The organism is Enterococcus sp. AZ015 (assembly GCF_050499225.1).
In the GTDB taxonomy this organism is placed as follows: domain Bacteria; phylum Bacillota; class Bacilli; order Lactobacillales; family Enterococcaceae; genus Enterococcus_D; species Enterococcus_D entomosocium.
Window position 1 is genome coordinate 1743014 of sequence record NZ_JBMHEX010000001.1, and the last position, 115343, is coordinate 1858356.

Here is a 115343-nt window from a genome sequence, read left to right on the forward strand (position 1 = left end):
TCCTTCATTATTTTGTCATTTAAGCCCAAACTTATGCCGACGATCACAAACATAAGCGTCAGAATAGTCAATCGTTTGCGATCAAAACCCCACTGTTCTTTATCTTTCCTACTTGCAAAGTAGATCGTAAGCAGGACCACGATTAATCCAGACATACTATTCTCCTTTTTCGCCAGCTATTTTCCAAATCGTTCATCGGCGCTTCAGGATAAATTATAACAGATATAGTGTAAAAAAACGATACCCACCACTAGCCCCTTGTTTGATGCGCTTTTCAAATGTTTCATAGAAGAATCAGAAATTTAAAAATCTGTTCGCTTTACAAAAGAGAACGTATGTTTGTATTATATAGATAAGAGGTGATTGCTATGGGTATGCTACAACCATATGAAGATCGAAAAAAGCTAAAGTGGCAAGGATTCTTTTTATCTGAGCATACAACTGAAATTGAAGAGGAACCGACACGTAAGTTTGATTGTCCACCTAAGCCGTCACTCACAACGGAAGAAATCAATCAGTGTTTATTTGAAGCCATGAAAAAGAACCTAACTGTGGCGATCCAACGAGAAGAAGTTAATGAAGAAGGCGGCTATCCTCCAGATATTATCGGGAAAATCAGCGGTTATGACCCATTAGGCATTTATTTGACGGGAGAAACAACGGAAAAAATCCATTATGATGAGATTCGTCACGTTGCTTTCTACGAAGAAAGAAAATGGTTTGATCTCAGCGAATAATACAACTGTTTACACTACTTAAACTAAAGGAGGAAGAAATGATGGAAACACAAAAAGGATCTGTCTCAAAAATAAGAATCGTCTCCTTTGCCCCCTCCCCTTTGGTCCGCTTTACACTAGGTACCACCAACTGTTTGATTGCGAAACACAGTTTGAATTTTTTAGGGGATGTTGATGACGGCATGTTTCTAACCGTGGGCGGCTATTGGAATAAGCGCCGTCAATTCGTGGTGCAAAAGTATACGGTGTACGGCAAAACAAAAATCATGTTGGATATCGATGCCTATCGACAAAAAACAGTAAAGGCGGGTTCATTATGAGAGCAAGAGACCTCTTGACAGCACTGACAACGTCGTCGAGTGCAGCAGATTACCAAGGAATTTATTTAATGTACAAAGAAAACTTGATTCCTTTTACGACGATCGCCCAAGATAGCCATAACCAATTGATTTTATTTTTTGAACCAAAAAAACCCGCTCTGACGCTGAAAGAATTATATACACAGCTAATGCTGCATAAGAATTTGGACTTACTCTATTGGGATGGCGAGTCACGTCAAAAAGTTCTAGGGTTTCGTGAACAAGAAGAAAAGATCATTCTTTAGTCCCCTCGCCTATTTTTGACACACAGCAAGTGTCGAAAATCTCGGCAAAACGAAGAAAATAAAGTATACTTTGTGTAAAGACTAAAGGAGTATATCATGAAAAATCAAAAGATCACCCAAATGAGTTTCGCGAAAGTCTATCCCCTATATATTGCCAAAGCAGAGCGGAAAAATCGAACAAAAGAAGAAGTAGATCAGATTATTACCTGGCTGACCGGGTATGACCAAGAAACGCTGCAACAGATGAATGAAGAGCTTTCTTTTGAACGTTTTTTTAGTCAAGCCCCTCAGCTCAATCCCGCACGAAAGCAGATCACTGGTGTCATTTGCGGCATTCGGGTAGAAGAGATCGAAGAGCCAATGGTTCAAGAAATTCGTTATCTAGATAAACTGATCGATGAACTGGCGAAAGGAAAAGCCATGGCAAAAATTTTACGCTCTGCTGAATGAGGCGATTTTTTTCGAGTTGCTATTTAAGAATCAACGCTTTATACTTGAAATACCTTGGCAGGGGCAAATCATTGCTCAAAACACAGTGGGAAAACACCCCACTGTGTTTTTTTATACTGCCTTTCTTGACGGTAGCTTGCAACCAGACAGGCGTTCTTAGCTTAGTTCAACCACTTAGCATGTAGTGCCCTGTGGAATTGGCCGCCTTTTCGTGAAAACACAAGGACATTGTCTACGTCCCTCTTCTTTACTCAACAAGACTCTCTTAACACGTACAAATAACACGTACAAAAAAGCACTCCTCTTAAAGAAAGGAGTGCTAACTTTTACTTTTTCAATTCTTTGATCTGTTCTTTTCGCTTCAAATACGCCAGTTCTTTTTCCATTTTACGATAGCGGGCGAAAGCTTCTTCTGAAAGTTCACCGGCAGCAATAGCTGCTTTGACCGCACATTTCGGTTCTGTTTCATGACGACAGTCTCTGAAGAAACAACCTTCAGCATACTGGCTGATCGCTTCAAAAGATTGGTCGATCGAAGCTGACCGGACGGTACTGATGCCAACTTCCCGCATACCAGGAGTATCGATGATCATTGCGCCAGAGGACAGAGTGAACAACTGGCGACTCGTCGTCGTGTGTCGTCCTCGACTATCCTCTCGTATGTCATTGGTTTTTTGAACGTCTTGCGCCATAAGCTGATTTAATAAGCTGGACTTTCCGACCCCAGATGAACCGATAAATGCGCTGATCTGTCTGTCAGAAAAATACGTTTCCATCAGCAATTCGTTTGGTTCAAAAATGGACGTAGCAAATGTTTTCACACCAAATGCATCGTTTAATGCTTGCAGCAGCTCTGCTTTTTTATCAGCAGTAACTTGATCGGCTTTGGTCAAGAGAATCACCGGATTAGCCCCACTGTCCCAAGCGATCGTTACAAAGCGCTCTAACCGAGCCAAATTGAATTCTTCATTGGCACTAGTTGCAATAAAAACTGTGTCGATGTTCGCCGCAATGCCTTGCTCGTCCGTGCGATTTCCAGCTACTTTTCGTTGTAAAAAACTTTTTCGTGGCAGCAAAGCATCAATCAAGAAATGATCTTGATCATACACCTGTCCTTGTACAGAATCACCAACGATCGGATAATCCTTTGGCGCTAGTGCCTGTTGGCGAAATTTTCCTGAAACCGTTGCTAAACATTCTTCTCCTGTGGTCAAGCGGACTTTTGCGATATCTTTGGCCTGAAAGACCACAATTCCTTGTTTTTCCATGATTTCCCTCCAGTTAGTTAGGAGGCCGCACTTAAAAAGAGAAACCTCCGAGTTGATGTTGCTTCATTTGATTTGTCATAAGACATTTCCCCTTTCTATGTTGTGCTCATCATGTGATGTCGCTTTATTATACCACCGGAACGGACAGTATGCTAAAGCAAATGACCCAAAAGAACATTTACTGAAACGAAGTAGATAAACAAGCCGGCGATATCTTTGATCGATGTGATGATCGGTGCCGAACCGGCTGCTTGGTCGATGTTTAGTTTAATCAGTACAAACGGGACTAAGAAACCAAGTGCTGCGGCTAAGGTCATGGCAAAAACTAACGAAATACCAACAGCCACACCTAACATCGGGATTCCTTGCCAAAGTGATGCAGCAACCCCAGAGATGACCCCTACGATCAAACCTAGACTTAAGCCGATCCAAACTTCTTTAAAGAAATGGCGAGTGAAGGTCGAAAGATCAATATGCCCTAATGACATCCCGCGAACAAAAACAGTTGAGGACTGTGTACCAACGTTTCCACCCATATCCATGATCAAAGGGATAAAAATCGCAACGGCTGCCACCGATTCCAATGTTTGTTCAAATTCATCAATGACTACCCCAGCTAAAAGACCGGCAACCAAAGTGATCACTAAGAACGGCAATCGGACTTTCCAAATTTGCCAAAGGGTGCCGTTGATCAGAACGTTACTACGGTCTGCTTCATTAGAAGCAACATCGACTAAACCAGCGGCATTAAACATGTCTTCTGTCGTTTCTTGCTCGATGACATCGATGGCGTCATCGACAGTGATGATCCCAACGATTCGCGATTCCTTGTCTACGACTGGTAGCGCAATGATATCTAGTTCATTTAGCAAACGTGCCGCTTCTTCCTGGTCCGTGTCCGTGGTAACATAAATAACTTTTTGAGACATGATTTCACTGATGAGTTGATCCCCTTGAGCCATTAAGAGATCTTTCAGTGACAAAACACCTTCTAATGTTTTCGTTTGATCAGTAACATAAAGCGTATAAATCGTTTCTTTTTCTTTGGCTTGCATTCGCACTTTTTCTAACGCTTGATTGACCGTCATATCTTTCTTCAATGTGATGAATTCCGGTGTCATCAAACGTCCAGCAGTCTCAGCCTCATACCCTAATAAGAGGTTTGTTGCAGCACGTTCATCCGGTGCCATTGATTGTAAAAGTTTTTGTGTTACGGTCGCTGGCAACTCATCCAAGAGTCTTACCCGGACATCTGGTGCCATTTCGTTCACAAACTCGGTTGCCCGTTCATCGGTGAAAGAGCGTAATAAGTGTTGTTGTGTAGCTGGTGTCAAATCTTCAAACAGGATAAGTGCTTTATCTTTCGGTAATAGTCGGAAAACGATCACTTTTTCATCCGCGGATAAATTGCTGAACAATTGTAACAGCGGCAGCTCTTCCATTCCTGATACGAGTTCTTTTAATTTTTCAGAGTCTTTCTGATTTAAATAATGTAAGATGGTTTCTTGCTGGTTCATGGGATACACTCCTTCTCCTGTAATTTTGCTCAAAGAAAGAAAGGAAATCGTTCAGAAAATTGTCCAGATTTCTTTCGTTTGAAGGTTGCGTGCTATACAGCTGAAATTTCGTTCCGCAGCTGGAGATGCCTGTTATTAAAACAAGCATCAAAGGGAAATAGCAACAACTTTATTCATTATATCACATAGTTTTTTTAAAACATGAAAAATTTGACTTACAAATAAAAAAACCATTCAGGCATGTTCCCTTGGTAAAGAAAGTGGGTTAAGAACATTTGAGATCAAAAAGCAAAAGAAACCTGAAAGTTCTGTAAAACGCTCCATGCAAATGGTATGATGAATGGGTTGCAGTTTTTTTACTCCCCGTTTATGCTAACTATACATCAATGAAAAGAGAGGCAAAAAAAGATGGCAAAGAAAAAAACATTTATCGGATCGGTCACTGCGCTTCTCGCACTCGCAGCAGTCGGATTTAGTTTCCTACACAGTAATGATCTATTCCCAAATCACAAAACACCATCATCAGAAGTGGCAGTCACTTCTGCTAAGGATATTCGTGCAGATGAGCTGGCACAGTTAACTTACCAAGGCACCCAAACGATTGAAGTCAATCAGAACATTCCTGAGTTTTCAGAAGATGATCTTTCCCTTGAAAATGGCGCCTGGGAAGCATACGGCGACCTCGATCACCTCAATCGTGCGACCTCTGCTGAAGCAATGTTGAATCAATCCTTGATGCCCACGGAAAAGCGTGGCGATATTTCCAGTGTGAAACCGACAGGTTGGCGTAATAAACAGCTCCCCAATGGGAAATATTTATATAATCGAACCCACTTGATTGGCTTTGCTTTAGCTGGCGAAAATGCAAACTGGAAGAATCTGATCACAGGGACAAGTCAGTTGAACAATCCCGAGATGTTGCGCTTAGAAATGGATATCAACTATTATCTCAAGCAAGATAAAAATCATTATGTCCGATATTCCGTCACCCCGATCTATCGCGATGACGAGCTGGTTGCCCGTGGGGTACAGATGCAAGCCCAATCTATTGGCGAGGATACGATCCAATTCAACTATTATATCTTCAACATCCAAGATGGTGTCACAATCAACTATGCGGATGGTAGCAGCGAGATTTCCAACGAAGATATGACGCAGCCGGAGAATGCTACAAGTAGTGAAAACAACACGACAACAGCCACTTCTCAAAGCAGTGAAACAGAGGAAAAACAGAAAGAATATGTCGATCAACAAGGAAACGGTTTGATCAAAGGATCAAGAAGCGGCATCTATCATTTGCCCGGATCTAAATACTACGAAGATACTACCAACCCGAAAGAATGGTTCAAAACGATCGCTGAAGCGGAAGCTGCCGGCTACCGTGCACCAAAATAAAAAAGCCTTAGGCTTTTTTATTTTGGTTTTATTTATTCTTCGTTGGCTTGTGCTTGTCGCAACGTTTTGACATAGGCCTTCCCTTCGTCTGTAAAACGAACCGAACGTGACTTAAAGCGATAAGCTCGGTAAATCAGGCCTCTTTTTTCAAGACGCAATAAATGACGATAAACCAAAGAAGTTGTTTTTATCTCTTCATTGGCACAGATTTCTCGTATGGTAGGTGAGCAACCTTGAGCTTGCATATATTCGTCAATAAAAAGTAAGATTCGATCTTTTCTCGGCATAATTCCTCCTTTCCGCAAAACAGTCTTCACTGCTGCAAATTCGTAAAAACCGATAAGCTACTGCCTCGTCAGCTTTTTGTCCAATTAATACACTGAAAATCTATTGTTTCTCCCTCTTTTCCCATTCTTCCAACGAGTTAAAGTTCCTTTTAAACGCTGGAATTTTCCCCTTAACGAGAAAAACATCGGCAAGCAGCGCTCTTTGTTATTGATTTTATCAAATTTAACAGCAAAAAATAGTAAATTTGAAAATTATTTTCCTTTTTATTGACATAAAAATAAATAAAGGTATTATTTTTTCTTGGAATTTGTTATTCTAAATTTAAGTAAAGGAGGATTTTATGTTAGGGATCGGCTTATTTTTTGTAGGAATTACTTTGATAATCAACGGCTGGGGAAGTTTACTTCACATTGACTATCGTTCACTTGCTTTAATTAATCTTTTTACAGGTTCGTTATCTTTCATTATCAATCTAATCTATATGCTTCAAGGCGCTTATTATGAAGCAGGCACTGGCTTTCTCTTTGCCTTCACGTATTTATTGGTAGGGATCATTTACCTTTTTGATTTAGATCTACGTATTTATGGGATTTTTGCGCTATTCGTAGCCATCAATACCTTGCCTTTTGCCTGGGTTTCTTGGCGATGGGAGCAAGATCCCCTTTTTGCACTGATTTGGTTAACATGGGGAGCGTTATGGTTTTGCGGCTTTTTGGATACGATCGTGAAGGTAAACTTCGGTCGTAAAATTCATTATTTTGCGATCGCTTGCGGTGTCTTCACTACGTGGGTCCCAGGTTTGCTGATGCTATTAGATCTCTATTAAAAAAAGAGTGATTATCTCAATGATAATCGCTCTTTTTTTTAGTAGGAAAACTGTTTTTTTCTAAAAAGTGTTCAATCTCCTGCATCGCTTTCTGAGGACCATTTGTCGGGAAATGCTTCTTTAGCTGGCAGGCTTGTTGTCGGATTTTCGGTAAACAAACCTCAGTCAGGGCAACTTCTAGCTTTTTCACAGTTACTGGTTTTGTTAGTGCAATTGCATTGCCATACGCCACGCAGTACTGAATATTGCAGCTTTGCTCATAGTGCATCCCGATTCCGATAAACGGCTTCCCAGAGGCACAAGCTGTTTGAACAGTCCCTTCCCCACCATGGATAAAAGAAAAATCGATATGCTCATGCAATAGATGACTTGGTAGATATTCGGTCAGGAACAAATTCTTTGAGACGTTGTGTTTCCCCTTGAGTAGATGCGTAACCGGAGCAATGATCGCTAGTTCCGAACGGTTTCGCAAGAAAGCTAAGATTTTTCGCACCATGCGCGGATTCCCCGAACTGCCCATCGCAAAATAAACGATTCGTTTTCTTTCCCGCCGCTTTTGTTGAATAAAAGTCAACACTTCGTCTGGTAAAGAAGACCCGAGCTTCGCAAAAATCGGCCCAACGATTTGATAGTTTTCTGGCAGCTGCTCTTTCGTTAAAAATAAATCAGGAGTGGTGATGAGATTTAAATCAGCGTCCATCATTCGTAAGCTCGTTTCAGGCATAAAAAGTTTTTCTGTTTGGGCAGCGTGTTTGAATGCTCGGGGCATCCAGCGGGATTTTACCAATTGTTTTCTTGTCCAATACCAAAGTGGTTTCCTTAACGGTCCGAAGAAACGCAAACTAGAAGGGATAAACGCGCTATCTGATCGAAAAAAGGGATCACTCATCGCATAGGGTTTTACGTAGACTAAGGGAATCTGTTTGCTGCGAGCAGATAGAAAGATCGTGACATTCGATCCAGTTACAATCACCTGAGGAGCAAGCTTGTCGACCAGTTTTTTTTCGCTCAGGATACGCGCAGCAACCATCTCTTTGGTGAAGGGATTTTTGAATGAGCGCAGTTGATCTAATTTTATGATCTGTTCCTCTTGTTTTTCTGTCAGAGTCGGCGTCAATAAATGGTACGTAAAACCACTTTCAATGATAAGTGAAGCAAAGGTCTTTGAAAAACCAAAGAACTCACAGTGGTGATTTCCTTGCATTTGTTTAGCGACTTCGATCATCCGTGTCGTTTCAGCCAAGTTGAATACCGCAGGTGCAAAAAGAATCATTGGCATGCAATCCTCCTCATGTATCGAGTCCATCCACTCGTTTCTTTCAAGTATACTAAAAGAGCGCATACTTAGGAGAAGTTTTTTGCAGACCTTCTCGTTCATCTTTTTACATTGTTTAACTAAAAATTTGCTATAATAAAGAAAACCTTTCAAGGAGTAAACCAATGCGAAAAAAAATATCTTCCTTGCGGCTTAGTATATTCTCACGCGGGCTCATTCTCTTTGCTTTCTTTTTCTTGATTCAACAATTGAGGGAAATGGTTGTTTCTGACTTTGCACTTTTTCCTTCTCTGGCATTCATCCAAATTCTCTTGATGATCCTTTCAACCTTTCTCATTAGCAAGTTTGTTAAAAAACGCTCGTGGCGGCAAGTGCTTTTTGGCAGCTACCTATTCATCATCGGCTCGCTGTTTTCTTTCCGGCTAGCAAATAATCCATTGGAGCTGCAAGCAGCCACTCTTTATATGATAGGCGCTTTTTTTGGTGGCATTCTTTGGGAGTATTTGGCACAGCGCTTAGCAACAGATCTTATGGCCAAAGAACATGAACCTCGTTAACAGAGGTTTTTTTCTTTTTCTGATAGAAAAGACAAAAATTCTTCGTATATAGTGTGAAGGGGTGAAAAAGGTGCAGGATGAAGAAATCATTAAACGAATCAAAAAGAAAGACTATGCCGGCTTAGAAGAACTGTTAGCTGTTTATGGTGATAGCATGCTGAGGACGATTCATAGTGTCCTCTCCCAACCGCATGAAGTGAGCGAGCGCCAAGATGTAGCGAACGAAGTTTTTTACGAGGTTTGGCAAAAGATTGCTGCGTATCAACCTGACAGAAGCCGCTTGATTACTTGGCTGCTTTTGATCAGTCGTAGTCGTGCGATTGACCACAAGCGAAAGTTGAACAAGCGCTCATTGGAAGAAAAACCTGTTGATGAGCAGGAACTAGCTATTGAAGAATCACCTTTAACAAAGGAAAACTTTTTGGGCTTTATTGAAGACCTTGAAGCCCTTGATCAAAGGATCTTTCTGCTCTACTATTTTTATCAGGAATCACCCGAAACCATCGCAGAGCAGACGGACTTAAATGTCTCAGCAATCTACAATCGTCTTTCCCGTGGCCGCAAACGCTTAAAAGAAAGGATGACTATCGATGGATTTTAAACAGTTAGTCTTAAATGAAAATAAATCACTGATAAAAGTAACTGAACAAGAAAAAGCAACAACCTTCGAGCTGTCCAAACAATATGTTTTCTTGCAAGATCTATTAGAGGAGCTTCGGACGCTTTTAGCAAAAGACGAAACGATTCTTGGCTATCTGCCTTTGACGCCAGATGGAAACCTCGCCTTCGCCAACCAAGGGCTTGGCGCCTATGCGTATGCAACAACTGAGAAAGCAAAAGCATACCGTGACATCTTTCATGATACCCGCGGCAATCGTTTGTTGGTTTTCACAGAAACCCGAATGCTTTTTCTGGTCATCATCGACTATTTAGAAAGTAACACCTATTTCAGTTACCCCTATGAGAACATCAAGGCGTTCACCATCAAGCCAAGAAAGCTGATGAAGCACGAATCACCAGAGGATAAAGAACAATTCCATTGGGGCTATTTCGACTTTCAAGCGGGGACGCACATTTTCTCAGAAGTGCTGACGAAAAAAGACTACGAATTATTTACGTCCTATCATGAATCGATCCCTGCACTCAAGAAAATTCCAATTCAAAACAAAATTTACAGAGCAGCCAAATATCAGTATTTCTTGAGTAATTGGCATTTCAGTTTTCGCTTGATGACCATTTTCAACCTGCTCTTCCTGCTGCTGTTTGTATTACTGATTCTCGGATTTTTCTTACACTTTGGTCCACTGAAAGGATTTTATTATAAGGATCTATTGGATATAGGTATGATCATTTCCCTTTTGTATAGTAAGAATATCTTGCCATAAAAAAAGACTGCCGTTCCTTCCTAATCATTTCTTTGATATCAATTGAATAAAGCACCAGATTTTCTACGGAAGAGCACCTCTTGCAGGATTCAAGTGAAAACGAATGCTGCAACAGGTGCTTTCTTGTCTCGGACTATTGGGACATTCCTAATTGCTCGATTTTCATTTCCTTTTGAAATTCTCAGATTTCTTGTGAACTTTTCAGAAGACTCCACTCATAATTTCATACGTGCCTAATGGGATTATTTTTTCATTCACGCTTGCTTTTTAGGAAGAAACGTTATGATGATTTTACTTGCTAGGAGGTGTGAAAAATCGAACTTATCGGACATCTGATCTTCTGGGTCCCATTTTGTCTTTTTCTAGTGATTGGATCGTTTTTCATACAATGGCGGAAACGTTTCGTTTCAACCCTTATTGCAGCGATCCCGTTTCTCTTTTTTATGATAAAAATATTCAATTATCGGCATTATGAGCCGGATTTTATTTTCATCATCTATTTGATCGGACTCTTCTTGTCATCGATCGTACTGATTGTTGCTGTCCGTCGGCTTTCAAAAAAAGCCTAAACCTAGGGTTACTAGAAAACAAAGACATTGCTTAAATGAAACCCAGCCTAACTTTAAGGTTCATTTAAGGTTGGCAGACTATAGTCAATACGGACATAATAATTTAGAGCCTGTGCTAGCGGAAACTAGCGCAGGCTTGTTTGTTTATTTATAGAAAATAGGACAAATCGCTAGCAGGTGTGGGGTAGGCAAAAATCATTTGTGCCAGTGCTTCTTTCGATAGCTGATTTTCCAACACAAAAACGAAGTGGTTGATCAACTCATCCGCCAATGCAGAAAAAATCGTGACAGCAACGATTGTATCAGATGTGTCATAAACCAATTTGATTTTTGCCTCTTGATCATTGATTCGTCGATAGGTGTACCAAGAAGAAAGATCCATCACCTCGCTATGATATTCTGAGGCATGATCGGCAATCTCTTGCTCACTGATTCCGATTCTTGCCAGTTTTTCCGCACCAAAAACCAGCGTAGGGATTAGCGGATAGCGGATGGGCGTTTTCTGGTCATCTATATGCTCGACAAGATAGGCGGCTTCAAAGCTAGCAACAGGCGTCAGTTTTGGCTGCTTTTTCGCTAGCACATCTCCGATTGCGTAGATGTGTGTTTGACTAGTCTGCAAAAACTCATTTACAACGATCCCTTGTTTTGACGTTTCTACCCCTGCCTTTTCCAGTTGCAGCTGATCGCTATTGGGTCTGCGTCCCGTGGCACCAATCACTGCTTCTACGGTGAGAGACAACGCTTGTGTCTGAATTGTATAGTGGTTTTGTTCTTTCATGATTCGCTGTGTGTTCTGGTTAAAGTGAAACGAAACACCTTGGTCCTGCATTGAACGAACCATTTCTGCGGTCAATTCAGCATCAAATCCTTTTAGTGGCTGGTCATTATGATGAATCACATGAACTTCAGCACCTGCTGCTTGAGCGATCATCGCCAATTCGAAGGTAATATATCCAGCACCTATGAAAGCAATCGTTGCTGGCATCTTTTCAAAGGAAAGAAAATCAGTACTGTTTTGTAAATGCTCCTTGCCGACGATTGGTAGTACGGCTGGACGCTGTCCTGTCGCAATGATTATTTTTTCTGCTTGAATCTCTTCGGCGTCCACGACGACCGTATGGGCATCACGAAAAGCGGCTTGTCCGTAGTAAGTAGTGATTCCTTCTGCTAGTAACCCTTGTTTGGTTGACTCCGGCACACGATCAGTATACGAGCGCTTAAACGCCATCAGTGCCGGCCAATCAATGGCTACCTGCCCTTGAACGCCATTGCCTTGCATACGTTTCGCCTCTGTTTTGACTTCTACGCCTCGCATCAGTAGTTTTTTCGGATCGCACCCGCGATTGGGGCACGTGCCACCCCATAAATCAGCTTCGACGATCGCCACTGTCTTTCCTTTGGCTTTTAACCCGTAGGCAGCAGCCGTACCAGCTGGACCCGCTCCGATAATCAGTACATCCACCTTTTTCATCTGTCTCCTCCTTCTCTTAAAAAAATCCTGCTCTTTCTCTTCCCTTCAAGTATAGCGAATCACGGTCAGCCCACAAAACAATTCGCCTTTAACGGCTCCTGCGAATGATCACAATCATCCCTTAAAATTGCGTTTGATATGGTATACTTTTCTTGTCAGTTTAACGACAAAGGAGAATGAATGACTGTGAGTTTTAAACGTTTTTTTCAGCTCTTTCTTTTTTATTTCCTCTCGATTCTGGTGGCCTATGGCCTGATTGCGTTTCTAGCAGTAGATAACTTTTGGCTGGTCGTCTGTTTGATGACAATTGTCGGCTATCTCACCTTGGGTATCCCACTAACCTTATTGAGTTTAAAGAAGAAAAAATAAGACAACAGACAAAGACACCAGCAACTTCTCTAAGAAGCTGGTGTCTTTCCACATTGATGCGATTATCCTAATACAATCTGGGCATCTGCCAATGCTTTTTCCACTACTTCCATCACCAGCTTGCTATGTGCAAGGCGTTCCTTGACAAAGGCATGATCATTTTCGTGAATGGCTTGTGCAAAACGGGCAAATTCTTCAAACATACGATGTCCGTGAACGCTTTGATCCTGATGGCTTTTTGCCCCATTGACCGGTTCAACGTCATAGCTGGCAAGCATATTCGTCGGTCCATTGACGATGATCGATCCTTTCGTCCCTTGGATCGTTGAGCGAATCGTCGCTGTCGAATCTTTGGCGCCAATACAAACGACTTTTGTTTGTTCATAGTCTAAAAACAGCATGCCAGAAGTATCGATCCCCTCTTCGACATTAGCAAAATAGCGGACACTTTTAGGTTTTCCTAAAAGCCCGACCACAAAATGAATATTATAGATATTGATATCCATCAATGCCCCACCACCCATTTTTGGGTTAAATGCAGGTAAAACGGTTCCCTCTTTGAATGAATCATAACGAGAAGAATATTGCGAATAGTTGCATTCAATCACTTTCAGCTCTCCCAATGTTTCAAGCTGCGCTTTTATTCCTTGGTAGTTGGCTAAGTACTGATTCGTGATGGCTTCCATCAAAAGCACCCCATGGGCAGCAGCCAATTCTGTTAATTCTACTAATTCTCGTGCCTGCAACGTAAATGGCTTTTCACAAATGACGTGTTTGCCAGCGAGGATCGCTTCTTTGGCAAAGGAATAATGCAAATGATTGGGCAATGCGACATACACGGTGTCAACGGAGGGATCCGCCAAACATGCCCCTAACTCTGTATAGACGGTTTGAATCCCGTATTGCTGTTTTAAGTGATTCATTTTCTCTAAATCATTTTCTGTCCCAAAAATAGCGGACAGTTCAAGCTGCGGGACATCCCCTGCCACCGTCAAAAAATCATGGACGATCATGCCTGCCCCTAAAATCGCTAAGTTCATCTTGCTTCCCCTTTTCTATCTTCTTAGATCATTTGTTTCAATACCTCGGTGATCACTTTATGATCCTCTAAATGGGCCAAACCTGACACACAGATAGCACCAGTGACTTCTCTATCTTCGATAATTGGAAAACCACCACCACAAACTGCATAATGTTCGTCTTGTGCCCATTTAGCAAATTGTATATCTCTATTTTTTTGCGCATAGACGTATAGTGAACTATGCCCGCTTTCTAGTACCGTTCGTTCTTTTCTTTCAAGCCAAGGGCTCTCTTTCCGCCCTGCCATTAAAAATCGAATGATCGGCAAGCCATGATGAACAACTTTGATCCCTACAGGCTTCGGGTAGTTCCTTTTAACGTACTGATCGATGGCAATAACCAACCGCAATGCGAGGTCATTGTCAAAATGAGCAAACTGCAGCTGCTGTTCTTCTTGCAGGATTTCTGAAGGTTCGATTCGTATCTACTCCTTTTCGTTGAGTCAGTTGATGCCTCCAGGCGCTTTGTTTGTCAAAAGCCCCATAATCACCCTGCCTTATGACTCAGTGATCACTTGATTGATGCCTGTTTCTAGCATTTCGATTTGTAAAATCGTTTCTTCGTCTTTCACGATTTTCTCTTTGCCATGGATGATCGTTTCATAGACGCCCTCATACACACGGCTATAATCACCAATTTCAGAGATGACTTTTTCTTCATGGTAGTCACCGTTAGCATCCATATAAGTTAGTGTGCCATAGTGTTCCGGTAAATCGATCCCAAAATCGGCATGATCCGGGAGATAAAACTGTTTTAGATGCTCTTCTTGTCGATCCTTCGTTTGTTTAACAAAAACGCCGTTTTCACCATAAACAACGAAACTAGGCCGTTCTTTTAATCGGAAGTAACTAGATTTGACTGAGACTTTCATTCGACCATAAAACAGATCCAAATCGAAGTAATCATTCATGCGATTTTTTCCAAGCAATTGCCGAACCTCATAATGGACATCGTCTGGTTGCCCAAAATAGGAGATCACTTGATCCAGTGTATGACAAGCGTGTCCATAAAAGTAGCTAGTATTCAGTGAAAATTCGGTCACTGACCGTGGAATCTCTGGGCGAAAATAATCATAATGCATCTCTACTTCTAAGAGATCTCCGAGCACGCCGCTTTCGATCACTTTTTGCGTGGTCAAAAAATCAGAATCAAAGCGTCGATTTTGATAGCATTGCACAAACAAGCCTTTTTCCTGCGCCAGTGCGAACAATTCCTTTGCTTGTGCCGAGGTTTCCGTAAAAGGTTTTTCGATCAAGACATTTTTCCCATGGAGCAAGACATCCTTGCCTAATTTATAATGCAAATGACTAGGGGTCGTGACCACAACTAATTGAATTTCAGGATCACGGTAAATATCCTCTAAGTCAGAGGTGTAATGAACGTCTTCCAGTGTTGGCCAGGTCAGCTTGCCGCTTGGAGAATAGATCGTCTTTACTTTGATCTTATCCTGTAGCTTGGTTGAAAAAGGCAGATGGTAGCGATTGGTGCTTTTTCCGTTTCCGAGATATGCGATAGTTAACATTGTAACGCCTCCTATGAATTGATAGCTTGATTATTGATGAAATCCTTCGAAATGGGAAGTCTTTTGCCAAAAACAGGTTCTTTTGACCAGACTTTTTCGCAAACTGTTGAGTGGTTCTGAACATTTTTACCAAATTGCCAAAAAGGCACAGTTTTTGCTTTTGGTTTTCTTTGTCCTAGGCTATGATTAGAAAGAGGTGGTTTGATGTTATTAGGAGATAAATTACGGCTTCAAGAAGGATTGACCAATACGGAGAAACGGATTGCCGGTTATATTTTGCAAAATATCAATGATGTGCCTTCGTTGACGATTGAAGTCATCGCCAAGCATACGTACACATCCCACTCTTCCGTCATTCGTCTAGCCAAAAAGATGGGTTATGAAGGATTTAAAAGTTTTCGCTTAGGTCTGGCTGAAATTGCCCATAATCAGATGTTCAATCCAACCTTTGTTGACGCGAATTTTCCCTTTTCGCCCAAGGATCAAACACCTGATATTTTGAAAAAAATGGCCGATCTAACGATCAACTCGATCCACAAAACTCATGCTCAGGTTGCCCCAGAAACGATGGAAGCAGTGGTGCAATCGTTGGAAGCTGCGCAGCGGATTTTCTTATTTGCTCGCGGTGATTCTCAGATCCGGGCAAGAAGTTTTCAAAATAAGTTGGTCAAAATCAATAAGTATCTGATTATTGCGGATGAATATGGGGATGATGCGTGGAATGCATCGAACGTCACGCAAAATGATTGTGCCGTGTTTATTACCTATCGTGGGAAAAATACACAATACGAAAAAATCATGCAACACTTTCGTGATGTTGGGGTACCAGTGATCGTAATCTCTGGCAACGCCCATGCGAAAATCATCCCATTAGCGACCCATGCGATCATCGCTTCTCATGATGAACGTGATTTTCTCAAAGTCGGTACCTTTTCTTCACAGGTCGCCTTTGAGTATATTTTAGATTCACTGTTTGCATTGCTGTATGCCAAAGAATATCAAAAAAATATTGTCGAGTTAAGAAAAAAACAATCTGTTTTGGAATCAGGGATTCTCTCAGAATACCCGTCAACTGAAGAAAAGAGGGAAATGAAATGATCAATTGGGGAATTATTGGTGCCGGAAATATCGCCAATCGCTTTGCTGCAAGTCTAGAAAATTTTCAAGATGCCCAGCTTTATGGGGTTGCTTGTCGTACGATGGAAAAAGCGCAAGCGTTTCAAGCAAAATTTCCGTGTGATGCCGTCTTTGATAACTACCAGAACCTATTAGATGATCCAGCTATCGATATCGTTTATATTGCTTTGCCGCATTTGTATCACTATGAATGGATCATCAAAGCCTTTCAAGCAAAAAAAGCTGTTTTATGTGAAAAACCAGCAACCTTGACTGCACAAGAAATGCGCGATGTACAAAAACAAGCCCAAGCACACGAAGTCTTCTTTATGGAAGCCATGAAGCCACGCTTCACCCCAGCGTATCGCAAACTAAAAGAACTTGTGGATGGTGGTCATATCGGTGAGCTAACAAGTGTCACGACTACTTTTCGCCGCCATTTACCAGTCGAAGGCAGTTCTTACCATTATCTGCCAAAACAAGGGGGTGCTTTACTGGATATGGGGATCTATAACTTAGCCTTTATCCAAGATTTTTCACCAGAAAATTTAACTGCCGAAATGATCGATTACAGCCTTTATGAAACTGGGGTTGATACCTATGTTGAAGCACGCTTTGTCAGTGAAGACTTTGTTGCAGTGATTGAGACTGGATTTGACCAAACAAAAGAGACGGTGGCGGAATTACAAGGAACAAAAGGGAAAATCACAATCCCCAACTTCCATCGCCCCGCTTCTTTTACCGTGACGATTGACCAAGAAGACACGGTCTATGATATTGGGTACGAGATCGATGATTTCCATTCAGAGATTCAAGCAGTTCACACCGCTCTTGCACAAGGACAACTCGAAAATTCCCTGATGTCCTTAACGGATAGTATTGCCTGTATCGCTTTAGCAGATGAACTAAGAAGCTTGCTAGATGCGGAAAAAAAAGACAATTAAGATCATGCCCCATCGTTTTTGAATAGAACTGACCAGTGGCTACCACTCGGTCAGTTTTTTGTATCAAAAATTGAGCGCTTTCTTTGACGGTATCGAAATGGTTATATTATATTTATTGAGTATATTTTTATACAAATAGAAAAAGAAAGGAAAACGCCCATGACACCAGAAATTATTACGTATCTTATTTGTTTATTGACCTTCGCTTATCTAGCTGTGACGATTTTTACTTTTGTAAAAAATCGCCGGACAGGTGACGGTTATCGCCTCCGAATTTTTTACGTGCTGGCAGCAGCCCTCGTCTTTTTGCTTTCCGTTTATGCAATCGCTACCGGTCAAACCTATGACGACTTGGTTACATCGATAAATGATCTTTTTCAATAAAACAACGACGGCACGAACCCCTGCGGATCTCTTCGTTTTTGAACCTCTGGTTGAGGGAAGGTCAAAACGGAAACGAGCCAATGAAAGACTGCTCTTCGATGGCTTTTTCATCAGGACCTTCTATACCGAATCAATGTCTTTCAACAAATGATGTCTGACATTTTATGGAGGTGTGCATGCTCATTCAGCTTAAAGAAGCGAAGCTTTCCGATTTACTTTCTATCTACTTGATACAAAAAGCTGCCTTCAAATCTCTCTTTCTCCGTTATCAAGATGGAGAAACTTCTCCCTATTTACAAAGTTTTGAGAAGCTAAACGCAAAGTTTTCTGCGTCGAATACCACTTATTATTTAATCATGACCGCTCAGAAAACCGTGGGATTCCTAAAACTGACGGTTGAGCAGGAGCATACGACGAAGCTATCTTCCATCGCCCTTCTTCCCTCCTACGAGAACCGCGGGATCGGTAGACAAGCAATGACCTTGATTGAAAGGAACGTACAAACAGATACGATACATTTGAATACGATCCTGCAAGAACCCAAGCTGGTTCACTTTTATCATTCTTTGGGGTATTCCCAAACAGGCAGGTTTCAAAGCACCTCTTCAGCAATCTGCTTTGTCTCCTTTACGAAAAAAATTGCTGCGAAATAAAAAAGCCATCTCGCCTTTCATCGGCAGAGATGGTTTTTCTATCAATTGCCATCCTTTACAGCAATCATTTTATTGGTCCTGCAAGGTGTCATCGGTTTTTTTACGCAATCGCGGAATCTCTTTCACATTCATTAAATCTAAAAAGAAAGTAAACAATGGGATCCCAATGATCAAGCCCCACAAACCAAAGAGATGTTCGCTAAGATACAGGAGAATAAACGTGTAAAACATCGGAATCTCTGTTTTATTGGCCATCAAGCGGGGATTTAAGATATAGGATTCCAACGCATGAACAAATACTATGATCAAAAGAATATAGATCACGTCATTAAATCCGCCGATGGAATAGGCAATAAACGTCAATGGAATACACGAGATGATCACACCAGCAACAGGAATCAAGCTGAGAAAGAAAATCATCAACGCCAAACTCAACAGCTGCGGAAAGCCCATCACCGCTAAGGCGAAGACAGTGATTGCTGTATTAACTAAGGCGATCACCAACTGCGTCTCAATCACATTTCCGAAAGCACGCGTAAACTTAGCTCCTAAATAGTAAACATCTTCAAAGAACCACGCCCCTCGCCCTTGCAAAAATAGCCGAGAAAACGCAACGGTCTTTTTGTTATCGATCATAAAGAAGAAACTAAGCAGAAATGAGATCAGCACCGTCAATGCCAACTCACCGAAATTATACAGATAATTGATCACGACTAGAACGCCGCTTTGTAATTTCTGAATATATTCACTGGTTTGCAATAAATTCAAGACATATTCGATCAATTCATTGTTGGAGTCTGTCCGTTGGTAGAAATCAGCAACGGAATTGACTAATTGGACGGATTGTTTGATGATGATGGGTACATAATTTGTTGCCACTAAATAAAGAATAAAAACAATCAAGCTGTAAGTCAGGATGCTCGTAAGCTTAATGGGCAGATGACTTTTTCGATGGAGCAAAAGAACCAGCCGATAAATCAGATACGTAAAGATAAAGGTCAGCAAAAGAATGGTCATCATACTGCGAAACAAAAAAAGAATGCCCGCAAGCATAAACAGGACCGTCCAGCGCCGCAACACAAGATTTTGAAGAAAAGCATTATAGTATTTCATCTGTAACTCCTTTATTCGTTGCAATGGAGCAACGAAGCATTTCAGTAGTGCCTAAGAATTATCTAATCATTAAACTATGCAAATAGCAAGAGATTTTATTTTTCTTAATCGAGCGAAAAAATGAAACAAAAAATCCTTAGAAGAATCGTTGGCTTTCTTCTAAGGAAAAGAGTTATTGGTAAACGGTCTTTCCTTCGTTTACGGGTAAAACCGAGTTGATGGACAATAAAAAGAAGCTGGTAGCCAACAGATCAGCACTGCCGCCTGGAGACACATTTTCTGACTGGCAGAAGGCTGCTAGTGCATGAAATGCTGGGTTCGGCAACGCTTGCTGATTGGCTTTTTGTGCGAGTTGCTGAACCAGTGCCAGTACCTCTTGATTGCTGCGGTATAAAATACACGTATCGTCCAGTGTAGCGATGATCGCCAACAGCATGTGGAGCCTTTTTTCAGTCTCATTGGAACAATCCCGAGAAAAATAATCCGCTAGAGCGATTTGAACATGGGGGAACCCAGCAGCAGCTTCCCCATACGCACCGAGATGTCCATATTTGGCTTGAACAGTTTTGCCATGACTTTCCGTTTGTTGAGTCAGCGCACGATCAGGAAATGCAGTGAGAAGCTGGATGTCAGAAAAGACTTCTGGCAAAAAAATCCGCTGTTTGCGACTAAGTTGGCTACTGACGGCGCTGATGAGCAAGCCTAATGCCCAGATGGCTCCTTTATGAGTGTTGATGCCACCAGTGGCTGTCAACATCGCCTGTTCTGCCTTCCGACCGATTGCAGCGATTGCTTCCCGCAACTCTTGAGACATGCTGCTTCCCCAAGACACCAAGGCCATTTCTTCAAAGTATGGCGTCAATGCTCGAGCTGATCGCAGAAAGAGTGCTTGATCCATATCGTGATGGGCACCTGAATCAATGGCATCCACTAACCCAGGTTTTGGGGACAATGTCACTTCTGCAATCAAGGCTTCTTCTACCAATTGGGCGAGTCGTCGACAATTTTCTTCTACAGCAAATGCAAACATCCAACTCCTCCTCTATTTTTTGATTTGACCTTTGATCGTTACCCATAAAACATGCAAAACATAGCTTGTTAAAAAACCACAGCTGGCAGTTGCCAAATAAGCGACGATGATCATGATGCCCATTGGCAGTTGCAGCAACAAATCTTTCAAGCATAGCAACAAAACTTGAAAGACAAAAACATTGGCAAGATAGGTTCGATACGCATAAGTAGACAGCCACTTAAATGTCCCTAACTGAGGGGCATTGTTCTTGATCATAGTTGTCCCAAACATAAAGACTGCAAAAATCAATACTAAGCTATATAAGCTTTGCAATGTATTTAAATACGGTGCATGAGCGAAACTTAGATCACCTGCATAATGTAGCAGATGATTGGCAGATAATAGCCCCAATGCTAAACCCACTGGCAAGAAAGCATAGCGAATCTTGTATAGGAAGCGATAGACGGTTTCGTGATAAATCAAAGCGGCTTCGCCATAGATCCCATAGATCACAAAGCTAAAGACAAACCGATCCAATAAATACCAGCTTTCATGATGCGGTCCTTCAAAAACTTGGCGATCATAAAACACATACCAAGCGACATACAAAGCAGTTGCGACGATCAATACTGGCCAAACAGCTTTTTTCTTCGTCAACACTTTGTAGCCTAACCAGACAAAAAACGGCATCAACAATTGGATCTGCAGCATCATGATCGTATACCACAAGTGTGGCGCCGCATCCCCCGTCACATATTTTAGTAAAAACGTTGCTGTATCAGTATAAGGTTTTCCTTGTTGGACAGCGGGAAAGAGCCATAAATAAGCCGTCGTCCAAAGCACATATGGCACGACAAGTTCAAAAAACTTTTCTTTCAAAAATTCTAGATAAGACAGATGTTGACTTGTCTTAACCATGTTATAAACAATAGCAAAAATAAACAGGGGTGCGGTAAATTTCACCAAGACATAAAAGGTACCGATGAATGCTGCAGTCTTTTCATCTTGGGTATTGGATAAGGCAAAAGTCAAAATCGTTTGCATCATTACTGCTGTCACGGCAAATACTTTTTGGAAATCACTGATGTTGATTTTTAAATCGTTGTTCTCAAACATGTTTTTCGCTCACTTTTCTAATAATTACCAAATCTCAGTGGTGAGTTTTGGCCCTTCGTCTGTTTTTACTAAGATTTTTTTTGTTGGATGTTCCAAATACTCCTTTAAGGCAAACCCGCCTTGTTTTGTGATAACTTGAACATCGATCTGTTGAAAAAAGGCTGCCTGCTTTTCCAATAGTTCCAATGGCAGCTTTTCTTTCGTGTCGGCATAAAGCAACAGATCTAAATCACTTGTCGGCTTGATTGCTGCCTGTTTTGCAGCTAATTCAAAACCCAAACTGCCACCAATTCCCCAAGAATAGTACTTCAATAAAAGCCGTGCTTTTTGATAGCTGCGGTAAACTGGATAATTGGCTACTTCATTGAATCGGAAGCTCTCACGACTGGTCAATTCCCAAGGATGGATCGTTCGTTTGATCATGTTACAGGGTGCCTCAAAGGCAAACCGTTCTTGCCGCTTTTCCCCGCGCAACCCCACGGGTAAATAGCTAGGGTTGCTGGGTTTCCCACGACGGACGGTCGCAAAAAGCTGTTCTTTTTCAGAAAACCATTTCGGAATATCAATCATATCAAGAACTTCTTTATCTAATTGAACGATATCGTGGGCACGGTTCATTCGTTACACATTCCATTCTGCATTCATTTTTTCAAATACGTTATTCGTTTCCAGCCGGCCGCTCTTTTTAGCGATCGGATTGGTGTAGCGACTGGTCAACATCGTGTCATTCGTTTTACGCACATCATCAATCGCCTCATTGATCGCTTCAATTACAGTCGCTTTGCTTTCAGAGGTGACAGACTGATCCGTAATGGAGGATAAGAAAGTGAAGATTGCCCCAAGTTTCGTATAATTTTTGATATCATAAGCAATACTTGGTACTTTTTCCGCAGCGGCTTCAATCGCGGCAATCGACCGTTTGGTGACCCGACTTGCACTTTCTTTTGACATTGCCTGAACAGTGATTTTTTCACTATTTAGTGCGATCAGACGACTTGATTGCAAGCCATGCGCTAAGAAAGCCCCAGAGATCGCATTACCAGCGATAAAACCGATCACTGGATGACCCGCTTGGCGTAGTTTGGCATAAGCTGCCGCACTGTTTGCTAAAGCTGCATGAATACCAATCAATTCTTCATTGTAGCCATACGCTTGGCTAGGGACATCGATGACCGCAATGATTGGTCGTTTGACTGCTTTCTCTTTGTCTTCTTGATAAACAGTTTCTAACAGGTGGCCCATCTCATAGCCTTCGACTAAACCAACTTCTCCCTTGCGTACCCGATACATCGGATTAGTTGGGTTTGGCACGATCGCTGTAACAACGACTTCTTCAGTAAAAAGGTCAGATGCAGCTGCATAGACAGTTGCACTAGTTGAGGTTGGGAATTGCAGATTCGTCAATGCTGAAAACCAGTGATAACCGATACTGTCAGCAGCAGCTTCTTTGCCTTCTGTTACAGTAATAGGTGCCACTTCAGTTGCTTTATGCGCTGCAAGAGCCTTATTGTATGCCTCGATAGCCAGCGGCTTTGATAGATCAAGTTCGTGTAAAAGAGAAAGATAAAAACCACTTTTTTCGCTGCGATGACTGTCTTTCTTTTCAGCCATCGCAGCAATCACGGCTTCTTGGATCGATTCGACACTGTCAGTCACTAGTTCATCGATCATTTGTGCTGCCAAACGTTGTTTGGCGCCAATGGTGTTCCAAATCAAATCTTTATCACTGGAATCAAATTCTCTCACGCCAGCTTCTTGTTCGATGACTTCAGGACCGTTCAAACCGATACGGGCTTTCTTCGTCGCTATCAAGTAACTCATAAGTGCTGAGGTAATCGACATACCGCCAAAAGAACCCACCCGACCTGGCACTAATCCAATCACTGGCACATACGATTTTATTGCAACGATCAAATTGCCGATTTCTGCAATCGACAATAAGCCGTAATTCGCTTCTTGGAGGCGTACGCCACCAGTATCGAGGATGATGATCGGTGTGATCGGATTGCCCTTTTGGTTTTCTTCCAACACATGAGTCAATGCCGCGATGATTTTAGCACCAGAAACTTCACCGATCCCGCCACCTTGGAATTTTCCTTCCATAGCGATCACGACCACGTTTTCTCCAGAAATCGTTCCACGGCAAACAACGATCCCATCATCGCTTTGTGGCACGATGTCTTGAGCCACCAGATTGGGTGCGATCATTTGGTCGAATGGATCGATCAATTCACGACCGCTCTTGGCATCCAATAATGCGTGCACCCGTTCTCGGGCATTTAATTCTACAAAACTATTCTTCATCTGCTAGTTCCTCCATTGCTTGGGTTAATCGTAGGTAAACCACACCGGGAGTGGCGCCAAAGTCGTTGATCACTATTTGCGCACTGATTGGATAGCGCTCAAAAAAACGTGTCAAGACATTTTGCCACACATCGCCAAAGCCATCACTTCCTGTACAAACTGAAACGGTGGTTTCTTGTTTGTCCGTTGGAAAAAGCAGAATTTCCAAGTCACCAGAACCAACCACGCCAACATGGACTTTTTTGGTGACTGGTTTCGTTGTTTGATACGTATAAGCTAATTTTTCCATCTCTTCTTCTCTCCTCTTGCTCTTATTAAGACCACGTTCTGAATTTCATTGGCGGTTCATACAACCCATCGGACCATTCGATCAAATCATCAACGGTTTGAGCTGCTAGCAATGATCGTTTGGCATCACTGCGTTTGATCCCTAAGTCTTCTGGTAATTTCACGATTCCCGCTTTGCGCAAGGCATCCAGAGAAGCTTTTGTGCTGGTCATTCCTAGTGGCGTTACACCACCGATGGCTGCGATTGCTGCTTGTTTTTCCTCTTTTGAGTTTGCTTTATAAAGATAAGCGATGCCTTCTTCTGTCACGATATGCGTCGTATCTTCGCTATAGATCATAATTGGGGCATTGGCTAAACCAGCTTGCTTTTGGACAGCCAACGCATCTAACGTTTCTACAAAAACAGGTTTTTTATTGGAACCATACGTTTCAACCATTTGAACGACTAATTTTTGTCCTTTTGCTAAAGGATCTGTTTCATCCCGCAAGGATTGCCAAGCTGGAGTCGAATGCCGACGGCTCCCCGGATTATGCCCCATATTTGGTGCACCACCAAATCCAGATAAGCGGCCTTTCGTCACTGTAGAAGAATTTCCTTGATAATCCAGTTGTAAGGTCGAACCGATAAACATATCGATGGCATATTGACCTGCAGTTTGGGATAATGCTCGATTGCTGCGCATCGAGCCGTCTTTTCCGACAAAGAATACATCTGGACGAGCGGCAATGTATTTTTCCATACCAACTTCCCCACCAAAACTGTGGATGCTTTCGACCCAACCAGATTCGATAGCTGGAATCATCGTTGGATGAGGATTCAAGACCCAGTTTTTCGCTACTTTTCCTTTGATTCCAAGCGTTTCTCCATAGGTTGGTAAAAGTAACTCGATCGCAGCGGTATTAAAACCGATCCCATGATTCAACGATTGTACTTCATGTTCTGCATAGATTCCTTTTAATGCCATCATCGCCATCAAAATTTGTAATTCCGTAATGTTTTGCGGATCTCTCGTAAAGAGGGCTTCTAATTGATACGGTTGGTCTGCTACCACGACGACATCGATCCAATCGCTGGGAATGTCGACCCGCGGCAAACGATCGACCACTTCATTAACTTGGACGATCACAATCCCATCTTTAAAGGCTGCTGCTTCGACGATCGTTGGCGTTTCTTCCGTATTGTAACCTGTATAAAGATTTCCTTGGCGATCGGCTTTGTCCGCCGCCACAAGGACCACATTCGGAATCAAGTCGATAAATAAGCGACCATATAATTCCAAATACGTATGAATGTCCCCTAATTTCATGGTTTTGTCTTCAATCATTTGGGCAACGCGCGTACTTTGTGCGCCTGCATAAGAAAAATCGATTTTCGTTGCAATGCCTTTTTCAAATATCGTCAAATGTTCTGGACGGGAGATACTCGACATGATCATATGCAAATTGTTGACTTTTTGAGCATCGACTTGTTCTAAGCTTTTTGATAGAAAGCTTGCTTGTTTTTGATTGTCGCCTTCAAGGACCACTTTGTCTCCCGGACGGATCAACTGTTCTAAGACTTCAATGATTGCTTCCGTTGGGACATATTTTCCATCGAGAAGATGCTCGATTTTTTTCATGGTTTGGGCTTTCTTTTCACGTTTACTTGCCCAGTTTCTTGCAGGTTTTTCCATTGTATTCATCTCCATTTTTGATATAGGAATAAAGCATCATCCATGCCATGTTGATCCAAATTGATCACACGGATCGCTTTGTTTTCACCAAATTTTGCTTGGATCAGTTTTGTTAAGGTATTGCCCGGAGGAAATTCAAGAGCCAAATCAAGTCCTGCTTCGTAGGCAACATCCATGATCTTGTTCCACTGCACCGGAAAAGCAATATTTTGCAGCAAATCACGGCGGATCTCTTCAGGATTCATGGTCATCCGCCCATCTGTATTTTTGAGGTACGGACAGATAGGCACATCAAGGGATAACGTGTTCATAAATGGCGCAAACCGTTTCACGGGTTCTGTCATCAACACACAATGGGACGGCACAGGCACTGCTAAAAGTTTGGCGGTTTGCGCATGATAGTCTTTCGCTTGAGCCAGCGTCTTGCGCAAGCCTTTGAGATGACCAGAGATCGTATGCTGCATGGGGCAATTTTCATTTGACAAATAGACGGGAGCAGCAGGATCAAATGTTTTTGCCACGAGCGCTTCTGCTTCACTTCTCGTTACACCAACAAGTACCCCCATGGCATAATCAGTCGGATAGGCTTCTTTCATCAATGTCGCCCGATGATAGACCAAGCTAGCGGCATTTTCGAAACTTAAGCTTTCACAAGCTAACGCAGCGGAAAAAGCGCCAATCGAATGCCCCGCCACAAGCTGAGGTTGCACACCAGAGGCTTTCATCTGGTCCGTGTAAAAAGCCGCTTTTACTAAAAGCGCCAACTGAATATAGACGGTATCTTGTTCTAGATTCTCCGATACACGGTGTAAATCAAAGCCTGTCGCCTGTTCTAGCCGATGGAAATAACTGGCAGGTACGTCTTCAAGCATCTTGCTGGTCTGACTGCCTTGTCCTGGGTATACGAAACCTGTACTCATGAAACACCTCCTAAGCAATTTCTCTTTCCTGTGTCATAATATCGGAAGTTTGTTATAATAAAAAATACCAGTTTCGTGATTATCCATAACCAAAAGGTATGGAAAGAGGAGTATCTGATGAACCTTGATCATTTACGCTACTTTAAAAAAGTAGCCGAATCGAAAAATATTACCCAATCTGCACAAGAATTATACATCTCGCAACCTGCCTTGAGCCGTGCCATGAAACACTTAGAAAGTGAACTAGGCGTTCCTTTGTTCTATCATGCCGGTCGGCATATCGAGTTGACGATGTATGCTGAAGAATTTTATCCCTATGTCGTTGAGACGTTAGCACGTTTCGACGAAGGAATGAGTGCGATCCAAGCCTTAAATGGAGAAATGGTCCCGGCAGTGACGATCTACTCTGAAGTCGCTTCTGTTTCCTTGCCCAACTTGGTGGCGACATTCGTTGAAAAGCACCCTGAGATCCAACTTTCGATCAAGCAGCACGGCAGTAAGGAGACCAACAAAGAACAAGCCTTCTACATTACCTCTGAGCCAAAGAACGGCTTGACTAATCTGCCGATATTCACGGAACCCATCTTATTGGCGATCCCCAAAAAGCACCCCATGGCAGAAAAAAAAGACTTGCAAGTTGCCGATATCCAACACGTGCCTCTGCTGATGCTGGTTGAAAACAGCCCGCTGCGTAGAACCATCGACGAAGCTTTTGAAGCAAAAAAAATCAGTTTGACTATCGGCTCAACGACGGACGATCCAGCGACGCTGCGCTCCCTTATCAATCAAGGACTAGGAATCACCTTCTTTCCTAAAATAACTTGGGGTTATGAAGATGAGGCACCTTTCGTTTTACGTGAACTAGCAGATTTTCCCTTATCAAGGACGATCTATTTGGCATCAAGCTTTACGAAAGGTCATCCTATGACAAAATTGATTGCAAAAACCTTGATTGAATTTTATCTTGGCTAAACAAAAAGAAGCGTCCACTCGCACGTTAGTTGTGCAAGTGGACGCTTCTTTTTTCTTTCCTATTTACCCCGGTTGAATCATCGAATCGACCGTACATTCATTCACATTGATCTCTTCGATCTCTTTTGACTAGCCACAGTATTGGCTGCCAGTCAGGTGAGACCTCATAAGATTTGTTACACGCCTTCAAGTACGGCTGCTTACCATCGCTTATGCATCGGGCAATTGATCGTATTCTTCATCACTGACTGCTTCTAACCATTCTGAAGCACCAGCAGTAATCGCTACATGGGCAAACCAACTATTTTTTGCTGCACCATGCCAATGTTTGACCCCTTCCTTGATGACTACGACATCACCAACAGTAAGTTTTTGCGGTTTCTTTCCTGCTTCTTGGTACCAGCCTTCTCCTGAAGTCACCAACAACAATTGATACCCACCATCAATATGCCGATGCCAATTGTTGCGGCAACCCGGTTCAAAGGTCACATTGCCAACGTTGACTGGAATCGCTGAATCAGCTACTAAAGGATTCAAGTAACTCTGACCGCTAAAATATTGCGCATAGGCATCATTTGTGTTGCCCGATAAAAAGATTCCTGCTTCTTTTGCTGCATCAGCTTTCGACATTTATTTTTCCTCCAATTCTGCTAACTCTTCTTGATAAACCGTTTTGGCGATGTTAAAAGTAGACCAAGCTTTGGGCCAGCCAACATAGAAAGCCAGATGAGTGATCACTTCTGCTATTTCCTCTACAGTGATCCCGTTTTCCTTGCCAATCGTCAAATGGGCGGTCAACTGTTCAAAATTGCCACCGGAAATCAAGGCAGATATCGTCAATAAACTTCTCGTATGAGGAGCCAATTCTGCCTCACGTGACCAAACTTCACCAAATAACACATCATCATTCAGTTGCGCGAATTTCGGTGCAAAGTTGCCTAAGCTATCTCTTCCTGCTGTTTGTTTCTTGACCATATCGATCGACTCCTTCATCTATTTTAATGAAATGCTGATTTAACCAATTTCGAATAGCTGTATCCGCTCTCTCTATTCTTGAACCACGAACAGCTAATCCAGGATAAACAACTGCATCAGGACAAGTCTTTTTAAAGTCTTCAATGCTATTGCCGAATCCTGAGCCTTCATGAGTACAAACCGGAAAAATAATCTTCCCTTCCAATCGGTGATCTTTTAAAAAACTCGCTAGGATCATCGGGTATGTGCCCCACCAATTGGGAAAACCGATAAACAAGACCCGTTCTTTAAAAAACGCTGCCGATACCTCTTGATAGAGGGGGAAATCATTCGCCGCTTTTTCTTTTTTTGCTAGCTCGACCATTGCTTGATAGCTTTCAGGGTAAGGATAAGCCGGTTCAAGAGAATAAAGCGGGCATTGTAATTTCTCTGCTATTTTCTCTGCTAGAACCCGCGTATTTCCCACTATCAGCTTTTTTCGCTGCCCTTCAATAAGATTCTCCCCTGCTCGTGAATACACAAGTATTGCCGGCATTTTGTCACCTCCTTGGTATCTCTTCTTGGTAAATTTAATAGTAAGGCAAAGCGGAGCCGTTGAATAATGCTTTCTATAAAAAGTCCCTATGCTTACGAAGCATAGGGAGAGGTGGAAGCCAAAAGAAGCGGATCACTCCACTTCTTTTGGCTTTTAGGATGCAATTATTCAAAAGCGTCACGAAAGCGGGCAATGAACGCCGTCACAACCGGCGACATCACACGATTTCTTTTCCACACCAAGACACAGCTGGTCTCGATTTGAGGGACTAAAGGCAAAAATTTGATTATTTCATCCCTTCGTTCTCCAACTGCTCCGCTGATGGTCAACGCCGACCCAACATGGTTTTCTACCAAGGAAAAGACATTGAAAATCAAGTTATATGTTCCAACGATCGGTAATTCTTCTATTGGTGTTTTTGACCATTGACTGAACATTTGCTGCACCTCCGGACGCCTTGACACTAGCAAAGGCACCCCTTTGATATCTTCTGGTGTGATCTCCTCTTTATGGGCGAGAAAAGAATCAGCCGATGTCAGTATACCCCAAGTCTCTTTTCTTGGTAGAACGATTTTTTCGTATTTCTCGATCTCGATAGGTTCGATCAAAATCGCCAAATCCAATAAGCCTTTCTCCAAACGCTCGTTGATATCATCTCCTGTGCCACTGTGAATATGAAAGCGGACATCTGGATAGTCACTGATAAATTCTTCCAACATCAAAGAAAGCGTGTCGGAATTATCTGCTTCCACACAGCCAATTGTAAAATGACCACTAAACAACTGTTTCTTACGAGCTTCAAACTCTTGCATGGTTTGATCCGTTAGACTCAATATCTCCTCGGCACGGCTTTTTAAAAAACGACCTGCTTCGGTTAAGAGCATTGGACGATTATCACGAATGAAAAGAGCCGTCCCTAATTCATCTTCTAATTCTTTTAATTGACGGCTCAATGTCGGTTGGGTGATGTGGAGCACTTCTGCGGCTTGTGAGATCGTCCCTTCCTCTGCAATCGTGAAGAAATATTTTAATAAACGAAATTCCACTAAATCGCCTCCTCTTTTTTGCAACATTTTAACTTTTAGTAATGAAAAGAATCATCCTTCTTCATGGTCTATCCATTTCTAATAATAACAAAGAATCGCAAATCCCGCGAATCATGCTAAAAAAGCGGAGAAGACTGTAGAATTTTAAGAAGATCGTTTTATGGAATGACATGTAAAACCTGTTCGCACAAACGAACAGGTTTATCAGCTATTTATTTTATGACATTTGACGTAGGATAAGTGGGTTTTTGTTATGCTTATTCTTACCCGAGATAGTCTAAATATCTATACAAGCTCATGTAGCAAGTTAATAATAGATTTTTTTTACAAATCAGCTGCGATGAAGATCCTTATGTTCCTTCATTGTAGCTGTGACTTCCGATTAAATTTAGTTTACCATAACAATATTATGTTTCATTTTATTTTTCAAGAAAGGTATCATCCATCTGCTGATACCTAAAGAAATAGCTAGAATCCAATTTCCGTTAGCCAATCCTGCAGGTTCGTTTCAGACGCTTCCACATTTCCCCCTCTTACCCCAAATCCTGGGAGAAATTCGTAGTCTGGATATAGCAATTCCAATTCATTTTGACTATTTGTTAATCCATTACCACCGTGTGTTGCAAATGGAACGATTTGTTTGTTGCTAAAATCATTTGATTCAAGAAATGTTAAAATAGCTCTCGGTGCCCGGTTCCACCAAATAGGAAATCCAATAAAAAGAACGTCTGCATTTTCTAGTTCTTCAGTATTCTCTATCAATTCTGGTCTCGCATCCTCTTCCACCTCTACAGTGGCTGTAGCTGTATGTTCATCATAAATATTTGGATAGCCTGATACTGTCTGAATGGAGAATATTTCACCACCTGTCCCCTCTGCGATCATTTCAGCCAAAATGCGCACATCTCCTGCGAGTTCACCGTCTACTATATTAAAACTGGCTCTTGAAACAGCTTCGATCTCAGGCTCTTGTTCTAAATTCTCTGGACGTGTAAAGTATGCTATGGCAATCGTAGCTTCTACCCCTCCATTCCCTACTTGTTCACTTTCTAGACCATCAACTTCTGCTGTATTGTCAGTCGTCGCACCATTTTCTGTCTCTTCATTTTGTGATTGACCACATCCGGTGAGAAAGATCACTAAAAAAAGTATTCCATACAAAATTTTTTTCATCATATTACCCCTTTTTCTTATTATCAATCAGATTGACTTTTTAAGTATATTTCCTGAAGTGTACTTTAGGGCAATACGCTAGAAGCGTTTTTAGATTTTCTTTTACCAATTTCTCACAAAATCAACACAATGAAAAGCCGTAAAACAATTCCTGTTGTTCTACAGCTCTCCCAAGTCTCATCTCTTATTGTTCTATCTTGTTTTTCAGTGTTTAATCTGGGCCAGCGAAGGAAATTCAGAGAAGTTCAAAAGTTGTTGATTCGCCCTCAGATGAATTTTTTCCAATAAACAAAGTAAACATTCCTGGTTCGACGCCATAATTCATGTCTTTTTGATAATAATAAAGATCTTCTTTTGTTATTGTGAACTGAACGGTTTTTTCTTCATAAGCTGACAAAGAGATTTTTTGATATTTCTTTAATTCTTTCACAGGCCTAACTACCAATCCAACGTGATCTCTGATATAAAGCTGGACTGTCTCCAATCTGGAGTAAGCAGAATTGTTGCGGATCGTAATTTCAGCTTCCAACGTTTCATTCATGGTTGAATCACTCAATTTTAACGAATGGTATGATGCTTCCCCAAAACTCAACCCATAACCAAATGGAAAGAGCGGCTCGTTTGAGCAATCCAGATACTTCGAAACGAAACGTCCTGTATGTGTCTTGCTGTTCAATGGTCTTCCAGTATTGAAGTGATTGTAGTAAAGTGGCAGCTGCCCTACATCTTCTGGGAAGCTCATACTTAAACGACCAGAAGGATTGACCTTCCCAAAAAGTATATCAACGATTGCTTGTGCTCCTTCTGTACCAGGAAACCATGCCTGTAATATTGCATCCATTTGTTTTGTTTCTTCTTTTAACACCAGTGGGCGACCACTGAAATTGATCAAGATATTTTTTTTACCAAGAGCGGTCATTTTTTTAATAAAAGCTCTTTGAACAGCTGGTAAATGAAGGTCCGTTCGACTGCCAGCTTCCCCACTTTGCAAACTGTGTTCCCCCATAGCAAAAAGAATAATGTCTGCCTCAGTGCCAGATTTCAACGCTTCTTTCAGCCAAAGATCTTGCTGTGCAGCTGATGAGGAATTGCCGCTGGCAGTATAGCCAAAGTCTCCAAGTATAGAATCATCTTCTAAAAGCGGACAACCTGGTTCGTAATGAACATATTTTTCCGTAACTGCATTTTGGAGCGCCGTTTTTAATGTTGTGACATCCTCTGTTTTTCCGTGTACTGCCCATAAACCAATCATTGCTTGGTTGTCACCATAGGGACCAACGAGTAATATTTTCTCTTTGTTTGGAGTAAGAGGAAGTACCTCTTGCTTATTCTGCAATAAAACGATCGCTTCGGAGGCAACTTTTCGTGCAAGTTGCCGGTTCTCTTCGGATAAAAGTATTTGAGCCTCTACTTCTTCTGAACTGCCACGGAAAGGATCTTCAAACAGCCCTAAATCCTCTTTAAGTTTCAAGACACGATACACAGCGTCATCGATCAACCGCTGATCAATCGCACCGCTTTCCAACAGCGGACGAAGCTCTTTCGCATAACAGCGGGTTTTCATATCGATGTCATTTGTTGCTTCGATCGCTAATTTGGCCGCTTCTCGATCATCCGCAGCAATCCCATGAGGAATCAATTCTTGAACAGCTGCATAATCCGAAATAACGACTCCGTCAAACTGCCATTCTTCTCTTAGAATTTGTTTGATCAGAAATTGATTAGCAGTAGCGGGAATACCATCATACGTGTTAAAAGAAGTCATGACTAGTTTGCATCCAGCCTCGACAGCCGCTTTATAGCCGATTAAGTAGTCTTGACGCAGTTTGCGTTCACTCATATCAACTGTATTATAATCGCGTCCGCCTTCTGCTGCTCCATAAGCAGCAAAATGTTTAACACAGGCAGCGATTCCGAACAGATCCCCCCCTTTTTTACTGCTGAATGCCTTCTACCATCGCTTTCGCAAAATCAGCATTTAGCAGCGGATCCTCTCCTGTCGACTCCAAGCATCGGCCCCAGCGAGCATCGCGTACTAAGTCGACCATCGGTGCATAAGTTACATGCGCGCCAGCCGCTCTTGCTTCTTGGGCTGCGGCTTGGTAGGCGCTTTGAATCAACGCCGGATTCCATGTTGCTCCCAATCCTAGAGGAATCGGGAAGACTGTTCGGTATCCATAAATGATATCTGCCATGAACAATAGAGGGATTTTGTGTCGGCTTTTTCTTAAGTAGTCTCTTTGAATCTTTCGAGTTACTTGAGCCCCTGTGACATTTAGTACCGAACCGACAAAATCGATGGTTTGTTGTTCGATGCCAAGTTTTTGCTGAGGACCCAAAGACAAATCGCTTCCGTGAAAGAATTCTCCAGATAACTGCACCAATTGGCCGATTTTTTCATCTAAGGTCAGTTGGTTGACTAATTGTACCAGTGTTTGATTTTTCATATTATTACTCCTCGCATAGTTTTTTCTATTGATATCTTAGTTCTGGTGTGATAAAGCGAGTCTTTCCTGTAGCTGCTTCTGCAAAAACTCCTAACTGGACACCGGTAAATTTTGAGTCAGAACATTCGTTTGTAAAATGACGTACAGCGATTTGATCTTTAAACACTACAGTACTCGTTCCATCTATAATCAGCAGATTGTAGCTATTGCTGTCTCCAGATAATTTCAGGGTCAGTCTCTTTCTATCTTTTAAATTATTGGATCGATGCAGATGTAAATCGAAGATGATTTTGCTGGAAAAAAGCTCTGTTTGGTGTTTTGTTTTTCGCAATCCGAATTGGCAAAAATGCAGGTCATCCTTATAGATTGCTATGCCAAAATTTCCCTCCTGACATTCGTCGACCATCAATGTCGTTTCAAAGCAGCAGTCAGTATCAGCTTGACTTAAGGACAAAAAGGCAATGGGCTCGTCCTTAGAAGTTCCTAAACGGGTCGGTAAGTTATCAATGACCAAATCAGTATCATACGTATAAACAATTGGCAAACGTACACTCTGCAACTTCTTGCAGAGAAAAGGTACCGGTTCATTCCGCTGCTTAACGCTCTTTGAAAAACGATCTGTTTCAACTTCAACCGATGCGTTCCCTGTCTGGTTGACAACTGGCCAACCGTCAATCCACTCTACAGGTAATAGAATCGTTTCACGACCAAGCAGGGTAAAATGACGTTTGGGCCTAGTCGCAAGAGCTGTCAGCCACCAAAAACCTTCTTTATCTTGAAAGAAATCTGCATGCCCTACGGCTTGAAGCGGCGACTTGATATCTCTATTCGAGAGGATAGGATTCATACTTGCTCCTTCATATGGACCATTGATTGATTTACTTCTTTGAATCGTTACCATATGTCCTTCTCTTGTGCCACCTTCCGCCAATATAAGATAGTACCATTCGTCTTTCTTGAAAAGATGTGGTGCTTCCGCGTCGCGTCCACCGCACCCTTGGCTGATTTCTACCGGATCTGTCAGCATTTTCCCGCTGTAAGGATCGATTTCAAATTGTAGAATGCTGTTTTTCCCTTTCATTGATGCAGCAAGTTGGAAGAAAAATCGGCCATCAATAAATGAAAGCGAGGGATCGATCCCAAAAGGACAATTGATCCAGATTGGATCAGACCAGCCATGGTCAAGGTTTTTCGTATGGCAGATGAAATTCCCTTGAGTGACATTTGTACATACCAGAAAATATGTTTCCTCAAAGAAGCGGATCGTTGGGGCAAAAAGTCCCATCGAGTTGCTGATTTCTTTCAGATTGATATGATCTGGACAATCAATCGCATACTGTTTAAATTGCCAATTGAGTAGATCCTGGCTTTTAAAAATCGGCAGACAAGGAAAATATTCGAAACTTGAACAGACTAAATAGTAGGATTTTCCATCGAAACAAATACTCGGATCAGGATGAAATCCTTTGATAACCGGATTGGTATACTTCATTGTGCTCCTCTTTTCTCTTTGTATTGCCACATAGAAAAAAGAAAGCGACACTAGCCGCTTTCTTTTTCGGGTTTACACTTGCTCCTTCAATGCGGCTTGTTCCAATTGATAGGTTTCTTTATCCAGATTTCGAAACCACGGATACCATAGTATTGGGGACAAAATCAGTTGAATGAACAACTGTAAGATGATAATCGACAGTTTCCCTTGAACAGCAGCATGGAACCCAATTGGTAAACCGAAAATGGCAGTAACACCAGTAAAACGAGCGACAAATCCAAAATGTGTTAAAACATAAGCTAAAATTAAAGCAATGCTATTATTGGTAATGAATGGTACCGCTAATTTAAAGTTTAATACCAAAGGCGTACCAAAAATCAATGGTTCAGTGATTCCGAAAAGAGCTGGAACAATTGCGACTTTCCCTGTTTCTCGATACTGCTTGCTTTTCGCTCGCAGCATTAATAATGCTAATCCTAAGCCCATACCGCTCCAAGTTATGATCATAAAGAATGCATAGCCAGTAATGTTTGGCGGTGTTTGGCCTGCCGCAACAGCGTTTAAGTTCTCGACGTCCATTGCCATCCACAGGGCTTGAACGATCGGCATAACGACATTTGTTCCATGAATACCGAAAAACCACAAAACCTGTTGAATCAGTGAGATCAGAATGACTGCACTGATTGATCCTCCGATCCCTTGAAGCGGTTCTTGTATGATACTGTAAACAAACTGATGCATGTTGCCGAAGCTGGTTGCTTCAAAGAGTGAATTTAGTACAATGAAGAGCACACTGATAAGAATCGTAGGTAAAATTGATTCAAACACTTTTGTTACCATAGGAGGTACACCTGCTGGCATTTTGATTGTCCAACCTTTGTCTTTCAGCCAAATATATACCCTTCCACTTACCAAACCAACGATCATTGCGGAAAATACTCCTTGTGCACTTAGCCAAGTAGCTGGAATTGCGCTGACTTCATCCGTCGTTGTACCTAGAGGGGTAATGATAAAGAAACTAAGCAATGCGATAATAGCAGCAGAAATACCATCTTCTGTCGGACGTAGATTTTTCACTAAATGATAAGCCATTAATACCACGACATAAACAGCCATCGAGCCAATAGTTATTTGATTTAGTTTGCTAAAAACATTTGCGAAACCAGCTAAAAATGAAAGTGCTGGAAGACTATTAGGTAATACTAGAAGTAAAACAGCGATCGAGCCGATCAAAATAGGACCTAGTGTCCCCATCATCGCACCGGAGATCGATTTTAAATAAGCATTGTTGCCTAATTTGTCAAAAAAAGGACTTAATTTATCGAAATGACCTGTGATTTTTTCTTTCATAATATTTCCTTCCAATCATTTATTGTTGATTTGATAGCGCCTTCAATTTCAACTTGTTATCAATATAACAGACTCTTTAGCGAAAGCGAATATCAATTCCTGACTTGTTTTTGACAAAAACACAGATTTGACTACTTGATTCTTGATTGTTAAAATCGATAAAAAAGGAGCGCAACGATGGACCATTTATCCCTAGACAGGCTGATCCGTAAGGTTTCTAATCATGAAAAGGCGTATCGAAACGGAAATTTGAAACCTGATTATTCCGACTATAAAAAAGTAGTTGTCAATGGTCAAGAAGTTCTTTGCATGGAACTGACAAATTCACAGATGATTACGCAAGAACAGCCTTTTTTTATAAAACGGCATTCTCGTTTTCAAAATTATCCGATTCACTGCCATGATTGGATCGAGTTTAATTATATGTATGCTGGAAAATGTCAGCAGATCATTAACAATGAGCCACATTTTCTGTATGAAGGGCAAATTTTGCTGATGGATGCAAACACTGTTCACAAGATTGAACCGCTTGGCGAAAATGATATTCTCATTAATTTGATTATTCCCAAGTACTATTTAACTGCAAATTTCTTCAACCGTTTTTCCTCGGACAGCGTTTTGACTTCATTTTTTATTGAAGCCATCACTCATGGAATGAAACATGATCGATTTATTCATTTTGCTTCAGAAACAAGGACACGTCTACAGTTCTTTTTTAAAGAGTTGTTATGCGAATGGTTCGATCGTTCAACAGCATATACCGACATTTGTGAAGGATTGTTGAGTTTGATCATTTCGGATCTTGTGAATATCTATCAAGACTCTTATACGGATCGTTCTGATCGATATCGAAAGAGCCCGATTGTTCCAATTTTGAAATACATTGAGAAAAATTATGCAAATGTGACTTTGACAGAATTATCGAAACAATTCAACCTTAATCCTAATTATCTGTCCAATCTTTTAAAAAAACACACCGGCTATTCTTACAAAAAACTTGTAATCAATCAACGTATCTTGGCAGCTGATCGTTTTTTACTTTCAACTGACATGGATATCGTTGATATTTCGCAACAAGTCGGATTTGAGAATATTAATTTCTTTTACCAAAAATTTAAAGAAACATATGGCATTACTCCTGGTACAAGAAGAAAGCTTCATTTTTGAATAAATCATAAAGTTGATTTACCACTAAGGCTCTCCAATCTTTTTTTAATTATCTTTCCATATAAAATTTCTAAGGCTTATTAAAAGAGTTTGAAAGAAAGTTGTAAACAATAATTTATTAACGACTTTTCCATTTATCTTTCGATTTTCCTCAAATATGTGGCGAAAAAGTCAACGCATTTATGTTAAAAAACGTTAGACAAGCAAAAATAAAATAGAAGCGCGTAAGATGGATTTTAAAAGGATCATTATATGATAAACTATTCCTAAATAGTATAGGAGTGATTGAATGAACGTTTTCTTCAGACCACCTAAAATAGATGATATTGATCAAATCATGCAGATTGAAAATGCAGGATTTACAGCGGATGAAGCAGCATCCAAATCTGCGATGATGGATCGTATACTTACAATAAGTGACAGTTTTATTGTTGCAGTAAATGGAAAGGATTATCCGATCGGCTACGTTGTAGGACCCATTATTTCTAAACGTTATCTCTCTGACGATCTTTTTGAAAGTACTCGTCCTAATCAGCCTTTTGGTGGCTACCAAAGTATTCTTAGCTTAGCTGTCGCTCCTGATTATAGAAACTGCCAAATTGGTAACAAACTACTGTCAGCCCTTGAAGAAAAATGTCGTCTTCAAAACAGAAAAGGAATCACCTTAACTTGTTTAGAATCATTGGTTCCATATTACAAAAAGCATGGCTATCAACTAGAAGGACTGTCAGAATCACAACATGCAGGTGTTGCTTGGTATAATATGGTGCTAGAATTGGCCAACACGCCTAATGAATTCTAATAAAAAACTGCATACTAGATGAAACGCCATTCAAAAGTAAGATATTAAGTCTAACTTTTGAATGGCGTTTCATCTCAAATTAATATTATTTACGAACTTTTCTAAAACTTACTCTGATTTTTCTTGCTAACTTTTCATCCGTCAACGCTTTTTTAGTATTTGAAAGCAACATAACTCTTGATTCAATGGAGTCCATAATATATTTTCTCTCCCACTGGTCTTGATCTGGACCATCGCCAATGATGCGAATGTAAGACAACAGACTTTTAATCATCTCTTTTGTCAATGTTAGGTTGGTATAGCCATCGTTTTCATAAAAATCATACCATGTATCACTTGGATTTTCTTTCAGTATTTGAATTAGTTGATGGATTTCTTCTAACGCATCGAAAACTTTTACAAATACAAAAACCATTTCTTCCCGATCAATCATCTGATAAGCGTCTAACAAACGGAGCAGTGCTTTTAATGTTTTGCATTGAACGGCTACTGAGAGGTAAATATCATTAAAAAAGCGAGCATTTTCCGGATTTTTATCCTGAAGGGATAATGTAATCTGCTGGCATCTCAGCAATAGATTCTCCCAGGCTACTATCTTTTCTCCTACCATAGAGAAAATTTCTGTGACTTGCTCCTTGATTTTCCGATCACCCGTCAACCATTCTAACCTCGGAATTTTTGTTTCTTGCTTGAGCCAGGATTGAATAATTTTTCGAATCAAATAACAGGCAAACTCATCCCCAGCGGTTTGATCCTCATGTGTTCCATAGCGGATAACCGCTTCAAAGTAAGCTTCATAGACAGCTTGGATCTCTTCTTGCTGATTTTGATAGTATTGTGTTACATGCTCTAAAATTATCTCTTGATTGGTTCGTAACTGATAATCTGCTCGCCAGAAATTCGCTATTTCTTGTAAGATCAAAATATGCGGTTTTATGTTACCTGTATTAACTAAGACAAACTTATCCATCTTGACTTCTCTAACCGCCATTAACTCTCTAGAAACAAATTCTGGGCTATTAGGCAAGATCGTCAAGAAATTAGATGCTTGTAAATCATGAAAGGCAACGTGATAATAGATTCCTCTTGATTGATTTGGTTTTGGTGTGTTTGTTAACACCTCATCTCGTGGATCGTGATTCCCTTGTCTACGAGAAACCATTTTGCCATAACCATTATCCGCCCAAATCTCAATCACATCATCTGGAAGCTCAAGTAAGCCAAGATTAAATAATTCCGTCATCTCCCCATAAATGTTCATCGAGCATACTGCATGAGGATCGACTTCTTTAACCATATGATACTGTAGATGGACGATTTCGTTGATCACTGCTGCTTTTTCCACTGCAGACCACTGTCGATCAAGATCTTCTGACCAAAAAGGACAATCCCCTTGTCCACGAAAACCGAGTGTGTAAATAACCTTGGTACCTTTTTGCTCGTGTAAGGCTTTTTTCCATAATTCCTGAAACAACACAAAATGTTCCTCGTATGAAGCCTTCAAACTGGGATACCTTCTAGCAAACATCTCAGCGCCTAGTGGCTCGGCATGATGATGTGTATAGATCAACCCCATCGCTTGCGCACTTTCTCGATGTCTATGACTGTTCTTATCTGTTCCAGGGATGATGACATTTCCGCCTAAACGTAACAATGTTTCATAAATACGTTCCCATACATATTCATTTGAACCATTATCTTCCCATTGATCCAGCAGCAACTCATCATTAACGAACCAGCCCCGATAGTCCGTTGCAAAATCAGGCAATGTTAAGTCAAAACCTGTCCATTCAATAAATGGCTTTTTTATTGGGGGAATCTCCATGAAATACCAAAAGGGTTGAACACCTAAAATTTTATGAGAGATTTCAAGAGCCCCATACATTAATCCTAACGGTGTTTCAGCACACACTTTTACTTTATCTGGCGATACGAAAAGTATATGAAAAGCATCCGTTTCATTTTTTTCATCAAGTAAAACCAATTCAATTTTATTTGCCTTCTTTGTGTCTGCCACAACGGTTAAAATGTCACGCTGCAATATCTCGCAAGCATGCCCAATCACTTCATTTTCCAGCTGTTTTGACGTGACAGAAGTATTTTTAGAAATGAAAAATGTTGTTTCCATGTAATCACCCGTTTCATCTATATAGTTTATTATTTTATCTTCAATAAAGAACTTTCTACTATGTTGTAAAAGGCAATCGAATTGCTTATCAGCCATAAATCTCTCGTCACTATTTTCTGCAAAGGTATTTTCAAAGGGTCTAAACGTTTTGTTAACTGTTTACTTTGATACCGCTCATAAATTTAGAATAAGCGAAAAGCTTGTCTAAAGAAATAGAGAAAGTCGATGAAAAAAACGAAAAAACAGACTTTCTTTGTGTTTTTTGATTTTTCCTCGTCTCCCTTTAACTAAGGTTTTATCTTGTCGTTGTAGAACATGATCTTTTATGCCTATTCAGCTTGTCGTGTTTAATCATATGTACAGCAAACAAGCCCACACTCATAAGAGCATGGGCTTAGTGAGATCATCGTCAATTCTAAATCTTCAATTAAAATCTGGCTTTTATCAATTCAGATTTCAATTGCTGAATAATGAAGACAATTTCTTATTTTTCTTCAATTACATATACTTCTCAACTTCATTAATTTCTTTTTGTAGTGCTTTTTCATCGTACTTTTCATACTTACCGGCTTCGTGTGCGATCTTTTTGATTTCGTGAATCGCTTTTTTCTCAACGATCCATTTCTTCATACTATGTTTTTTTGCGTCAGCATCTAGTGTGTCTAATTCAGCTAAATTCTCATCTAACTTATCAAGAACCTCGGCAATCTTTACCAATGCTTTTGCTTCCTTTTCTTCATAGTTTGTCATAGATATCACTCCTTAAGTATTTGATATATTTATCTTACTGCTGTAATTAAATATTTTCAAATTAAATGTACTGTTTATCACAAAGTTTTATCTGATTCTCACTGAAGAAACAGAAAACATTAGATTCTTGCAATATTCTACTCATTTTATACTTATTTTTATCCTTAATGATTTATCATAAGAAAAGTATCGATTATATAAAAAGATAATTTAGTGAATTAGCAAACATTCGGTGTATCTTTTCTGATAAAGTCATTTAGCTTTTTTACTTTCTTATGGTTGCAGCAAAATTTTCCCGACACTTTTTCCAGATTCTAAATAATCATGGGCAGCTTTTCCGTCAACTAAGGAAAAAATGGTTGGTTGACTGATTTTCATTTGATCCTTGCTAAAGTAAGTAAACAGTCGGGTGCTTCTTCTCTCCCGCTCTTGAAAACTTGTCAAGTAATCCCACAGATCCCCTGTCAAAATACTTTTTGATTTTGATAACAAGGGAATAAAGTCGATCGCTGGCGGATTTCCGCCGGCCATGCCAAAAAAGATAACCTTCCCTCTATTTTTGAGCAAGTCGACGCTTTCGGCTAATGTATGCCCACTGCCATCATAAACGGTATCAAAGAAAGAAGTATAGGTTTCTTGCCATTCTGTATTTCTTAAAAAGACTTGTTTTGCTCCTTGGTCTAAAGCCAGTTGTCGCTTTTCTTCCGTGGAAGTGACGCCATAAACTTCTAGACCATCTGCGGTTAATAGTTGCGATAAAATTTGTCCAACACCACCACTTATCCCATGGACGAAGACCTTACTATTATTCACATTATTGCCAAGATCATGAGCTAAAAAATCAGCTGTCAACCCTTGCAGACCAATACTGGCTGCTAATTTAGATGGTATACCTGATGGAATATGGATGGCATTTTCCTCAGGAACAGCCACCAATTCTGCATTAGCAAAAGGAACATCCACAAAAAGAATCGTTTCCCCTAGCTGAAACTTAGAGACTGATCTTCCTTTTTGAACAATCCTTCCTACACCTTCATAGCCATTAATAAGAGGGTCTCGGGATTCAATATGATAGCTGCCCTTTCTTCGATAAATATCTGCATAATTTAACCCAATATACATCATTTCTATCATTAGCTCATTTTCTTGAATGACTGGATCAGGCAATTCACCATAAGTTAACACATCTGAATCGCCAAATTCTTTAAAGTACAATGCCTTCATGCACAAAACATCTCCTATCTTTTGCCAATCAAAATCGTGTGATTTTCTTTATGAAACCAAAGCTCTATCACTTAGCCAACTATCATTAGATTGAAATCATATAAAAATAAATAATTTAAGTTCTTTTGGTCATTTTTTACTATAAAAAAAGCACCTTCTCACGAAGGTACTTTCATTCTATTCTTCTAGATGAGATTCGTCAAAGTAGATTATTCGTTCAGATCCTCCTTATCAATTCCAGTTATGTCTAACCCACCTTATTCCTAGATAAATCAACTACTTTTGTGTAAAACAGGATTATAACAAAGCTGACTATTACTAAGAGAAAGAAGTGAGGATTGGAAGCCATCATCTTTTAAGTCTGACAAATCCTCAGAAGTAGTTCATTACATCGGAACCAAACTGACTATCCATGGTTTTTAGAGGATATCAGGAAAGAGATGGCAAAAGTCGCCCGGCGATCAATCAATTGTATCATATAAATAATTATCCCCACTCGAAAAAAATTAAGCCACATCGCTTCTACTTGTTAAAGGCCTCTTTGCCTTAATTCGTCGTTCAACCACTTAAATCCATCATGGATGATTTGCGCATGATCAAAAGCAAAAAGAGATTCCCAGTTCTCCGTAGAGGATCGTTCTTTTGACGTAACATATTGATAGAGTACTTTATCCTTATCAACCCTATACCAAAAAGCCTCAGAAGCATCATCTCCTGCATAAAGAGTCTTCATCTGCTGTAGAACAGTTATATAGACAGCAGAAATAGTCCATCCACGGGGATCCCGATTTTTATCTCCATATACACCTAATAAAGAAACTTCCTGCACTTCCACGCCCGTTTCTTCCTTTAACTCTCTGATGGCGGCTTTAATGATATTTTCTCCTTCGTTAACGAAGCCACCTGGCAAAGCGAACCTTCCTTTGAAAGGATGATTTTTTCTTTTGACAAGTAAAATGTATACTGCATCCGACGTGACATTGAATATCAAATTGTCAACAGTAAATGCTGTTTTGGATATTGTGGTAATTCCTGCTTCTTATACCAGCTTAACCACTCTTCTTCGTTCATTTCCTCTTCTGATACTTTATTTGCCATGTGATTGTCTCCTTTTGCTTTGAGTTATCCGAAAGATTTAACGTTTTGATAGATAGGCTTTTTGCTTAAATCAAAGATTGACATAACGCCTTTATAAATTTCAAAGACTCGTAAAACATTTCGGTCTTCTACAGAGGGGGTATATTTTTGCCATGTAAGGATTTTTCTCGAAAATTTCATCTAAATAGGTAGAGCCTATTTCATTTACTCTCCCTTGTAAGGTAATAGAAAACGATTCCATTGATGTTTCTCCTTCTATACCTGTAATGGAAACGACCGGGTTCATTTTGAGCTGTTTATAAAACGGCTTGGATATTGCAGTCAAAAAATACAGCTTCGTTTCTTTCACCAACATAATATCGATTACCCTGGTGACCGGATTTCCGTTTTCGTCTACTGTGGCGAACACAGTAGAATGAATCTCATTTTTTAAATAATTCAAATAATCTTCTGTCTTCATTTTTGAATGGTCCATGAATGCGCTCCTATCTAAAATGATCGATTTCTCTGATCGTTTCAACTATATTTCCTTGCAGAATAATCGTTTTATCCATGAGTTCATCTGGTATGCGTTGTGCTTGTTGGTTACAGACGATATAGGTCGACTGATTCGTTGCCCTCGTCATTTCTTGGAATGGATATTTTATAATGGAAGGCGTGTTGTTACCAATGCCGATCTCCCAAAAAACGATTTTAGTACCTAAATAATTTTCTAGAAATTCTTTGTATCGGTTAGCTGCGCTTTCCCAACCATCATCTTGTACAAAAAATTGATCTATCCGTAAATTGACCCGCATCGGTTGTCCACATTTGGGGCAATATGGTATGAGGTGCTTGGGAATTTTGAACTGACTCTGCTGATGGACCATTTGCATAATCAATGATTCATTCTCGTACGTCTTGTTATGGCAAGCACGTGAACATTGAAATAACCCATAATCACCTTGTGTATAAAATAATCGTCTCTTATCAAAGCCCGTCTTTTGGAACTGATGATCTACATTAGTAGTAATGACAAAGTAATTTTTTTCTTCTACCAAAGATAGAAGCTCTTTATATAGCGGCAAAGCCTCAGGCTGATATCGATTATGAAAAACATGTTTACTCCAATAACCCCAATACGTCTCTAATGAATCGAAGGGATAAAATCCGGCAGAATACATATCGGTTAAATAATAATGATCAATATAGTCTCTGAAATATTTTTTGAACCGTTCACCAGAATAGGTTAACCCGGCAGCAGCAGAAAGGCCTAATCCAGCACCGATAACGATTGCCTCTGCTTCAGTTATCTTTTGATAAACTTTCTGATAATTGTTGTAGTTTTTCATGGTACAACTCCTTATCAATGTCTTTAAACACATTGAAAATAATTTTTATAGGTGAATGAACACGCGTTACATATTCTTGCGTTGTTTTGATAGCGATCTCTGCAGCTAACTCATTGGGAAAACGAAATTCTCCTGTTGAGATACAACAAAAAGCGACGCTCTTCAATTGATACTCTTCGCAAAGCAACAAGACGCGACGATAACAGTCAGCCAATAAGGATACGTGTTCTTTAGTTACGGTATCTTTTATGATTGGCCCAACAGTATGTATCACTTTTTTTGCAGGCAAGTTATAGCCGTCGGTGATTTTTGCATAGCCGGTTTCTTCCAAATGCCCTTGTGCGTCCATGATTTCTTTGCATGCTAGTCTTAATTGAATACCTGCTGCAGAGTGGATCGCATTGTCGATGCACCTGTGTAATGGAACAAAACATCCTAGTAGCTGTGCGTTTGCAGCGTTTACGATGGCGTCCACTTCCAACCTCGTGATATCTCCTTGCCAGAGATAAAGGTTTTTTGTATACTGTTGCGCATCGTTTAGTGAAAAAATCTGATTTTCAGCTCTTTCTTCTAAAAGAAATTGATTTTGAATGTCAATAAAGTCCTTATGAATAGGTCGCGCTTCTCTTATATTTAATAAGCATCGCAATAAATCATTTTGTTCTTTCGGATCATCCGAGCTAGCATCTACTATTTTACTTAAGTGACTGTTTTCCTCTAATAAATAGTTAATCAGCCATTTCCTCTTTTCGCTATGGTTCATCGTCAACACCTTCTTTATAAAAATTTCCCGATTATTTTCGATAATCGGGAAATAGCAAGACTAATTTAACAACTCTTTGATTGCTTCTACGCGACTCGTCAAAGGCTTACCCAAAGCTTGTTCAAAGTCACTAGATGTCACATCTAATTGATTATTTTTAATATCATGTTGGAAAGACAAGAACATTTCTGCAACATGTTGTGGTAAACCGCCTGCTGTCAAACTATCTACAAAGGTTTGATCATCAGATGAAACTACTTCGATTTCCTTCCTTGTTGCTTCTTTTAAAGCTGCTGCTAATTCAGCATAAGTAATAGGGCTGCCCGATAATTCAAGGATTTCAGGGTATTCTGTTCCTGCTAGTGCTTTTGCAGCAACCTCAGCATATTCGCGCTTCAAAGCCCAGCCGGTTTTGCCTTCTTTAGCTGCGTAAACGAATTTCCCACTAGCTAACGCACCGCCAATAATCGGCATTTCATTTTCTAAATACCAGTTATTACGTAAAAATGTATGCGCAATTCCCGCTTCTTTGATTTGTTTTTCAGTAAAGATGTGATCAGCAGCTAATGCACTTGTTGAGTGATCTGCATCAGCAAAACTTGTATAAGCAATATACTGAACACCAGCGTCTTTGGCTGCCTTAACCACATTAGCATGTTCTTCTTGACGATTGCCTGGTGCGCCAGACACAAAAAGCAAGCGGTCAATGCCGTCAAAAGCGTTACTCAACGAATTGATGTCAGAATAATCCCCTACTCTTACATTGTAGCCTTTATCTTTTAGTGTAGCTGCTTTTTCTTCAGATCGTACCAAAGCATAGATCTGATCTTTAGAAACTAAATCTTTCAAGAATTCAAGTGCATATCCTCCAAAACCACCAGTAGCTCCTGTTACTAAATATGTCATATAAAACACTCCTTTTTAGTTCGTACATTCTGCTGTACAATTATAAGATACACCTATATAATAAATAGTATGTTAAGATAAGTCAAGAAGAAAATCTAAAAAGGACTGAATTCACTTGAAATATTCTATTCAACTCAGTGATGCAATTCATATTATGTGTTATATCGTCATCTATAAAGATACTAATATGCTCTCAAGTGAGATGATTGCTCAAAGTGTAGAAACTAATGCTGCAAATGTCAGAAAAATAATGGCAAACTTAAAAAAATCTGGACTGATTCGAACAACTACTGGGAAACCAAAGCCCTATTTAGCAAAGGACCCCAAAGATATTAGTCTACTTGATATATATAAAAGTATTCATGGAAACACAAATCTCATTCAAGTCGATCCTAAAACGAATCCAGACTGCATTGTTGGTGCAAATATACAAGAAGTACTGGATGGTGCGTATAATGAATTGCAAGTAACTGTCGAAGAAAAAATGGCGAAAATCAATCTGTTCTCTCTATTAACAAGTATTGCAAGTTTAGAGGAAAGCAAACGACCGGAAAACAAATCTTTTCTTGAGCCATTTTTATAAAACCAAAAAACCCATTGAGATACTGACATCTCAGTGGGCTTTTTCGTTACAAATGAAATTGATTTACGTCTTCACATCTTTCGACACCACTCATAAGAAAGAGCGTTGTCATTCACTTGCTTTTTCTGCAGCTCTGACTATTTCTCTTAGATAACCGGATGTATCTCATAGGCTGAGCAGATCAATTTTTGTCTGCCATTCAATTCATTCCTGATAGTGATTATTTTTATTTATTTCTCAATCGTTGGCCTTATTCTTTGATTATTATGCCCGAAAATACAGAACGATTAAAACCGATTTCTTCTCTTGCTATTTCTAGGTCAAGTTTTAATCCCATAATGTATGTCTAATCAAATGAATCTATTCTATTCCCATCATTACTGATAAGTTAAGATCTCCGTGCTCAATAATTAAGTTTTATCCTTCCAACAAATGTTTCGGCTCTCCACCAGCATTAACTCTAGCAATGTCATCAACGACACTTTCGCACATCATTTCATTACATTCATGATTATAAGCCCCAATATGAGGTGTCAAAACAATTTTCTCTTGGTTCATAAATGGATGATCAGCTGTTGGAGGTTCATTTTCTAAAACATCAGTGGCATAACTACCAAATTTGCCAGCCGTTAGTGCCAACACTAAATCTTCTTCATTTACTAAAGCACCTCGAGCAGTATTAACCAGAACCGCGCTGGCTTTCATTTTCTTGAAGGCTGACTTATTGAATAATCCTTTGTTCTCAGCCGTACAGTTCATGTGCAGAGAGATGATATCTGCTTGTGCCAACAATTCGTCAAAGTCCACCTTTTCTCCACCGCATTTTTCCACTTCTTCGACAGAAAGATACGGATCGTAACAAATTATCTTACAGTTAAATGCCTGCATAATCTCCGCAACTCGTGTACCAATGTTTCCAAAACCACAAATGCCGATCGTTTTCTTGTTCAAGCGATGACCTAAGTATCGTCCACGATCTTTGGACCACTCACCTTCTTTCACTTTTTCAGCAGTGTAGGTAACTAATTTCGCTGCAGTCAAAATCAAAGATACGGCATATTCGGCAACATCGTCTCTTTCCATATACGCCGGAATATTGGAGACCATTACCTTGTTTTCTTTAGCCGCGATAACATCCACGTTATCATAGCCGATCCCAAAGCGTACGACCAATTGAAGTTTAGGCATTTTTTCAAAAAAACTTTTAGGCAATCTAGGTTCGGTCCCGATAATGATGAAGGAAAAATCCTTCAATTCAGCTGCTAAATCCTCAGGAGAGATATCTGAAGGAAATTTGAAACGTTTTGTTTCCCCGACTTGTTTATTTAACTGATCCATGTATTCTGGAAAGTATTTCCCAAAACTATTCGCGTTTACGATCGCCGTTTTTTTCATTTGATTCCCCTCTTACTTTCCTCGAACTTCACTGACTATAGCTGTCAATTTCTGGGCATTTTGTGCAATCTCTTCTGATGTACCTTTAGTTAGGAGTCCCCCAATACCAATACAATCCACACCATTTTCAAACCATTCATGAAGGTTTTCCAGAGTTGCACCGCCAGATGCTAAAATTGGTGTATGCGGCACAGGAACCTTTATTACCTTCGCTAAACTAGGGCCATAATAATTGGAAATTGGGAAGGCTTTAATAAATGAAGCACCATTTTTCAAGGCCTCCATCATTTCTGTATAAGAGGTACACCCTGGTGCGTAAGGAATTTGATACAAATTACACAGCTCTTGAACGCCCTGATCATAAGTTGGAGCAATAACAAATTCCGCGCCATCCATGATTGCCAAGCGTGCAGTGGTACTTTCTAAAACAGTTCCGGCACCGATCAAGATTTGATCACCGAATGTTGCTTTGATTGCTCGGATGACTTCTCCAGCGTTATTGTTGGTATAGCTGATTTCCATAACATCAACCCCACCGTCTAAACAACCTTTTGCAACTTCGATCCCTCGTTCAATCGTTTCTACGCGGACAACGGCCATTATACCAGTATTAAAAATTCGCATTGTGTTTTCTGCTTTTATCATTTTCCGATTCGCTCCTTTTAAATTTCTAATGTCTGTCGAAGATTAACAATAGTAGCAGCGGATATTTCTCCAATGTGCTCTGTTAGTTCTGCTACATTCATTGATTCCTTTGAAGCTAATGCTTCCATCACTATTGGCATATTTACCCCGGCAAAACATTCAATATGATATTCTTTTAACTCTTCAATCATGAGAGCTACGACGTTAAATGGCGTGCCAGCTAAAATGTCAACGAATATGAGACATTCCTTCGTTCCAGATTGGACGACAGCTGCTTTGATTTCTTTTTCTAACACCTCTGGGCTTTTTGTTGGAAGCAATCCGATCGTAGTTACCTGATCTACCTGATCTCCAAAAAACATCGCACCGCTTTCTTTGAAGGCATCAGCTAAAGGTCCGTGAGTAACAATAATCAACTTAATCATACGTTTATCTCCTTATCCTAATCCCCCGATTGCACCGCCTAGGAAACCGATCGCGAAGAGTACCAACAACACACGAGTGACGCTTTGTCCTTTGACCTGCAACCAATAAGCTAAAAAAGTAAAGGCAAGTGGTAAGAAACTTGGAATGATCTTATTCAAGGTTTCACCAACTGACAAAGTTGTCGTCTCTAGTTTCACTTCTAACACTGCTTGAACACTGACATATTTGACGATCATTACACCTAGACAGAACAGGCCGACGATTCCTAAAAAGGAAGTCATTTTTTTGATGAATGGTCCTTCTAAGAAACGATCAATCGAGTCCATCCCTAATTTATAGCCTTGTGTAAACATACCGTATGTCATCGCAAAATCCATCAACGTAAAGATGATCCCAAAGGCAAAAGCTCCCCAAATCTGCCCCTGTGAAGCCCAGCCTAATGTCACACTTAGAACGATTGGCTTCAACAATCCGGCTACAACAGTGTCGCCGATTCCCGCTAACGGGCCCATTAACGCGGTTTTAATTTCCGTGACCATCGATTTATCGATTTCTTCGGTTGGATTATTAGCGATTCCTTCTTCCAAAGCGATCACCATTCCTGGTAGAAAGGCTCCCAAGCGAGGTTCTGTATTGAAATACAGCATATGCCGTTGCAATCCATCGGTAATTTCTTCCTTGTCTCCTTCGTACATCTTGTTCAAAAGCGGTCCCATAACGGTTGTCATCGCGCCTGCCTGTAATCGTTGATAGTTGTAAGTTAAATGTGATGTTAACCACCAAGTGACAGCTGCTTTTTTGATATCCTTTTTTTCTAATGCTTTAGCCATTCTCTGTTTCCCCCTCTTCTTTCGCAAAGCCAAGTTTTAACATTAATAGACCAATCGCCACAGCGATGATGACATACATCATTAAGTCTGTCATGCCGGTATAAGCCGCAATCGCGAAGCCAATGATAAAGAATGGGATAAGTTCCTTTTTTAGCATAAATTTCAACAACATCGACATCCCTAAAGCTGGTAAAATTTTCCCGACGGCTCCAAGACCGTTCATTGCCCAATCAGGCAAACTATTAATAATAATCTGAATGTACTCGCTTCCAAAAAGGGCGATAAAGAAGACCGGTAACGCTCTTAAGAAGAGCACAATAAACGGACCACCAAACATTTGAATTTTGCGAATGCCTTTCCAATCACCCTTGTCGGCTAATTTATCCATTCGCGTCGGCCAAAATGACGCTAGAGTCATGTATGCTACATGAACATAATTTCCTAATAATCCAATCGGAATGGCGAAAGCAGCCGATTGCTCAATACTCATCCCCCCTTGGATCGCAACAAATGTTCCAAGTAATCCCGCCCAATATAGGTCTGAAGCATTCGCCCCACCTGCACTAATCCACCCTAGATAGGCCACGTTGATTGTTGCTCCAATTATTACTCCCTGAACTGGATCGCCATAGATTAACCCAACCCAGAACCCGGCCATAATCGGTTCGCGGATCAGCCACCAACTTAGCGGCCACTGAATCCCGTTTAGCAGAGCTAACAATCCCATAAATAATGCTTGAACCATTTCTTTTCCTCCTTCGCACTAATGAATCTTGTTCAAATGCCTACTATCATTTCATTAAAGTGTTCATTCAAGAAATTTCTTGAATGAAAAGACAATCCTTTTTTAAAACTTACTTAAAATATTTTTAAATGCATACTCCGTATCTTCGGGAATAGGTTGTCCGTAAACTCGCACCCCACTTTCGTGTAGCGGAACCAGGTCCTGAACATCCTCTTCTGACATGACAATATTTTTATTGATATTTTTTTTGTTTCCGGAACCTTCAATGCCGCCAATTTGTAGCGAGGTATACTTAATTCCATCTTTCCATGCTTTGGCCGCTGTTTTTGTATCTTTGAAGAGAATAAGTAAATTATTCTTAGGGAAATCATTCTGCTTCCATTTTTCGGTAGCGCTTGCAATCGATTCTACAAAAACATTTACCGATGAGGGTGCCGCATTTAATAGTATTTTTTTCAAGATGGGACTCTTCGCTGATTTGTCGTCAATCACCACGATATCTTTAATGTTGTATTCCTTAACCCATCTGGTCATTACCTGCCCATGGATCAAACGAAAATCGATCCGTGTCAATTTTAAATTTTCCATTTCTGTTTCCTCCTATGCATTGTTTGTAATCTCTTACTTGAATAACGGCTCCTCTCTGGTAAATTTAAGACTACATCCTTTAAGAACATCCTCACTATCACATATCCAAAACCACAAGTCAAAATCTCCCAAAAACCTTTTGTGTACCACAATAAAATACCTTTATAAAAGCATTAAAAGTAATATATTACACTATAGAAACACCAACTATTATTTTGTGGTATAATTCTATGAAAAACAGTGTAAGCGCATTCTTGGATAAATACAACAAATTTAGGAGGAAATTATGGCAACTCAGCAGGAAAAACTACTCCATCGCATCGAAGAGATGACTCAAGAGCAAATCATGCAGGGTACTTATGATTTTTCAGACTGTTGCGCATTGGTTCTATCAGTTGATTTAGTAATTGATCGCTCCAATGTTTCGCGTATGTTGAATAAGCTGCATCAAGAAAAACAACTGATCAAGCTAAAAGGACGACCAACTTTATTCATTTCTACTCAAGTTTTGACAAAGAATTTTCCCTATCTATCTTTGCCTCATACAATTCAAAAAGATGACCACTTGAATAACTACCTTTTTCTAAATGAAACATCAATTCTTAGTGCGACTGAATTTCAGTTGGATGCTTTAGACATTGGTGAAACGAGTTCGTTATACAATGTAGTACAAAATGTTTTACCGATCTTTTATTATCCAAGCAATGAGCTGAAAATAATTATTTTAAGAGGCGAAAAAGGCGTCGGGAGAAAATTCTTTTTAGAAAAATTGATCGAGCAAAATAAAAGGAAAGAAACTTCCAAATCTGCAAGAAAAATCTTCTATGCTCTTTGGTCCGAACAAAACAAGCTTGATATTCTCCCAGAGTTAAAAAGGAAAAAAGAAGGTCTGTCTTCTTTTTTGGTCATCGAGCTAGATTCTTCCATTTCAGCATCAGATGTTTCAAGAAAACTCGATGAGCTCTCTTTTTATTATAAAAATGAAGGCGGCACTCAACCATTGGTGGCTTTACTGATACCACCTCATATGCAAAATATCGAACAGTTTTATGAAATCAGTCCTTATGTGGGATATTTCCCTAAATTTAGCGAACGTCTTTTAAAGGAAAAAGTTGAAATTATTTCAAGCATTTATTTAACAGAATGCAGACAAATTTCACGAGAAATTATGGTTACCAAAAAAGTGATTCAAGCGCTTGCCGCTATTTCAGCCAGTTCAAACATTGCCTATATAAAAAAAGAGATCTTATATTCGATCTCTCAAGCTTTTTTCAATCGAAATATAGAGAGTGCTGCCAGTACAACAATTCTTGTATCAACCAGGCATTTATCTGAGAAAATTGACCAAAACGTTGAAGGCCCACGAGATGAGAAACATTTTTGGGATAAATTTCCAGAAAGGCTTACCTTTTCCACTCAATCCAACTTGTCCACACTAGAAATCTTAAACAGTACACCAGCCGAGAATTGGTTAATCGACTCACATATCTTTGAAAAGCAGACGATCGAACATTTGATTAATACCTTGCCAACAAATTTAGTTTTTTATAGCGAGCAAGACTACCAGCATACCTTGGAAAAACGCTTATTCAACTTTTTATCAGAGACGCCGCTAATCAAAGATCCGATTTTACAGAATTACATTATCAAAACGATCGCGGAAATTATTAGAGGAAGCTTCCCTATTGAGAACTATATTTTTCCAAAACAGGACGATAATTTTAAAGGAATTACTGGCATTCTCAAGAAAATCGAGCGTTTCTTGCGTAAGTATCATAAAGGGATATCAGAGCCAAAAACCACTTTTATTCGGAAGCTGATTATTTTAGGGATCAAAAAAGTAACTGATGTCAGAGTCCCAATGCTGATTTCAGCCAGAGACAATGGAATTGCGGAACATTTGGCTCAGCGGTTTAACGAATTGATTGGAAAGAGAGCAATCTTTTCCATGAGTTCCAGACGAACAGAGGCGATGGATAAGGGAGAGGTTCATTCATTTGTCAGAAAGATGTCTAGAAATCTAAAAACGATCGATCGCGGTGGCGGAACAGTCCTAGTCACTGATTATGACCCATCTAATGATATAGACAATAAGATTCTCCTGGAAATCCGGCTCTTAACCTTCACTACCTACCCACCGACAATGGCCCATATCTATGATATTCTGTGTATTCTGAATGGAAACATCATGAGTGTTGTCTCCGTTTCTTCAACGATTATCAATAAAAAAAATGAGCACAAGAAATTTTTGGCAGACGATACCTTGAATGATCGTGCAGAACGAACAAACAGCGAATACTATGAACTTTTTAATCAGCTTTTTTCACGACTAAATACAGCTAAAACCAATGAAGTTTTATATAAGCTTTTAAAACATATCGCCAGCGATTTAGCTATCACGCTTTCAAATAAACTCATTCTTGACTTTCTTTTTCAAGGAAACTGTCTTTTAGAAAAGCATATGGCGAACGATCACGACTCGTCAGTTACCATTGATCGATCCACATATAAAAGACTAGCAAATCAAAAATTTCAACGAATCAAAAAGCAACTTGATCAAGCAGTTGATCTCTCATTCATTGATTTTACGGATGAAGATATCATGCTGCTAACCTACCTGTTCTAACTACACACAAAAACAGAATGAATGAGACCGTTTCTAAATAGTCTCTACATCCTGTTTCCTTTTGCTTATTTCCAATTTGTTCGCAAGAAATCATGGCTCTATAATTTTTGGGACTAATGAATCACAATTGATTCTTCAGTCCCATTTTCATTGTTGACAAAGAGCCAAAAAAACCAGTTAAGCACTCTGCCTAACTGGTCATGACTAAATTTTCAGTTGTATCTTTCTCTACCAACACTAAATGTCGAAGAGCCAAATGTTATAAACAACTAGTCACACTTTTTCTGCCACACGAAAAGATTCCTTTAATCGATTTTTCAATTTAAAACAATCTATTTCTTCGGTTCATCCTCATCCATCTTAAGAACTGCCATGAAGGCTTCTTGCGGTACTTCGACAGAGCCGATTTGTTTCATCCGCTTCTTCCCTTCTTTTTGTTTCTCCAGAAGTTTGCGTTTTCGAGAAACGTCACCGCCGTAACACTTCGCCAATACGTTCTTACGCAAGGCTTTGATGTCTGAACGCGCAACGATTTTTTGTCCGATGGCTGCTTGGATTGGCACTTCGAATTGTTGTCGTGGAATCAGTTTCTTCAGTTTTTCAACGATGGCTTTACCGCGTTCATAAGCAAAGTCACGGTGAACGATAAAGCTTAACGCATCGACTTTTTCAGTATTCAGCAAGATGTCCATCTTCACTAGCTTGCTAGTTCGGTAACCAGACATTTCGTAATCGAGTGATGCGTACCCTTTGGTGCTGGATTTCAATTTATCAAAGAAATCAAAGACGATTTCCGATAGTGGGATCTCATAAACGACGTTTACTCGATAATCATCCAAGTAATCCATCGTGACAAAGTCTCCCCGTTTGCGTTGGGACAATTCCATTACAGCACCGACGTAATCGTTAGGGACCATGATTTGTGCTTTGACGTAAGGCTCTTGCACGTTGTCGATCGTGACTGGTTCAGGAAATTCTGCTGGGTTATCAACGACGACCATTGAGCCATCTGTCTTGTTGACATGATAGATTACGGATGGTGCAGTCGTAATCAGCTCAAGGTTAAATTCACGTTCTAGCCGTTCTTGCACGACATCCATGTGTAATAGGCCTAAGAAGCCGCAGCGGAACCCAAATCCTAACGCTTGAGAGGTTTCTGGCTCAAATTGCAATGCTGCATCATTCAGTTGTAATTTTTCCAATGCTTCTCGAAGGTCGTTGTAGCGTGAGGTATCGATTGGGTACAATCCGCAATAAACCATCGGATTCATTTGGCGGTAGCCTTCCAATGCTTCGGCTGCTGGATTGTTGGCTAAAGTCACCGTATCTCCGACTTGCGTATCTTTAACAGTCTTGATGGCAGCAGTGATATACCCAACATCGCCCACCATCAACGCATCTCGTTGAATGGCTTTGGGTGAAAAGACGCCGACTTCCGTGACATCAAAGGTCTTGCCATTGCTCATCATTTTGATTTTATCTCCAGGTTTGACCATCCCGTCCATAATGCGGACGTTTAAGACCACCCCACGATAGGAATCGTACACGGAGTCAAAGATCAACGCTTTTAACGGTGCTTCAATATCACCTGCTGGAGCTGGGACATACTCAACGATTTGTTCCAAAATGTCTTCGATCCCAATACCTGCTTTGGCACTCGCTAAAACAGCTTCACTGGCATCGATACCGATAACATCTTCGATCTCTGTTCGTACTCGCTCAGGATCGGCAGCTGGCAAGTCTATTTTATTAATGACTGGTAGGATCTCTAAATCATTGTCTAACGCCAAGTAGACGTTTGCCAATGTCTGTGCTTCGATCCCTTGAGCCGCATCAACGACGAGTACGGCGCCTTCACAAGCGGCCAAACTGCGGGAAACTTCATAGGTGAAATCGACGTGCCCTGGGGTGTCGATCAAATGGAAGATGTAGGTTTCTCCATCTTTGGCGGTATAGTTAAGTTCCACAGCATTTAATTTGATCGTGATTCCTCGTTCACGTTCAAGATCCATGGAGTCTAATAATTGGTTTTGCATTTCCCGAGACGTCACCGTATGGGTTTGTTCCAAAATACGGTCCGCCAGTGTTGATTTCCCATGGTCGATATGGGCGATAATGGAGAAATTACGAATCTTCTCCTGTCGTTTTTTCATTTCTTCTATGTTCATGGATACGTTCCTCATTTCTTTTAGTCAGCTTTTCTATTATACCAACGAAACGCCAATAGTTAAAGTATTTTTCTTAACCGTTATTTAGACATATTCATTCAGGTTTTGCTATACTAGAGCTAGCAAATAAATTGGAGTTGAAAGAATGGACAATAATTTTCATCAAAATCTACATATTCGAGCGGTGGATGAAAAAGACGTTGATCAGTTCAACGAACTGTTAAGCTACGTTTTTCAGATCACTGAATCGGATATTGAAGAAAGCGGCTATGAGAGCAAACGGGAAATGATTAAATCTAAGCGCCCGATCTTAGAGCTTTCCAAGGTCTTTGGCTGGTTCAATGAAGACAAGTTGATCTCGCAAATCGCCGTTTATCCTTGTGAAGTCAATATACACGGCAAATTGATCAAAATGGGCGGAGTGACCGGTGTTGGGACCTACCCTGAATATGCCGGACATGGCCTGATGAAAGACTTGATCAAGCTTGCCTTAGAAACCATGCGGGAAGATCAGCAATGGATCTCCTACCTTTATCCATACAATGTGCCTTACTATCGTCGCAAAGGCTGGGAGATCATGTCCGACAAGCTGACCTTCAAAATTCGTGATACCCAGCTTCCGAAAACCAAAGAAGTCCCTGGGATCGTAGAGCGCAAAGAAGTGGATGACCCTGATGTTTTTACTGTCTACAACCAATTCTCCCGCGACAACCATGGTGCCTTGCAGCGGACCTCTTTTCACTGGGAAGAGTATTGGCGCTATGAAAATGAAGAAGAGCGCACCGCGGCTGTCTATTACAATGCCAGTGGTCATCCGACTGGTGTACTTTTTTATTGGGTAGCCGAAGAAGTCTTCCATGTAAAGGAAATGTTCTACTTAAATCAAGAAGCCCGCAATGGTCTTTGGAATTTTATCTCTGCTCATTTCTCAATGGTCTATTGGGTCAAAGGAGACATTTATTCAAATGAACCCCTGTCCTTCTACCTGGATGATAGCCAAATCAAAGAAACCATTGAGCCTTATTACATGGCGCGGATCGTCGATGTTGAACAGTTTTTGAAAAACTTCCCATTTGAAGCCTTTCAAACACCCTTTCACTTTGTTGTTTCTGACCCAGTTGCCGATTGGAACAACGGAATCTTCGGTGTCCAATACAATCACGGGGAGATCGTGGTTTCAAGAGAAGCCATCGGAAAAGCTGTCCAATTGGATATTCAGACATTGTCGTGTCTGTTGATGAATTACCGCCGTCCAGCTTACTTAGAGCGTGTGGAACGGCTAAATACCGATTCAGAAACACTGGCATTACTAGAATCGATCATCCCTGATATGGAAGCCTATTTCAGTGATTATTTCTAAACAACGAATCAACAAAACGTACAACTATGAATGATTAAGGAGTGTTTTTGAATGAAACTATATTTTGCTGCTCCCCTGTTTGCTGCTAGTGACCTCCGCTACAACACCGAACTTGTTGCGTCGATTCGTCAGCAGTATCCGCAGCTGGAGATTTATTTACCTCAAGAAAATGCCGCGATCAATGATAAGTCCGCCTACGCGGATAGCAAAATGATTGCGTTGGCAGATACCGAAAAAGTACTGGAAAGCGATTTGATGATCGCTTTGCTGGATGGTTTGACCATCGATGCTGGGGTTGCCTCTGAGATCGGCGTCGCCTATGCAAAAGGCATTCCTGTTTTAGGGCTTTATACGGATAGTCGCCAACAAGGTGCCGATAATCAGCAAAAGCTGGCAGCATTACAAACCGTTGCGGAAAATCAGTTCCACTATGTCAATCTTTATACGGTGGGTTTGATCAAGCTAAACGGCGAGATTTACTCCTCTGAAGTAGCGCTTGTAGCTGGCTTAGCCGACTATCTTTTGGAGGGCAACTAATATGGGCCAAAATTATCAGCGACTGCAAAAGGTATTCACTATTTTTGGTATTCTCGTGTTTTGTTTTTCTTTATGGGAATTTTTTCGTGGCGTCTATCCGCAAACACAAGGACTGATTTTCTTGGGTCAAGCCTTACTTGGGATTTTATTGATCTTTGTCCCAGAAATGAGTAAAAAGTTCTTAAAAATCCAGCTACCAAATGCCACCGTTTACTTTTATTGGTTTTTCTTGCTGATCTCCGTATTCATGGGGACGATCTTACATTTGATCGAAACCATTGCTTTCTGGGATAAAATTCTACATGCGGTGAGTCCTATGGTCTTGACGGCTGTTGGCTATGGATTGATCTGTCTCTTACTAAAAGAAGTGCCCGTTTCAAAAGTTTCGCCTTGGTTATTTTTACTGATGGGCTTTGCTTTTGCTGGCTTGTGTGGTGTTTTCTGGGAGTTTTGGGAATTCATCTGCGACTCTGTTGGTGGAATGAATCTCCAACGTTATGCAACCTTAGATGGCACCCCGTTTATTGGTCGTGAAGCATTGATGGATACGATGGGCGATTTACTAACCAACACGATTGGTGCTGCTTTGATGGGCGTGATCGCGTATGTTCAAGGACGAGGCAAACCTGATTACTTTGAAAGTTATCGGATTAAAAAATTATCATAACCAACCTTTAAAAGCTTGTTGAAACCATCGTTTTTCAACAAGCTTTTTTCTTTTGTTCTTTTATTGATAAAGAAAAATTTATAAAAATACTTAAATAACACATCTTATTTTTATGGATTCGCTGTCTAACAAGGTTCGACCTTCCTTACACTTCCCTATAAAACGGTTACAACTACAAGAAAATTCCCTCGTTTAATCATTTTTATTTCCCCAAAAAACCATGGTCTGTTATAATTACATTATTCATTTGACATTGCGTCAGTAAAGGAGAGGCTTATGGTTCTAACAGTGTTTTTTATTTTATGCTGCTTGATTTTTTCATCGATCACCTATGCGTTCTCTAAAGATGCCCGAAAATTTGTCCAACCTTTATCAATCAAAATTATTTTTATCGCATCAGCTATTATTGCGGTTTGGACGATGTTCTTTTCAATGGTTGCATTTGTCGCTTGGGTCATCTAAAAAAACATTCTTGCCAGTTGCGGCGTTTTCGCTGCATAGGCAAGAATGTTTTTTTGTGATTAGAAAAGTTTGATTTGATTCAAAGGCCAAAAACGCAGCAGCACTTTCCCTTCCATTTGATCTTCTGTTACAACCCCGAAACTGCGACTGTCCCGAGAGATCAAACGATTGTCTCCCATCACAAAATAGCTGCCTTCAGGAACCGTTACCGTGAAATCATCGGTAAAGTGTTCGGCACCAGCGGCGATTTGCTGAAACATTTCGCGATAAGAATATTCGTCTTGTAATTGATCGTCCGCAAATTTCTCTTTAAAATCATCTAAATAGGGTTCTTCGTATACTTCTCCATTGATTGTTAGGACATCATCTTTCATTTCAATGGTATCACCGGGTAAACCAATCAGCCGCTTGACAGCGATTTTGCTTGGATCATCTGGTTCAACACATATCACGATGTCTTGGCGGTCATATGAAGAAATTTTTGATGCAATCAAACGCTGCTTATCGGCCAAAGTTGGATCCATAGAATGGCCACTGACTTGAACTGGCGTCAGGACAAACAAACGGATGAGAACCACGGCGACGATAAAGAAAAGCAGTAACCAATTCTCTTTTAGGATTTTTACCATAGCTGCTCTTTCGCTCCTTTACTGCATCTTTTGTCATTATCAAAGCTCGTTTCTGGCATTCTGACAAAAGATATCTTCCTCAATCTTACGTGGAATTTTTACATTGAGCAAGAGAAATCATCGATTTTTAAAAAAATATGACATTTCTAGTGGCCATATAGAACCTTTTACGTTCGATCACGACTCAAGAAAGCAAACACATCTTTTCGACTTAGACTCCCTACCAGTTTCTGCTCTTCTTCAATCACTACCGTGTCATGAGTTGCAAATAAGGTATACAACTCATTTAAAGTAGTAGATGCAGCGATTTGAGGAGCCACTGGGTTGACTTCATCGCTGAAAAAGTTCATCCGCATCAAATCCCCTGCTGTGACCAGTTTTGCTTCGTCTTCACCGGTCTCTTCAAAAAAGCTTTTCACAAAAGCAGTTTTTGGTTGCGAGACAATCACTTCCGGTGTATCACATTGGACGATCTTCCCTTGATTCATGACAGCAATGCGCGTACCTAGTTTTACCGCTTCTTTCATGTTATGCGTGACAAAAATAATCGTCGTCCCAAGCTCTTGGTGCAAATCGAGGACTAACTCCTGTAAGGAATTTCGAGAAATTGGATCAAGAGCACTAAAGGGCTCGTCCATCAGAATAATTTCTGGGTTAGCAGCTAACGCTCTTAAAATTCCTATCCGCTGCTGTTCTCCTCCTGACAACTCTTTAGGCATTCGATGGCGGTATTGCTCTGGGTCAAGTTTGACCTGTGTCAGCAAACGATCCACGGCTTCTGAGCGATCTTTTTTCGACCACCCTAACATCTCTGGGATCACTTCAATATTTTGCTTCACATCCATTGTCGGAAACAGGGCGATTTGTTGGAGAACATACCCCATTTGCCAACGCATTTTTTGGATATTGTATTCTTTGATTCGTTTTTCTTTGAAGTAAATATCGCCATCCGTTGGTTCTGACAACGCGTTGATCATCTTCAAAGTCGTCGTTTTCCCACTCCCAGAAGGACCGACCAAAACAAAGATTTCCCCTTTATTGATGCTCAGATCTAATTGATCGATCACTATTTTTTGATCAAACTTTTTACTGACGTTTTTAAATTCAATAATTGGTGTCATTCTTGTCCCTCCTTAATTAATCCTTCATCTATCAGGAAGGTACGCGCGACTTCTGCTGGATTTTTTCCTTCGACATTGACCTGATAATTCATTTCACTCATTTGTTCTTCGGTGATTTTACCTGCCAGCTTTTCCAATGCACGGACGACTTCTGGATGTTCCTTGGCAAAGGCTTCTTTCATCAAAGGCGCTCCTTGATAAGGTGGAAATAGTTCTTGATCGTCTTCTAGAATAACTAAGCCATATTGACGCAATTCACTGTCCGTGGAATAGGCATCCAGTAGATTGATGTCGCCATTATTGATGGCTTGATAACGCAATGCTGGTTCCATACTTTGGACACTTGGAAAATCTAGCCCATAGAGTTCTTGGATGCCCGCATAACCGTCCGTCCGATCAATGAATTCGAGGGTAAAGCCGGCTTTGATTTGATTTTCGATTTTCTTCAAATCAGAGATCGTGGTTAGTCCATTTTCCTCAGCAAATTCTTTTTTCACAGCCAACGCATAGGTATTTTGATACGCCATCGGGTGAAGCAAGGTCATCTCAAACTGATCCTGTAACAGATTGACTGCTTCGGTATAGGTTTCGTCTGAGTCAAGTTTTTGACTAGCGGTTTTTTCCGGTACATCCACTAAACTCTCCAACACAGTTCCAGTAAACTCTGGATAAATGTCGACTTGGTCATTGTCTAAAGCACTGAATAAGAAAGAAGTTTTCCCAAAGTTAGGTTCCAATTCAACCTGTGCATCAGGATCTTCTTGTTCAATTAATTCTTTGTACATGTTGATCAAGATATCAGGTTCAGACCCTAACTTCCCAGCTATGGTAATGGTTTTCGGCGCGAAAAATCCGCTCTGTGAAAAAGAAACGCCGCCAATCAGCAAGATGATCGCTGCCAGCGTAATCAAGGTATAGCGCGGTTTCAGGTGTTGTAGATAACGGATCAACGTACTGAAAATAATAGCCAGTAAAGCAGACCCGATCGCGCCGATCAACGTTAATTCAGGGGCATTCCGATCGATCCCCAACAAAATAAAGGAACCTAGCCCACCAGCGCCAATCAGAGCGGCTAAAGTCGCTGTTCCGATGATCAAGACCAACGCCGTGCGAATCCCCGAAATAATGACAGGCAAGGCAATCGGCAATTCGACTTTGATCAATCGGCGCATCCGAGACATACCAAATGCCGCCGCAGCTTCTTCGATTGATGGATCGATCTCCGAAAGGCCAATATAGGTATTTTGAAAGATCGGCAATAACGCATAAATAACTAGTGCGATCAACGCAGGCGGCGTTCCGATCCCCACAAATGGAATCAATAAACCTAACAGTGCCAGTGATGGAATCGTTTGTAGCACACTCGTTATTTGTAGGCCGACTTCCGCTGCCCGTTTATGATTAACCAGCCAAATGGCTAACGGGACAGCAATAACGATCGCCACCAGCAGCGCAATGATCGACAATGACAAATGCTCAAAGACAGCTGTCAGCAATTCCCCTTTTCGCTCATTCAACGTTTCAAAAAAAGTATTCATCTTTTCATTCCTCTCCTACTCCATAAGAACAGTATAATCGAAGTGCGAATTTCCTCCAAACAACAAGCAAGGGGAACTTTTTTGTCTTATTTTGAGCGACAAAAAAAACGATGGCTACCAATGAAACGGCAACCATCGTTTTGCATTTATCCATTTTTTATCTTTTTATTCCTCGGTAATTGGCGTATTTTCAAAAACCAGCTGTTCGTTCAATAATTCGATCGTGACTTGGGTCTTTGGTAAGACTCTGCCAGCAACGATTTCTTTTGCCAACGGGGTTTCGACTTCTCTCGTGATAAACCGACGGAGAGGTCGCGCACCATACGCTGGCTCATAAGCATTTTCAGCGATCCAGCGTTTGGCTTCTTCAGTGATCGTCAACAGTATATCTTGGACTTCCAGTCGTTGTGACAGCTGTGCGATGATCTTGTCGACGATGCCTGTCACATCGTTTAGACTAAGCGGTGTGAACAAAATCGTGTCATCGATCCGATTTAAGAATTCTGGTTTAAAATGCCCTCTCAAGAGATTACGGACATTTTCAGCAACGTTTTCTGGGATCGTCCCTTCTGCGGTCACGCCATCTAGCAAGACTTGAGAGCCGATATTGCTAGTCATGATCAAGACTGTATTTTTGAAATCAACGACTCGCCCTTTTGAATCTGTCAAACGGCCATCATCAAGCACTTGTAATAAGATATTGAAAACATCAGGATGGGCTTTTTCGATCTCATCCAATAAGACGATCGTGTATGGATTGCGTCGAACAGCTTCAGTCAATTGTCCACCTTCTTCAAATCCTACATAGCCTGGAGGGGCACCGACTAAGCGAGACACCGAATGTTTTTCCATGTATTCGCTCATATCGATCCGAACCATATGCTCTTCTGAATCAAAGAGGTTGACCGCCAACGCTTTCGCTAATTCGGTCTTACCGACGCCGGTCGGACCTAAGAACAAGAAGGAACCTAATGGTCGATTTGGATCTTGCAGGCCAGCTCGTGAACGAATGACGGCATCACTGACGGCATCGACGGCTTCGTCTTGTCCGATCACTCGTTGATGCAAGGTCTCATTTAATTTCAACAGTTTTTCCCGTTCGCCTTCCACTAATTTCGCAACAGGAATCCCTGTCAAACGTCCAACGACTAGGGCAATCTCATTTTCGGTCACTGATTCTTGGACCATCCGAATGCCTTCATCTTGATTTTTTTCTTCCAGTTCAGCTAGTTCTTTTTCCAGTTGTGGAATCGTCCCATGACGAAGAACAGCTGCCCGTTCCAAATCATAGTTATTTTCAGCATCTTCCAACTCATGCTTGGCTTTATCGATCTCTGCCCGTTTGTTGGAAACTGCATTGACTTCTTCTTTTTCCGTTTCCCACTGCATTTTCATGGTATTGACTTCTTCACGCAATTCCGCCAATTCTTCTTGTAAAATGCCTAAGCGTTTTTTCGATGCATCATCGGATTCCTTTTTCAATGCGGCTTCTTCGATCTCAAGTTGCATCAAACGACGGGTAACTTGGTCGAGCTCAGTAGGCATCGAATTCATTTCCACCCGAATTGTGGCACTCGCCTCATCGATCAAGTCAATGGCTTTATCTGGTAAAAAGCGGTCCGTGATATACCGATCAGATAAGGTCGCCGCAGCAACAAGCGCGTTGTCATGGATGTTGACGCCATGATGGATCTCGAACCGTTCTTTCAAGCCACGTAAAATCGAAATCGTGTCTTGAACGGTTGGTTCCTGTACCAGCACTTTTTGGAAACGACGTTCCAAAGCTTTATCCTTTTCCATGTATTGACGGTATTCATCAAGGGTGGTTGCGCCAATCGTATGCAATTCTCCCCGTGCCAGCATTGGTTTTAGTAAGTTTCCAGCATCCATGCTGCCTTCCGTCTTACCAGCACCTACAATATTGTGGATCTCATCAATAAAGAGAATGATCCGTCCATCGGCTTTTTTCACTTCTTGTAAGACAGCTTTCAAACGCTCTTCAAATTCACCTCTGAATTTAGCACCTGCGATCAAGGCACCCATATCCAGAGAAAAGATCGTTTTGTCTTTTAGGTTTTCTGGGACGTCTTTTCGCACGATCCGTTGTGCCAATCCTTCAACGATGGCTGTTTTACCAACCCCTGGTTCACCAATCAAAACGGGATTGTTTTTTGTCTTCCGAGAAAGGATGCGAATCACATCGCGAATTTCTTCGTCTCGTCCGATAATTGGGTCCATTTTTCCGCTGCGGACTTGTTGCACCAGGTCAACGCCGTATTTTTCTAATGCTTTGTATTGTTCTTCTTGATTTTGTGAGGTCACACGATCCCCTCCTCTTAATGTTTCGATCGTTTGCTTGATTTCTTTCGCAGTGATTCCTTGTTTCTTTAAATACACCGTCAATGGATGATTTTTCAATTTCATCAACGCATAAAGGACGATTTCTGTGGAAAGATACTCGTCTTGAAATTCATTTTTTAATTGATCTGCCTCAGACAAAAGATGAAACAGATTTTGACTCATAGATTGACCATAACGAACATTTCCTCCTTCAACCGAAGGCAGTTCATCTAATAGTCGGTCGACTTCTTTTTCAAAAGCATCGACATCGAGACCTGTGTCCGTGTAAAAATTGCGGCCGAATTGATTGGCTTGCAATAAAATCTTCCATAAATGCGGAATATCAATTTCTTGATGGTGACGGGTCATGGCAATCTGCTGGGCTTCAGCGATAGCACTTTGTAATGTAGTCGTCATTTTTTCTGGGTTCATACTTTTCCCTCCCAAAATGGTAGTCAGAAAAAAGTACGCTGCAAGCAGTATCCTTTTTTCTACTCTTCTATTATACAACGTTGGTCAGTAATGGTCAAAAGTTTTCCCTCGAACATCAAGATTTTTTTCAGTATTCTTTCATGAAAATTGACAGATGGGAAGCAGCAATGGTATGCTAGGTCCTGATTGGTCAGGAACAATCGATTTTCCTGATCGTTTTGATCGCTCTTTGGCGATTTTTATTCAGTAAGATTATCTACTTAGCTGTAACGTCTACTGTTTACAGCTTTTTTATATGGAGGAAATGATGTTAACATTAACGAATATTAGCCAACAATTTGGCGACAAATTGCTTTACGAAGACGTTTCCGTTCAAATCAACCGTGGTGAAAAAGTCGGTTTGATTGGACGGAACGGCGCTGGCAAAAGTACTTTAATCAAAATCATTACAGGAGAAATTCTCCCCGATGATGGCTTCGTCCAATTTCCGAAAAATTTGAAAATGGGCTATTTGGATCAATACGTCAATGTTGATGAAACGCAATCGATCCGTGATTTTTTGCGCTCTGCCTTTGCAGAAGACTTCGAAAAAGAACAACAGATTGCCGATCTTTATACTGCATATGGCGAAAGCCTCGACGATAAGCTTTTAGAAAAAGCGGGCGAATTGCAAAATCAATTGGATCAAGGAAATTTCTACCAAATGGATACATTGATCGATGATTTAGCAGAAGGATTAGGTATTTCGGTTCTCGGAATGGATACCCCCCTCGCTTCCTTAAGTGGTGGTCAACGCTCAAAACTAATCTTAGCAAAAATGCTGCTAGAAAAACCCGACATGCTGATTTTAGATGAACCGACCAACCACTTAGATGATGAGCATATCAAATGGCTGGTTGAGTTTTTACAGGACTTTACCGGTACCTATTTAGTCGTTTCTCATGATCGTCAATTCCTTAACGAAATCACGACCCATATCATTGATATCGAATTTGGCAAGCTTTCTAAGTATACGGGGAATTTAGACAAAGCATTAAAACTAAAAACGCTGCAAAATGAAAGCTATATGAAGCAATACGAAGCACAACAAGAGCATATCAAGAAAACCGAAAGCTATATTCGTAAATACAAAGCTGGTTCTCGTTCAACGATGGCAAAGAGTCGTGAAAAGCAGTTGGCAAAAATTGATCGTTTGACCCCACCGCAAGATGTCCCTAAACCCCATTTAGGATTTGATTTGGCACCAATCGTTACCACCTTGGCCTTGGAAACCACCAATCTAGTCATTGGATACGACCAAAAGCCCTTACTCTCCCCGATCAACCTAACGATCCGCTATGGCGAAAAAATTGCTATACGGGGATTTAATGGGATCGGTAAATCAACATTGATCAAAACAATTCTTGGTGTGATCCCAGCAATTGAAGGGGCCGTTTCTTACCCACAGCATACAAAATTCAATTACTTTTCTCAAGACCTTGACTGGGAATATCCATTGCAGACCCCTCTTCAATACCTTGAGGATCTTTTTCCGAAGGCCACCAACAAAGAATTGCGACGGCAACTTTCTCGGGCAGGTTTACCTAGCCAATTAGCCCAAGAAGAATTGAAGCTATTAAGTGGTGGTGAACAGACAAAAGTCAAACTAGCCGAAATGATGTTGATCAAAAGTAACTTCTTGATTCTTGATGAACCGACCAACCATATCGATCAAGATACGAAAAACAATTTGGAAGAAACCCTAGCGGCCTTTCCTGGAACAGTTTTGATCGTTTCCCATGAAGGCGAGTTTTATGAATCCTTTGTTGATCGGATCATTGATTTGAAAGACTAAAAAATCACGCTTATCCTCTATTCGAAGATAAGCGTGTTTTTAACTTTCCACTTTTTCTTTTCTTAATTCAGTCAACTCTTGGCTAATATCTTTGCGTTTTTCTTTCATTACATAAGCAAAACCAATTATGAAGGGCCAAATGAATGTTGCTAAACGGTACAGTAGCATGGAAGACGCAGCATCGACCGTGCCAACTAATGGACCAAAAAGCAGCATATAAATAAATTCAAATGATCCGATCCCTGCCGGTGTTGGAATCACCCCGGACAAGACGACGGCAAAACTGATGAAGGATAACGTCAACAAGAAATCGATCTCTGGATGCTGCACAACAAGAATCACATAAGGAATCACATACCAAGGCAGCATCTTCAAAAGATTCCACAAATAGATGCGCAAGAAAGCGGTGCGGTCGGTAATGATCGCATTGACTGTTTCTCGTAAAGAATAAATTTGGGTGTTGCATTTGTCAACGATTCCTCTTAATGTCGCACTTTTGAACAGCTTATTGCTGACGATTACGAAAAAGACTTGAATGTTGATGCTGACCGAAAGTGCTAACAAAGCGGCAATGATCAAAAAAACGAGTACGATCCCCACCAAAATTACCCAAATCATATTCGGTGCATTGTCATAGAATAGCGAGAATTGAATAATCAACCCAGCGATTGCATATGTCAATATGGCAAACTTATACATCACCATGTGTAAGGTGGTGACACCAACCCCTTGTGACAATTGCAAACCATTTTTACGATAAAAATTCACCTCTGAGATCAAGGTGCCCGCCCCAAACGTCACGATCCGGTAAAAACCACTGTAACAAACCGTTAAAAAGCCTGCCTTAGTAGTAAATTCCGGTTGAAACGTCACAGCGATCTCTTTCACTGTCCGTCCTTCGATCACCAGGTACAATGTGCCAAGTCCCATAACTAATAAGACGACGAGAAAGCTGGTCTCTCTTAGCCCCGCCAAAATATCCATCATCGAGTTACGGACAAAAAAATACATCACACCCAGAATCCCTACTAGTAAAAGTAAATTAAGGGCGAACTTCACTTTAATTTTCATATTAACTCCTTGCTTGTTATACCGAATTTATGCAAAAAAGACCATCAGCAGGATAGCAAAAACGGTGCCAAAAGCAAAAAAGAGGTGAAACTTCTTCTTTCTTGTTTTGTGGCGAAATACGCGTTGCGCAATTAAACCGCCTAATCCTCCGCCAATCGCCCCCATAAAAAGGAGATTTGCTTCGGGAACCCGCCAACCTTGTTTCACTGCCTGATATTTATCATACCCCATCAGACAGAAAAGATAAAGATTGACTGCAATTAAATAAAACCACAATGGATTGTAAATCAGTGCATTCATCCATTTCCTCCATATGATTGATCGTAGGGATCATTATTTTGATTCTTGTGCTTCTTCAGGTACCAGCATCGTCAAACCATGTTTGATAACTTTCATCTCAATCGGTAGATCATCCGTTGGGTCGCCATCGGTTCGAGTATGAACCGTTTTTTCTTTGGCCTTTATTGAGACCTTTGCGGCAGTGAAATATTCAACACTTGGCACTTTGGCAATTCTACCACGAATAATTCTTGGTAAATACAAAATAAATCGTAAAATATTCAGTTTTGGCAAAAGAATGATATGAAACAATCCGTCATCAGGCTTTGCTTCTTCATCGAAGTTCTTAAACCCACCTGCTGAATTCGACATGACGATCGTCAGTAATTGAGTTTTCCCCTGCCATTTCCGTTCGTCAGCAATGACTTCTAATTTGTATTGTTTCTTTTTGATCAACAGATGAATGAACCGTTTCATAAACGCTAACGGCCCATATTGCTGTTTTTCTTCTTGGGAAGTGGCTGCGGCGGTATCTGCCAGAAGACCAATGGTCATGGTCGAGATCATGACTTGATCATTGACCGTCCCGTAGTCGATCGATCGCTCAACCCCCGTTAAGATCGTCTCGAAGGCCTCTTCGGGCTTCACCGGTATCCCCAACATTCTGGCAAAATTATTTACGGTTCCACCAGGAATGATGCCGACCTTCAACTCATCTAACTTTTCTTTAAAGGTTTGCAATCCATGATGGATCGTCCCATCTCCACCAATGATCACAATCGTATCGACTGCGTGTTTTTCGGCAGCCTCTCGAACGTCTTTGGGATCCACGTCTGGATTTGAGGCCTGCAAGAACGCTTGATGCTCTTCGCCTTGTTCTTTCACATAGGCTTGGAATTTTTCTGCTGTTTCTTTTGCTTCACTTTTCCCCGCTGTATCATTGTATAAAACGAGAATTTTCATCCTATTCACATCCTAAAAAGGCCGGGTCTTACGCAAGACCTGCGTGAAGAGTTCCCAGCCCAAGAGTTTTTCATTTATTCCAACAAATCAAAAATCAACGTTTATGCTTGAGCATTCAGTTCGGCGATTTTCACAATCACATCGGTCGCTTTCATCATTGATTGTAGTGAGACGAACTCATAACGTCCGTGCATATTTTCTCCACCAGCAAAGATATTCGGTGTTGGAATCCCTAAATAGGAGATTTTCGAGCCATCGGTTCCACCACGAACAGGTTCTGTGATCGGAGTGATTCCCACTGCTTCCATCGCATCTTTTGCTAGATCAATGATACTCATATCTTTTTCGATGATTTCTTTCATGTTGTAGTATTGATCATATAGATGAACGTGTACTCTCGGTTCATCAAAGCGGGCATTCAAGCTTTCTTGAACCGCTAGTAATTGTGCTTTTCTTTCTTCAAAACGGGTCCGGTCATGGTCTCGAATAATGTATGCCATTTTCGCTTCTTCTACTGAGCCGCTGAGACTCATCAAATGGAAGAATCCTTCTGTCCCTTCGGTTTTCTCAGGAACTTCATCAGCCGGTAGCGCATTTTGAAAATCGACTGCTAGTTGCAAAGCGTTGATCATGGTGTCTTTAGCAGTTCCTGGGTGGACATTTTTTCCTTGGATCGTAATTTCAGCTTGCGCCGCATTAAAGGTCTCGTATTGCAATTCTCCTACTGGACCGCCATCCATTGTATACGCAAAATCAACATTGAAATCTTCAACATCGAATTTATCTGCACCAACCCCAATTTCTTCATCAGGGCCAAATGCGACTTTGATTTCCCCATGTTTGATCGTTGGGTTTTTAAGTAAAATTTCCATGGCTGTCATGATTTCTGCAATACCTGACTTATCATCAGAACCTAATAAAGTAGTACCATCAGTAGTGATCAAGGTTTCCCCAGCATAATTTTTTAAATTCGGAAAATCTTTTGTGTTTAATGTGTATTTTCCTTCTTTATCTAATTTAATGGTTGATTCGCCATCGTAATTTTCGATGATCTGCGGATCAACATTCTCTGCATTAAAATCGGCGGTATCCATATGGGCGATAAAACCGATGGAGCGTACGTCATGATCCACGTTACTTGGTAATGTTGCGATCACAAAACCATTTGATTCATTGTAATGAACATCGCTTAATCCTAATTCTTCAAGTTCTTTTTGCAGTTCTTTGGCAAACGCGACCTGTGTTTGGGTAGAAGGTGTTGTCGTGCTTGTCGCATCAGAGCGAGTTTCTATTTTTACATAATTCAAAAAGCGAGGCAATAAATTTTCGTACATAAAAGATTCTCCTATCTATAGTCAAATGGATTTGTTGAAGTGGTGGAAGGAACAAAGGTCACAGCCCAGTTCTCTTCTGCTTTCCACTGGTTGAATTTCTCAATAAACCGAGGAATACATTCCTTTTCGATGTTGTGCCCTGGATCGATCCCAATCAACCCATTGGCTTGCATGTCATGGGCGAAATGGTAACTGATATCGCCAGTGATGTACACATCCGCTTGATGGCGTAAGGCATCCGAATAAAACGATTGGCCACTGCCGCCGCAAATGGCGATTCGCTGAATTTTTTCAGGTGCACCAGGAAAGCTGACGAGGCGTAAAGCAGTCAAACCAAAGCGCTCTTTGACACGTTCGACAAACTGATCAAGGGAAAGAGGCTCAGCGAGGTCGCCAACCCGTCCGATTCCATAGGTTTTCGGCAAATTGTCTAAGGCATACAGATCATAAGCTGGCTCTTCGTAAGGATGAGCAGCGATCATTGCCGAAAGCACTTTATTCTCGATCGTTTCTGGAAAAATGACTTCGATCTTCGCTTCTTGCACCTGTTCTTCTTTTCCGATCTCACCAATGGCAGGATGTGCCGCTTGCTGTGGCGTATAGCGACCGGTACCAATCAAGGAATAGCTGGTATTTTGGTAATTACCTTGCTGACCAGCACCTGCTTTACCTAATGCCTTTCGTAACGCTGGTGCCGATTCAACAGGGGTAAAAACAGCTAGCTTCTTCATTTTTACTTGATGGGTTTGCTTCAAATACGTGTCGGGTTCAACTTCTAATAGTTCACAAAACCAATCGTTCAAACCATCTTCAATAATATCCATATTGGTGTGGGCGGCGTAAACGGCAATATCATGCTTGACGAGATCCATTAGCATCTTTTGTTGTGGATCATCTGTCAGCAAGCGGTTCAAAGGCCGAAAGATCGGTGGGTGTTTGGCAATGATCAAGTCGATCTTTTTCTCGATGGCTTCTGCAACCACTTCTGGACGTACATCAAGAGTCATCATGACTCGCTCGAGCGGTTTGTTTAATGTGCCAACATGTAGACCAACAGGATCGCCTTCTTCTGCCAACCACAAAGGGCAGTATGCTTCAAAGCGTTTGATAAATTCTTGACCAGAAATCATGCCAACACCTCCTTGATCCATTCGATCTGATCCTTTAATTCATTGATTTTTTCAGCAGGTGGTTCTTTGGCTTTCTCTAACTCTTTAATGACGCGTTGTCGTTGCTTTAATTCATGTTGCCATTTTTTAAGGAAAACTGGATTTTTTTCTTTTAATAAAAAAGGACCAAAAAATAATTGCTGGGACGTATACGTCGTTTTTCCAGTTTCCGCAACGATAATTTCATAGTTTTTGTCGTTTTCTTCTAAAAGTACTTCATGAATGATTATAAAGTTGTTGCTAACGAGCCATTCTCGCAAAGTCCGTTCCCCAACATTCGGTTGTAAGACCAAGCGTTTGACTCCCGCTAAGCGATTTTTCCGGCTACCTTCTTCTAAAATCGAACGTATCAGTGTGCCGCCCATTCCAGCAATGACAACGGTGTCGATGTTGTCTTCAGGTTGAATCGCGTCCAGTCCATCTGCCAAGCGAACCACGATTTTATCAGCTAACCCGTTCTTACGCACTTGTTTGCTGGCAGAATCATAAGGTCCTTGAACAACTTCTCCAGCTACAGCATAAGAGATTTTGTTCTGCAGCATCAATGCAACAGGCAAGTAAGCATGGTCGGAACCGATGTCGGCGAAACGTGCTTGGTCGGGAATTTGTTCGCCCACGCAAGCCAAACGATCCGATAATGCATGTTCGTTCATATTGTCACTCCTTCTTTTGTAGTATAACACGCTTTCCATAAATAGAAAAAAATGTGCGTCTTGACTGTGGTGCCATTGCCAAGGCGCACATTGCATTAATCGTTCACTAATTCAACCTTTTGAATCGAGTTACCGGGAATTTGCGGTGGGATCGACATCGTCATGATCGGTATGCCTTGCAACGTCACCTGGACGGTAGCACCTTCCGTCAATTCCTCCAGATCTCCTGAATAAGCCTCGACTGGGACATGTAGGATGACCCCATCATTTTGAAAACTTTGGACGACTTGATCGTCATCTTCCACTGCCGCCACCTCTTTCAAAAAGAGTGAAAAGGTATCATCCGATCCTGCTATCGCATCTTCTTGGATAACACCAGTAAAAATTGCGGCTGTTTCCGTTTCTGATGTACTATTTGATACGGAACTGGTCTGCTCGCTAGTTTCAGAAGTTCCAGTCTCCCCATTTGCAGCGCTGTTTCCCTGATTGCCGCAAGCTGTTAAAAGCAGCATTGCTGCAAAGGATAATCCTATTATTACCTGTTTTGTCATCATCTTCTTCCTCCAGTAATAGTCAGTTATTGGCCATCATTTCGTCGGTTTTTACCAGTCATTTGAATTTCTTGTGTCAAATAACGGATACGTTCCATAATGCGCTTGGCTTTTAATGGTTCGGATTCACCTCGTTGCGTCACCGAAAGATGCTGTTCCAACTCATGCATAGTAAAATTCGAAGTAAAGAAGGTCGGCAGTTGTTCTTGCATGCGGTATTGCAATATGACACCGAAGACTTCGTCGCGAATCCAGCTGCTCATCGCATCAGCACCGATATCGTCCATCATTAAGATTGGGGCTTTTTTCACTGCGTTCAGCTTATCCCCCACCTGATCTTTGCCGATTGCTTGCTTCATCTCTACTGCAAATGTCGGGAAGTGAACCAATGTCGTCGTGTAGCCTGCCTCCGCTAAATCTCTGGCGATCGCGCCAAGCAGATAGGTTTTTCCGATCCCAAAACTTCCCACAAAGTAAAGGCCTTTATGAAACTCCTGTGGATTGGCTGTCAACTCACTAATAAAATCAACGGCAGCTGCGATGGCCTCCATTCGGCCAGGCGTTTGCTGATAATCTGCAAAACTTGCTTCTTGTATATCTTTAGGCATATCCATCGCTTTGATGCGACTGCGAATTTCTTCTTGTTTTTGATATGCCAGTAGTTCTTTCGTTGGTACATAGGTGACGTCAATAAAATGAAAATTTAATGCTAAGCGCGGCTCATAGCCCGGTGCGATCATGGATGGATCATTGATGCGGAATTTCCGCTTTTCTTGGACGAACTCATACAGTTTCGCATAGCTTTTTTGAATATCTGCTTCGGTCAATACCTCTTCATTTTCGGCAATAAACGCTTTGACATCAGGATCTTGTAAAACCTCTGCCATCATTGCTGAAAACTGATCACGGTAATTGCGTTTATCCAATAGTTTTCCTAAGTTTTTCCCTACATCTTCCATTACTTGTCACCAGCTTTCTTATGCAAGTAGTTTTGCAGTTTTTTATCTAATTCTGCTTGTCGCTCTGGTGTTAAGGCTGTCTCTTCCACTGGTTTTTCAGCCCAAGAAGGCAGCTTTTCTTCGCGAATGATTTTTTTGCCGCTAGTTTGTGGTCGGCTGCGTTTTTCCTTGGCACTTCGAACAAGGCTCCGAACATGTTTGATGGCATCTTCTGCCGTGCCGATTTTTAATTCTGACCATTGGGCGGCGATATTGTTCACATAATTCCCTGACAAAGCGGCATTGTTTTGGACCACCAAGACATAATGAACCAGAACATTGATCACACTATTAGGCAATGGTGACCGTTCGACAAGGCTCTTGATCAGCCATTGTTCTGAATCCGTCATGAAACTGTTTTTCTCCGCTTTGATCGCCTTTAGAAAAGCGATCGGTGCATTGTTCTCACTTTCTTGAATCAATAATACATCATTTTCTGAAAAACCATTCTGTTTTAAGGTATTGAAGCGGCGCAACTGACTTTCCGCTTGGGGATCTTCTCTTTTTGATGTTTTCGTGAATGTTTGTCGTGATTTCTTCATGATGGCTTGTTCCAGCTTTTTCTGGTCGACCTCGCCTGTTGTCAAAGAAACATTGTCCGCCATCAAATCCAACAATTCCAACACATCATAGCCATATAAAGAATGGTATAGAACTAACTTTTGTCGAAAACTTGGCGTGAAATTAGCGGCACGGATATACCGACGCTGCGCTTCATATAAAAGAAAGTCCCAATCCAACTGCTTTTCGTCAAGCACCAAGTTCGCATTGGTTTCTTGAAAAGAATCACTTACTGCCTGTAACGTTTCTTCATGGGAAGCAAAACGTGCGGTATTTAACCCATAGGCGGCTGAGAAGGATTGAGTCACTTCCTGATAATCGGTCAAGGAACACTGCTTTGGCTGATACAGCTTGACCAGCTGATTAAATTTACGCTCTCCGACTCTTTCCAACAACAGATAGGCATACAATTCATCTTGAAAAAACGCTGCTGGATGGACCGGTTCTTGCAACCAATACAGATAGGAGGATCCGTTTTGCAAATCTGCTTTTTCATATGATTTCAGCAAGCCGATACCTTCTAGGTTTTGCTTGGCTTTTATGAAGCGAGGCATTCCGACATTCATGGCATTCAAGATATCTAGATGCACGGTCGTCATCGACTCCTCGCCAGAAATGCTTTGGGCTTGGACATCGCTTGCTAGTGTCAAATACAACGCTAAAGCATCACTTTCAATAATTGGTTGATACAAATAAATGAGGGCGTCTTTCCCTTCCGTTGTAAGTGGACGGCTTTTGAACACTTTGTACGATTGATTCGGTAAACTATTGCCCACTTGTTGTCCCCCTCTATTCTTGTGGTTCTTTCGCTTTTTCGACGATGTCTTGTAGTTCTTTTAAGAAAACTGACATGTCTTTAAACTGGCGGTATACACTGGCAAAACGGATATAAGCGATCTCGTCTAAATCAACTAGATCTTCCATCACATACTCACCAATTTGTGTCGTAGATATTTCATTTTCACCAAGAGCACGGACACGACTTTCCACATGATCGACGATTGTTTCCATCTGATCCATTGTCACTGGTCGTTTTTCAGCAGAACGAATCAAGCCCCGTAAAATTTTTTCTCGGTTGAATTCTTCACGGGCACCATTTTTCTTGATCACAAGCAAGGGTGCCTCTTCAATACGTTCAAATGTTGTAAAGCGATAGCCGCAATTTTCGCACTCACGACGACGGCGAATCACACGTCCATCATCGGCTTGTCGACTATCAACTACCCTCGAATTGTTATGATGACATTTTGGACATTGCATAGTTCCACCTCATTTTCTCTCTTATGCGCTTACGTTTTCACGTAAAGTCATCGGTTTCTATGATTAATTATAACATGAAATCCATTGGTACAATAGCCAAAGTGGTTTATTCTGTTCATTTAATACAAAATTTAAATAATGTTATAACTGTTGTTTTTTTCAATTAAAAAAAACGACAGAAATCTTTCTGCCGTTTCAATTCGTTATTTATCTTTCATTTGCAGCAAAGAAACAAAATCATGCAAATTTGCTGGCTGTTCCAACTGCTGATTACACCGTTGGCTATCACGGCAAATATAATTTCCGCGTTTCGTATACGTCCCATCGCCGTTGCTCTTAGTCAAAGAAAGAAACATTGACACATTTCCTTCATGCTGGCACAAGGGACAGATCCCTTTTTTGACCTCGGTTGACACATGACCGTGAAGTCCTGTAAATCCCTGCTCAGTGGCTATGATCATAAACTTGCTTTGACTACCAATATCATCCCAAGCAAGATAAGTGGTCTCTTTTAAATCAACGGAAGCAAAATCAGGTATTTTCAGTTTTTTTACTTTCCGAAACATTTTTTCAATTTGTTTTGTTGTCGGCACCTGAAAGGGTCGGACGTACTCTTTGAGTTCTGTTAACAGCTCATTGCTGCGACTGATCGTCATCCCGTGTTGAAAGAAAGCAGCTAAAATTTCACGTGGTGCTGTTTCTTCTTCAGGAAAAAAATGTTCTATGGCGTCTTTGGTCATCGTTTCAACCGTTTTGATCGTTCGAGGATCATTCACTGATTGATAGGTTCGAACTAATTGGTATACTTGATGTTTAATTGAATGAAATTGGTAAGGTTCGATCATAAAAAGCCTTCTTTCTAATTTTCCGTTTCCTATTGCGGCTGTTCTACTTTCTTGACAGTCGTACACAATGCATAAATAAGCATTTGATGACCACCTCCCAATTTCTTTGCTTCTCTCTATGCGATCTTAATGGATTATAATGAGATGTTGAGCAATTGTCAACTGAGCAGTAGTCTCTTGACTCTTCATCCACTCTGGTTAACAAAAAAATGCCTCGTCTAGAAGACGAAGGCATCCGTGTTCAGTTATAATTTATCTTCAATTCCAGTATAATGCTTCAGCTGGTCTGCATCTCGACGATCGGCAGAAGAAATTTTATTGGCATCAGGATTTTCAGCTCGCAACAATTCTTCACTGCTGACATTTTCTGGGGTAGTTCGATCATTGCGGGCATCGCGCTCGTCATTTTGATCTTCTAATTCATTGACTCTTTTTTGATCGTGCTCTTTCTTGATCTGACCTTCGTGTGCTTGTTCTTTCCCAGAATGGGCAAGTTCTTCATTATTGGTCCACTCACCGATTTTTTCTTTAGCCTTGCCAACGATCACATCTTTTTCGTCTTTAAAAGTACCCATAGTTATCATCCCTCCTGTATAGTTTCATCATAACAAGCATTCTGAATTCTGACAAAAGATATGAATGCGATACCAACCAACCAGCGAAATTTGGACTGATGTGTTATAATAGTAGGTATTATTTTCTGAATATTCTTATAAATGGAGGTGAAGAACCTGTTAAGGTTCGATAATAGATGACAATCCTCGATTTCCAACAGGTTTCATTCGTTCGCGACAAGAACTATTTATTAAAAGCGATCAATTGGCAAGTGAAAAAAAATGAGCATTGGGCGATTTTAGGGCTGAATGGTGCTGGCAAAAGTTTATTACTCCAAATGATCACGGGAAGCTTATGGCCTTCTTCTGGTCAACGAACGGTCTTAGGTGAGCGTTACGGAAAAACGTCTGTGCCCGATCTTCAACGGCGCATTGGTTGGGTCAGTTCAGCGTTGCAAAGCAAGTTTTATGGTCGCGATCTTGCCGAAGAGATCGTTCTTTCGGTGCTTTATTCCAGTATTGGTCTTTATGAGTCCTATGAAGAAGAGCAGCTGATCCAAGCAAAAGCGCTTTTGACTGACTTAGGTTTGTCGCATTTGATCCATCGTTCCTATCACGTCCTTTCTCAAGGGGAAAAACAATTTGTCATGATCGCACGGGCCATGATGGCACAACCAGAGATCCTGATTTTGGACGAACCTTGTACGGGCCTTGATCTATTTGCGCGAGAAGAACTGCTAACCCGTCTGGAGGCTTTTTCACAACTGCCGAATACGCCGACTCTTCTTTACGTTACCCATCATACAGAAGAGCTACTACCGATTTTCACTCATTTGCTGATGTTAAAAAACGGCAAAGTCCACGCCGCTGGTCAACGAGAGACGATTTTTACTGAGGAGGTTCTCACCTCTTTTTATGATCAGCCGATCGTTCTTCACCCCTTTTCCAGCAATCGCGTGATCGTGACCCCAAAATAAATCAGGGCTGGTACTTTGATATTTAACCATTCATAAACGATCGTCTTACTTTCCAAACCAAACAGTTTCCGACATGTTTCAGCGCCAGTTGTTTTTGGAAATGATAGGGCTAGGTTTGCTATTGAAAGATAAAATAGCAGGTTCCCTTTAGTGAAAGGGAACCTGCTGCTTTACCTATTTATTTATAGATGCGAGCCAATCATCGATCTGCTGATTGAGTTGGGCGATCGTTCCTTGATTATCAAAGACAATATCGGCCCGTTGTTTCTTTTTCTCAATTGAAAGCTGACTGTCGATTCGTTGTTGCGCGTCTTGCTCATTCAATTGATTACGTGCCATCAACCGCTCTTTTTGAATTGCTTCTGGCACATAAACGACTGCGGTTTGATCCATGTATTGGTCGTAGTCGGCTTCATAAAGCAAAGGAATGTCAACGATCAACAAGGGCACTTCCTGTTTTTTTTCTTCGATCTGAGACAAAATCTCTTGTCGAATAAAAGGAGATAACGTCTGATTCAGCATGCGGCGTTTTTCTGGATCGTTAAAAATCAAAGCACCGAGGGTTTGTCGATCTAGCTGCCCATCATCGGTCAAAATCTGCGGACCAAAGGCTTGCGTCACCGCCTGCAAGCCCTCCGTATTCGGTTCAACGACTTCTCTTGCGATGATATCGGCATCAATAATCGGTAAACCCAGTGATCGAAAATGCGCGACTGCAGTACTTTTTCCAGTGGCGATTCCCCCAGTGACGCCTAAAACAAAACTCATTTGTTGGACCTCACATGCAGTTTTTGACACTGAGGACAAAAATGCGTCCCCCGTTGGGCAACTTTGATCTTGACGATTGGTGTGCCACATCGGCCACAAGGATTGCCTGTCTGGCCATAGACATTTAATGACATTTGGAATTTCCCGGCTTCTCCTAGTGCATTGAGATAGGTCCGAATGGTAGTTCCGCCTGCTTCAACAGCTCGCTCTAAGACATCGATGATTGCTTCATGCAGCACATCTACTTCAGTTGGCATTAATGAATCCGCTGGTTGCTCTGGATGGATTTTTGCTTGCCACAGCGCCTCATCTACATAAATATTGCCCAAACCAGTAACGAGCTTTTGGTCAAGCAATAACGGTTTGATGGCTTTTTTCGAACGCTTCAATCCTTGTTCAAATGCTTCTAATAAAAACAATTCAGGCTTAGGTTCAGGACCTAATTGCATGATCCCTTTATAGGCTGCGCTTTGGTCTTTATCCACTAAGGTCATACGACCAAATTTTCTTACATCATGGTAATTTAACTGACTGCCATCTGTAAAATGGAAAATGACATGTGTATGTTTATCGACAATCGGGTCTGACTCAAAATACTCGTACTTGCCTTCCATTCGTAGATGAGAGATCAGATCATAATCTGTCAATTTAAAAATCAAAAATTTTCCACGTCGTTCAAATTTTTCAAAACGTTGCCCTTTCAAAAGTGTCGAAAAGATCGGTACTTCAGGACTCTCGATGATTCGCGGCCAAAGGATCTCAACCGATTCGATCGTTTTATTTAAAACAAGTTTTTCAAGTCCTTTGCGGACCGTTTCAACTTCTGGTAATTCCGGCACCTCTGTTCACCTCATTTATTTTGCATCGTACCATGTTTTGCCCCAATTGCTGTCTGTCAGTAAAGGGACATGCAATGCAACGGCTTGCTCCATCACTTCTTTCACCAAAGCATCAAGACGAGGCAATTCAGATTCAGGTACTTCAAAGACTAGTTCATCGTGTACTTGCAGCAGCATCGTTGCTGCTAATTTTTCTTCTTTCAAACGTTTCGCCAAATCGATCATAGCAATCTTTAAGATATCCGCCGCACTGCCTTGAATCGGTGTATTGATGGCGGTTCTTTCAGCAAAAGTCCGAATATTGAAATTGCGCGAATTGATATCAGGTAGGTAACGACGGCGATGATACAAGGTTTCAACGTACCCTTTGTCCTTCGCCTCACGAACCACATCCTCCATATACGTTTTCACACCAGGATATTTTTCAAAATACGTATCGATGTATTGTTGGGCGGCTTTTCTGGTGATTCCTAGATTCTGTGATAATCCATAATCAGAAATACCATAAACGATACCGAAGTTGACCGCTTTGGCTTGACGACGCATATTTGGTGTCACATCTTCTGCTTTTTCGATACCAAAGACTCGCATCGCTGTACTTGAGTGGATATCCTGACCTTCGATAAAGGCTTCTTTCAAATGGGTATCATCTGAAATATGTGCCAACACCCGTAGTTCGATTTGAGAGTAGTCAGAGGAATAGATCACCCAATCAGTTTCTCGTGGCACAAAGGCTTCGCGGATCTTTCGACCTTCTTCTAAACGAATCGGAATGTTTTGTAAGTTTGGATCGACAGAACTTAAACGACCAGTTTGGGTCAAGGTTTGTACATATCGCGTATGGACTTTGCCATCTCCTTGGATCACTTTTAATAAGCCTTCTACATAGGTTGATTGGATCTTAGCGATTTGACGATAAGTCAAAATGTCTTCAACGATTGGTGCTTGCTCTTTTAGTTGTTCTAACACATCGACTGCTGTCGAATAGCCAGTTTTGGTTTTTTTGATAACTGGTAAGCCCATTTTTTCAAATAAAATCACACCTAATTGTTTCGGCGAGTTTAAGTTGAAGGTTTCTCCAGCTTCGGCGTAGATTTTTTCTTCAATTTCATGCAACCGTTGTGCAAATTCGCCCTTCATCTGATGCAAGCGAGACGCATCAACTTTGATGCCGGTAATCTCCATCTCAGCTAAAATCATTGATAAAGGCAATTCCATTTCTTCAAAGAGCGCTGTTTGATTCTTCGCTGCCAATTCTTCCGTAAGTTTTGGGGTTAGGTTTGTAATCGCCGCTACTTTACGGGCTAAATGAGCAAAGAAGTCTTCCTCATCCGCCGGCAGCCCTTTTTTCGCTCCTTTTCCATAAATCGCTTCATCCGATTGGATCGCATCATAGCCATAGTGAGCGGCAACACCTGCGATGTCATTATTCGTATCATTCGTGTCTAAAAGATAAGCTGCCAATAAAACATCAAAAGCGATTCCTTTTGGTGCTGTCGTGTACCGGTTTAACGCCACGTACGTGCGTTTGGCATCATAAACGAATTTTTTACGTTTCTCGTCTTTTAACCAATCGGTAAAGGCTGGACTTTCAAACAATTCTTCACGATTGCTGACATAAATTTTTTCTTGATTGCCCCAAGCAACACCGACAATGTCTTCCAAATGATAGTTATCCCCCATCATCTCGACATACAATGCTGTGTCTCCCTGGAACATATCTTCCGTTACTTCTTCAACGACCGAAAACAAAATGTCTTCCATCTCAACTGGTTCAGCTGTAATTTGCAGCTTATCTAAGAAGCTATTAAAGTTCATTTCTTGGTAGAATGGCACTAACTTCTCTAAATCTTTGCCTTCATATTTCAGTTTGTCAACATCGACCTCAATGGGCGCATCCACATCAATGGTTGCTAATTGTTTTGAAAGAAAGGCGATCTCACGATCATTGATCAAGTTTTCTTTCATCTTGCTTTTTTTCATTTCATCGATGTGTTCATAGATCCCCTCAACAGAGCCATATTCTTTCAATAGCTTGATGGCTGTCTTCTCACCAATTTTGGTGACGCCGGGAATATTATCGGAAGCATCGCCAGCAAGTCCTTTCATGTCGATGATTTGTAAGGGCGTTAGGCCGTCATATTTTTCAGCCACATGAGCGGGCGTATAACTTTCAATTTCGCTAACTCCTTTGACCGTAATGTCAACTTTCACGTGCTCCGTTGCCAGCTGGGTCAAATCGCGATCGCCAGATAAAACGACGACATCAAACAGCTCTTTATCGACTTTATTTGCCAATGTACCAATGATATCATCGGCTTCATAGTTATCTAATTCGTAGTATTGAACACCTAACGCGTTGATCAATTCGCGAATGTAAGGCATTTGTTCTTTAAATTCCCCAGGGGTTTTTGAACGTCCACCTTTATAATCTTCATACATCGCTGTCCTGAAGGTGGTTTTTCCAGCATCAAAAGCCACTAAAACATGTGTTGGCTGTTCTTTTGCCATCACATTTTCAAACATAGTATGAAACGCATAGATGGCATTTGTGTGCAGCCCATTGGCATTTTTAAACCGTTCTAATGAATTATGCAACGCAAAAAACGCGCGAAAAGCCACACTATTCCCATCAACGAGTAGTAATTTATTTTTTGGCATTTGATTACTCCTTTTCTCAAAAAGTTCCTCTTTATTCTATCAAAGAACGGGCACAAAAGCGATGAATTGCTTTGTTTTCTCTCTCATTTTATACAAAAAAAAAGGCGAGTTTCCTCGCACTTTTTTTAGTTGTTTTTTCCAAAGATACGCAATAACGCAAGGAATAAGTTGATGAAGTCTAAATACAGTTGTAATGCCATGAAAACGGCCACTCCTGTATTTGCGCCACCATTCGTTGCGAAGTATACATTGCGGATTTGCTGATTGTCATAAGCGGTGATTCCCATAAAGACAAAGACGGTCACGATCGATAAGAAAAAGTCAACCGGTTGACTGCGTAAAATAAATACATTCAAGAGCGTTGAGATGATGATCCCGATCAACAGACCATAGCCGATACGACCAACCACACTTAGATCACGTTTGGTCATGATCCCAAATGCTGACATGACACCAAAAGTGACGGCTGCTGAAACAAATGCTCCCACGATCGATCCAAAGTCATAGATCATCAATGTCACAGACAAGGTCAATCCATTCAAGAGCGAATAGACTAAAAAGCCAGCAACGGTCAAGGACGGATTTTTCTGCGCCTTCACCCCTAATACAATAACTAGAATGATCTGTAAGATCCAAAGACCGGTAAATCCTAGCGGAAAATTGTCGATAAATTGCAGGGTTTGCGCTTTGAAGACTTCCCCAAAAATATAGGCTGAAATCGCACTGATCGCAAGCCCAACGCCGAAGAATAAATACACTTTTGAATAAAAGCGATTTAAGCCTTGGGCTTGGACGGTTTCATTGTTTAAATTATTCATCTTGTTGTTCCTCCTCATTTACTGCTACTGCTTTTGGCGGCTGGACCATGACCACAGCATCTAAAATACGATGATCTTCTGTGTTGATCGCTTCAACCGAAATAGTTACCACGTCTTTCATTTTATCCACTTTGATCACTTCGAATTCAAAGGTCAATGTTTCATAATGATATACAGGTTCAATAAAGTTCACCGAAAAATTGACTACATGAGAGCCAGGACCAGGCAAATGTTTCGATACGGCACTGGTGATGATCCCCATCAACATGATGGATGGGACGATTGGACGCTGATACTCAGTATTTTGCGTGTAGTCATGTTGAATATACAAAGGGTTTGCATCATTAGTAATTCCTAAATATAACAACAGTTGATTGTCTTCGATCGATTCTGTTAAGGATAACGAATCGCTTTCCTCGATATCTTCAATACTTTTCCCTATTTTTCGCGGTTTTCCTATATTCAAAATTTAATTCCTCCAAAAAGAATAGTTTCATCTGAGTATATTCTATCAGATGCCGACAAAAGTGCAAGTTCGCGGTGCTGCTTTTGCAAAAACTTCAGATGTAAAAAACTCTTGCAGCAAACACGCCACAAGAGTCTTTGATTACAATACGTTACGAGTTGTATTGCTTAGTAGTTTTTCATAGGCTGTTTCAAATTTTTGCACATCGCCTGCTCCCATAAAAATCACGACAGCATTTTGATGATCTAGTAGCGGAGAAACGTTCTCTTCTTTGATCACAGTTCCGCCTCTTTGAATTTTATTGCCCAGATCTTCAATTTTAACATCCCCTCGGGATTCACGAGCAGATCCAAAAATATCACATAGATACACATGGTCTGCAAGATCTAACGCTTCCGCAAATTCATCCATTAAAGCGATCGTACGGGTAAAGGTATGAGGTTGGAAGACAGCAATAATCTCTTTATCCGGATATTTTTGACGAGCGCCATCAATCGTTGCTTTGATTTCTGCAGGATGATGGGCGTAATCGTCTACGATCGTCATATCCGCTACGATTTTTTCGCTGAAGCGACGTTTCACTCCAGGGAATGAGAGCATCTCAGCGGCAACTTCTTTCATGTCCAATCCTTCTTTGTAAGCCACAGCGATCACACTGAGTGCGTTGTTGATGTTGTGTTGACCAAACGCTGGCAAGACAAAATGGCCAATGTTTTCACCATGGATAAAGACGTCGAACTCTGAACCTTGGGTGGTGCGTTCAATGTTTTTTGCTTGAACATCGTCGTTATCGTTGACGCCGTAATAGTAGATCGGGACATCTGCTTCAAGTTTACGCAGGTACTCGTCATCACCAAAAGCAAAAATGCCTTTTTTTACTTGACTTGCCATCGATTGAAAGGCTGAGAAGACATCGTCAATCGAGTGGAAATAGTCCGGATGATCAAAATCGATGTTGGTCATAATTGCATAGTCCGGTGAATAAGCTAAGAAATGACGGCGGTATTCACAAGCTTCAAACGAGAAGAATTCCGCATCGGGCTCTCCATGACCGGTACCATCGCCAATCAAGAAACTTGTTGGCCGGATGCCGCTTAAAACATGAGAAAGCAATCCTGTCGTACTGGTTTTTCCGTGAGAACCAGTCACAGCAATACTCGTATAGGGCTGAATGAATTGGCCAATAAAGTCATGATAACGAGTGACTTCTAAACCAAGTTCTTTGGCCCGTATGATTTCTTCGTGGGTGTCAGGGAAAGCATTCCCTTGGATAATGACCATTTCTGGTTGAATGTTTGCTTTATCGAAAGGCAACAATTTGATTGCTGCTTTTTCTAGATCACGTTGAGTGAAGAAATATTCTTCCACATCAGAGCCTTGTACTTGGTAGCCTTTTTCGTGCAGAATCAAAGCCAATGAACTCATACCGGAACCTTTGATTCCAACAAAATGATGTATTTTGTTTTGATTTTCCATTATTATAATCCTCTTTTCTCAAATCCGCGTCGTAAAAAAACGCGTGTATTGACAAATATCAGGTTGTCACACGACCTACATTATCATACAAAATGAAAAAAATAGCAACGAGTTTTATTTTTCGACTTGACTTTTCTCATCATTTCCTATTTCTAGCAAACGTCCACGACATTTTCCACAAACATATTTTTTGATATCCACACGCCGCTGCCGCCGAATCTCGCAGCCGCAATTTTGACATCGATAGCGATGTTTCGCTGTCCTTTTGGCAGGAGGTGCATACCGCAGGCCTCCCGTTTTTGCCAGCAATGCTTTAAAAGCAGGATCTTGGTGACGATGACCAAGACCTGCTAAATGCAAATGATAGTGACATAATTCATGCTTGATAATGCCGATAAAAACCTCCATCCCGTGTTCTGTGAGCATCACTGGATTGAAATCCAAGTGGTGATCACTTAGATGGTAACGGCCACCGGTTGTTTTTAAGCGAGAATTAAATACCGCTCGATGCGTAAATGGTTTATTGAAAACAGACAGCGAAAGCTCTTCCACCAAACGCTGCAATTCTTGTTGGGTCATTTAGCATTTCCTGGATCGATCATGGTTAAACTGATACGGCCTTTTTTGACATCTACTTGCTCGATCCAAACGGTTACGACATCACCAACGGAAACAACGTCTTTCGGATGTTTTACAAACGAACGGCTCAGCTTCGACAAATGAACCAGTCCATCTTGTTTGACACCGATATCGACGAAAGCACCAAAGTCGATCACATTTCGAACAGTTCCTTTCAATTCCATTCCCGGTTTTAGATCCTCCATACTCAACACATCTTTGCGCAATAATGGGGCTGGCATTTCATCCCGCATATCACGTCCTGGCTGCATTAACGCTTTTAAGATATCTGTGATGGTTTCTTTCCCGACAGACAATTTAGCAGAAAGTTCTGCTGGACGCATTTGCGCCAACTTCACTTTATTTTCTTCCGATTGTTCTTTCCCAAGCTCCGCTAGAGAAATATCCGCGAGCGCCAAAATTTCTTTGGCAGTGTCATAACTTTCTGGATGAATCCCGGTATTGTCCAAAATGACTTTTCCGCCAGGAATCCGCATAAAACCGATCGCCTGTTCATAGGCCTTTGGCCCTAAGCGAGGGACTTTTTTCAGTTGATTGCGCTGCGTAAATACCCCGTTTTCTTCTCGATAGGTCACGATATTTTGGGCAGTCGTTTTATTTAAGCCCGCCACGTGCTGTAAAAGTGCCGCACTTGCGGTATTGACATCAACGCCTACTTGGTTGACGACCGTTTCCACGACAAAATCCAATTGTTCGGCTAAGCGCTTTTGCGAAACGTCATGTTGGTATTGCCCGACGCCCACCGATTGTGGATCGATTTTAACTAATTCTGCCAAGGGATCTTGCAGACGGCGACCAATACTGATGGCACTGCGTTCTTCCACTTGCAGATCAGGGAATTCTTGCCGGGCGATCGGACTGGCCGAATAAACAGAAGCGCCTGCCTCATTCACGATCACATAATATACTTCTTGATCGATCAATTTTAATTGTTCAGCGACGAATTGCTCTGACTCTCGACTCGCCGTTCCATTACCGATTGCGACCATTTCAACTTTATAGGTTTGCAATAAGCGACGAAACGCTGGTTCAGCCGCTTCTCGTTTGTTCATCGGCGCCGGTTTATGGGGATAGATCACTTCGATCGCTAGTACTTTTCCTGTCTCATCAACGACGGCCAATTTACAGCCCGTTCGATACGCTGGATCAAAACCTAAAACGATTTTGCCCTTCAATGGCGGCTGCAGCAACAGATTGCGAAGATTTTCTCCAAAAATCGCAATTGCTTGTTCGTCGGCTTTTTCTGTCAATTCATTGCGGATCTCTCGTTCGATCGCTGGTAAGATAAACCGTTTCAAGGCGTCAGCAGCAGCAGTTTGGACAAAACTGGCTGCGGGTGAATCACTATTCGTGATCAATTTCCGACGTAGGTACTCCGTGATTTTTTCTTCATCTGCCACAAGCGTTACCTTCAAAATGTCTTCTTTTTCTCCACGATTGGTGGCTAAAACCCGGTGGGAAACCATCTTATTGATAGGATGTTGGAAATCGTAATACATTTCATAAACGCCTTTTTCATCTTTTTCAGCATTTTTGACCGTGCTCTTATACAGTCCTTTGTTAGAATAATAGCTCCGAATCCAACTTCGAAATTCAGCAGTATCACCAACGCCTTCTGCAATGATCTCATGGGCGCCAGCCAAGACATCTTCTACAGTAGGAACAGCATCACTCATAAATTCGGCCGCTTTTTCTTGTACATCACCTGTTTTTGAGAAGCTTAACAGCCACTGAGCAAATGGTTCCAAGCCATTTTCTTTGGCGATCGTCGCTTTGGTGCGTCGTTTTTGTTTGTAAGGACGATACAGGTCTTCGACGGCCTGCATTTTTGTCGCAGCTAAAATCGCCTGTGATAGTTCAGGCGTTAGCTTTTCTTGTTCTTCTATCAAGCGCAAAACTTCTTGCTTGCGTTTCTCTAGGTTTTCTAAGTACTGATACCGCTCTTCGATTTCTCGAATCTGAACTTCGTCAAGTCCATTCGTCATTTCTTTACGGTAGCGGGCAATAAACGGAACGGTATTTCCTTCTTGCAATAATTGTAACACCGTACTGATTTGTTTTTGGGTAAAAGCGGTTAGTTCTTGTTTCACTAAATCAAGTACCTCTTGATTCATTTCTGCCATTCGTTCTCACCTTTCCTTTGTTGCTTTTGCTATTTTAACATAAAAAAGTCAGCCATTGAGGAAACAAGAAGGCACGAAAGGAACATTGCTTCGGGGCTCTTGTAATGGCTGCTTTTCTCTTTTTAGAAAAGACTTTTAAAAGTCTGGTTGCCAAGGTCCTGCTAAATTTTGATATTCGATATCCTGAAGGACCCCTTTGTCATCAAAAATCACGCCATGCACCGATCCACCAAATACTGCCCCGCCATCGATGCCGATTTTGTCGTCTTGTTGCCAAAGATCCGTCGTCTGCATATCTCCATGCAGCATTGGCGTGATGGTATGACCAAAAACGATCGTTTTTCCTGTACGGTTTTTTCCTTTATGAAATGGCTCGCGAATCCAGATAAAATCGTGGTCGGCGGTCTTCCGCCAATCTTTTTTACTTAAATCCACGCCCGCATGGACAAAAAGATACTTCCCCCATTCGTAATAAAGCGGCCGCTCCATCAAAAACTCTATTAAGTCTCCATATCTACTTCGGATCATCAAGGCAATTTCCGTTGGCGAATACTCTTCAGTAGCTCCTGAATGTAAAAGACTTTCAATCGTTTCTTTGCCGCCATTGCGTACGTAGGCGGCGAACCAATCCTCTGGGGCATTTAGAAATTGCAGAAAATACTCTTCGTGATTGCCACGTAAATAAATCGCTTGATGTTCTTCGACTAATTTCTTTCCAAGCAATAAACACTCTTTGGACATTGGCCCTCGGTCATTTAAATCACCAATCAAAAGCAACTGATGGATTTTCGGATCATATTCCGCAAGAAGACTTTTAAAAAGATCGGCCATTCCATGAATATCACTGATTGCATAAAGATAGTTTTGCATAGTCATTCCCTCCTTAAAGGCAATTGAGTCTCTTATTATCAATTTTAGCCCTTTGGCTGCAAAATGTCTTGCATTAAAATCAAAAAACAATCATTCGTCTTGAACGGTTCGACAGCATAGAGTCGGGTTCATAAAGACGAATGATTGATTACGATCGGTAAAACCTATTTTCCTGAAACAGCAAAATAATTGCCATCCGGATCGGCAAAATTGAAAACCAGCTGTTCTTCCATCTGAATCAATTCGCCGACTTCTGCTTCCATCTCTAAAAGTTTTTTATAGAGAGCTGTAATATCCTCAGCAAAAAACATGATCGATGGGGAATTTAATGCGACTTCAGGTGAGTGCGTTTCGATGAACTCACGGTCATATAAGACAAAATGAGCCTCTGCCTCTTTTGATGGCGCGATTTCGACAACGGATGTTCCATCGATCGTTTGCTGTTCAATGATCACAAAGCCTAATTCTTGCCAAAATTCGACAGCTTTCGTCACATCATCAACGTAGAGCATCACTTGCATTTGGTTGGAAAACAATGGAAATCCCTCCTATTTCAACTTATTTTTCTTCTTCGGTCGATTCTTGTGTGGGGTTCGAGTTGGTATTGAAGTTCAGTTGGAGTCCTGGTTTGTCGGTCACGATTTCTGTCACCTCATACGTCAGGCGTTTGACGATATCAAACAATGGCTCAACCAAACGATCAGTTTCAGCTTTTGTTAGATCTTCTCCAGAATTGACTTTACGATTCAAAATATGATTGACCTGTCCGACACGTCCTGACAAAACATAATCAGGGAACACTAATTGAAATTCTAGCCGGGCGCCAATAATACTGTTTTTTTCCATATATTCTTCATCTTTGACTTTTAACGGCGCAAAGCCGACATTCAATTTGGTTTCCATTTCTTTGTCTTTCGGTTTCATATCGAAATGATATGCTTCAACGATCGGTTGTTGTCTTTTTAATTCCACTAGATTCACACTCCTTATCTAAAAGTATAGCATAACCTTTTCTTTGAGCCTACTGTATTCTTTAGACAATAAAAAAAACGGCGAGCGCCGTTTTAATTTGCTTCTTTTAGTGTTGCTAGATAATCCAAGGCATCTTGGACATTGGCGATCGGAACGATTTTCATATCCGTGTCTAACTTCTTCGCTGCTGCCACTGCCTCTTCATAATTTGTTTTGATGGAAGGATCTATTTCACGCTCTTCGTCAGTGATTTCATCATCTGGGGCAAAGAAGATTTCTGCACCACTTTCACTGGCACTCGCTACTTTTTTATCGATCCCACCGATTCGACCAACGGTTCCGTCAGCTGAGATCGTTCCTGTCCCAGCTATGTTGTGACCTTTACGTAGGTTATCTCCGGTCAACTGTTCATAGATTTCAAGGGTGAACATCAAACCAGCGGAAGGTCCTCCGATATTGCCAGAATCGATCACGATCTCTTCATCAGAAGTGATCTCTGTATGATCGACGAGGGAGATGCCGATACCGGCTTTTTGATTGCTCTCCAGTTCAATTAGTTTGCCCGTTGCTTCTTTTTCTTCGCCATCTTGCAAGTAAGTCACGGTGATTTCATCACCAATGGTTTGACTTTGGACGTAGTCGATAAAATCTTGACTGCTTTTAAATTCTTTACCATTGACTGCGGTGACGGTATCTCCAACGGATATTTTCCCAGCAAAGCTGGAATTTGGATCGATCCCCATGACATAGACCCCTTTATAGGTCATTTCATAAGGTAAGTCTGCCAGCTTTAATGCTTGCTCAATCGCACTATTTTGCGAGGATTCCATATAGTAGCGTTGAATGCGGTTGTACTCCTCATCTGTCGCACCGCCTAAAAGTTCTTCCTCACTGATCAAGTCTTGGAATTCATTGAATTTCGTTCCAATCGCTGTGAACACGGTAGCTTGTCGAATCCCAACACTGGTCAAAGAAAAGGAGCCGGCTGATGTGTCTTCTTTTTGATTGACGGTAATCAGCTCTTTTAAATCGATCGTTGCTCCTGGTTGCTCGATATAATAGGGAATCGGCAAAAAGGCACAAGCGGCGATGATTAGCGCTAAAACAAACAGGAGGAAATATTTGATCGTTGATTTAAGATTCATTGGTATCACGCTTCTTTACTATAGCATCGTAGATATTTTGAGGTAAATATTCGGCAACATCGCCGTTAAAGGTCAAGATTTCTTTCAACAAACTGGAACTGATGAAACTGTGCTTTGCGTCTGCTAAAAGAAAAACGGTCTCTAATGAGGGTTCTAGGTGATGGTTCATCTCCATGATGTCCCGCTCATATTCATAGTCTTTCACACTGCGAATGCCTCTAAGCAGAAACTGAGCACCTAGTTTTTTTGCGATCGTAACCGTCAGCTCCGTTTCTTGTGCCAAAATCTTGACGTTAGGAATATGGGCGAGGGCTTCTTCGATCAAATGAACTTTTTCTTCACTCGTAAAAAAACTTTTTTTATTGGTGTTTGTAAAAACGCCGACGATCAATTCATCGAAAAGCGTGGCTCCTCGCTCAATCAGGTCAACATGACCGGACGTCAATGGGTCAAAACTCCCTGGAAATAAAGCAATCTTTTTCACGTTATCCCTCATTTCTATAGATCGTCACTGCCGATATGCCATAGGTTTGGGCACGGACCGAATGCAACGAGCCGATTTGTTCTGGTAAGTCGATGGACTTGTCTGTTTCGCAAACTACGTATGCAGACGGGCGAATCAATTCATCCTTCAGCATAGCTTCTAACTGATGCAGAATTTCTTGCTTTGCGTATGGCGGGTCTAAAAACAAATAGTCAAAACTTTGTCCCTCAGCTGCAAACTGCCGTAAAGCTTGATTCGCATCCATTTTTAACACCGTGAACTTTTCGGGTTCTTTGGTTATAGCAATATTTTCGCGGATCACTTTGGTTGCTGGAAAACTACGGTCGACACAAACCGCATGATTGGCACCACGAGAGACCGCTTCGATAGCCAAGCCCCCGCTTCCGCTGAATAAATCCAGTACAACTCCTCCATCTAAATATTGCCCTAACATGTTAAAAATCGCCCCTTTTACTTTGTCTGTCGTGGGGCGAGTGTTGTCTCCAGCGAGACTTTTTAATCTGCGGCCACCATATTCTCCGGCTACTACACGCATACGTTTTTCCCTCCAAGATCTTCGTAAATACAAATATAGCACTGTTTCTATAAATAGCAATAAAAAAATGGCGGTGACTCAAGGCACCCCCACTTTTTTATTACACGTTTTCTGCCAATCGAATCATCGTATTTTTTTCTTCGATATCAAACCCTTCGTCTTTCACTGGATAGGCTGCTGACGTACCAATTTTTTCAGCAAAATCCATTTCGACATCTGGTCGATAGGAAGCTTCAACTTGTCGAACAAAGTGAAACTGCTCGATTTTTGTTTTTTTGCTTTCGTATTCTTCTTCGTTCAAATACATGACCACGTATTTCATCTTGCGTGACACATAATGAACAAAACCAAAACGACGCAAATTCTTTAGTTGACGTAGGCTGTAAACCCATACGATCAATCCTCGACGCTTTTGCATCGTAAAAGGCTCTTTATCCTCGTGCATGACAATTTCCTCCACAACTTGATTTTGATTGAAAAAAGGGACTCCCAGCGTCCACTTTGACAGAGGGAGAAAAACAAGTAGAGATCGCCACAGTCAGTTCATCCAGCAAACGCTGCAGTTGTGTTTCACTCCAGCGATACCCACTTACTTGTTCATTAAGATCCAACTGCCGCTTGGCTGTGCGCAACGCCCGTTTTTTTTCTTTGAAATCAGGCGCATACTCACCGTAAGCTTCAATTCTTTCAAAATCTAGTTTTTTTTCTAAAAACGATCGCATCAATGTCTGAACATCAGGGTCTTGATGCATGACCTGTTTCGCTTTTTGATAGGTTTTACACGTTTCACTTGCTTTGATTGCCTTCACAAGTGCTTCGATTTGATCTTCAATCTCAAAAAAGGCTTCATCGTAAATCATCTGACGTACTATCCTCGGTCCCTTCCACATCTTCTTGCACTAAGACTACCATATTTGCTTCAGAAAAAGCAATTCCTATCTTTTCTGATTGTTCATGGGTCAGGCGCTCAGTAAATCTTGGATTACTGAACCAAGATAAAATCGTAAAAGTTGGATCATAAACAGGCGCTTCGAAGATTGAAGCAGATGCTTCTAATTCCTTTTCCGCTAACAACTCTCGCCATTCGTCATTCGATAAGACAAAATTACTTGTCTTTTCCGAAGAAAGTGCTCGTTGATAAGAATGGATTCGTTGAGAAGTCAAATAGTCTGATAGGTTATTCGTCAAATTAAATAAAAGTCCAGCTGCTTCTTGATGTGTTTGGGTATCCTGTGAGAAGCTGTCTAAGCCGATTTGCTGGCGAATTTTATCGATAATAACAAACGCCAGGGTCTCTTTTTCAAGGTTGGCTTGGGCTTGGTCAATTGTTTGCGAAACTTGAAACAGCGGTCGCTGCCCTTCCGTCAAAGGATAAGGTGCCAGTTTAAGTAATGTGGTCTGATCCAAGTAAGTGACGGCTTGCAGTTGGGCAGTTTCCTGATCAAAGAACAAAACAGCAAATGTCCCGTTGTCAAAAGCCACTAATGGACGGTAGTTCATATCTTCTTCCATCAATTCGAAACTGATCGCACGATCATTTTGTGTCAAGGTAAAGTTAGGATAGATCATGGTCAACTCCGTCAAGTCAGTCAAGGTCATGCCCATCGTAAAAGGTGCCAGGGAAGAGCCCCCGGCGCCGATTACTTTGATTGCTTGCACACTTTCACCATCGGTATTGATCTCAACATACTGTTGATCGTCTAATTGATTGTAGACCCGAATTTCAAACTCGTAACCTGATCGATATGTTTGAACTGGAAGACCATAGACTTCTTCGAAATCCGAAACAGGTTCCCCGATCAATTCAGCTAATCCTTGAGCTGCGATTGGTTCGTAATTCATGTTTGTTGGTGCTTTGATTGGGTTTTCGATCGTCACTCTTGAATCTGAAGCGTTTTGCATGAAAACTGGCTGCAAATACACGATTATTAGGGCTAGGACAAATAATCCGCAAAACAATAATCCTCTTCGCTTCATCTGTGGATCGACTCCTTACTTCTCTTTGACTTCAATCAAAAGATCTCCTGACTGAATTGGTTCCCCATCGGTTACATACACATGTTCAACTACGCCTGAGAAGCGGGCTTCAACCGAAGTTTCCATTTTCATCGCTTCCGTGACCATCAAGGTTTGTCCACGTGCCACCCGGTCGCCTTTTTTGACTAATACTTCTAAAACTGAGCCACTCATCGAAGCACCGATCTGTTCTTTGTTCGTTGGCTCTGCTTTACGTTTCGTTTGAACAGAGCTGATGATTGAGTTGTCCTTAACGACGATTTCTCGGCGTTGTCCGTTCAAGTTAAAGAAGAGTGTTCGGTTGCCTTCAATATCTGGCTCACCGATCTCATCTAGACGAATGATCAAGATTTTGCCTTTTTCTAATTCAACATTGATCGTTTCACCTAAGCGCATGCCGTTAAAGAAAGTTGGAGTATCAAGGACTTTTACATCGGCAAACTGTTCATAAGCTTTTCGATAATCAAGGAAGACTTGCGGATACATCAAGTAGCTCAAGACTTCTTCATGTTTTGGTTCATAGCCGATTTTCTCCGCTAGTTCTTGCTTCACATCAGCAAAATCAACTGGCTTCGCGAATGTTCCAGGACGTTCGGTAAAAGCTGGGCGTCCTTTCAAGATAATGCGCTGTAATTCTTTCGGGAAGCCACCAACTGGTTGACCTAACTCACCTTGGAAGAATGTGATTACTGACTCAGGGAAGCTTAATGTATCGCCTTTTTCAAAAACATCTTTCTCAGACAAGCCATTTTGAACCATAAAGAGTGCCATGTCCCCAACGACTTTCGAAGAAGGCGTCACTTTCACGATGTCTCCAAACATCATATTGACTTCATGATACATTTCTTTGATTTCATCCCATTTTTCGCCTAAACCAACGGCTTTGGCTTGCTGCTGGAGATTGGTATATTGTCCCCCCGGCATTTCATGCTTGTACACTTCCGTTTGAGGTGCGTTCAAGCCATTTTCAAAGGAATGGTAGTACATGCGGACATCTTCCCAGTAGTGGTTCAACTGTTGGATATTGTCTACATTGATTTCTGGGCAGCGTTCGCCGTTCAATAGTGCATAATACAAACTACTCATACTTGGTTGACTCGTTGCGCCACTGACCGCTGACATAGCGACATCCACGATGTCAACACCGGCTTTAGTAGCTGCTGAGTAAGTAATGATCCCATTTCCACTCGTATCATGGGTATGCAGATGAATCGGCACATCGATCGTATCCTTTAGCTCACTGATCAAACGATAAGCCGCTTGCGGTTTTAATAATCCAGCCATATCCTTGATAGCAATGATATGGGCACCAAGGTTTTGCAATTCTTTCGCCATATCTTTGTAGTATTGTACTGAATATTTTTGACGGGTCGGATCATTGATATCCCCGGTATAGCAAATCGTTGCTTCTGCAATTTTTCCTGTATCGCGAACGGCTTGAATACTTTTCTCCATTTGTGGAACCCAGTTTAAACTATCAAAGATTCGGAACACATCAATTCCTTGCGCTGCAGATTCTTTGATGAATTCTTCCAATACATTGTCTGGATAATTGGAATATCCCACAGCATTGGAGCCTCTAAACAACATTTGCAACAAGGTATTCGGCATTTTTTTCCGGAACATCCGCAATCTTTCCCATGGATCTTCTGTTAAGAAACGGTAGGCAACGTCGAACGTTGCTCCACCCCACATTTCACTTGAGAACAATTGTGGCAGGCCAGCTTCCGTCATCGCGGCAATTTTCTTAAAGTCATGGGTTCTTACACGAGTTGCCAACAAACTTTGATGGGCATCTCGGAAGGTTGTATCCGTCAGTAAGACATTGTTTTGTTGACCGATCCATTCAACGACACCCTCGGCACCTTTCGTATCTAAAATATTTTTGGCGCTGACAAAATCAGGCGTTGCTTGGATGTGTTGTGGCATCCGTGGCTCATTATAAAATGGTTTCTTTTGTTTTTCGATCCCCGGAAATCCATTGATGGTAATTTCCCCGATATATTTCATGGTTTTGTTCCCACGGTCACGGATCCTAGGGAAGTTGAATAGTTCTGGTGTATTGTCTATAAAAGTCGTTTTGGCTTGACCAGAACGAAACGCTGGATGAGAAACGACATTTCGCATGAAGAGAATGTTTGTTTTTACCCCACGTACACGGAATTCTTTCAAGCAGCGCATCATTTTTTGAATTGCTTGGTCGAACGAAGCAGCATGCGTACAGACTTTTACAAGTAGCGAGTCGAAATAAGGGGTTACCACCGCACCGGCGTAAGCATTTCCGACATCTAAACGAACCCCAAACCCACCCGGAGAGCGGTAGGTATCGATCTTACCAGTATCTGGCATAAAATTATTCGCTGGATCTTCCGTTGTCACGCGACATTGAATCGCAACCCCTTCGAAGCGAATATCTTTTTGTTCAGGAATCCCAATTTCTTTATGCAGATCCTTGCCTTGTGCAATTAGTATTTGTGTCGTCACGATATCTAAATTGGTGATCATTTCAGTGATTGTATGTTCCACTTGGACCCGAGGGTTTACTTCGATGAAGTAAAATTTATCGCCTTCAACTAAAAATTCCACTGTTCCGGCATTGATATAGCCAACATGCTTCATCAATTGAACGGCAGCTTGACAAATTTTTTCCCGTTGTTCAGTCGTCATTGACACACAAGGTGCCACTTCGACTACTTTTTGGTGACGGCGCTGAACAGAGCAGTCACGTTCAAATAGATGGACGACATTTCCGTGCGTATCCCCTAGAATTTGGACTTCAATATGTTTTGGACTACTAATATATTTTTCAACGTAAACTTCGTCACTACCAAATGCCGCTTTCGCTTCACTTTTGGCACGTTCGTAGCCATCACGTGCTTCTTTTTCATCATGAGCGACACGCATGCCTCGACCACCGCCGCCAAGAGCTGCTTTGATCATGATTGGATAGTCATGTTCGTCAGCGAATGCTAAAACGTCGTCAATCGATGCCACTGGACCGTCAGATCCGGGAATGGATTGAATCCCCGCCTCGATCGCTGCTGCTTTTGCTTTGATCTTGTCGCCAAAAATATCTAAGTGGTGAGTGGATGGTCCGATGAAAATCAAACCTTCTTCTTCACAGCGCTGAGCAAAGCCCAGGTTTTCTGATAAAAAACCATACCCTGGATGAATCCCTTCAGCCCCGGCTTTTTTCGCTGTGCGAATAATATCTTCAATGTCTAAATACGCATCAATCGGCCGTTTGCCTTTCCCCACTAAATACGCTTCGTCTGCTTTAAAACGATGGACGGAGTATTCATCCTCCGCAGCATAAATACCGACTGTTTTGATTCCTAACTCCGCACATGCGCGGAAGACACGAATCGCGATTTCTCCACGATTGGCAACAAGAATTTTCTTCATCTAATCCACTCCATTCAATTGATCAATAATTCAAATAATATTGTTTCCTCTTTTCTTCGGCACTGATATTTAATACAAAACCAATACAAATCGACAGCATCAGCAAACTTGACCCACCCTGACTTAAAAACGGAAAAGTGATTCCCGTCAATGGGATCAAACCAGTGATCCCCCCTAAGTTGATGAAAATCTGAGACATAAATAATGTCCCTATGCCGATACACATCATGGAATTAAAGGGATCTCTTGAACGGATACCGACAAGAAAGATCCGTCCCACCATATAGAACAAAACGCCTAAAATGATGATCGATGGGATCAAGCCTAATTCTTCCATAACGATCGAAAATATATAATCGGTGTGCGCTTCGTTTAAGAAGCCACGTTTTTGGATACTATTTCCAAGCCCGCGCCCGAAAAGTCCACCGTTGAACATTGCGTAATACCCATTGACCATTTGATGACCTGTATTGTATTCATCAGCAAACGGGTTCAAAAAGGATGAAAAGCGACTATAAACATAAGCTGGTAAAAGCTTACCGCCAGTTAGATTCACAAATAGGACAATCAACATACTCCCAACGATACCTGCCAACCCCAATATCAAAGTGTACAAGTAATTCAATCCACTAGATAATAAAACGACAAAAGCCAGTAGCATGACGATCACAGCATTCCCTAAGTCGGGATAAAAGGCCATGATCCCGGTGTAGACGAAAACGATTCCGATTGGACGCCAAACCGTTTTCCAAAACTCTTGTTGGATGCCTTTTTGACGATAAGATAGCGTCACCGATAAAAACCAGATGACAATAAATTTCAAGTACTCAGCTGGTTGAATAGAAAAGCTCGCAATCGTTAACCAACCATGGGCCCCGTTTCTTCTTGGGAAAAAGAAAGCAGCGATCAATAAAAACAAGATGACGATCATGGCGATCTGGACAAATTTTTTATTCCGAAAAACATCCGTTTTCATTTTATACATGACAGTGATCGCTACTAGGCTCACCAACCAAAATAATGTTTGATTGATGACGTAAGAAGCAGCTGTGGTCGGTTGTGTGGCGGTCATCGCCACATAAGATGTGGAACTATAAACCATCATCAAGCCCGTGACACACATAACAATATATGGTAACAAAATACTATAATCTAATAAATGTCTTTTCTTTACTTTTTCTGGCAAGTTTATGCCTCCTTGCCGATTTCAGGTGTCCGCTGGTCTTCATAGACCTCGCTGTACAATTGGTTCAGATCTTTTTCGAGATCCGCCATCAATTGTTGTCCTGTTTGATTATCGACGATCCCCAAGCGGATCGCAAATGCCACTTGCCGTGATAGACCATACATCTGGGTATCAACCACTTCTTCAAATGCTTTGCATTGTGCGATACATAAACTATTTTCTTGGTTTCGGATCAGCTTTTTGATTCGTTCTGCGTCATCTCTAAGCAGATCTAGCGCTTTTGTAGAATCGATGTGCTCCATTCCGGTCCCCCCATTTCTTCGTTTCACCATTATAGCATATTCTCTCTGGCTTTTGCATCATTAGATTGCATAGAAATACGTAAATGACGAACTTTAACGAGTATATTTTCAAAAAGTTCGTTTTTTAGCGAAGATCGTTCGTTTTTTCAATTTTTCATTCGCTTTATCTTCATGAATCGCGCTAATAACCGTGAAACAAGCACCCGATGTGGAACATAACGCAAAAAACGTCCTTTACTAAAATTTAAGAAAAGCTGTTCTATCAACTTTTCTTAAAAATATTCCTGTTACTTTTTCCACAATTTATTTTTTAAAAAAAGAACAGGTCCAAAAGTCCCTGTTCTTTCACTTTGCATGAAAAGAAAAATCGTTTACCTTGTTTCGTCGCCGATCTTGCCATCTCCATTGATGTCCTCATCGGAAAGACGTTCGACTTCTTTAATAAAACCTTCGCTCATCTCTTGATAGTTCTGCTCACCAACGACCGCATCATCAGGAATTTGATCGACATTCGCAAAAAACTCAATATGATTGTGTAGATTTTCAAAGCGCATAGGAGCATCTCCGCCGTATTCACCATCAAGGTTGATCATTAATCGATTGACCTGCTCTGGCGCGTCTACTTCAAGAAAAGATGTTTTCGTATAAATCAGACGACGATCGTTGATGTGTTTCCCACCATTCATCATTAAAGCAACTAAGTGGACGATCTCAAAAATATTGGCCGTTTTGACAATGATCAACGAAAATTTCCCATCGTCAAGCTTTGCATCAGGCGCAATCTGTTCAAAGCCCCCCACTGAATTCGTCAGCCCTAAAAAGAACATTGAGGCTCCGCCAATGTATTCTCCGTCTTCATACTTTAGATGCATTTTGATCGGTTTGACGCGGGGCAGTAATTCGGCTCCTTTTGCTAGATAAGCTAAGTAGCCAAAAACACTTTTCAACTCAGAAGGAACATCATAGGTCAGTTCTGTTAAGTGTCCGCCAGCAGCGATATTGATAAAATACGTATTGGGTGTTTTTCCGACATCCATCTTCACCGTCTGCTGTTTTAAAATCACTTCCGCAGCTGCTTTGATATCGGTCCGAGGAATCTTTAGTGCACGTGCGTAGTCATTGGTGGTTCCTCCAGGAATAATCGCCATCTTCGGGCGTTTTTCTAATGGAGCGATTCCGTTGACGACTTCATTGATCGTACCATCGCCACCGGCCGCTACCACCAAATCAAAACCAGCTTCACCGGCTCTTCTTGCTTCATCACGGGCGGAAAATGGTGCAGCGGTCGTGGCAAACGCACTCGCCTCATAACCGCCTCTTTCCAAAACATCTAAAATATCTGCTAAATTTTTTCGAATCAATTCTTTCCCAGATGTCGGGTTATAGATTACTCTTGCTCTTTTCATCGCTTGCCTCTTATCGCTTTGCTAGTTCTTCTTGCAACAGCTTGTTCACAACGCCTGGATTCGCTTGTCCTTTGGTTGCTTTCATGATTTGACCAACTAAGAAACCAACTGCGCGGTCTTTTCCGTTTTTAAAGTCATCGACGGATTGTTGGTTGTTATCTAGTACTTCATTGATCATTGGTAATAATTGCGCAGGATCTGATAATTGGATCAATCCTTTGGCTTTTACGACTTCTTCAGCGTCGCCGCCGTTTGTGATCAATTCTTTGAAGACTTTTTTCGCAATCTTCGAACTGATCGTGCCATCGGCAATCAAACGAATCATTCCCGCTAAATTATCTGGTGTCAATTTCGTTTCTGGCAGTTCCAATTTTTCACTGTTCAGATACGCTGAAACTTCACCCATCAACCAGTTAGAAGCTTGCTTGGGATCCGCACCGGCATCAATGGTTTTTTCAAAGAAATCGGACATTTCTTTTGATAAAGTCAAGACCATTGCATCGTATTCTGGTAAGCCCAATTCAGAGATGTAACGGGCACGACGTTTTTGCGGCATTTCTGGCAAGCTTTGACGTACACGTTCGATCCATTCATCATCGATCACAAATCGTGGGATATCTGGTTCTGGGAAGTAACGATAATCAGAAGAACCTTCTTTGACACGCATCAATAATGTTTTGCTGGTTGCTTCATCAAAACGACGAGTTTCTTGTTGGATCTCACCTCCAGAAAGCAATACTTTGGCTTGGCGTTTTTCTTCAAATGCTAAACCTTTTTTCACGAAGGACATAGAGTTTAAGTTTTTCAGTTCTGTTTTTGTTCCGAATTGTTCTTGGCCGTAAGGTCGCAACGAAATATTCGCATCGCAACGCATAGATCCTTCTTCCATCTTCACATCGGATACTTCTGTAAACAAGATGATTGAACGCAATGCTTCTAGATACGCATATGCTTCTTCTGGTGAACGCATATCCGCTTCGGAAACGATCTCGATCAAAGGGGTTCCTTGACGATTTAGATCAACATAAGAATAACCGCCTTTGCCGTGCATGTTTTTCCCGGCATCTTCTTCCAAATGAACTCGCTCAATGCGGATTTTTTTCTTTTTACCTTCCACTTCGATTTCAATCCACCCATCATGACCTATCGGTTGATCGAATTGTGAAATTTGATAGGCTTTTGGATTATCAGGATAGAAATAGTTTTTGCGGTCGAAATGTGTTTCTTTTGAGATTTCACAATTCAACGCAAGCGCAGCTTTCATCCCAAATTCGATAGCCGCTTTGTTCATTACTGGTAAAACACCTGGATAGCCCCAGTCGATCACATTCGTGTTGCTATTTGGTTCAGCGCCAAAGTGAGCAGGTGCTGGAGAAAAAATCTTTGATTCTGTTTTTAATTCTACGTGGACTTCAAGCCCAATGACTGTTTCGAAGTTCATGCCTTATCCCCTCCTAAAATCACTGGTTTTTTCGTGTGGAAATCAGTTGCTTGTTCAAAGGCATAAGCCGCTTTATACATGGTTGCTTCATCAAAATGTTTCCCAATGATCTGCAAGCCGACAGGCAGTCCTTCAGAAAAACCTGCTGGAATCGACATCCCTGGCAGTCCTGCTAAGTTCACAGGAATGGTTAAAATATCATTCAAGTACATAGTGATCGGATCATTGATATTTTCTCCAATACCAAATGCTACCGTTGGGGAAGCTGGGCCAATGATCAAGTCGTATTGGCTGAAGACCTTATCGAAATCTTGTTTGATCAACGTTCGTACTTGACCGGCTTTTTTGAAGTAGGCATCGTAGTAGCCAGCACTTAGTGAAAACGTACCTAACATGATCCGACGTTTTACTTCTTCCCCGAATCCTTCACTGCGCGAATTAACATAGACATCTTCTAAATTGCTGACATTTTCTGAACGGAAACCGTAACGGATGCCGTCAAAACGTTGCAAATTAGAACTTGCTTCTGAAGAAGCGATGATATAGTAAACAGCTACCCCATACTTTGAATGTGGCAAGCTGACTTCTTCCACGGTCGCTCCTAACGCACGGAAAGTGTCTGCAGCTTTTAAGATCGCTTCTCGGACGCCCGCTTGAATTCCTTCGCCTAAGTATTCTTTTGGCAAAGCAACTTTCATGCCTTTGATATCACCAGTCAGACCTGCTGTAAAATCAGGAACAGCTGCCCCGGCTGACGTACTATCTTTTGCATCAAACCCACTGATGGCATTTAATGCGATGGCATTGTCTTTCACACCACGGGTCATTGGACCAATTTGATCTAACGAAGATGCAAACGCGATCAAACCAAAACGAGAAACCCGTCCGTATGTTGGCTTCAACCCGACGATTCCATTGAAAGCTGCTGGTTGGCGAATCGAACCACCCGTATCGCTACCTAATGATAAGGGGATTTGTCCCGCTGCAACGGCAGCCGCCGAGCCACCTGATGAACCACCAGGTACTTTTGTCTCGTCCCAAGCGTTTTTTGTTTTCTTAAAGAACGACGTTTCCGTACTCGCCCCCATCGCAAATTCATCCATGTTTAACTTACCTACTGGAATCATGTCTGCTTGGTAAACTTTGTCCATGACGGTTGCATCGTAGATTGGGTCAAAGTTGCCTAAAATTTTAGAAGCAGCTGTTGTGCGTAGATCTTTGGTAACAATGTTATCTTTGATCCCAATGGGAATCCCTGCCAACACATTGCTTTCAGTGATACCTTTTTGATCGATAGCTTGCGCTAACGCATGGGCTTTTTCTTCGTTCAATGCAAGAAACGCATCGACTTTTGGCTCTGTTTCTTTAATGCGAGCAAAGGTTTCCCTCGTTAGATCTGTCGCAGTAATTTCCTTTGACACTAATAAGCTATGCAATTCTTCTAAGCTTTTATTATATAGTTCAGTCATTATGCACCCGCCTCCCCATTGTCAATGATTGCAGGCACTTTAATAAAGCCTTCTTCGGATTCTGGAACATTTTTCATTAATTCATCACGGTCCCAGCCACCTGTCGTTACATCTTCACGCATCACATTGATCGTTTCTGCGACATTCGATGTAAAGGGTACTCCTGTAGTATCCACTTCTTCAAGTGTTTCTACCATATCAATAATTTTTCCTAGCTGAGAGGTAAACTCATGTAATTCATCATCTGAGAATGAAAGTTTTGCTAGTTTGGCAACGTGTTTGACTTGTTCTTCGCTGATCGCCATAAAATCCTCCTCTTTCTCGCATCCGTAATCTACGTTTACGTTTTTCCAATGTATTGTATCATTTTTTTAACAAATCATGAAATAGAATTTGAAAATTATCAAATATAATTGCAAATAAAAGCAGAAATCATTTCTTTCCTCGGATTGCAGGGAAGAAATGATTTCAATTAGACAAGAAGAAACAACTGCTTCTCGTCTGTGACAATACTTAACAGTTATTGATCTGCCGAATGACTGCCTTCGATCGCAGCCACCATTTGAGCTTCATCCCAAACGGTAACGCCTAGGGACTGTGCTTTGGTCAGTTTACTGCCAGCCTCTTCCCCGGCAACAACGATATCAGTCTTTTTCGACACACTGCCTGTTACCTTCCCACCGAGATTTTCAATTCGTTCCTTGGCTTCTTCGCGGGTGAAATGACTCAATTTTCCTGTCAAAACAACTGTTTTCTCTTTAAATGGCGACTCCACTTCTTCCAATTGATCCGTTCTCAGCCCTAAATAAGCAAAGTTAACACCCGCTTTTTCAAGTTCATCTAAAAGGTCGTGAACTTCTTGATTGTCAAAATACGTAACGACACTTTCCGCAATTGTAGCACCAATGGTTTCCAACGAAATGATCTCTTCTTCTTTGGCTTTGCTAAGGGTTCGAAGGTCACCAAAATGTTCCGCTAAAATCCGAGCCGCTTTGGCACCAACATGACGGATGCCTAGCCCGAAAATCAAGCGCTCAACTGAATTTTCTTTGCTTTGATGGATGGCACGCAAAAGGTTATTAGCTGATTTCTCTTTGATTTTATCGAGGGTCAGCAATTGTTCTTCTGTTAAAAAGTACAAGTCGGCCACATCTTTAACTAAGGATTTATCGAACATTTGCTCTAAAACACGTGGCCCTAAACCATCAATATTCATAGCATTTCGGGAAACAAAGTGGCTTAACCCCTCTTTGATCTGCGCCGGACACTTCGGATTGATACAACGCAAGGCAACTTCTTCATCTAAATGGATCAGCTCACTCCCGCATTCGGGACAATGTGTAGGCGATTCAAAGGGTTCACTTGTTTCCGTGCGTTTTTCTTCCAAGACTTTCGCAACCTCTGGAATAATGTCCCCCGCCTTATAGATGATGACCGAATCACCAATGCGAATGTCCTTCATTTTAATGAAATCTACATTATGCAAACTGGCGCGGCTGACCGTCGTTCCGGCAACCCGGACAGGGGTCATAACAGCGGTCGGTGTCACAACACCCGTTCGTCCCACGGTCCATTCGATCGTTTCGATCACTGTTTCCGCTTCTTCCGGTGGAAATTTATATGCCGCCGCCCATCGGGGTGCTTTTACGGTAAAGCCTAGCGCATCTTGATCTTTAAAATTATTGACTTTGATGACAACACCATCAATCTCGTAAGGAAGCTCACTGCGCTTGTCATGAAACTCTTCGATATATGCCCACACCTCATCGATGGTGTGGCACACTCTGCGTTCGTGATTTGTACGAAAGCCTAATTGATCTAATTCATTCAATGCCGAAAATTGATCATTGGCTTCAATCGGACCAAAATCAGCCAGTGTGTACAAGAAGGTGCTTAAGTTTCTTTGGGCTGCGATCCGTGTGTCTAGTTGTCGCAAGCTTCCAGCAGCTGCGTTTCTCGGATTGGCGAAAACTTCCACCCCTTCTTCTTCTCGCTGTTGATTCAACTTCAAAAACGAAGCCTTTGGCATATAGCATTCGCCACGAACTTCCAACGAGATTGGTTCTTTTAATTTTAGTGGGATCGATTTGACGGTCTTTAGGTTTTCTGTAATGTTTTCACCTACCGTACCATCCCCTCGAGTTGCTCCCCGAACAAAGCGCCCTTCTTCATATTTTAATGAGATAGACAATCCATCGATTTTTAACTCGCAGACATAATCTACCGCTTTCCCCAATGCTTTTTGAACACGGGCATCAAAAGCCACGATTCCTTCTTTATCAAACACATCGTTCAAACTATAAAGTGGGATATCATGGGTGACTTTTTCAAAGCCAGGTAAAATGATGCCACCTACTCGTTGGGTGGGCGAGTCTTCGGTTACTAGCTGCGGGTAGTTGGTTTCAATTTCAACCAGTTCTGCATACAGCTGATCATAGAGATAATCTTCAACAGAAGGTTGATCTTTTACATAGTATTCGTAGGCGTACTGATTTAATTGCGTACGTAGCTCTTCTGCTCGTGATTGGATTTCTTTTGAAGGGACATCCATCCTAATATCCTCCTTATTTTTCAACTTTTTCAATCGGCGCAAAGGCCGCCAACAGTCGTTTGACGCCTTGTTGTGGGAATGCCACATCTAATTCGATGTCTTGCGCGCTGCCAGTCGTCCGAACGACCGTACCGATTCCCCATTTTTTATGTTGAACTTTCTCGCCAACTTGCCATGTATTCCCCGCTGCAGAGGTCTGTTGCTTAGAAGTGACGGTCGTTTGACGCGGCTGTGTATAGCTCGGTTTAAAGACTTTTGGTTGAAACGGTGCAGCAGCTTTCGGCTGTGAACGCTCGCCTAATGATTGCAGCAGATCTTGTTCGATTTCTTCGATAAACCGTGACGGGCGATTGTATTGGGTACGGCCGTATAATGTTCTGGAAAAAGCGTTGGTCATAAAGAGCTCTTCCTCGGCACGAGTGATTCCCACATAAGCAAGGCGCCGTTCTTCTTCGAGTTCGCTTTCTTCCATTAAAGCTCGAGAAAGCGGGAAGATATTTTCTTCCAACCCAATTAAGAATACCACTGGAAACTCTAGTCCTTTTGCCGCATGCAAGGTCATCAAAGTCACTTGACTACTTTCTTCTTCATAACTATCGACGTCTGACAATAAAGCTAAGTCATTTAAGAAAACACTCAACTTCTCATCTGGTGCATCTGCATCGTCTTCGTTTTGCGCCTCAAACCGTTTGTCGAATTCTTGGGTAACCGATAAAAATTCTTCCAGGTTTTCAAGTCTAGCTTGTGCTTCTAAATTATTCTGGTTGACTAACTCTTGACGATAACCCGTTTTTTCTAATATTTCTTTCGTCAGTTCGGTTACTGAGAGGTAAGGAACCATTTGGGCGAAGCCATCCATCATCATCCCAAAGCTTCCTAATTCTTTGCCGGCCTTCCCCGAAATATTTGCTAACTCGACGTTCATGGCTGCTTCTAACAATGACCATTCATGAAGATTCGCAAACTCTCGTAGTTTCTCGACGGATGTCGCACCGATCCCACGTTTTGGTACATTGATGATTCGTTCCAAGCTGATGGAATCACGAGGATTGGCGATCGCCGATAAATAAGCCAAAATATCACGGATTTCTTTGCGGTCATAGAACTTTCTGCCGCCGACCATCGTATAAGGAACGTTGGCTTTTAAAAGCATTTCTTCAATGATCCGTGACTGCGCGTTGGTCCGATACAAAATCGCAAAATCACCGAATTTACGGTTCTTTTCTGCAATTTGTTTCTGCATTTCACTGACGATAAATCGCGCTTCATCTCGTTCACTATCCCCGCGATAATAAGTGATCTTTTCCCCATCACGATTTTCTGTCCACAGATTTTTATCTGGACGGTTGCGGTTATTTTTGATTACTTGGTTTGCCGCATTTAAAATCGTTTGCGTTGAACGATAGTTTTGCTCTAACAATATCGTTGCGGCATCCGGATAGTCTTTTTCAAAGTCTAAAATATTTTGCATGTTGGCGCCACGCCAACCGTAAATACTTTGGTCCGCATCCCCAACGACACAAAGATTTCGAAAACGAGCGGCCAATAAATTGACTAGCGTGTATTGGGCATGGTTGGTATCTTGGTATTCATCGACATGGATATAGTGGAATTTCCGTTGATAAAATTGCAGCGCATCTTCATTGTCTTGGAAGAGGCGGATCGTATTCATGATTAAATCATCGAAGTCCATGCATTGATTATTACGCAGCTCTTTTTGATATTTTTCATAACAACGACCTACGATTTGCTCAAAGAGACTACCTTCCATGGCTTGGTAAGCTTCAGGTGTCAACAGCTCATTCTTTGCATGAGAGATCGTTCCCAAAATAGAACGAGGATCATATTTTTTGGGATCGATATTCAATTCTTTTAATACTCGTTTCATCAGCGTATTTTGCTCAGAAGAATCAATGATAGTAAAATTCTTCGAATACCCGATTCGATCAACATCCCTGCGCAAAATTCTGACACACATCGAGTGGAAGGTTGAAACCCAAACGTCTTCACCACCCGATCCTAATAGTTGACTGACCCGTTCTTTCATTTCACGTGCCGCTTTATTCGTAAATGTGATGGCTAAAATATTCCATGGATTTACATTTTTTTCTTCTATTAAATAGGCGATTCGGTGGGTTAGGACACGGGTCTTCCCGCTTCCTGCCCCTGCCATCAGCAGCAACGGCCCTTCCGTATGCATAACGGCTTCTTTTTGCCGTGGATTCATGCGTTTAAGTAATTCACTTTTGGATGACATGCTTTTAAACATCCTTTCTTTCTCAATCTTCTCAATTATAGCATTATCCGTGAATGGGGAAAACCGAACGCTTTGAAAACTTTTAATTAAAAGCGCTTTGATTTTAGTACTCACGATGCCATCAGTTTTGAAAGAAAAAAGTCAGTCTATTGTTTGTTTACATAATAAAAAGGCTGTAAACTTACAGCCTTTTTATTATGTCTATTGCAAGAGATCAGCTAAAGTATTTCTCTACTAGCTTTTCATTCACATAGATTGACACTTGTCCATCATTTACCGGGAAAAGCCCTTTTCCGGTATCATCTAAGACAACTTTCGCTTCATTATTTCTCAATATATCTACGAATGTCTCTCCACCATGGATCGCGCTGATGGTCATTTCTTTTTCCGCACCTTGAGCATTGGTCATCACGACCGCCAATCCAGAAAGTTCGTGTTCATAATCCCCCGTTAATACCCAACCAATACAATTAGAATCATCAAAATAGTCCACTTGATTCCCAAATGCAAGCTTCTCTCGAAGTTTTAACATATGGATCAAAGCATCACCAACAGGAGCGATTTCTTGCGCTGGGATTCCGAATAAGTCACCCCAGAAAACAACCGGTACACCCGCTTTTCGTAAAAGGATCAATGAATAAGCATGGACTTTAAACCAACCGTCTATCCAAGATTGTAAACTTTGACCAACCTGTGTATCATGATTGTCCACAAAAGTCACGGCATAATCTTCGCGCGCGGCAGTCAGTGTGCCGGCAAAAATTTGACTCATATCATATTCGCCATTTGAGTGAGATGCTTCATATAAATTATAGTGCAAAGGCACATCGAATAAATAAATCAGATTTCCTGAAGAATCTAAATACTCTTCTAATTTTGGCAGATCCCCTGACCAATATTCTCCCACAACGAATAGCGGTTTGCCTTTTTCTTCCCGACGGTTCAAGATCCAGTCCGCATAATAATTGAACTCAATGTGTTTGACCGCATCTAAGCGATAGCCATCAACACCAGTCAGCTCTTGGTACCATTGCCCCCATTTATTGAGCTGTTCCACCGTCTCAGGATTTTCCATGTCCAGATCACAACCCATTAAGTAGTCATAATTGCCCATCTCATCATCCACTTGGCTTTCCCAGCCCTTATCAGCGAAGTTAAAAATCCCGTGGTCTTTGTTACGGTCATCATAATCAACACCAGAAAAATTATGCCACGTCCAAACGTAATCATTGTACGTCCCTTGACGTCCTGGGAATGTGAACTTGGTCCAGGCTTCGATTTCTTCCTCATCACTGATCGGTTCATTACGGTTTTCGGTATTGTATTTAACCGCTGGAACGACTTCTTTTTCATCGGCACCAATCAAGTGATTGAAAACGATGTCGGCATAAACCTCTATTCCTTGTTCTTGCAGTGCTTTGATGGCTTCTAAGTATTCATCCTTTGTCCCATATTTTGTTGGCACCGACCCCTTTTGATCGAATTCGCCTAGATCATAATAATCATAGACACCATACCCAACGTCTTCGGACCCAGCTGTCCCTTTATAGGCAGGCGGCAGCCAAATTGCGGTAAATCCATACTCTTTGATTTCTTTACTCATTTCTTTCAATTTGTTCCAGTGTTGGCTATCTGCCGGCAGGTCCCATTCGAACCCTTGTAAAATGACTTTGTTATTCATTTATTTATCCCCCCTTAATTCAATTAAGCCAAATAATAGTAAAAATTGTCAAATATAAGGACAGCAATCTCAGTAAAATGAAGGTTAGCATGACCGTTTGTGACCGATTTCTATTATTCACGCTTTCATTTTGAATGTTTTTTACTGTTTATGATTGATTTTGAATGAATCATATGTTACTATGGCAGGTGAAGAGGTGATGTAAATGCTTACAGAGGAGCGGCATCAAGCGATTTTGGCACGATTAGAGCAAGAGGAGATCGTCAAAGTCAGTGAACTGATCCAACTGCTGGATGCTTCAGAGTCAACAATCCGCAGAGATCTCCAAGAACTGGAAGATAAAGGGTTTCTAGTTAGAATTCACGGCGGGGCCAAAAAAAGCCAGCAATTAGGTTTTGAACCCAACATGTCTGAAAAAAAAGCGAAGTTTCAAACAGAAAAACAAAAAATTGCTCGCGCAGCCGCACAAACGATCAAAAATGGTGAAGTCATTTATCTAGACGCAGGAACAACGACCCTTGAAATGATCCCTTTCTTATCGACCATCACAGCGCTGAAAGTTGTCACGAACTCCGTCAAGCACGCTTCCCTACTGATTGATCACGGGATCGACACCATGATTTTAGGGGGAACCATTAAGATAGCTACGAACGCTGTGTTAGGGATCAATGCCGGTGAACAGTTGCGTAAATTGCGCTTTAACCGCTGTTTTATGGGCATGAACGGTGCTCATTCGGAAGCTGGTTTCACCACACCCGATCCAGAAGAAGCGCTGATCAAGCAGATCGCTCTGGAACATAGCCAACAAGGCTATGTCTTGCTAGACCATTCCAAGTTTCAGCAAACAACTTTTGCTCAAGTTGCTTTTATTGAAGGTGCAACGATCATCACCGATTATTGCCCAAAAAACTATTTAGCGAAATTCAGAGCAAAAACAACCATTATGGAGGTAATACAATGATTTACACAGTAACACTCAATCCATCGATCGACTTTATCGTCCACGTCGATCATTTGGAGATCGGTGCCCTTAATCGAATGAAACAAGACTTTAAACTACCTGGTGGCAAAGGAATCAATGTCTCACGGATTTTGAAGCGAATTGGCATCTCCTCGACTGCCCTTGGTTTTGTTGGCGGATTTACTGGTCGTTTTATTGAAGAGTGGCTGACCAAAGAGGAAATCAACAGCAATTTTACGCAAGTCGCTGCCGATACCCGGATCAATATCAAATTAAAATCCGGCGAAGAAACAGAAATCAACGGCCTTGGTCCAGTCATTCAAGAGCAAGAAATCGCTGAATTGAAACACCAATTAGCCGCTCTTTCTGCCGAAGACATCGTCATCCTATCAGGAAGTAAACCAGCTGGTCTTCCAGCCGACTTTTATAAAGAATTGATCAAAATCGTTAAAGAAGCTGGTGCAGAATTTGTCATTGATACGACTGGTGCGGAACTATTTGATGCCTTATCCGATCAGCCTTTGCTGATCAAACCAAATAATCATGAATTAGCGGAACTTTATGAAACTTCTTTTTCAACAATCGAAGATATTTTGCCTTATGGCCAAAGAATGCTAAAGGATGGCGCTAAAAATGTCATCGTCTCTCTAGGTGGTGATGGTGCCCTGCTCTTTACTGGCAATGAGATCTATCGCTCCAATGTGTTGAAACGACCTTTGAAAAATTCAGTTGGCGCTGGAGATTCCATGATTGCTGGATTCATTGGGCGTTACGCAAAGACCAAAGATGTGGTTGAAGCATTCAAATGGGGGGTCGCTTGTGGCAGTGCCACTGCGTTCTCAGATGATTTAGCTGAGGCGTCATTTATCGAAGAATTACTACCGGAAGTCATTATTGAACAAGTGAATCTATAGGAGGATGGAAAAAATGAAAATCAATGAGTTGATGCTGAAAGAGTCCATGATCATGGACTTGCAAGCAACAGACAAAAAAGGTGCCATTGATGAAATGGTAGCAAAATTATATGCTGTCGGACGGATTTCAGATGTCGAAATCTACAAAGAAGGAATTCTTGCCCGAGAAGCCCAAACCTCAACAGGGTTAGGTGACGGCATCGCAATGCCCCATGCCAAAAACAGTGCAGTCAAAGAAGCGACGGTTTTATTCGCAAAGAGTAATGCGGGTGTCGACTATGAGGCGTTAGATGGACAACCAACGTACCTCTTCTTTATGATCGCAGCACCAGAAGGAGCAAATGATACTCATTTACAAGCGTTAGCAGCTCTATCTCGCTTATTGATCGATCCAGATTTCGTTGCTAAACTAAAAACAGCGACAACTGCTGATCAAGTACAACAACTTTTCTCAGAAGCTGAGGCACAGCAAGAAGCCGATGCTTTAGCAGAAGAAGCGGCAAACCAAGAAGCAGCACCTGCTAGCGAACGTCCCTATATCGTCGCAGTTACAGCTTGCCCGACAGGGATCGCCCACACCTACATGGCAGAAGATGCTTTGAAAAAGAAAGCCAAAGAACTTGGTGTTGACATCAAAGTCGAAACAAATGGTTCGGAAGGAATCAAAAATCGTTTAACAGAAGCTGATATCGCCCGAGCTGCTGGTGTGATCGTAGCTGCAGATAAAAAAGTTGAAATGGATCGCTTTGACGGTAAACATTTAGTAAACCGTCCTGTGAGCGATGGTATCCGTAAGACCGAGCAATTAATCAATGAAGCAATGAGCGGAACTGCTCCTGTTTTTCACGGTAGCGGCCAAGCTTCTGATAAAGAGGACGCTTCAGCTGATGGTTCAGTCGGTCAACGAATCTATAAAGATTTGATGAATGGTGTTTCTCACATGTTACCATTTGTTATTGCCGGTGGAATCATGATCGCTATTTCCTTCATGGTGGACCAGTTCATGGGTGTCCCTCAAGATGCCTTGAGTCAATTAGGAAACTACAACCAAGCAGCTTCTTGGTTCAATCAAATCGGTAGCGCGGCATTTGGTTTTATGCTACCTGTCTTAGCTGGTTTCATCGCTTCAAGTATCAGTGACCGACCTGGATTGATCGTCGGTTTCGCAGCAGGTGCCCTAGCAAATACGGGTGGTGCTGGATTCTTAGGAGCATTGATTGGCGGTTTCTTAGCTGGTTATGTCATCAAGTTCTTGCGTTCATTATTCAAAGGTTTACCAAAATCATTAGAAGGAATCAAAACGATCCTCTTCTACCCTGTTTTCGGCCTATTGATCACTGGCTTCTTGATGTTACTGATCAACGTGCCAATGAAAGCCATCAATGACGGTTTGAATAGCTTCTTGACTGGCTTAAGTGGTACCAACGCCGCTTTACTTGGTGCTTTGTTAGCAGCAATGATGGCAGCCGATCTAGGTGGCCCAATCAACAAAGCCGCTTATGTTTTCGGTACTGCAACATTGGCAACGACCGTTGCTGAAGGTGGTAGCGTCGTGATGGCATCTGTAATGGCGGGCGGAATGGTTCCTCCATTGGCAATCTTTGTCGCAACGTTATTGTTTAAAAATAAATTCACCAAAGACCAAAAAGAAGCTGGTTTAACAAACATCGTCATGGGGCTATCCTTCGTCACAGAAGGTGCGATCCCATTTGCAGCAGCAGATCCATTGCGGGCGATCCCAAGCTTTATCGTTGGTTCTGCACTGACTGGTGCGCTTGTCGGTGCCTTTGATATCCAATTAATGGCACCACATGGTGGGATCTTCGTTGTTCTATTATTATCTAAACCAATTTTGTTCTTGCTATTCATCTTAATCGGTGCGATCGTTTCTGGCGTTGTATTCGGTTTGTTGAAAAAAGCGCCTGAACAAGCTGCCTAATTGAAAAGACCCGCAAGATCCTCGTGATCTTGCGGGTCTTTTTCATTCTTGATTGGTAAAGAGCTGCTGTTCGACTAGCTTTTGGGTATTCATAAAATACACTCGAAGTTTCTTGCCATTCTTTTTTAGATTGACCCACGTATATTTGCGCGTGCGGTGCAAATACCCAAAATGAACATCCGGCATCGCTGCTTTCAATCCGTCTATCGGCAGCTCCTTCAAGGCTGTTTCTGGTAAATAAAATTGTAAGCAAGCTGTGTAGTCTTTAAAGCGATCCTCTGAGTAATCAATTTCGAGGTGATTCCGAATATAAAAGGCATATGCCTCGACCCCATCATCTACAGTCAATTCCGGTTTTAATACAATATAATCCATCATGCGCAACCGATCTTGGTCGATCCAAGGAAAATACGCTTGTGCATTCAAGTAACCTTTCACCCGTCGCTCCTGGTACTCTTCGTTCACCAAATCGAAGCTTCGAGTGACGAAATGTGTCGCGTTACGCTTAGTCGTCGGCTGCAGCCGATCATTTTGGTACTGGATGGTTTGGATCAATTGGTCGCCAAAGGCGTACTCAATATATGGTTCCCTCAAAATACCGACGCCATTATCCCATGTCAATTGATCGATCCCAGTTTGATCGCGAAACAAACGCTGGTATGAAAGATTCAACTCGTGATCCCACTGAAACGGATCGCGATACAATTCCACCATCACGATTCCCTGATCTCTAACTTGGACCTGCTCGACTTGTTGCGCATCCGTAATGATCACCTGAGGAATAATACGAGCATAGAATACCGAAAAGTACATTCGCCAACAAGAGGTCAGTGTGTAGCCATTGTAAAAAACATCGTA

111 protein-coding genes and 1 pseudogene (2 of these 112 running past the window's edge) are annotated in these 115343 nt (G+C 41.4%); 28 read left to right on the forward strand and 84 right to left on the reverse strand.

Annotated features, from left to right (window positions below):
* Positions 1–155, reverse strand: the 5' end (the start) of a protein-coding gene (locus IGK85_RS08165) for a hypothetical protein (RefSeq protein WP_008379936.1). 232 nt of this gene lie to the left of the window's left edge; only the first 155 of its 387 coding nucleotides appear in the window; its start codon is at positions 153–155; its stop codon lies beyond the left edge, outside the window.
* A 213-nt stretch (positions 156–368) separates the two neighbouring features.
* On the opposite strand from IGK85_RS08165, the gene IGK85_RS08170 reads away from it, so the two are divergent.
* The 4 genes from IGK85_RS08170 (at position 369) to IGK85_RS08185 (ending at position 1791) form a co-directional block, all read left to right on the forward strand.
* Positions 369–737, forward strand: coding sequence for a hypothetical protein (locus IGK85_RS08170; protein ID WP_008379938.1), 369 nt, complete (start codon positions 369–371; stop codon positions 735–737).
* Between the two features lie 41 nt (positions 738–778).
* Positions 779–1057, forward strand: coding sequence for a hypothetical protein (locus IGK85_RS08175; protein ID WP_016611786.1), 279 nt, complete (start codon positions 779–781; stop codon positions 1055–1057).
* Positions 1054–1341, forward strand: a complete 288-nt coding sequence (locus IGK85_RS08180; protein ID WP_008379940.1) for a hypothetical protein — start codon at positions 1054–1056, stop codon at positions 1339–1341. Before IGK85_RS08175 ends, IGK85_RS08180 begins: the two co-directional genes overlap by 4 nt.
* Before the next feature lie 96 nt (positions 1342–1437).
* Complete coding sequence (locus IGK85_RS08185) at positions 1438–1791, forward strand: DUF2200 domain-containing protein (protein ID WP_008379942.1); 354 nt, start codon at positions 1438–1440, stop codon at positions 1789–1791.
* 326 nt (positions 1792–2117) lie between these two features.
* On the opposite strand, the gene rsgA is transcribed toward IGK85_RS08185, so the two are convergent.
* Both rsgA and mgtE read right to left on the reverse strand, forming a co-directional pair.
* Positions 2118–3059, reverse strand: a complete 942-nt coding sequence (rsgA, locus tag IGK85_RS08190; protein WP_008379944.1) for a ribosome small subunit-dependent GTPase A — start codon at positions 3057–3059, stop codon at positions 2118–2120.
* 152 nt (positions 3060–3211) lie between these two features.
* On the reverse strand, positions 3212–4576 hold the full coding sequence (gene mgtE / locus IGK85_RS08195) for a magnesium transporter (RefSeq protein WP_008379946.1): 1365 nt from the start codon (positions 4574–4576) through the stop codon (positions 3212–3214).
* A gap of 408 nt (positions 4577–4984) precedes the next feature.
* On the opposite strand from mgtE, the gene IGK85_RS08200 reads away from it, so the two are divergent.
* Positions 4985–5971, forward strand: a complete 987-nt coding sequence (locus IGK85_RS08200; protein WP_008379949.1) for a DNA/RNA non-specific endonuclease — start codon at positions 4985–4987, stop codon at positions 5969–5971.
* Positions 5972–6003: 32 nt separating this feature from the next.
* On the opposite strand, the gene IGK85_RS08205 is transcribed toward IGK85_RS08200, so the two are convergent.
* On the reverse strand, positions 6004–6258 hold the full coding sequence (locus IGK85_RS08205; protein WP_008379952.1) for a LexA family protein: 255 nt from the start codon (positions 6256–6258) through the stop codon (positions 6004–6006).
* 341 nt (positions 6259–6599) lie between these two features.
* On the opposite strand from IGK85_RS08205, the gene IGK85_RS08210 reads away from it, so the two are divergent.
* Entirely contained in the window at positions 6600–7085 is a 486-nt protein-coding gene (locus IGK85_RS08210) for an AmiS/UreI family transporter (protein ID WP_008379954.1), read from the forward strand.
* Positions 7086–7101: 16 nt separating this feature from the next.
* Here IGK85_RS08210 and IGK85_RS08215 read toward each other — a convergent pair whose 3' ends face one another.
* Positions 7102–8364, reverse strand: a complete 1263-nt coding sequence (locus tag IGK85_RS08215; RefSeq protein ID WP_008379956.1) for a glycosyltransferase — start codon at positions 8362–8364, stop codon at positions 7102–7104.
* 161 nt (positions 8365–8525) lie between these two features.
* Here IGK85_RS08215 and IGK85_RS08220 point away from each other — a divergent pair, with 161 nt between their 5' ends.
* The 3 genes from IGK85_RS08220 (at position 8526) to IGK85_RS08230 (ending at position 10303) form a co-directional block, all read left to right on the forward strand.
* Positions 8526–8918, forward strand: coding sequence for a hypothetical protein (locus tag IGK85_RS08220; protein WP_008379958.1), 393 nt, complete (start codon positions 8526–8528; stop codon positions 8916–8918).
* 61 nt (positions 8919–8979) lie between these two features.
* Positions 8980–9519, forward strand: coding sequence for a sigma-70 family RNA polymerase sigma factor (locus IGK85_RS08225; RefSeq protein WP_051013026.1), 540 nt, complete (start codon positions 8980–8982; stop codon positions 9517–9519).
* Positions 9509–10303 (forward strand): hypothetical protein, encoded by a 795-nt coding sequence (locus IGK85_RS08230; protein ID WP_005235915.1) that lies wholly within the window; start codon positions 9509–9511, stop codon positions 10301–10303. Before IGK85_RS08225 ends, IGK85_RS08230 begins: the two co-directional genes overlap by 11 nt.
* Positions 10304–11020: 717 nt before the next feature.
* Here IGK85_RS08230 and IGK85_RS08235 read toward each other — a convergent pair.
* A complete protein-coding gene (locus IGK85_RS08235) occupies positions 11021–12346 on the reverse strand; it encodes a dihydrolipoyl dehydrogenase family protein (RefSeq protein ID WP_008379964.1) in 1326 nt (441 codons plus the stop codon).
* Positions 12347–12526: 180 nt separating this feature from the next.
* Here IGK85_RS08235 and IGK85_RS08240 point away from each other — a divergent pair, with 180 nt between their 5' ends.
* Positions 12527–12715, forward strand: coding sequence for a hypothetical protein (locus IGK85_RS08240; protein ID WP_005226063.1), 189 nt, complete (start codon positions 12527–12529; stop codon positions 12713–12715).
* Between the two features lie 62 nt (positions 12716–12777).
* On the opposite strand, the gene IGK85_RS08245 is transcribed toward IGK85_RS08240, so the two are convergent.
* The 3 genes from IGK85_RS08245 to IGK85_RS08255 form a co-directional block, all read right to left on the reverse strand.
* Complete coding sequence (locus IGK85_RS08245) at positions 12778–13755, reverse strand: Gfo/Idh/MocA family protein (RefSeq protein ID WP_008379967.1); 978 nt, start codon at positions 13753–13755, stop codon at positions 12778–12780.
* 23 nt (positions 13756–13778) lie between these two features.
* Positions 13779–14219 carry a heme-binding protein gene (locus IGK85_RS08250; protein WP_337447217.1) on the reverse strand — a complete coding sequence of 147 codons (441 nt, stop codon included), beginning with the start codon at positions 14217–14219 and terminating at the stop codon, positions 13779–13781.
* A 72-nt stretch (positions 14220–14291) separates the two neighbouring features.
* Positions 14292–15317, reverse strand: a complete 1026-nt coding sequence (locus IGK85_RS08255) for a Gfo/Idh/MocA family oxidoreductase (RefSeq protein WP_008379969.1) — start codon at positions 15315–15317, stop codon at positions 14292–14294.
* Positions 15318–15521: 204 nt separating this feature from the next.
* Here IGK85_RS08255 and IGK85_RS08260 point away from each other — a divergent pair, with 204 nt between their 5' ends.
* The 4 genes from IGK85_RS08260 to IGK85_RS08275 all read left to right on the forward strand — a co-directional run bounded on the left by IGK85_RS08260 (position 15522) and on the right by IGK85_RS08275 (position 18414).
* Positions 15522–16415: a MurR/RpiR family transcriptional regulator gene (locus IGK85_RS08260; protein WP_008379971.1), complete on the forward strand. Its 894-nt coding sequence runs from the start codon at positions 15522–15524 to the stop codon at positions 16413–16415.
* Entirely contained in the window at positions 16412–17377 is a 966-nt protein-coding gene (locus IGK85_RS08265) for a Gfo/Idh/MocA family protein (RefSeq protein WP_008379972.1), read from the forward strand. Before IGK85_RS08260 ends, IGK85_RS08265 begins: the two co-directional genes overlap by 4 nt.
* A gap of 159 nt (positions 17378–17536) precedes the next feature.
* On the forward strand, positions 17537–17761 hold the full coding sequence (locus IGK85_RS08270) for a hypothetical protein (RefSeq protein ID WP_005235901.1): 225 nt from the start codon (positions 17537–17539) through the stop codon (positions 17759–17761).
* A gap of 176 nt (positions 17762–17937) precedes the next feature.
* Positions 17938–18414, forward strand: a complete 477-nt coding sequence (locus IGK85_RS08275) for a GNAT family N-acetyltransferase (protein ID WP_008379975.1) — start codon at positions 17938–17940, stop codon at positions 18412–18414.
* Between the two features lie 69 nt (positions 18415–18483).
* Here IGK85_RS08275 and IGK85_RS08280 read toward each other — a convergent pair whose 3' ends face one another.
* The 8 genes from IGK85_RS08280 to IGK85_RS08315 all read right to left on the reverse strand — a co-directional run bounded on the left by IGK85_RS08280 (position 18484) and on the right by IGK85_RS08315 (position 26840).
* A complete protein-coding gene (locus tag IGK85_RS08280) occupies positions 18484–19527 on the reverse strand; it encodes an AI-2E family transporter (protein ID WP_008379977.1) in 1044 nt (347 codons plus the stop codon).
* Positions 19528–19699: 172 nt separating this feature from the next.
* A complete protein-coding gene (locus IGK85_RS08285; RefSeq protein ID WP_008379979.1) occupies positions 19700–20557 on the reverse strand; it encodes a triphosphoribosyl-dephospho-CoA synthase in 858 nt (285 codons plus the stop codon).
* A 12-nt stretch (positions 20558–20569) separates the two neighbouring features.
* Complete coding sequence (locus tag IGK85_RS08290) at positions 20570–21655, reverse strand: acyltransferase family protein (protein ID WP_008379981.1); 1086 nt, start codon at positions 21653–21655, stop codon at positions 20570–20572.
* A 24-nt stretch (positions 21656–21679) separates the two neighbouring features.
* Positions 21680–22273 carry a malonate decarboxylase holo-ACP synthase gene (locus IGK85_RS08295; RefSeq protein WP_008379983.1) on the reverse strand — a complete coding sequence of 198 codons (594 nt, stop codon included), beginning with the start codon at positions 22271–22273 and terminating at the stop codon, positions 21680–21682.
* 3 nt (positions 22274–22276) lie between these two features.
* The gene (mdcD, locus tag IGK85_RS08300; RefSeq protein ID WP_008379985.1) at positions 22277–23959 is read right to left on the reverse strand and encodes a biotin-independent malonate decarboxylase subunit beta; all 1683 of its coding nucleotides are present in this window, start codon (positions 23957–23959) and stop codon (positions 22277–22279) included.
* Positions 23949–24248: a malonate decarboxylase subunit delta gene (locus IGK85_RS08305; protein WP_005226050.1), complete on the reverse strand. Its 300-nt coding sequence runs from the start codon at positions 24246–24248 to the stop codon at positions 23949–23951. The genes mdcD and IGK85_RS08305 overlap by 11 nt, the downstream gene beginning before the upstream one ends.
* A 25-nt stretch (positions 24249–24273) precedes the next feature.
* Positions 24274–25920, reverse strand: a complete 1647-nt coding sequence (mdcA, locus tag IGK85_RS08310) for a malonate decarboxylase subunit alpha (RefSeq protein WP_429972221.1) — start codon at positions 25918–25920, stop codon at positions 24274–24276.
* Positions 25921–25925: 5 nt separating this feature from the next.
* Positions 25926–26840, reverse strand: coding sequence for an ACP S-malonyltransferase (locus IGK85_RS08315; RefSeq protein ID WP_008379990.1), 915 nt, complete (start codon positions 26838–26840; stop codon positions 25926–25928).
* A 117-nt stretch (positions 26841–26957) separates the two neighbouring features.
* Between IGK85_RS08315 and IGK85_RS08320 the strand changes: the two genes are divergently transcribed.
* Complete coding sequence (locus tag IGK85_RS08320; RefSeq protein ID WP_034878552.1) at positions 26958–27812, forward strand: LysR family transcriptional regulator; 855 nt, start codon at positions 26958–26960, stop codon at positions 27810–27812.
* A 210-nt stretch (positions 27813–28022) separates the two neighbouring features.
* On the opposite strand, the gene IGK85_RS08325 is transcribed toward IGK85_RS08320, so the two are convergent.
* The 8 genes and pseudogenes from IGK85_RS08325 to IGK85_RS08360 form a co-directional block, all read right to left on the reverse strand.
* Positions 28023–28442, reverse strand: coding sequence for a cupin domain-containing protein (locus IGK85_RS08325; protein WP_429972223.1), 420 nt, complete (start codon positions 28440–28442; stop codon positions 28023–28025).
* Positions 28443–28787, reverse strand: a complete 345-nt coding sequence (locus IGK85_RS08330) for a carboxymuconolactone decarboxylase family protein (RefSeq protein ID WP_008379997.1) — start codon at positions 28785–28787, stop codon at positions 28443–28445.
* Entirely contained in the window at positions 28756–29322 is a 567-nt protein-coding gene (locus IGK85_RS08335; RefSeq protein WP_008379999.1) for a flavodoxin, read from the reverse strand. The genes IGK85_RS08330 and IGK85_RS08335 overlap by 32 nt, the downstream gene beginning before the upstream one ends.
* Before the next feature lie 164 nt (positions 29323–29486).
* On the reverse strand, positions 29487–30368 hold the full coding sequence (locus IGK85_RS08340) for a LysR family transcriptional regulator (protein ID WP_429968724.1): 882 nt from the start codon (positions 30366–30368) through the stop codon (positions 29487–29489).
* 468 nt (positions 30369–30836) lie between these two features.
* The gene (locus tag IGK85_RS08345; RefSeq protein ID WP_035006851.1) at positions 30837–31541 is read right to left on the reverse strand and encodes a flavodoxin; all 705 of its coding nucleotides are present in this window, start codon (positions 31539–31541) and stop codon (positions 30837–30839) included.
* A 235-nt stretch (positions 31542–31776) separates the two neighbouring features.
* Positions 31777–33988 (reverse strand): annotated as a pseudogene (gene bglX / locus IGK85_RS08350) (beta-glucosidase BglX).
* 25 nt (positions 33989–34013) lie between these two features.
* On the reverse strand, positions 34014–35480 hold the full coding sequence (locus tag IGK85_RS08355; RefSeq protein ID WP_008380008.1) for a glycoside hydrolase family 43 protein: 1467 nt from the start codon (positions 35478–35480) through the stop codon (positions 34014–34016).
* Between the two features lie 72 nt (positions 35481–35552).
* Complete coding sequence (locus IGK85_RS08360; RefSeq protein WP_008380010.1) at positions 35553–36830, reverse strand: PTS sugar transporter subunit IIC; 1278 nt, start codon at positions 36828–36830, stop codon at positions 35553–35555.
* Between the two features lie 177 nt (positions 36831–37007).
* On the opposite strand from IGK85_RS08360, the gene IGK85_RS08365 reads away from it, so the two are divergent.
* Together IGK85_RS08365 and IGK85_RS08370 are read left to right on the forward strand one after the other, a co-directional pair.
* Positions 37008–37997, forward strand: a complete 990-nt coding sequence (locus IGK85_RS08365; RefSeq protein ID WP_008380012.1) for an AraC family transcriptional regulator — start codon at positions 37008–37010, stop codon at positions 37995–37997.
* Between the two features lie 289 nt (positions 37998–38286).
* Positions 38287–38799: a GNAT family N-acetyltransferase gene (locus tag IGK85_RS08370; RefSeq protein ID WP_008380015.1), complete on the forward strand. Its 513-nt coding sequence runs from the start codon at positions 38287–38289 to the stop codon at positions 38797–38799.
* Between the two features lie 85 nt (positions 38800–38884).
* Here IGK85_RS08370 and IGK85_RS08375 read toward each other — a convergent pair whose 3' ends face one another.
* From IGK85_RS08375 to IGK85_RS08410, 8 genes are all read right to left on the reverse strand, one after another.
* Positions 38885–40927 carry a glycosyl hydrolase 115 family protein gene (locus tag IGK85_RS08375; protein ID WP_035006861.1) on the reverse strand — a complete coding sequence of 681 codons (2043 nt, stop codon included), beginning with the start codon at positions 40925–40927 and terminating at the stop codon, positions 38885–38887.
* A 498-nt stretch (positions 40928–41425) separates the two neighbouring features.
* Positions 41426–41677 (reverse strand): hypothetical protein, encoded by a 252-nt coding sequence (locus tag IGK85_RS08380; protein ID WP_008380019.1) that lies wholly within the window; start codon positions 41675–41677, stop codon positions 41426–41428.
* A 273-nt stretch (positions 41678–41950) separates the two neighbouring features.
* Positions 41951–42901 (reverse strand): zinc-binding dehydrogenase, encoded by a 951-nt coding sequence (locus IGK85_RS08385; RefSeq protein WP_008380021.1) that lies wholly within the window; start codon positions 42899–42901, stop codon positions 41951–41953.
* Between the two features lie 529 nt (positions 42902–43430).
* Entirely contained in the window at positions 43431–43892 is a 462-nt protein-coding gene (locus IGK85_RS08390) for an NUDIX domain-containing protein (protein ID WP_237714959.1), read from the reverse strand.
* A 207-nt stretch (positions 43893–44099) separates the two neighbouring features.
* Positions 44100–44474, reverse strand: coding sequence for a pyridoxamine 5'-phosphate oxidase family protein (locus IGK85_RS08395; protein ID WP_008380028.1), 375 nt, complete (start codon positions 44472–44474; stop codon positions 44100–44102).
* A gap of 10 nt (positions 44475–44484) precedes the next feature.
* The gene (locus IGK85_RS08400; RefSeq protein ID WP_008380029.1) at positions 44485–45330 is read right to left on the reverse strand and encodes an SIR2 family NAD-dependent protein deacylase; all 846 of its coding nucleotides are present in this window, start codon (positions 45328–45330) and stop codon (positions 44485–44487) included.
* Positions 45284–46093, reverse strand: coding sequence for a protein-ADP-ribose hydrolase (locus IGK85_RS08405; protein WP_005235845.1), 810 nt, complete (start codon positions 46091–46093; stop codon positions 45284–45286). Before IGK85_RS08405 ends, IGK85_RS08400 begins: the two co-directional genes overlap by 47 nt.
* A gap of 60 nt (positions 46094–46153) precedes the next feature.
* Complete coding sequence (locus IGK85_RS08410; protein ID WP_008380033.1) at positions 46154–46999, reverse strand: SDR family oxidoreductase; 846 nt, start codon at positions 46997–46999, stop codon at positions 46154–46156.
* 115 nt (positions 47000–47114) lie between these two features.
* Here IGK85_RS08410 and IGK85_RS08415 point away from each other — a divergent pair, with 115 nt between their 5' ends.
* Positions 47115–47582 carry an Rrf2 family transcriptional regulator gene (locus IGK85_RS08415; RefSeq protein WP_008380035.1) on the forward strand — a complete coding sequence of 156 codons (468 nt, stop codon included), beginning with the start codon at positions 47115–47117 and terminating at the stop codon, positions 47580–47582.
* 417 nt (positions 47583–47999) lie between these two features.
* Here the strand turns inward: IGK85_RS08415 and IGK85_RS08420 are convergent, their stop codons facing one another.
* The 6 genes from IGK85_RS08420 to IGK85_RS08445 form a co-directional block, all read right to left on the reverse strand.
* Entirely contained in the window at positions 48000–48977 is a 978-nt protein-coding gene (locus IGK85_RS08420; RefSeq protein WP_008380038.1) for a D-isomer specific 2-hydroxyacid dehydrogenase family protein, read from the reverse strand.
* Positions 48978–48989: 12 nt separating this feature from the next.
* The gene (locus IGK85_RS08425; RefSeq protein ID WP_005235836.1) at positions 48990–49622 is read right to left on the reverse strand and encodes a ketohydroxyglutarate aldolase; all 633 of its coding nucleotides are present in this window, start codon (positions 49620–49622) and stop codon (positions 48990–48992) included.
* A gap of 17 nt (positions 49623–49639) precedes the next feature.
* A complete protein-coding gene (locus IGK85_RS08430) occupies positions 49640–50047 on the reverse strand; it encodes a PTS sugar transporter subunit IIA (RefSeq protein ID WP_008380041.1) in 408 nt (135 codons plus the stop codon).
* A 12-nt stretch (positions 50048–50059) separates the two neighbouring features.
* Positions 50060–50878, reverse strand: coding sequence for a PTS system mannose/fructose/sorbose family transporter subunit IID (locus IGK85_RS08435; protein ID WP_008380043.1), 819 nt, complete (start codon positions 50876–50878; stop codon positions 50060–50062).
* Entirely contained in the window at positions 50871–51623 is a 753-nt protein-coding gene (locus IGK85_RS08440; RefSeq protein ID WP_005235830.1) for a PTS mannose/fructose/sorbose/N-acetylgalactosamine transporter subunit IIC, read from the reverse strand. The genes IGK85_RS08435 and IGK85_RS08440 overlap by 8 nt, the downstream gene beginning before the upstream one ends.
* A 102-nt stretch (positions 51624–51725) precedes the next feature.
* Positions 51726–52211 (reverse strand): PTS system mannose/fructose/N-acetylgalactosamine-transporter subunit IIB, encoded by a 486-nt coding sequence (locus tag IGK85_RS08445; RefSeq protein WP_005235828.1) that lies wholly within the window; start codon positions 52209–52211, stop codon positions 51726–51728.
* A 328-nt stretch (positions 52212–52539) separates the two neighbouring features.
* Here IGK85_RS08445 and IGK85_RS08450 point away from each other — a divergent pair, with 328 nt between their 5' ends.
* A complete protein-coding gene (locus IGK85_RS08450; RefSeq protein WP_237714960.1) occupies positions 52540–54837 on the forward strand; it encodes a transcriptional antiterminator in 2298 nt (765 codons plus the stop codon).
* 332 nt (positions 54838–55169) lie between these two features.
* Here IGK85_RS08450 and lepA read toward each other — a convergent pair whose 3' ends face one another.
* Positions 55170–57005, reverse strand: coding sequence for a translation elongation factor 4 (lepA, locus tag IGK85_RS08455; RefSeq protein ID WP_005235823.1), 1836 nt, complete (start codon positions 57003–57005; stop codon positions 55170–55172).
* A gap of 145 nt (positions 57006–57150) precedes the next feature.
* Between lepA and IGK85_RS08460 the strand changes: the two genes are divergently transcribed.
* The 4 genes from IGK85_RS08460 to IGK85_RS08475 all read left to right on the forward strand — a co-directional run bounded on the left by IGK85_RS08460 (position 57151) and on the right by IGK85_RS08475 (position 60031).
* Positions 57151–58365, forward strand: a complete 1215-nt coding sequence (locus tag IGK85_RS08460; RefSeq protein ID WP_008380051.1) for a GNAT family N-acetyltransferase — start codon at positions 57151–57153, stop codon at positions 58363–58365.
* 51 nt (positions 58366–58416) lie between these two features.
* Positions 58417–58902 (forward strand): nucleoside 2-deoxyribosyltransferase, encoded by a 486-nt coding sequence (locus IGK85_RS08465; protein WP_008380054.1) that lies wholly within the window; start codon positions 58417–58419, stop codon positions 58900–58902.
* Between the two features lies 1 nt (position 58903).
* Complete coding sequence (locus IGK85_RS08470; RefSeq protein ID WP_008380055.1) at positions 58904–59569, forward strand: hypothetical protein; 666 nt, start codon at positions 58904–58906, stop codon at positions 59567–59569.
* A 276-nt stretch (positions 59570–59845) separates the two neighbouring features.
* Positions 59846–60031, forward strand: coding sequence for a hypothetical protein (locus IGK85_RS08475; protein ID WP_005226019.1), 186 nt, complete (start codon positions 59846–59848; stop codon positions 60029–60031).
* Positions 60032–60090: 59 nt separating this feature from the next.
* On the opposite strand, the gene lepB is transcribed toward IGK85_RS08475, so the two are convergent.
* The 4 genes from lepB to clpB all read right to left on the reverse strand — a co-directional run bounded on the left by lepB (position 60091) and on the right by clpB (position 66091).
* The gene (gene lepB, locus IGK85_RS08480) at positions 60091–60660 is read right to left on the reverse strand and encodes a signal peptidase I (RefSeq protein WP_008380056.1); all 570 of its coding nucleotides are present in this window, start codon (positions 60658–60660) and stop codon (positions 60091–60093) included.
* A gap of 167 nt (positions 60661–60827) precedes the next feature.
* Positions 60828–61781: an ABC transporter ATP-binding protein gene (locus tag IGK85_RS08485; protein WP_005235811.1), complete on the reverse strand. Its 954-nt coding sequence runs from the start codon at positions 61779–61781 to the stop codon at positions 60828–60830.
* A complete protein-coding gene (locus IGK85_RS08490; RefSeq protein ID WP_008380057.1) occupies positions 61778–63319 on the reverse strand; it encodes an ABC transporter permease/substrate-binding protein in 1542 nt (513 codons plus the stop codon). The genes IGK85_RS08485 and IGK85_RS08490 overlap by 4 nt, the downstream gene beginning before the upstream one ends.
* A 165-nt stretch (positions 63320–63484) precedes the next feature.
* Positions 63485–66091, reverse strand: coding sequence for an ATP-dependent chaperone ClpB (gene clpB, locus IGK85_RS08495; RefSeq protein WP_008380058.1), 2607 nt, complete (start codon positions 66089–66091; stop codon positions 63485–63487).
* A gap of 307 nt (positions 66092–66398) precedes the next feature.
* Between clpB and IGK85_RS08500 the strand changes: the two genes are divergently transcribed.
* Entirely contained in the window at positions 66399–67925 is a 1527-nt protein-coding gene (locus IGK85_RS08500; protein WP_008380059.1) for an ABC-F family ATP-binding cassette domain-containing protein, read from the forward strand.
* A 39-nt stretch (positions 67926–67964) separates the two neighbouring features.
* Here the strand turns inward: IGK85_RS08500 and IGK85_RS08505 are convergent, their stop codons facing one another.
* The 12 genes from IGK85_RS08505 to IGK85_RS08560 all read right to left on the reverse strand — a co-directional run bounded on the left by IGK85_RS08505 (position 67965) and on the right by IGK85_RS08560 (position 78184).
* Entirely contained in the window at positions 67965–68996 is a 1032-nt protein-coding gene (locus IGK85_RS08505; RefSeq protein ID WP_005235801.1) for a lysylphosphatidylglycerol synthase transmembrane domain-containing protein, read from the reverse strand.
* Positions 68997–69023: 27 nt separating this feature from the next.
* The gene (locus tag IGK85_RS08510) at positions 69024–69296 is read right to left on the reverse strand and encodes a DUF1294 domain-containing protein (protein ID WP_005235800.1); all 273 of its coding nucleotides are present in this window, start codon (positions 69294–69296) and stop codon (positions 69024–69026) included.
* Between the two features lie 33 nt (positions 69297–69329).
* Positions 69330–70238, reverse strand: coding sequence for a diacylglycerol/lipid kinase family protein (locus IGK85_RS08515; protein WP_008380060.1), 909 nt, complete (start codon positions 70236–70238; stop codon positions 69330–69332).
* Positions 70239–70339: 101 nt separating this feature from the next.
* Positions 70340–71572: a peptidase T gene (gene pepT / locus IGK85_RS08520; protein ID WP_005235798.1), complete on the reverse strand. Its 1233-nt coding sequence runs from the start codon at positions 71570–71572 to the stop codon at positions 70340–70342.
* 11 nt (positions 71573–71583) lie between these two features.
* Complete coding sequence (locus tag IGK85_RS08525) at positions 71584–72702, reverse strand: Nif3-like dinuclear metal center hexameric protein (protein ID WP_337447216.1); 1119 nt, start codon at positions 72700–72702, stop codon at positions 71584–71586.
* Entirely contained in the window at positions 72699–73394 is a 696-nt protein-coding gene (locus IGK85_RS08530; protein WP_008380063.1) for a tRNA (adenine(22)-N(1))-methyltransferase, read from the reverse strand. Before IGK85_RS08530 ends, IGK85_RS08525 begins: the two co-directional genes overlap by 4 nt.
* 95 nt (positions 73395–73489) lie before the next feature.
* Entirely contained in the window at positions 73490–73948 is a 459-nt protein-coding gene (locus tag IGK85_RS08535) for a hypothetical protein (RefSeq protein ID WP_008380064.1), read from the reverse strand.
* A 23-nt stretch (positions 73949–73971) separates the two neighbouring features.
* Positions 73972–74904, reverse strand: a complete 933-nt coding sequence (gene dnaI / locus IGK85_RS08540; RefSeq protein ID WP_008380067.1) for a primosomal protein DnaI — start codon at positions 74902–74904, stop codon at positions 73972–73974.
* Complete coding sequence (locus IGK85_RS08545) at positions 74904–76280, reverse strand: replication initiation and membrane attachment family protein (RefSeq protein ID WP_005235791.1); 1377 nt, start codon at positions 76278–76280, stop codon at positions 74904–74906. The genes dnaI and IGK85_RS08545 overlap by 1 nt, the downstream gene beginning before the upstream one ends.
* Positions 76281–76293: 13 nt before the next feature.
* Positions 76294–76764, reverse strand: a complete 471-nt coding sequence (nrdR, locus tag IGK85_RS08550; protein ID WP_005226004.1) for a transcriptional regulator NrdR — start codon at positions 76762–76764, stop codon at positions 76294–76296.
* A gap of 203 nt (positions 76765–76967) precedes the next feature.
* On the reverse strand, positions 76968–77609 hold the full coding sequence (locus IGK85_RS08555) for a FusB/FusC family EF-G-binding protein (RefSeq protein WP_008380069.1): 642 nt from the start codon (positions 77607–77609) through the stop codon (positions 76968–76970).
* Positions 77610–77854: 245 nt separating this feature from the next.
* Positions 77855–78184 carry a hypothetical protein gene (locus IGK85_RS08560; protein ID WP_008380072.1) on the reverse strand — a complete coding sequence of 110 codons (330 nt, stop codon included), beginning with the start codon at positions 78182–78184 and terminating at the stop codon, positions 77855–77857.
* Between the two features lie 176 nt (positions 78185–78360).
* Between IGK85_RS08560 and IGK85_RS08565 the strand changes: the two genes are divergently transcribed.
* Positions 78361–79140, forward strand: a complete 780-nt coding sequence (locus tag IGK85_RS08565) for an ABC transporter ATP-binding protein (protein ID WP_008380073.1) — start codon at positions 78361–78363, stop codon at positions 79138–79140.
* Between the two features lie 174 nt (positions 79141–79314).
* Here IGK85_RS08565 and coaE read toward each other — a convergent pair whose 3' ends face one another.
* From coaE to IGK85_RS08700, 27 genes are all read right to left on the reverse strand, one after another.
* Positions 79315–79908, reverse strand: coding sequence for a dephospho-CoA kinase (gene coaE / locus IGK85_RS08570; protein ID WP_008380075.1), 594 nt, complete (start codon positions 79906–79908; stop codon positions 79315–79317).
* Entirely contained in the window at positions 79905–80747 is an 843-nt protein-coding gene (mutM, locus tag IGK85_RS08575; RefSeq protein WP_008380077.1) for a DNA-formamidopyrimidine glycosylase, read from the reverse strand. The genes coaE and mutM overlap by 4 nt, the downstream gene beginning before the upstream one ends.
* Before the next feature lie 15 nt (positions 80748–80762).
* Positions 80763–83408, reverse strand: coding sequence for a DNA polymerase I (polA, locus tag IGK85_RS08580; protein WP_005235779.1), 2646 nt, complete (start codon positions 83406–83408; stop codon positions 80763–80765).
* Between the two features lie 125 nt (positions 83409–83533).
* Positions 83534–84226, reverse strand: coding sequence for a Bax inhibitor-1/YccA family protein (locus IGK85_RS08585; protein WP_005235771.1), 693 nt, complete (start codon positions 84224–84226; stop codon positions 83534–83536).
* The gene (locus tag IGK85_RS08590; RefSeq protein WP_429972225.1) at positions 84219–84692 is read right to left on the reverse strand and encodes a MaoC family dehydratase; all 474 of its coding nucleotides are present in this window, start codon (positions 84690–84692) and stop codon (positions 84219–84221) included. The genes IGK85_RS08585 and IGK85_RS08590 overlap by 8 nt, the downstream gene beginning before the upstream one ends.
* A gap of 141 nt (positions 84693–84833) precedes the next feature.
* Positions 84834–86168 carry a UDP-N-acetylmuramate--L-alanine ligase gene (murC, locus tag IGK85_RS08595; RefSeq protein WP_005235767.1) on the reverse strand — a complete coding sequence of 445 codons (1335 nt, stop codon included), beginning with the start codon at positions 86166–86168 and terminating at the stop codon, positions 84834–84836.
* Between the two features lie 114 nt (positions 86169–86282).
* Entirely contained in the window at positions 86283–86747 is a 465-nt protein-coding gene (locus IGK85_RS08600) for a SprT family protein (RefSeq protein ID WP_008380085.1), read from the reverse strand.
* The gene (locus tag IGK85_RS08605) at positions 86744–88930 is read right to left on the reverse strand and encodes a Tex family protein (protein ID WP_008380088.1); all 2187 of its coding nucleotides are present in this window, start codon (positions 88928–88930) and stop codon (positions 86744–86746) included. Before IGK85_RS08605 ends, IGK85_RS08600 begins: the two co-directional genes overlap by 4 nt.
* A 135-nt stretch (positions 88931–89065) precedes the next feature.
* Positions 89066–89800 carry a metallophosphoesterase family protein gene (locus tag IGK85_RS08610; protein WP_008380090.1) on the reverse strand — a complete coding sequence of 245 codons (735 nt, stop codon included), beginning with the start codon at positions 89798–89800 and terminating at the stop codon, positions 89066–89068.
* Positions 89801–89964: 164 nt separating this feature from the next.
* Positions 89965–90336, reverse strand: a complete 372-nt coding sequence (locus tag IGK85_RS08615) for a VOC family protein (RefSeq protein ID WP_008380092.1) — start codon at positions 90334–90336, stop codon at positions 89965–89967.
* Positions 90337–90358: 22 nt separating this feature from the next.
* Positions 90359–90772: a DUF1149 family protein gene (locus IGK85_RS08620; RefSeq protein WP_008380094.1), complete on the reverse strand. Its 414-nt coding sequence runs from the start codon at positions 90770–90772 to the stop codon at positions 90359–90361.
* 92 nt (positions 90773–90864) lie between these two features.
* Complete coding sequence (locus tag IGK85_RS08625; protein ID WP_008380096.1) at positions 90865–91917, reverse strand: SepM family pheromone-processing serine protease; 1053 nt, start codon at positions 91915–91917, stop codon at positions 90865–90867.
* Positions 91907–92401: a pantetheine-phosphate adenylyltransferase gene (gene coaD / locus IGK85_RS08630; RefSeq protein WP_005231326.1), complete on the reverse strand. Its 495-nt coding sequence runs from the start codon at positions 92399–92401 to the stop codon at positions 91907–91909. The genes IGK85_RS08625 and coaD overlap by 11 nt, the downstream gene beginning before the upstream one ends.
* Before the next feature lies 1 nt (position 92402).
* Positions 92403–92957, reverse strand: a complete 555-nt coding sequence (rsmD, locus tag IGK85_RS08635; protein WP_008380099.1) for a 16S rRNA (guanine(966)-N(2))-methyltransferase RsmD — start codon at positions 92955–92957, stop codon at positions 92403–92405.
* A 100-nt stretch (positions 92958–93057) separates the two neighbouring features.
* The gene (locus tag IGK85_RS08640) at positions 93058–93402 is read right to left on the reverse strand and encodes a YlbG family protein (RefSeq protein ID WP_005235753.1); all 345 of its coding nucleotides are present in this window, start codon (positions 93400–93402) and stop codon (positions 93058–93060) included.
* Entirely contained in the window at positions 93389–93817 is a 429-nt protein-coding gene (locus tag IGK85_RS08645; protein ID WP_008380102.1) for a YlbF family regulator, read from the reverse strand. The genes IGK85_RS08640 and IGK85_RS08645 overlap by 14 nt, the downstream gene beginning before the upstream one ends.
* Complete coding sequence (locus IGK85_RS08650; RefSeq protein ID WP_005235750.1) at positions 93804–94934, reverse strand: CAP-associated domain-containing protein; 1131 nt, start codon at positions 94932–94934, stop codon at positions 93804–93806. Before IGK85_RS08650 ends, IGK85_RS08645 begins: the two co-directional genes overlap by 14 nt.
* 15 nt (positions 94935–94949) lie before the next feature.
* Positions 94950–98378, reverse strand: coding sequence for a pyruvate carboxylase (locus IGK85_RS08655; protein ID WP_008380105.1), 3429 nt, complete (start codon positions 98376–98378; stop codon positions 94950–94952).
* A 22-nt stretch (positions 98379–98400) separates the two neighbouring features.
* Positions 98401–99564 (reverse strand): FtsW/RodA/SpoVE family cell cycle protein, encoded by a 1164-nt coding sequence (locus IGK85_RS08660; RefSeq protein ID WP_008380107.1) that lies wholly within the window; start codon positions 99562–99564, stop codon positions 98401–98403.
* A 2-nt stretch (positions 99565–99566) separates the two neighbouring features.
* Positions 99567–99866, reverse strand: a complete 300-nt coding sequence (locus IGK85_RS08665) for a YlaN family protein (RefSeq protein ID WP_008380108.1) — start codon at positions 99864–99866, stop codon at positions 99567–99569.
* A 371-nt stretch (positions 99867–100237) separates the two neighbouring features.
* Entirely contained in the window at positions 100238–101272 is a 1035-nt protein-coding gene (locus IGK85_RS08670) for a diacylglycerol kinase (RefSeq protein WP_005235735.1), read from the reverse strand.
* 10 nt (positions 101273–101282) lie between these two features.
* Positions 101283–102713: an Asp-tRNA(Asn)/Glu-tRNA(Gln) amidotransferase subunit GatB gene (gene gatB / locus IGK85_RS08675; protein ID WP_005225979.1), complete on the reverse strand. Its 1431-nt coding sequence runs from the start codon at positions 102711–102713 to the stop codon at positions 101283–101285.
* The gene (gene gatA, locus IGK85_RS08680; RefSeq protein WP_144330628.1) at positions 102710–104182 is read right to left on the reverse strand and encodes an Asp-tRNA(Asn)/Glu-tRNA(Gln) amidotransferase subunit GatA; all 1473 of its coding nucleotides are present in this window, start codon (positions 104180–104182) and stop codon (positions 102710–102712) included. The genes gatB and gatA overlap by 4 nt, the downstream gene beginning before the upstream one ends.
* Positions 104182–104487 (reverse strand): Asp-tRNA(Asn)/Glu-tRNA(Gln) amidotransferase subunit GatC, encoded by a 306-nt coding sequence (gene gatC, locus IGK85_RS08685; protein WP_005225977.1) that lies wholly within the window; start codon positions 104485–104487, stop codon positions 104182–104184. The genes gatA and gatC overlap by 1 nt, the downstream gene beginning before the upstream one ends.
* Positions 104488–104702: 215 nt before the next feature.
* On the reverse strand, positions 104703–106733 hold the full coding sequence (gene ligA / locus IGK85_RS08690; protein WP_008380114.1) for an NAD-dependent DNA ligase LigA: 2031 nt from the start codon (positions 106731–106733) through the stop codon (positions 104703–104705).
* Positions 106734–106746: 13 nt separating this feature from the next.
* Positions 106747–108990, reverse strand: coding sequence for a DNA helicase PcrA (gene pcrA, locus IGK85_RS08695; RefSeq protein ID WP_008380116.1), 2244 nt, complete (start codon positions 108988–108990; stop codon positions 106747–106749).
* Positions 108991–109204: 214 nt separating this feature from the next.
* Positions 109205–110671, reverse strand: coding sequence for an alpha-amylase (locus IGK85_RS08700; protein ID WP_008380118.1), 1467 nt, complete (start codon positions 110669–110671; stop codon positions 109205–109207).
* Positions 110672–110876: 205 nt separating this feature from the next.
* On the opposite strand from IGK85_RS08700, the gene IGK85_RS08705 reads away from it, so the two are divergent.
* From IGK85_RS08705 to IGK85_RS08715, 3 genes are read left to right on the forward strand one after another with little or no spacing between them, the layout of a single operon-like run.
* On the forward strand, positions 110877–111632 hold the full coding sequence (locus tag IGK85_RS08705; protein WP_008380120.1) for a DeoR/GlpR family DNA-binding transcription regulator: 756 nt from the start codon (positions 110877–110879) through the stop codon (positions 111630–111632).
* On the forward strand, positions 111629–112546 hold the full coding sequence (gene pfkB / locus IGK85_RS08710) for a 1-phosphofructokinase (protein WP_008380122.1): 918 nt from the start codon (positions 111629–111631) through the stop codon (positions 112544–112546). The genes IGK85_RS08705 and pfkB overlap by 4 nt, the downstream gene beginning before the upstream one ends.
* Positions 112547–112559: 13 nt before the next feature.
* Positions 112560–114485, forward strand: a complete 1926-nt coding sequence (locus tag IGK85_RS08715) for a PTS fructose transporter subunit IIABC (protein ID WP_008380124.1) — start codon at positions 112560–112562, stop codon at positions 114483–114485.
* Between the two features lie 42 nt (positions 114486–114527).
* Here the strand turns inward: IGK85_RS08715 and IGK85_RS08720 are convergent, their stop codons facing one another.
* Positions 114528–115343, reverse strand: partial view of a hypothetical protein gene (locus tag IGK85_RS08720; protein ID WP_008380126.1) — the 3' portion only. It continues 516 nt past the right edge of the window; only the last 816 of its 1332 coding nucleotides appear in the window; its start codon lies off the right edge, out of view; its stop codon occupies positions 114528–114530.

Excerpts from the sequence above, each read along its gene's own strand:
- IGK85_RS08170 (WP_008379938.1), top strand. The coding sequence starts at position 369 with ATGGGTATGCTACAACCATATGAAGATCGAAAAAAGCTAAAGTGGCAA.
- IGK85_RS08175 (WP_016611786.1), top strand. The coding sequence starts at position 779 with ATGGAAACACAAAAAGGATCTGTCTCAAAAATAAGAATCGTCTCCTTT.
- IGK85_RS08180 (WP_008379940.1), top strand. The coding sequence starts at position 1,054 with ATGAGAGCAAGAGACCTCTTGACAGCACTGACAACGTCGTCGAGTGCA.
- IGK85_RS08185 (WP_008379942.1), top strand. The coding sequence starts at position 1,438 with ATGAAAAATCAAAAGATCACCCAAATGAGTTTCGCGAAAGTCTATCCC.
- rsgA (WP_008379944.1), bottom strand. The coding sequence starts at position 3,059 with ATGGAAAAACAAGGAATTGTGGTCTTTCAGGCCAAAGATATCGCAAAA.
- mgtE (WP_008379946.1), bottom strand. The coding sequence starts at position 4,576 with ATGAACCAGCAAGAAACCATCTTACATTATTTAAATCAGAAAGACTCT.
- IGK85_RS08200 (WP_008379949.1), top strand. The coding sequence starts at position 4,985 with ATGGCAAAGAAAAAAACATTTATCGGATCGGTCACTGCGCTTCTCGCA.
- IGK85_RS08205 (WP_008379952.1), bottom strand. The coding sequence starts at position 6,258 with ATGCCGAGAAAAGATCGAATCTTACTTTTTATTGACGAATATATGCAA.
- IGK85_RS08210 (WP_008379954.1), top strand. The coding sequence starts at position 6,600 with ATGTTAGGGATCGGCTTATTTTTTGTAGGAATTACTTTGATAATCAAC.
- IGK85_RS08215 (WP_008379956.1), bottom strand. The coding sequence starts at position 8,364 with ATGCCAATGATTCTTTTTGCACCTGCGGTATTCAACTTGGCTGAAACG.
- IGK85_RS08220 (WP_008379958.1), top strand. The coding sequence starts at position 8,526 with ATGCGAAAAAAAATATCTTCCTTGCGGCTTAGTATATTCTCACGCGGG.
- IGK85_RS08230 (WP_005235915.1), top strand. The coding sequence starts at position 9,509 with ATGGATTTTAAACAGTTAGTCTTAAATGAAAATAAATCACTGATAAAA.
- IGK85_RS08235 (WP_008379964.1), bottom strand. The coding sequence starts at position 12,346 with ATGAAAAAGGTGGATGTACTGATTATCGGAGCGGGTCCAGCTGGTACG.
- IGK85_RS08240 (WP_005226063.1), top strand. The coding sequence starts at position 12,527 with ATGACTGTGAGTTTTAAACGTTTTTTTCAGCTCTTTCTTTTTTATTTC.
- IGK85_RS08245 (WP_008379967.1), bottom strand. The coding sequence starts at position 13,755 with ATGAACTTAGCGATTTTAGGGGCAGGCATGATCGTCCATGATTTTTTG.
- IGK85_RS08255 (WP_008379969.1), bottom strand. The coding sequence starts at position 15,317 with ATGTTAACTATCGCATATCTCGGAAACGGAAAAAGCACCAATCGCTAC.
- IGK85_RS08260 (WP_008379971.1), top strand. The coding sequence starts at position 15,522 with ATGTTATTAGGAGATAAATTACGGCTTCAAGAAGGATTGACCAATACG.
- IGK85_RS08265 (WP_008379972.1), top strand. The coding sequence starts at position 16,412 with ATGATCAATTGGGGAATTATTGGTGCCGGAAATATCGCCAATCGCTTT.
- IGK85_RS08270 (WP_005235901.1), top strand. The coding sequence starts at position 17,537 with ATGACACCAGAAATTATTACGTATCTTATTTGTTTATTGACCTTCGCT.
- IGK85_RS08275 (WP_008379975.1), top strand. The coding sequence starts at position 17,938 with ATGCTCATTCAGCTTAAAGAAGCGAAGCTTTCCGATTTACTTTCTATC.
- IGK85_RS08280 (WP_008379977.1), bottom strand. The coding sequence starts at position 19,527 with ATGAAATACTATAATGCTTTTCTTCAAAATCTTGTGTTGCGGCGCTGG.
- IGK85_RS08285 (WP_008379979.1), bottom strand. The coding sequence starts at position 20,557 with ATGTTTGCATTTGCTGTAGAAGAAAATTGTCGACGACTCGCCCAATTG.
- IGK85_RS08290 (WP_008379981.1), bottom strand. The coding sequence starts at position 21,655 with ATGTTTGAGAACAACGATTTAAAAATCAACATCAGTGATTTCCAAAAA.
- IGK85_RS08295 (WP_008379983.1), bottom strand. The coding sequence starts at position 22,273 with ATGAACCGTGCCCACGATATCGTTCAATTAGATAAAGAAGTTCTTGAT.
- mdcD (WP_008379985.1), bottom strand. The coding sequence starts at position 23,959 with ATGAAGAATAGTTTTGTAGAATTAAATGCCCGAGAACGGGTGCACGCA.
- IGK85_RS08305 (WP_005226050.1), bottom strand. The coding sequence starts at position 24,248 with ATGGAAAAATTAGCTTATACGTATCAAACAACGAAACCAGTCACCAAA.
- mdcA (WP_429972221.1), bottom strand. The coding sequence starts at position 25,920 with ATGGAAAAACCTGCAAGAAACTGGGCAAGTAAACGTGAAAAGAAAGCC.
- IGK85_RS08315 (WP_008379990.1), bottom strand. The coding sequence starts at position 26,840 with ATGAGTACAGGTTTCGTATACCCAGGACAAGGCAGTCAGACCAGCAAG.
- IGK85_RS08320 (WP_034878552.1), top strand. The coding sequence starts at position 26,958 with ATGAACCTTGATCATTTACGCTACTTTAAAAAAGTAGCCGAATCGAAA.
- IGK85_RS08325 (WP_429972223.1), bottom strand. The coding sequence starts at position 28,442 with ATGTCGAAAGCTGATGCAGCAAAAGAAGCAGGAATCTTTTTATCGGGC.
- IGK85_RS08330 (WP_008379997.1), bottom strand. The coding sequence starts at position 28,787 with ATGGTCAAGAAACAAACAGCAGGAAGAGATAGCTTAGGCAACTTTGCA.
- IGK85_RS08335 (WP_008379999.1), bottom strand. The coding sequence starts at position 29,322 with ATGCCGGCAATACTTGTGTATTCACGAGCAGGGGAGAATCTTATTGAA.
- IGK85_RS08345 (WP_035006851.1), bottom strand. The coding sequence starts at position 31,541 with ATGAAAAAAATTTTGTATGGAATACTTTTTTTAGTGATCTTTCTCACC.
- IGK85_RS08355 (WP_008380008.1), bottom strand. The coding sequence starts at position 35,480 with ATGAAGTATACCAATCCGGTTATCAAAGGATTTCATCCTGATCCGAGT.
- IGK85_RS08360 (WP_008380010.1), bottom strand. The coding sequence starts at position 36,830 with ATGAAAGAAAAAATCACAGGTCATTTCGATAAATTAAGTCCTTTTTTT.
- IGK85_RS08365 (WP_008380012.1), top strand. The coding sequence starts at position 37,008 with ATGGACCATTTATCCCTAGACAGGCTGATCCGTAAGGTTTCTAATCAT.
- IGK85_RS08370 (WP_008380015.1), top strand. The coding sequence starts at position 38,287 with ATGAACGTTTTCTTCAGACCACCTAAAATAGATGATATTGATCAAATC.
- IGK85_RS08375 (WP_035006861.1), bottom strand. The coding sequence starts at position 40,927 with ATGGAAACAACATTTTTCATTTCTAAAAATACTTCTGTCACGTCAAAA.
- IGK85_RS08380 (WP_008380019.1), bottom strand. The coding sequence starts at position 41,677 with ATGACAAACTATGAAGAAAAGGAAGCAAAAGCATTGGTAAAGATTGCC.
- IGK85_RS08385 (WP_008380021.1), bottom strand. The coding sequence starts at position 42,901 with ATGAAGGCATTGTACTTTAAAGAATTTGGCGATTCAGATGTGTTAACT.
- IGK85_RS08395 (WP_008380028.1), bottom strand. The coding sequence starts at position 44,474 with ATGGACCATTCAAAAATGAAGACAGAAGATTATTTGAATTATTTAAAA.
- IGK85_RS08400 (WP_008380029.1), bottom strand. The coding sequence starts at position 45,330 with ATGAAAAACTACAACAATTATCAGAAAGTTTATCAAAAGATAACTGAA.
- IGK85_RS08405 (WP_005235845.1), bottom strand. The coding sequence starts at position 46,093 with ATGAACCATAGCGAAAAGAGGAAATGGCTGATTAACTATTTATTAGAG.
- IGK85_RS08410 (WP_008380033.1), bottom strand. The coding sequence starts at position 46,999 with ATGACATATTTAGTAACAGGAGCTACTGGTGGTTTTGGAGGATATGCA.
- IGK85_RS08420 (WP_008380038.1), bottom strand. The coding sequence starts at position 48,977 with ATGAAAAAAACGGCGATCGTAAACGCGAATAGTTTTGGGAAATACTTT.
- IGK85_RS08425 (WP_005235836.1), bottom strand. The coding sequence starts at position 49,622 with ATGATAAAAGCAGAAAACACAATGCGAATTTTTAATACTGGTATAATG.
- IGK85_RS08430 (WP_008380041.1), bottom strand. The coding sequence starts at position 50,047 with ATGATTAAGTTGATTATTGTTACTCACGGACCTTTAGCTGATGCCTTC.
- IGK85_RS08435 (WP_008380043.1), bottom strand. The coding sequence starts at position 50,878 with ATGGCTAAAGCATTAGAAAAAAAGGATATCAAAAAAGCAGCTGTCACT.
- IGK85_RS08440 (WP_005235830.1), bottom strand. The coding sequence starts at position 51,623 with ATGGTTCAAGCATTATTTATGGGATTGTTAGCTCTGCTAAACGGGATT.
- IGK85_RS08445 (WP_005235828.1), bottom strand. The coding sequence starts at position 52,211 with ATGGAAAATTTAAAATTGACACGGATCGATTTTCGTTTGATCCATGGG.
- IGK85_RS08450 (WP_237714960.1), top strand. The coding sequence starts at position 52,540 with ATGACTCAAGAGCAAATCATGCAGGGTACTTATGATTTTTCAGACTGT.
- lepA (WP_005235823.1), bottom strand. The coding sequence starts at position 57,005 with ATGAACATAGAAGAAATGAAAAAACGACAGGAGAAGATTCGTAATTTC.
- IGK85_RS08460 (WP_008380051.1), top strand. The coding sequence starts at position 57,151 with ATGGACAATAATTTTCATCAAAATCTACATATTCGAGCGGTGGATGAA.
- IGK85_RS08465 (WP_008380054.1), top strand. The coding sequence starts at position 58,417 with ATGAAACTATATTTTGCTGCTCCCCTGTTTGCTGCTAGTGACCTCCGC.
- IGK85_RS08470 (WP_008380055.1), top strand. The coding sequence starts at position 58,904 with ATGGGCCAAAATTATCAGCGACTGCAAAAGGTATTCACTATTTTTGGT.
- IGK85_RS08475 (WP_005226019.1), top strand. The coding sequence starts at position 59,846 with ATGGTTCTAACAGTGTTTTTTATTTTATGCTGCTTGATTTTTTCATCG.
- lepB (WP_008380056.1), bottom strand. The coding sequence starts at position 60,660 with ATGGTAAAAATCCTAAAAGAGAATTGGTTACTGCTTTTCTTTATCGTC.
- IGK85_RS08485 (WP_005235811.1), bottom strand. The coding sequence starts at position 61,781 with ATGACACCAATTATTGAATTTAAAAACGTCAGTAAAAAGTTTGATCAA.
- IGK85_RS08490 (WP_008380057.1), bottom strand. The coding sequence starts at position 63,319 with ATGAATACTTTTTTTGAAACGTTGAATGAGCGAAAAGGGGAATTGCTG.
- clpB (WP_008380058.1), bottom strand. The coding sequence starts at position 66,091 with ATGAACCCAGAAAAAATGACGACTACATTACAAAGTGCTATCGCTGAA.
- IGK85_RS08500 (WP_008380059.1), top strand. The coding sequence starts at position 66,399 with ATGTTAACATTAACGAATATTAGCCAACAATTTGGCGACAAATTGCTT.
- IGK85_RS08505 (WP_005235801.1), bottom strand. The coding sequence starts at position 68,996 with ATGAAAATTAAAGTGAAGTTCGCCCTTAATTTACTTTTACTAGTAGGG.
- IGK85_RS08510 (WP_005235800.1), bottom strand. The coding sequence starts at position 69,296 with ATGAATGCACTGATTTACAATCCATTGTGGTTTTATTTAATTGCAGTC.
- IGK85_RS08515 (WP_008380060.1), bottom strand. The coding sequence starts at position 70,238 with ATGAAAATTCTCGTTTTATACAATGATACAGCGGGGAAAAGTGAAGCA.
- pepT (WP_005235798.1), bottom strand. The coding sequence starts at position 71,572 with ATGTACGAAAATTTATTGCCTCGCTTTTTGAATTATGTAAAAATAGAA.
- IGK85_RS08525 (WP_337447216.1), bottom strand. The coding sequence starts at position 72,702 with ATGATTTCTGGTCAAGAATTTATCAAACGCTTTGAAGCATACTGCCCT.
- IGK85_RS08530 (WP_008380063.1), bottom strand. The coding sequence starts at position 73,394 with ATGAACGAACATGCATTATCGGATCGTTTGGCTTGCGTGGGCGAACAA.
- IGK85_RS08535 (WP_008380064.1), bottom strand. The coding sequence starts at position 73,948 with ATGATGACAAAACAGGTAATAATAGGATTATCCTTTGCAGCAATGCTG.
- dnaI (WP_008380067.1), bottom strand. The coding sequence starts at position 74,904 with ATGGAAGATGTAGGGAAAAACTTAGGAAAACTATTGGATAAACGCAAT.
- nrdR (WP_005226004.1), bottom strand. The coding sequence starts at position 76,764 with ATGCAATGTCCAAAATGTCATCATAACAATTCGAGGGTAGTTGATAGT.
- IGK85_RS08555 (WP_008380069.1), bottom strand. The coding sequence starts at position 77,609 with ATGATCGAACCTTACCAATTTCATTCAATTAAACATCAAGTATACCAA.
- IGK85_RS08560 (WP_008380072.1), bottom strand. The coding sequence starts at position 78,184 with ATGGGTACTTTTAAAGACGAAAAAGATGTGATCGTTGGCAAGGCTAAA.
- IGK85_RS08565 (WP_008380073.1), top strand. The coding sequence starts at position 78,361 with ATGACAATCCTCGATTTCCAACAGGTTTCATTCGTTCGCGACAAGAAC.
- coaE (WP_008380075.1), bottom strand. The coding sequence starts at position 79,908 with ATGAGTTTTGTTTTAGGCGTCACTGGGGGAATCGCCACTGGAAAAAGT.
- polA (WP_005235779.1), bottom strand. The coding sequence starts at position 83,408 with ATGCCAAAAAATAAATTACTACTCGTTGATGGGAATAGTGTGGCTTTT.
- IGK85_RS08585 (WP_005235771.1), bottom strand. The coding sequence starts at position 84,226 with ATGAATAATTTAAACAATGAAACCGTCCAAGCCCAAGGCTTAAATCGC.
- murC (WP_005235767.1), bottom strand. The coding sequence starts at position 86,168 with ATGGAAAATCAAAACAAAATACATCATTTTGTTGGAATCAAAGGTTCC.
- IGK85_RS08600 (WP_008380085.1), bottom strand. The coding sequence starts at position 86,747 with ATGACCCAACAAGAATTGCAGCGTTTGGTGGAAGAGCTTTCGCTGTCT.
- IGK85_RS08605 (WP_008380088.1), bottom strand. The coding sequence starts at position 88,930 with ATGGCAGAAATGAATCAAGAGGTACTTGATTTAGTGAAACAAGAACTA.
- IGK85_RS08610 (WP_008380090.1), bottom strand. The coding sequence starts at position 89,800 with ATGCAAAACTATCTTTATGCAATCAGTGATATTCATGGAATGGCCGAT.
- IGK85_RS08625 (WP_008380096.1), bottom strand. The coding sequence starts at position 91,917 with ATGAATCTTAAATCAACGATCAAATATTTCCTCCTGTTTGTTTTAGCG.
- rsmD (WP_008380099.1), bottom strand. The coding sequence starts at position 92,957 with ATGCGTGTAGTAGCCGGAGAATATGGTGGCCGCAGATTAAAAAGTCTC.
- IGK85_RS08640 (WP_005235753.1), bottom strand. The coding sequence starts at position 93,402 with ATGCACGAGGATAAAGAGCCTTTTACGATGCAAAAGCGTCGAGGATTG.
- IGK85_RS08645 (WP_008380102.1), bottom strand. The coding sequence starts at position 93,817 with ATGATTTACGATGAAGCCTTTTTTGAGATTGAAGATCAAATCGAAGCA.
- IGK85_RS08650 (WP_005235750.1), bottom strand. The coding sequence starts at position 94,934 with ATGAAGCGAAGAGGATTATTGTTTTGCGGATTATTTGTCCTAGCCCTA.
- IGK85_RS08655 (WP_008380105.1), bottom strand. The coding sequence starts at position 98,378 with ATGAAGAAAATTCTTGTTGCCAATCGTGGAGAAATCGCGATTCGTGTC.
- IGK85_RS08665 (WP_008380108.1), bottom strand. The coding sequence starts at position 99,866 with ATGGAGCACATCGATTCTACAAAAGCGCTAGATCTGCTTAGAGATGAC.
- IGK85_RS08670 (WP_005235735.1), bottom strand. The coding sequence starts at position 101,272 with ATGAAAAGAGCAAGAGTAATCTATAACCCGACATCTGGGAAAGAATTG.
- gatB (WP_005225979.1), bottom strand. The coding sequence starts at position 102,713 with ATGAACTTCGAAACAGTCATTGGGCTTGAAGTCCACGTAGAATTAAAA.
- gatA (WP_144330628.1), bottom strand. The coding sequence starts at position 104,182 with ATGACTGAACTATATAATAAAAGCTTAGAAGAATTGCATAGCTTATTA.
- gatC (WP_005225977.1), bottom strand. The coding sequence starts at position 104,487 with ATGGCGATCAGCGAAGAACAAGTCAAACACGTTGCCAAACTAGCAAAA.
- ligA (WP_008380114.1), bottom strand. The coding sequence starts at position 106,733 with ATGGATGTCCCTTCAAAAGAAATCCAATCACGAGCAGAAGAGCTACGT.
- pcrA (WP_008380116.1), bottom strand. The coding sequence starts at position 108,990 with ATGTCATCCAAAAGTGAATTACTTAAACGCATGAATCCACGGCAAAAA.
- IGK85_RS08700 (WP_008380118.1), bottom strand. The coding sequence starts at position 110,671 with ATGAATAACAAAGTCATTTTACAAGGGTTCGAATGGGACCTGCCGGCA.
- IGK85_RS08705 (WP_008380120.1), top strand. The coding sequence starts at position 110,877 with ATGCTTACAGAGGAGCGGCATCAAGCGATTTTGGCACGATTAGAGCAA.
- pfkB (WP_008380122.1), top strand. The coding sequence starts at position 111,629 with ATGATTTACACAGTAACACTCAATCCATCGATCGACTTTATCGTCCAC.
- IGK85_RS08715 (WP_008380124.1), top strand. The coding sequence starts at position 112,560 with ATGAAAATCAATGAGTTGATGCTGAAAGAGTCCATGATCATGGACTTG.